Below are 115343 nucleotides of genomic sequence, written 5' to 3' on the forward strand. Positions count from 1 at the left end.
CTTTACTCAAAGATAATGACTTACTTTCAATCGTTTTTAGAACTTTTAACTTAAAGGCTTCACTATAATTTTTGTTTTTTTGTATTGGTAAAAGACCTTCAATTCCAAATTCATGATAACACCTAATCCAATCTTTAAGGCTGGTTTTTCCTATGCCATTTTCTTTAGATATAGAAGTTATTGATTGATTTTTTTTTAAAACTTCATTTACACAGCGAAGTTTAAATTCATAACTGTACTTAACTTTTCTTTCCATAAAAATGCCCCCAAATAGTGTCTAACTTTTTGGGGGCAGTGTATAAAAAGGCAGCTTTTTTTTATACAAAAAAAAACTGCTCCAAAAAGGAAGCAGTTTTTAAATTAATTAAATCTAATTATACATTATACTTTACCGTTTTTTATTTCTTCCACGATTTCGGGATTCAATAAAGTTGAGGTGTCTCCAAAATTAGAGTAATCACCTTCAGCAATTTTACGCAATATTCGACGCATAATTTTTCCAGAACGTGTTTTAGGTAATCCAGATACAAATTGAATTTTATCTAATTTGGCGATAGGCCCAATTTGGTTAGAAATTTGTTGGTTAATTTCCTTGCTTAGATTTTCTCGGTCACGGTATTCCCCGGTTTCTTTTAGAATAACAAAACCATACAACGCGTTTCCTTTAATATCATGCGGAAATCCTACAATCGCCGACTCAGCAACTGCTGGATGTTCGTTGATAGCGTCTTCGATAGGAGCGGTTCCTAGATTATGACCAGAAACGATAACCACATCATCGACACGACCTGTGATTCTATAGTACCCTACTTCGTCACGTAAAGCTCCGTCACCAGTGAAATATTTGCCTGGAAAGGCCGAAAAATAAGTTTCTTTATACCTTTCATGATCGCCCCAGATGGTTCTGGCAATTCCTGGCCATGGGAATTTAATACACAAACTACCCACAACTTGATTGCCTTCTATTTCATTTCTTTTCTCATCCATTAATACGGGTTGGATTCCTGGTAATGGTAGCGTAGCATAAGTTGGTTTTGTTGGAGTAACAAAAGGTAGAGGCGAAATTAAAATACCTCCTGTTTCGGTTTGCCACCAGGTGTCAACTATTGGGCAACGTTTATTGCCGACATGGTCATTGTACCAGTGCCAAGCCTCTTCATTTATCGGTTCTCCTACCGAACCAATAACTTTTAAAGTGTCTAATTGGTATTTTTGTACATAGTCTAAACTCTCTTTTGCCAAAGCACGAATAGCAGTTGGTGCTGTATAGAATTGTGTTACTTTATGCTTAACAATAACTTCCCAAAAACGGCTGTAATCAGGATAAGAAGGGACACCTTCAAAAATTACTGTGGTAGCTCCGTTTAATAAAGGTCCATAAAGAATATAAGAATGTCCAGTTATCCAACCGATATCGGCAGTACACCAGAAAATATCATTGTCTTCATAACTAAATACATTTTTAAAAGTGTAAGCAGCATAAACCATGTATCCAGCTGTGGTATGGACCATTCCCTTTGGTTTTCCTGTAGAACCAGAAGTATAAAGTATAAACAATGGATCTTCAGCATCCATGATTTCGGCAGTGTTATTGTCTGACGCTGCATCTAGAAGAGGTTGCAACCATTGGTCACGTCCTTCTTGCATGTTTACTGCGCTGTTAGTTCTTTTTACTACCAAAACAGCAGTAACACAAGGAGTGTCCGCTAACGCTTCGTCAATAATTCCTTTTAAATCAATGGTTTTGTTTCCGCGATATCCACCGTCTGAGGTAATGATCATTTTACAATCACTATCATTAATTCTAGCAGCCACCGCTGAGGCTGAAAATCCAGCGAAAACTACAGAATGAACGGCTCCAATTCTAGCACATGCCAAAGTAGTAATGGCGAGTTCTGGAATCATAGGTAAATAGATGCAAACGCGATCTCCTTTTTGCACTCCTTGTTCGCGCAATACGTTTGCCATTTTACAAACACGTTCGTGCAATTCAGTATATGAAATATGTAATGCTTCTTCCGAAGGATCGTTTGGTTCAAAAATAATCGCAGTCTTATCTCCTTTTTTGGCAAGGTGTCTGTCGATGCAGTTTTTAGTCATGTTTACTTTGGCATTGACAAACCATTTTATATCGGCTTCAGCCATATTAAAATCAACCACTTTTTCCCATTCTTGGTACCAAGTAAAGTTTTCGGAAGCAATTTTGTCCCAGAACTTTTTTGGCTCGCGCACTGATTTTTTGTAATCTTTAAAGTATTCTTCTAAATTATTAATTTTATAACGAGTCATAATCTATTGTATATATTTAGTTGTTTAGTGTGTTTTGATTGTTAAAAATACCAATTTCATTTTTTATTAAAACGGCCTCAATTTCAGCAATAATGCTTTCGTCATCTATTGTAGACGGTACTGTGTAATTAGCGCCGTCAGCTATGCTTTGCATGAGTTTTCGAAGAATTTTACCAGAACGTGTTTTGGGTAATCGATTTACGACAACCACGTTTCTCAAAGATGCAACAGCTCCTATTTTCTGGCGGACGATTTTTATAATTTCATGTTCTAATTGAAAATGCTCTATATCGTCGTTTAATTTTGTAACCACCAAAGCTAAGGGTATTTGTCCTTTTAAAGCGTCGTTTATTCCAATAACGGCACATTCTGCTACCGATTGATGTGAGGCAACTACCTCTTCCATTTCGGCAGTCGAAAGTCGATGTCCCGCAACATTGATCACGTCGTCAACTCTTCCGGTAATGTAAATATAATCGTCTTCATCTTTATATCCTCCATCACCAGAGAAATAATATCCAGGAAATTGTTCTAAATAGCCTGCATTAAACCTAGGTTGGTCATTCCATAAGCCCATTAGTGTTCCCGGAGGTAGCGGAAGTTTTACCACTACATACCCTTGTTGGTTTGCTTGTAATTCATTCCCTTCTTCATCAAATATTTTAATATCATAGCCGCAAACTGCTTTTCCTACAGAACCAGGTTTTACAGCTAAAACTTCGACTCCCATCATGTTTGCTATCATTGGCCATCCAGATTCGGTTTGCCACCAATGGTCAATTGCTGTAACGGGAATATGTTGGTTATACCATTCTAATGTCGCAAGATCGCAGCGTTCTCCGGCCAAAAATTGTGTTTTCAAAGAGCTTAAATCATATTGTTTTATGAAATCGCCATTAGGATCTTCTTTTTTAATGGCTCGAATAGCTGTTGGTGCCGTAAACATCGCATTTACTTTATGCTCGTCTATAATTCTCCAAAAAGTACTGGCATCTGGCGTTTTTATTGGTTTTCCTTCAAATATAATGCTGCTGCTTCTATTGATTAAAGGACCGTAAACGATAAAGCTATGGCCAACTACCCAACCCACATCTGATGCTGCCCAAAAAACATCTCCTTCTTTTATGTTGTAGATTTTTTGCATCGAAAATTTTAAAGCAACGGCACAACCGCCAGTGTCCCGAACGACTCCTTTTGGTTTTCCGGTTGTTCCTGAAGTGTACAAAACATATAATGGATGTGAAGCGTTTACCGGAACACAAGGTGTTTCTTCAGAGCCGTAAACTAAGGCATCATAATCTACATCATATTTTTTAAATGGAATTCTAGCTCCTAGTTTTCTATTGAACACGATTACTTTTTTTGGTTTGTGCAAAGCGAGAGTAATTGCTTCGTCTACTAATGGTTTGTAAGTAATTAAACGATCGACTTCTATCCCTGAAGAGGCAGTTATAATTAGTCGAGGTTTACAGTCGTCTATTCGAATCGCTAACTCATGTGGTGCAAAACCTCCAAAAACTACCGAATGGGTTACACCTATTCGAGCACATGCTAGCATTGCAAATGCTGCTTGCGGAATCATAGGCATGTAAATTACCGCTGTATGGCCTTTTTTTAATCCTAAAGATTGCATGCCGCCAGCGAGTTTTGCTACTTCAGTTTTTACCTCTAAAAACGTATATTTTTTAATGGTTTGTGTTACTGGAGAATCATAGATAAACGCTACTTGATCTCCATATCCATCTGCGATATGTTTGTCAAGTGCGAGATAACACATATTTAATTCTCCATCTTTATACCATAATGGATAACCATCCTCATCTTGAGACAAGATAATTTCAGGTTTATTAGACCATTCTATTGTATTTGCCTGTTCCTTCCAGAAATTTTCAGTCTGGGTGATGCTATTTGTGTAATATTCGTTGTAATTCATAATAGTGAAATCTTACTTATTGAATTAATTCTTGTACTTGCTCTACTAATTTTTTTATCGAAAAAGGCTTCGTTACATATAAATTTGCTCCTAGTGAAAGTCCTTTTTCAATGTCTTTCTCCTTGTTTTTTGCCGAGAGGAAAATGACTTTGCAATTTTGTAATCTAGCGTCATTTTTTATTTGTTCTAATGTGGCATATCCATCAACCATGGGCATCATCACATCGAGAATGATGACGTCAGGAAGTTGCTCGTTCATAATGTCTAATGCTTCTTGACCGTCACGTGCTATGAAAACTTCAAAATTATTTTTCTTGAAGGTATATTCCAGTGACATAACAATATTAGGTTCGTCATCTACAATTAAAATTTTTTTCATCTCTATTGATTTTCGGTTGTATTGTAATAAGGCAAAGTAAAAATAAATGTAGCGCCTTCTCCCTCGGTACTTTCTACCCAAATGGTTCCTTTATGGTGCTCTATAATTTGTCTGCAAATGGAAAGACCTAAGCCGCTTCCAATCGGTTTTTTTACGTTTTGATTCTTAGATTGATAGAATTTGTCAAATATGGGTTCAAATTCTTCCGCTTTTATCCCTTTGCCATTGTTTTGAATGTGCACTTCTAAATGGTTATCCTTTTCAATGACCGCTATATTTATTTTTCCATCGGTTGGCGCACAAAATTTGATGGCGTTTGATAATAAATTGTGAATAACTTGAATGATTCTTTCCTCATCATAAAATGCTTTTATTTCTTGTGGTGGCTCATTGAATACGACGCTAATCTTTTTGTTTTTTATTAATTGTCTGACGGAATCAATCGTGCTATTAATGGTTTTTGAAATGTCATTTTTTGACAAGTAGATTTTATGTTTGCCTGTTTTAAATTTTTCTAAATCCAGAATTTTATCAATCAAACGGTTCAGACGATCTGATTCGGATATAATACTTTTTAGAAATTGTTTTCGCAACTCATCTGGGATTTCGTCATGGTCATCATGCAGGATCTCAGTTGCCGCCCGAATTGCGGTAATTGGTGTTCGAAGTTCGTGACTAACGGTGTCTAGAAACTCGTCTTTTTGAAGATCTTTTTCAATCAACTCCTGATTTACGTGTTTTAGTTGGTCTGATAATTTTTTTAATTCATTAGAAGTATCAGTCAATTTTTTATTGATAATAATATTTTCTTTCGACTCTTCTAAAATACGCAATACTTCGGGAAGGCTAATTTCGTCTTCCTTAATTACGCTCGATATTAAAATTTTGGCGGAAGCCGTACCAATATGACCTGTCAATAAATTCTCGGCAAATTTTATAAAACGAGCATCGGCAGTGGTGATGTCTTTGTCGATGTTGTATTTTAAATTAAAAATATTCAAAGCACGAGTTGTTCTCTCTTCGCCCAAGAAACGGCGTAACACTTTTTGAATATCAGAGATATAAGCAATTCCTTTCCAAACAAATGCGTTCTCGTGATTGGTTATGTATTTATCAATATCCACAAACATTTCGGCATAGTTGCGCTCTCGATAATTACCGCTAAAACTTACCGATACGGCTAGGTAACTCATCGTATTTACCAGCATACTCCAAAAAAAAGCATGTTGGATAGGCTCTAAATAATCCAGTCCAAAAAGCTGGAAGGGCTTTAATAACTCAATTCCCCAAAGTCCTTCTTGAAGGAATGTGCTAGAAGAGGAGCTGATTCCTATGGCGTAAGGAAGTAATAAAGTGTAAAAACAAATAATAAAACCAAGAATAATTCCCGTTACCGCCCCTTTTTTAGATCCTCTTTTCCAAAATAGTGCCCCAAAAAAAGCAGGTGCTAATTGTGCAATGACAACAAATGAAACTAAGCCGATAGAAAATAAAGAATACTCTAAAATGAAATACCTGTAGATAAAATAGGCTAGAATAATCAATGAAAATATAGCGATTTTACGACTAGTTATGATTCGTTTGTTATTTTTTTTCTGCGAAGAATTCTCTAGTGAACCTACGAATCCATAAGGAATTAATAAGTTGTTACTGAGCATCGTAGACAATGATATTGATGAAACAATAATCATCGATATTGCCGCCGAAAACCCGCCAAGAAAAACTAAAACAGTCAACACATTGTTGTTGAAAAATTGTGGAATCAATAGGGAATAAGTGTCGGCGTTTAATCCCTTTCCTTCAAAAAGGATGTTGCCTCCCCAAGCTATTGGATAAACAAAAATATTGAAAAGGAATAAATACAGAGGGAAAAGCCAAATTGCTGTTCGAATATGTGTTTCCTTATTATTTTCGACAATTGCGGTATGAAATTGTCTTGGCAAAAGAAAAATGGCAAACATGGACAAAACGCAGAGAAAAAACCAGTTGATCCCTTCGGTTAATCCGCCAATGCTGTTCTTTTTATCGTAATGGTCCAGTAGTGCCGCTTTGGTGGAGATGTCGCTAAAACCGTCAAATACAAAATAGGTTACATAAACGCCAATGATAATAAAGAAGATTAATTTTAGAATCGACTCGATGGCAACTGCAGTGACAATTCCGCGTCTGTTTTCAGAGGCATCTACATATTTTGTTCCGTAATAGGATGCAAACAAAGCGAGAGCAATACAAACATAAGTAGTGGTGTCACTAAAAATATTAGAACTTGACTGGGTGTTTGTAACAATGTTAAAAGTGTCTGAAATTGATTTGAGTTGTAAGGCTATGTAGGGTAAAATACCAAAAACGCATAATAAGGTTACGACAGCTCCTAGAAATCGGCTGTTACCATATCTTAATGAGATGAAATCGGCGATACTAGATATTTTATTGACTCTTGATATTCGAATAATTCTCTTAAGAATGATGATCCATGTGGGGATAATAATAATGGGACCTAAATAAATAGTCAGGTAACTTAAACCTGAATGGGCAGCAACGCCAATACTTCCATAATAAGTCCATGCGGTACAATATACTGCTAGTGAAAAAGAATAGATATACGGATTTGTAGTCCATTTAGAATTACTTCTTTTTTCGGCCCAGTGCGCTATGTAAAAGAGTATCGACACATAGAGAACTAAAATTAATATAAGACCAATACTACTCATAATATTTTTTGATGATTATGTAAGAGATCACAATAGAAAAGAGCCATGCCGAAAAGATATACACATAGATAACTGGAAAGCCAAAAATAGCACTTGAACTGTCAAATAATAGCAATAGTGGAACATTCAATGCTAATAATAAAAGCATTGAGAGTATAACCAACTTTTGTTCGTGTCTTTTCTTCATAGTCCTAAAAATATACAATCTCTACATATAAATGTAAAGATTGTATAGTTTAAATTAATTTTTAAGCTTTTTATAAACGCTAGTGCGTTGCTTCGCCAGCGCCAGAAGGAATTCTAATATGCTCTACAATATCTTGAACATTTTGTGGAGGTTCAGGTGTGAAACTTTTAACTATAAATGCTACTACAAAGTTTACAACCATAGCAACGGTTCCAAAACCTTCAGGTGAAATTCCAAACCACCAGCTTTCTTTTAAACCAGCAACAGCATCTTTTCCGCCATCAAAAAGACCAAATTTGAATTTTAACATGTAGAAAAGCATTAGTAAAAGTCCAATAACCATACCGGCTATAGCACCTTCTTTATTCATTTTTTTGTCGAAAATTCCAAGGATAATCGCAGGGAAAAGCGAAGCAGCTGCTAATCCAAAAGCGAGTGCTACAACTGCGGCAACAAAACCAGGCGGATTAATACCGAAATAACCTGCAATGATTACAGCAACTGCTGCAGCTCCACGAGCAGCCCAAAGTTCTCCTTTTTCAGAAATATTCGGATTAATCATTTTTTTGATAATGTCATGAGAAACAGAAGCTGAGATTACTAGCAATAAACCAGCAGCAGTAGATAAAGCAGCTGCTAAGGCTCCAGCAGCAACTAAGGCTATAACCCAGTTAGGTAAGTTGGCAATTTCAGGATTAGCAAGAACCATGATGTCTTTATCAATAACCAGCTCACTACCTTTGTTTCCTTTTGCTTCTTGAGCTGCTAAAAATGCGGCGTCCTTTGACAGATCATTATAATATTGAATTTTACCATCTGCGTTTTTATCTTCAAATGTCAATAAGCCTGTTTTCTCCCATTTAGTAAACCAAGCAGGCATTGAAGAGTAGTCTTTATCGTTGACAGTCTCAATTAAGTTTGTTTTTGCAAAAACTGAAATTGCAGGTGCAGTAGTATATAAGATGGCGATTAAAACCAATGCATATCCAGCTGATTTCCTAGCGTCCTTTACTCTTTTAACGGTGAAGAAACGAACAATTACGTGTGGTAATCCTGCAGTTCCTACCATCAAAGCTAGTGTGATTGCAAAGACATCTATCATTGATTTTGTACCGTCAGTATAAACTGCAAATCCAAGATCTGTAGAAAGGCCGTTTAATTTGTCTAGTAAATACGTATCGCTTCCTATAACTGTTCCGCCCATTCCTAATTGTGGAACTGGGTTTCCTGTCATTTGTATCGAAATAAAGATAGCAGGTACCATGAAGGCGAATATTAATACACAATATTGTGCTACTTGGGTATAGGTGATTCCTTTCATTCCGCCAAGAGTGGCGTAAAACAAAACAATTACCATCCCTATAATAACCCCAGTATTAATGTCAACTTCTAAAAATTTTGAGAATACCAGACCTACACCGCGCATTTGTCCTGCTACGTAGGTAAAGGAAACAACTAGCGCACAAATGACAGCAACCGTTCTAGCGCTATTAGAATAATAACGCTCTCCAATGAAATCTGGCACAGTAAATTTTCCGAATTTTCGTAGGTAAGGAGCAAGTAAAAGCGCTAGTAAAACATATCCGCCGGTCCAGCCCATCAAATAAACGGCGCCATCATATCCATCAAAAGAGATGATTCCAGCCATAGATATAAAAGAAGCCGCACTCATCCAGTCTGCAGCGGTAGCCATACCGTTTGCCAAAGGAGATATTTCTCCACCGGCAACATAAAATTCTTTAGTAGTTGAAGCACGAGACCAGATTGCAATTCCAATATAAAGGGCAAATGTGACTCCAACAAGTATATAGGTCCAAGTTTGTAAATCCATGATTTTTTATTTTTTTATAGTTTTTAAATTATTCGTTGTAGCCGTATTTTTTGTCTAGTTTGTTCATTAAGTGAACATAAACAAATATCAGAATGACAAATACATAAATTGAACCTTGTTGCGCAAACCAGAAACCAAGTGGGAATCCACCTAATTTTATGGAGTCTAATGCTTGTTTGAAAAGGATTCCTGCTCCATAGGAAACAGCAAACCAAATGCTTAGTAATATTAGAAGGTATCTTAGGTTTTCCTTCCAATAGGCAGTGGCGTTATCTTGTTTATCGCTCATAATAGGTATGGTTAAAATGGTTAATAGTTTATAGGTAAATCATGGCTTGAAGCGTAATTGTATTTACGGCTTTGTTTGCACCATATTTTAAATTTTGATATTCTAATGTCAGTTTAGAATGGTGGCCGCTGAAAAAGGCATTTGCGCCAATACCAATTTGAGAAGCATTATCGTTTAAAGCATCTATCTGTCTTTCATCATAAGACAAATACGGTTGGAACTTAGTTTTTGATTTTCCTGGAATTACATAGCCAAGATGTCCATGTAGCATTGATCCAGTTTCATAAGTTGTTCCTAGTGTGTAGTCTTTTCCATAATCGTTATTTTGGTATAAGGCATAAGCAGTAAGAGCAGCACCTTGTGTTCCTACTGGTACATCATAAAAAGCATCAAGTCCAAAAATAGTTACGTTTTCTCCGCTTAGATTTCCGCCAGCATCAGCAATTACAGTTCCATTTGGATGCGAAAAGAAACCGGCTCCAATATTGAATACTTTTTTTGTTCCCAAATAAGTTCCTACTTTATAAGGTAAAAAGTTACTTTCTGAATCTAAAAATCCATATTCAAAATAACCGGAGTACGTTCTTCCAGCCTCTTTTGAGCCTAATAATCTCTTGCCAGTATAAGTTGCTGGACCATTGTTTGTAGGTGTTGCAGTTGCTTGTAGATTAGTAGTCGCTGCTCCGTTTATCGAAACACGATATTGAAGTTTCCCAAAAGTTCCTTTGGCATACACTCCAATGTGTCTTGCAAATTGATCCGATAAACCTAAAGTAGCCCACGCTTGTCTTTGGTTGTCCAATGTGAGCAGGTTTAAAGTACTTTGATTGTTTAGTCTAGAGATTCCGTTCCAGTAATGTAATCCTCCACCCACTGCATTGTCTTTTCCAAGGCTGTATTGAGCCCAAACATCGTGCAGAAATAATTGGGAACCAGCTCCTTGTCCAGTTGGACTCATTGTATCTGAGTTTAGACTATTAATTCCAAAATGAGTTAAGATCAAAAAATCTTTGTTAATTTGCGCATACATCAATACGCGAGCTCTTCTTACGCTGAAATCTAAATCAGCTTGTTCATTGCCGTTAGCGTCTAGTGGGCGGTCTGAATTGTATTGTCCCCAAATTTGTGCCCATGATAGTACTCTAAGATACTTTGAGCCGTCCTCATTTAAGTCAAATTTCATCCCGGCACCATAATCAGGGGAGCCTTGCGAAAAGCCTTTTAAAGATAAGAGCAGGACTACTGCAATTAAATACACTTTTTTCATAATTTTTATTAGGTTGGTTAGGCGAAATGGTTAATTTCTAGACCGCCAAAGTCTAATTTTTTGTTAAGAAAAAAAATTAAGATATATATAAGTGTAAAACACTATAGTTAATCCTTAAATCGCTCCCATTTTATAAGCATAAACTTATCTCCTAACTCAGTTATGATCAGGCCAGCACCCGATAGTAAATCTTTGTTTTTGATGTATTCTACTAATTCTAAGTGATTAAAGATCTTGTATGTAGGATGATAGTTAGCGTGAGACGGTTTTTTTATATTAAATGACTTTACCCAGTTGCTAATAGTAACGTGGGACACCCCAATAATACGCTCAATTTCGCGATAACTTAATCCTTCTAAGTAGAGTTGTAAAGCTTTGGTAACGTAATAATCATCTATCTTTTTTCCAATTTTATTGACTGTAAAAAAGTATTTGCATTTTTTGCATAAATACCTTTGTTTATTGTTGATTACACCGCTTTTTATGATGTCATTTCCTTGGCATTTTGGACAGGCTAAAATCTCCATGTATATAAATTTTGCATAAATATAGTAAATTAGCAATTATAGTTGGTTGCTTGTGCGAATAAAATAGTTTTTTATGCATAGAATTTAGAAAATCACAATTTAATAGCATTTTTTTTGTGATTTAAAAAGCGGTATCAACAGAGTGAGTTTTAATTAAGTATTTACGTTGTAAACCTATAAATAGGATTGTAAATAGATGATGATCAGTTAAATTGATTATTATTTTAAAAAATCACACTAAATTTGAATAGCCGTCGTGTGCTTTGTAGTTGATGATTAATAAGTACTATTTTCTGGCTATTTTTTTGAAAACAATTTAAAAACAAGAGTTATGAAAAAAGTAAGTGTTATTTGGATTATGGTCATGGCTTGTGCGATAACTACGGCACCTATGTTTGGGCAATCTCGATCAAAGAAAAACGAGATTATCGCAGACAGTAAGAAAGCTAAGGTGGAGTTCATTAAGGTTGACCCTCTTTTGAAAGGCCTTTTTGATAAAGTATTTGGTTATGTTATCTTTCTAATGTGGGCAAGGCGGGATTTGGTATAGGAGGAGCGGCTGGGAATGGAGCAGTCTATGAAAATGATAAATTGGTGGGTTTTTCAAAGCTTTCACAACTGAGTTTAGGTTTTCAGGCGGGAGCACAAGCCTATCGAGAAGTGATATTTTTTGAATCAAAAAAGGATATGGAGCGATTTAAAAATAGCCAATTGGAATTTGCTGCTCAGGTTTCGGCGGTAGCTGTAACAGCTGGCTCTTCGGCAAATGTGAAGTATGCCGAAGGTGTGATGGTATTTACCATGCAAAAAGGCGGGCTAATGTATGAGGCGTCAGTGGGAGGACAAAATTTTAAGTTTAATGGATTGTAGGATTCTTTTCGAATTCAATTTGAAAATGATAGACTATGAGATATTTCTCGCAGCTTATCCTTAATATAGACATTCGAATAAAAATTATTTAGTTTTTTTTGGTCTCATTTTAGTGTGGATTCAATGTGTTTTAGCATGTCTTGCTTTGGCTTTTAAAGATTTTTTTTTGTCAAGAATTAGTAGGAATTAATTCGAATAGCTATGATCCTCAAGCTTCAGGATGTATTAATGTTTTAAGCGGAATGATTTTCAATCTTTCAGTTTTGATCTATGGAGTTTTAGTTCTGGTCTTTTTATCGATCGCTTTTGCACTAAGAAATTTTATTCAAATTGAGGAAAGCCGTAAGGTAAAAAATAGATATAGTAGTACCATTGTGAAAAAATTGCTACGATGAAAATAAATTTTAGAAAATATAAAATTAAAGGAAAATTTTTTTCAAAAAGTATTGATCAGGCAGAAGTGAGAATTTTTAACGACCGATTTGAAATCAGACTTTCACCTTTCGTTTTAAATTCGGGAGTCTACTATATTCAAACAGTTGTAGAAAAAACTAAAGTCTACACCGAGTATAGGGTGATTAAAAGAGATTTTAGTGATGAAAGTGAGTTGAATTTTAATTTGATAAATTCTGGTAATTATTTTAGTTTGTTTTTAGATAACAATCGTGAAAAAATGAGTGTTGTTAAAGACAATCAGGAGGGGTTTATTTTAAAATCACCAGTGCTGAAACGTTATTAATTGATTTTTTTAAACAAAAAACCCGAATATTTCTATTCGGGTTTTAAAGTGGTACCTCCAGGGATCGAACCAGGGACACATGGATTTTCAGTCCATTGCTCTACCATCTGAGCTAAGGTACCGTGCTATTGCGGGTGCAAATATAGAATGATTTTTAGTATATCCAAAACATATTTTTAAAAAAATCAATTCGTACCTTCGCAAAATCAAAATTAAACGTATGATTTTAACAGTTGATGTAGGAAATTCAAGAATTAAAGCTGCTGTTTTTGAGGGAGATATCCTTTTAGAGCCTTTTGTTTTTAAGAAAGAGGAACTGCAAAAAAATATTCAAAATATTTTAAAAAATTTCACAAACACCACTCATTTAGTTGTTGCTTCCGTTGGGAATGTCGAAAAACAGGCTTTTTTAGAGTTCGAAAAAGACATCGCTGTTCATTTTGTTTCTCATGGAGATCAATTTCCATTTGCTAATGAGTATGAAACGCCGCTTACCTTGGGAATTGACAGGATGGTTCTTGCTGCGGGAGCAACTTTACAGTTTCCTGGGAAAAATAGATTAGTTATCGATGCTGGAACCTGTGTTACTTTTGATTTTATAAATGTCAGTAATGAATATCTTGGAGGTGCGATCACGCCAGGATTGCAATTGCGGTATAAATCGCTGCACGATTTCACTGCCAATTTACCATTGTTGGCATTGGAAAGTCCCAAAAATATTATAGGGAATTCAACCGCGGAGTCCATTCATTCCGGAGTTGTAAATGGATTGGTCTATGAAATAGATGGTTTTATAGATGAATATCGTGCACTTTATTCAAATTTTATAATAATTTTAACGGGTGGAGATACAGATTTTTTGGCTAAACGATTAAAAAATACCATATTTGCCAATTCAAATTTTCTTTTAGAAAGTTTGAACCAAACATTTCAATATAAAATCAAAAATGATTAAAAAAATTATAGTAAGCGCTTGTTTACTTTTGTCGCTAGTTTCCTTTGCTCAAGAAGGTACTTCATCACCGTACTCTTTTTATGGAATTGGAGATGTTAGATTTAAAGGAACAGCTGAAAGTCGCTCTATGGCAGGAATTGCAGTCGAGCAGGATAGTATCCATATTAATTTGCAAAATCCTGCGAGTTTTGCTAATTTAAAATTTACCACTTTTGCGCTTGGAGGTACTTACAATACTACTAAATTAAAAACAGATTCTAAGAAGGAAAATGCTAGAAGAACGACCTTAGATTACCTTGCGGTAGGATTGCCTTTTGGTAAAGTAGGTGTTGGATTTGGTTTGATTCCTTATTCTTCTGTAGGTTATAAAATAGAATCTATTTCGGCTGATGTTAATATTAATAACAGACGTTATGATGGTTCAGGAGGAATGAATAAGGCTTTTCTAGGGGTTGGGTATAAAATAAGCCCTAATTTTAGTATTGGAGCAGATGCTCAGTATAATTTTGGAAAAATTGAGACGAATAGTTTAGAGTTTGCTTCTGGAGTTACTATTGGTTCTCGCGAGATGAATAGAGCTGATTTGTCAGGAGTTAATTTTGATATTGGAGCAATGTACAAGGCTAAACTTGGTAAGAAAATAAATCTATATACCAGTGTTAACTACACATTAGAAAATACTTTGACGTCTAAAAACTCAAGAAATATAGCTACTGTCGGTTTTAATTCAGGATTTGATGTTGGTGTTGTTGATGTTCTTGACGAGCAAAATAGTGTTGTTGAATTGAAGTTTCCGAGCAAGATTTCACTTAGTGCGGGTATTGGAGAATCTCAAAAATGGTTAATTGCTGGAAAAGTAGCTTATCAAAAAACATCAGGACAAGCAAATTCTTATAACGACTATCAAAATGTTGGTTATGGTAAATTTGGAAGTGTAAGCGTAGGAGGTTATTATATCCCTAATTACAATTCGTTTACAAGTTATGCGAAAAGAGTTGTTTATAGAGGAGGTTTGAAATTCGAAAAAACAGGTCTAGTTGTTAATGGCGAGTCTATTGATGATCGCGGTCTTACATTAGGACTTGGATTGCCTATTACAGGAACTATTTCGAATGTGAATATTGGTTTCGAAATAGGGAAAAGAGGAACTACTGCTTCCGGTTTAGTTCAGGAGAATTATGCTAATATTAGTGTAGGTTTTTCATTAAATGATAAATGGTTTGTACAAAGAAAATTCCAATAATAAATACATAACAATGCCTTTCACTTTCTCAATATGATGGTATGAGTTTATTAACAAAACATAAAATAATTAACCTTGTCACAGTTTTTACTGTGACTCTGTTTTTTTTAGGGTGTGAAAGTAATTTTAAAGAAGTTCAAAAAATCAATTTCACCGAATTTACACCTAGTGGAGATGCGGATAAAGTGAATTTAAAATATACAGATTCAGGTCTTATAAAAGTTGTTTTATTGAGCCCGAAGATGTTAGATTTTGCTACTGTTGATTTTCCATTTACAGAATTTCCAAAAGGAATAGATGTGACATTGTATGATGAAAAAGGGAAAACTACCCGAGTGACCTCTAATTATGCTATTTCCTATAAAATTACCGGTATAATCGATTTGCAAGGAAAAGTAAAGATTGTTTCTGAAAAAGGACAGATGATGGAAACGGAGCAGTTGTACTACGATCAAAAAAATGAATGGTTTTTTACTGAAAAAAAGTTTAAATTTACAGATATCAAAGGTTCTTCAAACGGACAAGGGATAGATTTTAGTAAAGATTTCAAGATTATTAATTCACAAAGATTGACTGGCGAATTTGATTCGGCAGAATAAAAATAAATATTTACACTATGGGTTACTTAAAATACACACCTTACCTTTATCTTGTTTTTGCTGTATTCTTCATTTATGAAGCAATCGTGAAATGGAACGAATCTGAAGCAACTCCGTGGTTGAGTTTGATGGTTGCCGGACTAGCGATTTTTATGTTTTTCTTCAGGAAGAAATATGCAAAGAAGATGGATGACCGTAATAACCAATCCTAATTTATGGAAATTAGTGTTATAATATTATGCCTAATACTAAGTGCTTTTTTTTCTGGGATGGAAATTGCGTTTATCTCCTCCAATAAAATATATCTTGAAATAGAAAAAAAACAAGATAATTTTATTTCTAAAATCCTTACTAAACTTACTGAAAAACCTTCAAAATTCATTGCTGCTATGCTTATTGGAAACAATATTGCATTGGTTGTTTATGGCTTTTTTATGGGGGCCTTGCTAATGAATATGCTAGATTCTCTAGGCTTTCATTTTTCGGATTTGTTGAATTTGCTTATTCAGACGACGCTTTCAACCTTACTTGTTTTAATAACAGCAGAGTTTTTACCGAAAGTTTTTTTTCAAATTTATGCAAATGTTCTCATTCGATTTTTTGCACTTCCAGCCTATATTTTCTATGTCTTATTCTATTTTATTTCAACTTTTTTAATCTGGGTTTCTGATTTTGTTCTGAAAAAATTCTTTAGAACGGACGGAGATCAGATTCAGCTTTTTTTTAGTAAAGTGGAGCTTGGAAATTATATTACGGAGCAAATGAGTAGCGTTGAAGATGATGAGGAAGTAGACTCAGAAATTCAAATCTTTCAGAATGCGCTAGAGTTTTCGGGCGTTAGAGCCAGAGATATTATGAGCCCTAGAACGGAGCTTGTGGCTGTTGAGTTGAATGATTCTATAGCGGAGCTAAAAGAATTGTTTATCGAAACAGGTTATTCTAAAGTAGTGATTTACCAAAATTCATTAGATGATATTGTGGGTTACGTACATTCGTTTGATTTATTTAAAAAGCCTGAAAGCATTCAGTCTGTAGTTATTCCTGTAGAATTTGTTCCTGAAGCGATCTACATTAAAGACGTGATGAACTTGCTTATCAAAAAGCGAAAAAGCGTTGCGGTGGTTCTGGACGAACACGGAGGAACTTCTGGTATTATAACTGTGGAAGATATTGTTGAAGAGCTTTTTGGAGAAATTGAAGACGAACACGATTCAGATGAAGAGTTGATTGAAAAGGAGTTAGAAAATGGTTCTTATATATTTTCGGCGCGATTTGATGTTGAGTATTTAAATCAAGCCTATAAACTTAGTATTCCAGAGAGTGATTCATATGGTACGCTAGGTGGTTTTATTGTTGATTTTAATAACGATATTCCCTTAAAAGGAGAGGTAATTGTGATCGGAAACTATCATTTTGTAATAGAAGAGGCTACAAATAAGAAAATTGAATTGGTTAAATTGACCGTAAAAGACTGATTTATTTTATAAAAGTATTTTTTTTGTAAAATAAAACGCTACTAGTATAATTATTAATTAGATAATTGTATTTTCGCAAATCGAATGTAAAATTAACAACAATAAAAATGGCAGTTTTATCAAATATTAGACAACGTTCCGCTTTAATGATTGCAGTAATCGCATTTGCATTATTTGCCTTTATCATCGGAGATTTATTCAGTAGTGGTGGTTTCAATAGTACATCGAAAGATGTGGGAAGCATCGATGGGAAAGATATCTCATTTGAAGATTTCAGAATTAAAGTAAGTAATCTTGAAAAAAGCAGTCAAGGAATTAGTGCAACTGCAGCAGCAAATAGAGTTTGGGAGCAAGAGGTTTCTGTAGCTTTGTTAACTTCTGAATTTGATAAATTAGGTTTAAGAGTGGGAGAGAAACATTTATTAGCTGTTTTAAAAGCAGATCCTAATATTGGTCAAAACCCAATGTTCTTAAACGCAGCAGGTATGTTTGATGTGGCAAAATTTAAAGAATACTTTAAATCTAACCCTGCACAAGCGCAATTCTTAAAAGATAGAGAAGTTGATGCAGAGCTTAACGCTAAATATCAAATCTATAATACTTTGATCAAAGCTGGAGTTTATACAACTCAAAGTGAAGGAAAGTTAAAATACGAAATGGAAGCAAACAAAGTGAACTTTGCTTACGTTGCGGGATTGTATTCGACTATCAAAGACAGTGATGTTAAAGTTACTGATGCTGAGATTTTAGATTACATGAAGAAAAATGAAAAGAAATTTAAAGCAGACGAAACTCGTGAAGTAGAGTATGTTTTAATTGCAGATAAAGCGTCGAAAGAAGATGAAGCAGAAGTAAAAGAGAAAGTAGCTGCCTTGCTGAAAGGAAGTGTGGTGTACAACCAAGCTACTGGTAAAAACGATACTTTGGCAGGGTTTAAAGCTGCTAAAAACACAATAGAATTTGTAAATTCAAATTCAGATGTTCCTTATGATTCTACTTATGTTGCTAAGAATGACTTGCCTGCTGTAAATGCAGATCAGTTATTTAATCTTGCTCCAGGAGAAGTTTATGGACCATACGTTTTTGGTGATTATTACTGTGTTTCAAAATCTTTGGGTAAAAAATCAGGAGTGAATGCTAAGGCAAGTCATATCTTAATTAGTTATGAAGGAACACAAGTTCCAAACAAAAAAGAACAAAGAACTAAAGAAGAAGCAAAAGCAAAAGCGGAAGATATATTAGCGCAAGTAAAAGCAAATCCAGATAGTTTCATGATGTTAGCTTTTACTAGTTCAGATGATTCATCAGCACAGCAAGGTGGAGATTTAGGATATTTTAGCCAAAATCAAATGGTGAAACCATTCAACGATTATGTATTCAATAGTAGTATTGGTTCAGTTGGATTAGTTGAAACTCCTTTTGGTTTCCACATTATCAAAGTTACTGATAGACAAGACGGAATTCGTTTGGCAACCGTAGCTCTAAAACTAGAAGCTTCAGAAGCTACTTCTGACAAATCGTTTACACAAGCGACTAAATTTGAAATGGACGCTAATGGTAAAAATTTCAATGCTATAGCAAAAGAAATGGGACTTACAGTTGTGCCAGCAGTTAGCGTGAAAGCGATGGATGAAAACTTTGGATCTTTGGGAGCTCAAAGAACTATCGTGAGATGGGCTTTTGAAGGTGATTCTAAAATAGGTACAGTAAAAAGATTTGAAGTAGCTAACGTAGGGCATGTTATTGCAACGGTTAAAAATATCGATGATTCCGGTTTAGTAACTTTAACTCAAGCGAGACCTTTTGTAGAGTCAATTCTTAAAAACAAGAAAAAAGCAGAACTTATAAAGTCTAAAATGACAGGAAGTTCTATAGAAGCAATTGCTAAGGCAGCAGGTACAACTGTGCTTCAAGCAACTGATGTTACTATGGAAAACCCAATGTTAACTGGTGTTGGACTAGAGCCAAAAGTAGTTGGAAATGCATTCGCATTAGCAGCAACTAAACTATCTGCACCTATAGAAGGGAATACTGGAGTATATGTTGTTAAAAATTTCAGTACTGTTAAAGCTGCGACTTTAAAAGATCATTCTCCTTATGTAGCTAAATTGAAAGCACAATCTGCGGGCGATGTAAACAGAGTTTTACCAGCGCTTAAGGACAATGCTAAAATTGAAGACAATAGACAAGAATTCAATTACTAAATATATTTTTAGGTAATTATTAATTTCATGAAAAACCCGATACAATTTGTATCGGGTTTTTTTATGCTTGCTATTTTTTAAAGCAAATCTTGATCGTTTTTAGAGAGTTGCTAGCTTAGAATCATTTCATCATAAAGTACAATAGTATTAAATCCTTTTGAACTGAAATAGTCTGTAGGATCAGTCTCAGATACCACCATTACAAAATCCCCACCCCAAGCTCCTAGGCTTTTTATTGTTCCGTTGAAGTCCGGAAACAAGCTTTCTTTAATAGTTAGGGTTTCTAAAATAATACTCATTTTAGCCTCGTGCTTTTCTAGTGCATGCGCAAAAGATTGTAAGGTTTTCGCATTTAAAACTTCTAGTGTAATTGCGTTATTTATAGCGATGCTTTTATGTAAATTGTTGTTTCTATTTGCGTTGTAATTTGCAATAGCCGTCTTGCTACTTTGTTTCCTATTTAGATATACAAAATAAATGTGCTGCGTGAAGTTAGCTGTAAATGTAACTTTCTCCACAATTGGTTTTTCTCCTTCCAAATGATACAAAATAGGGCTGTCATTTTGTGCGCAAGCAATATCATAACCACTACCGCCAAAACTGTTATTGAGCAGTGTAAATGCATCGATTTGCAACCACTGCGCAATATTGTTTATTAAAGTAGAGGAGGTTCCTAGTCCCCATTTTTTAGGAAACGTCAGTTGGGTCGTTATACTATATCCAATAGTGTCATTTAGAAAGTTAGGATTTAGTACATAACCTTCGTGGAGTATCGATATTAAAGTGGATTTTATTGTTTCTGGTTCGTTATCCAAAGGATTCTTGATTTCCGAAAACGGAATCACATCTTCAAACCAGATCTGACCGTCTGCATCAAAACTTTTCCATTCGATCCCCGGATTAGTGCTTTTTTCAATAATTAAACTCTGTCCGAATTTTGTAGGTAAAGCAAATGCCTTTGCTCCGTCAAGAACTAAGTATTCTCCGGTAATTAATAGTTTTCCGTTGCTGTAGAATGTTTGTTTCATTTGTGCTGAATTTACTTTCTCAAATTGTCAATAAATTCAACTACTGCGCTATGTGATACTGCATTGTTTTTGAAGTGTTTTCGAATGAGAATTCGTTCGTCATCATTTGCTTCAAATTGGTTTAAAATATTATTTAAATGCATTTTCATGTGACCGTCTTGGATTCCCGTGGTGGTCAAAGAACGCAGAGCGGCAAAGTTTTGAGCTAAACCTGCCACGGCAACAACTTCCATTAATTCTTTTGCTGATGGTTTTTTCAACATTTCTAATGACAATTTTACTAAAGGATGTAAGCTAGTTAATCCGCCAACGGTTCCTAAGGCTAAAGGTATTTCTAACCAGAAAGTGAAAATGCCATTTTCGATTTTAGCGTGTGATAAACTTGAGTATTGACCTGATTTTGCTGCATAAGCATGAATTCCTGCTTCTACTGCACGAAAATCATTTCCTGTCGCAAGCACTACAGCATCGATACCGTTCATAATTCCTTTGTTGTGGGTTACAGCGCGAAAGGGTTCTACTTCGGCAATTTGAACAGCTTGTACGAAGCGTTCTGCAAAATCTTGTGGATTGAGTATGTGTTTTTCGGCGAGTTCTTCTACAGGACAAGAAACCTCGGCTCTAACAATGCAGTTTGGTACATAATTAGAGAGAATGCTCATAATTACAGTAATATCTTTTTCTGAAGTAGTAAAAAGTTCGTAGGTACTAGCTTCTTCTTTCAATGTTTTGGCAAATTGTTCTAAACAGGAATTAATGAAATTAGCGCCCATGCTGTCTTTAGTCTCAAAAGTAGCATGAAGCTGGTAATAATTTGGTAGTAGATTGGTTTTGTCCTTTAATACAATATCCAAAATTCCGCCACCTCTTTTTTGCATATTTTTGGTTATGCTTTCTGTATCATTAAAGAATTTTGCTTTGTTTTGAACAAAAAACAAATCCAGTTTTGAAACATCGCCAGTATAAATAAAGTGAACTTGACCTATTTTTTCAGTATTGATTACGGTTGCTTTAAAGCCGCCTCTGGTGGACCAAAATTTTGCAGATTTAGAAGCTGCAGCCACAACTGAACTTTCTTCGATAGCCATAGGAATGGTGCTGTATTTTCCATTAATTAGGAAATTAGGAGCCACACCAAGGGGAATGTAGAAATTTGTGATGGTGTTTTCTATGAATTCATCATGTAGTTTCTGTATTTTTTCGTCTGTATTCCAATAGTTTTTTAGCAATGCAATGGCTGCAGAAGGAGTTGAAAAGTATTCCTCAGCAATCCAGTTTATTTTTTCTTCTTTGGATAATTTAGAAAATCCGGCAATAGGCTTATTCATTCTCAGTATATTATAATGTAATTAGGTGCAAATATACATTTTTAGCCGTTTTATCCCCGTTAAATTATCGTCATTAAAGTGCCTTTTAAAATATTGTTTTTAATATTTAACACATGAAATGTTATATAATTGTAATTTTTTCACTAAAATTGGGCTCATTTTTACTTTTAAAATTATAGTATGAAGTCTAAGCAGTTTTCGGTCTTATTTTTATTTTTATGTTTCACAGTTTTTGGACAGCAAAAAATCTCGGTTGAGCAAATTTACAATGGCACTTTTCGTACTCAAGGGATGGATAAATTACAGTCCTTGAAAAATACAAATCAATATACTGTATTGAACTTTGATCGTTCTTCTAAAGCGATGCAAATTGATTTGTACGATTTTGCAAGCCTTAAAAAAACGGCAACTTTAATCAACACAAAAGATCATGCAGGTATGCCAATGATTGATAGTTATACTATTGACGCTAGCGAAAAAATGATTTTAATCGCGGCTAATACAAAGCAAATCTTCCGTCATTCTTTTACTGCAGATTACTACTTATATAATACTGGAACAAAAGACCTGACAAAATTATTCGATTTTCAAGTACAGGAACCTACTTTTTCTCCTGATGGAAAAAAAATCGCTTATGCTAGAGAAAATAATTTATTCGTTTACGATTTAGCAACCAAAACAACTAATCAAATTACTGCTGACGGGAAGAAGAATTCGATTATCAATGGTATTACGGACTGGGTTTATGAAGAAGAATTTGCTTTTGTAAGAGCTTTCGACTGGAGTAAAGACAGTAAAAAACTGGCTTATATTCGTTTTGACGAAAGTCAAGTTCCTGAATTCTCTATGTCAATGTTTCATAAAGATTTATATCCAACAATCGAAACATTTAAATATCCAAAGGCAGGAGAGAAAAACTCATTAGTTTCTTTGCATATCTTCGACGCAGTTTCTAAAGCGACCAAAGAAATTAACCTAGGTTCTTATAATGATTTTTACATTGCTCGCTTGCAGTGGACAGATGATGCTAATGTGCTTTCGGCACAAGTATTAAATCGTCACCAAAACAATTTAGACTTATTGTTTATTGATGGAACAACTGGAGCATCTAAAGTAGTGTTGAATGAAAAAGACAAAGCTTATGTTGATGTTACTGACAATCTAACTTTCTTAAAAGACAACAGTTTCATTTGGACAAGCGAAGCAGGCGGTTTTAATCATATCTATTTATATGATAAAAATGGAAAACTACGCAATCAAGTGACAAAAGGCGACTGGGAAGTAACATCTTACTATGGTTTTGACGAAAAAACAAATACTATATTTTATCAGTCTACAGAGAATGGATCTATAAACAGAGCCATCTATAGAATTGCGCTTAACGGAAAAAGTAAACAAGCATTATCTACTAAAACAGGAACAAATTCGGCTACATTCAGTCCAAATTTCGAATACTATATCAATACGTTTTCTAGTGCTGCGCAACCTACTACTTATACTTTAAATGAAGCGAAAGCAGGAAAACAATTAAAAGTTATTGAAAACAACGCTGCATTAGCAACAAAACTAAAAGACTTTAATTTAGCAGAAAAAGAATTTTTTGTATTAAAAACAGAGAAAGGAAATGAGCTAAATGCGTGGATCATCAAACCAAAAGATTTTGATGCCTCTAAGAAATATCCTGTTTTTATGTTTCAATATTCCGGTCCAGGATCGCAACAAGTAGCAAATGGATGGAACGGTTCTAATGACTATTGGTTTATGATGCTTGCTCAGCAAGGTTACATTGTTGCTTGTGTCGATGGGAGAGGAACTGGTTTTAAAGGAGCCGATTTCAAGAAGGTCACTCAATTGCAACTAGGGAAATACGAAGTAGAGGATCAAATTGATGCCGCAAAAGTGATCGGAAACTATTCGTTTGTAGATAAGTCTAGAATAGGTATATTTGGCTGGTCTTATGGGGGATTCATGGCTTCTAATTGTCTTTTGAAAGGCAATGATGTGTTTAAAATGGCAATTGCTGTAGCGCCAGTAACCAACTGGAGATTTTATGATAGTATTTATACTGAAAGATACATGCAAACTCCACAAGAAAATGCCAGCGGATACGATGATAATTCACCTATAAACCATGTGGATAAATTGAAAGGAAAATTTCTTTTAATTCATGGGTCAGGAGATGATAATGTACATGTTCAAAATTCGATGCAAATGATGCAAGCGTTAATTCAGGCAAATAAGCAATTTGATTCAGAAATATATCCAGACAATAACCACGGTATCTATGGAGGGAACACTAGAATTCAGTTATACAATAAGATGACTAATTTTATTAAAGAAAATTTATAACATCATAAATGAATAATAAAGTTCCAACCTTAGAAGAAATTCAAAATTTTGAAGGTAAATACCCTAAGCAATTATGGTATTTATTTTTAGTTGAAATGTGGGAGCGTTTCTGTTTTTATGGAATGCGTGGGGTACTTACCATATTTATGGCTGACCAACTTTTAGGTCTGGCATTATCTGATAAGGATTCAAATTTAAAATATGGAGCTATCCAGGCTTTTGTATATGCCTTTACTTTTATTGGTGGAATTTTTGCCGATAAGATTTTAGGTTTTAAAAAGTCACTACTCTTTGGTGGAACGGTCATGATTCTTGGGAATCTGATTATTGCATTCTCTCCTCAAGATTTTTTCTATTTGGGAATTACCTTAACAATCATTGGAACTGGTTTTTTTAAACCAAATATTTCTTCGATGGTAGGTGAATTATATAAAGAGGGAGACAGTCGTAGAGATGCTGGTTTTGGATTGTTTTATTCGGGTATAAATATTGGTGCCTTATTAGGTGGAGCTATTTGTGTGTATTTAGGAACAAGCCCTGATTATGGCTGGAGTTATGCTTTTTTATCGGCTGCAATTGTTATGTTTATCGGTTTAGTTACTTTTATACTTACAAAACATTCTTTAGGTCCTATAGGTGATTCGCCACTGATGAATTTACCAGCTTCCAAAAGAACGACGAATGAAATCGCCGTCTATGTGGGAGCTTTAATAAGTATTCCGCTAATTTTTATAATGATCAAAAACACGGACTATACTGATTACTTCATGTATGCCATTGGTCCTCTAGCTGTTTTATATTTCCTTTTCGAAACTTATAAAGAGAAAGAGGAAGCGGCAAGGAAGAAATTAATCGCTGCATTCATCTTTATACTTTTCTCCATTATCTTTTGGGCTTTTTACGAACAAAGTGGTGGTTCTCTCGCGCTTTTTGCAAAAGACAACTTACATCACAATTTGTTATTTTTCGAAATTAACCCTAACATTGTCAACAATACGTCAAATTCATTATTTGTAATCATTTTTAGCCCAATAGTAGGATTGATCTGGTTGGCTATGGCCAAGAAAAAAATTGAGCCTAATACGGTGATAAAATTTGGAATTGGTTTCTTGTTTCTAGCAGCTGCATTCTATGTGTTTTACTACACTAGATTTTTTGCAGATGCGGAAGGATTAACCTCTTTAAATGTATTTACTTTGGCTTATTTAGTGATCACTTTTGGAGAGCTTTGTTTATCGCCAATTGGATTGTCTATTATGACAAAGTTATCGCCAAAAAGATTGTCAGGGATGATGATGGGAATGTGGTTTTTAGCCAGTGCTTACGGTCAGTACGCAGCAGGATTGCTTGGAGCGGGTATGTCATCACCAGATGAAAACGCCTCTTTAGTCACAAAATTACAAGGATACACTGAAGGATATTATCAATTAGCAATATATGCTTTAATTGCTGGTTTACTACTTATAGTAGTTTCTCCACTAATTAGAAAATTAATGCGGGAAGTCAAATAAATACTAACATTAACCAAACATTATAATATGTCGAAAACTACTACAGAAGCTCACTTACAAAAAGAACTTTTTGGTCATCCAATTGGGTTATTTATCCTATTTCTTACTGAAATGTGGGAGCGTTTTTCATATTATGGAATGAGAGCTTTACTGGTTTTGTATATGACTACTCAAACAACTGGTGATGGTAGAGGACCCGGTTTGGCTTGGTCAAATCAAGAAGCTTTGGCTTTATACGGGTGGTATACTATGTTAGTTTATGTAATGTCTATACCGGGCGGAATGATTGCTGATAAAATATTAGGACAAAAGAAAGCTGTATTAGTAGGTGCTATTATTCTTTGTTTAGGACATGGAGTACTAGTTCTGACAGATACTTGGGCGTTTTATACTGGTTTAGCCTTGGTGATTTTGGGGGTAGGTTTATTAAAACCTAATATTTCAACTATGGTTGGAGGTTTATATCCAGAGGGTGATATTAGAAGAGATAAAGGATTTAGTATTTTCTATATTGGTATAAATACAGGTTCCTTATTAGCAACGATGGTTATTGGTTTTGTTGTTGTCAAATGGGGATGGCATGCTGGATTTGGTTTAGCAGGTATTGCAATGTTATTAGGACTTGTAGTATATCTTTGGGGACAAAAATATTTAACGCATGTTGGTAATTTTGAAGCGCCAAAACCAAATGAAGTAGACGACTCTTCGTATGGTCGTCTTTTTGGAGACCTGTTAAAATCCAGAACTCAATTATTAGTTACAGCACTACTTGTAGTACTGTCGATCTTTGGATGGTTTAATTTAGGTTGGGCTTTTGGATTATTATTTATGTTCTTGACTACGATTGTAGCCTTGATGATGATGATTTACAAAGAATTATCTTCCAGAGTTGATAAGGATCGTTTTGTGGTTTTGTTATTGTCTTTTATAATGGTAATTATTTTTTGGGGAGCGTTTGAGCAAGCTGGAGGATTAATGAATTTGTATACAGATGCTAAAACGAACAGAATGTTGCTAGGATGGGAAGTTCCTACCGTTATGTTTCAAAGTTTAAATGCTGGATTTATTATTCTTTTTGCAACTTTAGTTGCAGGCTTATGGGCAAAACGCAAACTGAAAGGAAAAGAAGCTTCGTCAATATTTAAAATGGCTGTAGGTATTATAATCATGGGTTTTGGATTTCTATTTATGGTGTTTGCTGCCATGGAGTTTGAAAAATCAGGTTCTTCAAGTATGATATGGTTAGTAATGGCATACTTGTTTCATACCATTGGTGAGCTTTGTCTTTCCCCAGTAGCATTGTCATTTATCACTAAATTATCGCCAGTTAAATATGCTTCCCTGATGATGGGAGTTTATTTTGCTGCTACAGGATTAGGAAATAAGGTTGCTGGAATTATAGGTGAGTCTGCAAGTAATCTTGGAGAATACACAGTTTTTCTTGGAATACTGATTTTCACCATGTTAATTGGTGGAATCTTTATCCTTTTGTTAAAACCATTACAAAGATTAACTCACGGTGCTGAGGATAACGAAAAATAAAAAGTTAGCGAATTATCTATTTTAATATTATAAAAACATGAATCAAAATACTACTGACGAATTTTTTAAAGACCCTGTTCTAGGACATCCTGCTGGATTGTTCGTATTATTTTTTACGGAGATGTGGGAACGTTTCTCGTTCTACGGAATGCGTTCGTTATTGATTTTATTTTTAACAACTTCGATGGTTGACGGAGGTTGGGAGTGGACACGTGAAAATGCTTCTGCTTTATTTGGATCTTATGTTGGTCTTGTTTATTTATCAACCATGTTAGGGGGTTATTTTGCCGATAAAGTTATTGGTTTTAGATGGGCTGTTATTCTTGGTGCGGTGCTAATGACGCTTGGTCATGCTTCGATGGCCGTTGAAACAGAGTTCACTATTTATTTAGGATTAGTTCTCTTGGTCTTTGGAAACGGTTTTTTCAAACCTAATATGACATCCATTCTATCGGTGATGTATCAAGATCGTCCTGAGAAAAAAGATGGTGCTTATACTTTATTTTACATGGGAGTTAATGCTGGAGCGTTCTTCGGGATTTTACTTTGTGGATACTTAGGGGAAAAAGTAGGTTGGAGTTATGGTTTCGGATTAGCTGGAATTTTCATGTTCTTCGGAATGTTGCAATTTTGGTTGTCTCAAAGTATCTTTGGAGACATTGGCTTAAAGCCAAATAAAGAAAGCGTAGCCAAAGCTGACGCATTAGATACAGACAAAAGAAATCCATTTACTGGATGGCAATTAGTTGTTATTGGGTTATCAAGTACGCTAGGTTTATTATGGATCTTAAATGATCCTGCTTCTAAGATTTCGGGAGGTAAAATAAATGTATTTAGTTTTCTAGGTGAAAATGGTAATTCAATCGCAATTGTTACTGCTTTATTATTATTCATCATATTATTGATTTATCGTTTTACTCAATATTCGAAAATTACAAGAGAGAAATTAATTGCAGTTACTTTCTTTGCGTTTTTAACAATCTTCTTTTGGGCTATTTTCGAGCAATCACCTAACAGTTTAACAATTTTTGCAAACGACTATACTGATCGAGTTTTAGAAGGTAGTTGGAGTGTGGTGTTCTTGGTGATTAACTCTTTAATCACGATAATTCCATTAGCGATTATTACCTATGTTTTGTATTTAATGTTCAAAAGAACGTTCAAAGATTATGCGCTGGCAAATATCATTTTAAGTTTCAGTTTTTTAATTATTTGGGTAATTGCTATCTGGATGTTGGCTAAAGATTATTACACGGCGGGTTATTTAGACTTGTCTGATGCTACCTTAGCTTCTTTGAAAATTGACAAAGTAACTGTGGCATTAACCGAAGTTCCTGCGACTTGGTTCTCTACTCTTAATTCATTATTCATAATTACATTGGCACCATTATTTTCTAAATGGTGGGAAAGTAAATACAATCCTTCTGCAAATGTTAAATTCGGAATTGGGATGTCATTACTAGCTATCGGGATGGCTTGTATTGCTTTTGGAGCAGACGGAATCGAAGCAGGTGCAAAAACAGCTTCTGTAAGTATGATTTGGCTTGTATTAGTTTATCTTTTCCACACGATGGCAGAATTGTGTATTTCTCCTGTTGGACTGTCTTATGTAAGTAAATTAGTTCCTGCTAGAATGATTGCATTTATGTTTGGTGTATGGTATTTAGCGGTTGCTATTGGTATGAAAGGTGCAGGTATGTTTGGTGAAAATATCGATAAAATTGCAGACGAACACGGATTGAGTTATTTCTTCTGGATGCTAACAATCATTTCAGTAGCTGTTGGTTTGTTCTCAGTTGCGATGTCGCCTGTTATTAAAAAGTTAATGCATGGTGTTCGATAAATTATAGATATTACTTTTGTAAATTATTACTTAAAGACTCATACATGAAAAAGATAAGTTTACTATTCGTTTTATTTTTTGGTATGCAGCTAGTTCAATCACAAGAATTGAAATGGCATACGGATGTTAAGGAAGCAATTACAGTTGGGAATACAGAGAACAAACCATTAATGATGTTTTTCACTGGTAGTGATTGGTGTGGATGGTGTATTAAATTGCAAAAAGAAGTGTTGTTAACACCTGAATTTGCAAAATGGGCAAAAGAGAATGTTATTCTTGTGGAATTAGATTATCCAAGAAGAACACCTCAAACTCCAGAATTGAAGCAACAAAATGGTGAATTGCAACAAGCTTTTGGAATACAAGGTTTTCCAACTATTTATTTTGCCACTGCCAAAACTACCGATGGTAAAGTTAATTTTGAAGGTTTAGGAAGTACCGGTTATGTTGCTGGTGGAGCTTCGGCTTGGTTGGCTGTGGCCAATGGAATTCTTAAAAAAACATAATAATCAATTTAGTTTGAAAAATCCCTTTTCGCCAATAGCGTGGAAAGGGATTTTTTGTTTTTCACAACTTTCTCGCCAATGTTTCTGAATGTTTTTGTAGTTTGAGTTGTCTGCTACTACCATTTTTGGCTTTAGTAATTCCAGCATTCTCTCTAAATTTATCTTAGGACTTTGTATAATCAAAATGATATCTGGGCGTATTTCTTCTGAATACATTCCTGTACTATCTATAATTAGAATTCTATTTTCTTTAAAAAAAGCGGTGTTTTTAATTTTTTCTTTGGCACTCAAAGCGCTAAAATTAGCCGTTAAATAGGATTTAAGAACAGTGTTTTCTCTTGAGTTTTTCCTGATGCTGTCATCTGCATATAGTGCTGTCTTATTTCCATTTCGCTCGGTTATCATGGTGTTGTTTTTTAAGTTGAAAACTACCCATTCTTGCTGGCTTTGCACGTTCCATCTAATGTGCATAAACGAAACTTGTATAGCGATAATTGACACTAATACGATGGCTAATTTATTAAAACTAGGTTTTTTGAGCCAAACGATAGCAGCTATAATAAATAAATAAGAACTTAGTAATAAGTAGATGTTAAAGGGAATATCTCGAATAATAAATTGTTCGAATGAAGCGACCGAATTTATAATGTTGTTCAGGAAATAAATACTCCATTCTAACGGTTTTGAAAGTAAAATTGGTACGTAATCAAATGCTGCTAATACCATAACTAAAACGCCGAGTATCATTATAAAACTAAGTAGCGGAATGACAAGTAGGTTAGTGATGAAAAACAAGCCTGGAAATTGATGGAAGTAATAGATGCTTAAAGGCATAGTGCCAATTTGTGCCGCAAAAGAAACCGTGAGAATTTTCCAGAAATAGTTAATAGCTTTGTTTTTTGGTGTCCAAATAGAAACTAATAACGGCTGTAGCCAAACTATAGAAAATAAAGCGATATAACTCAATTGAAAGCCCACATCAAATAGAAACGAAGGTTGGAAAACTAAAATCAGTAAAACGGAAACCAATAAGGTGTGATAAATATTGACACTTCTTCGCAACTGATAACCGATGGCGACAAAAGAGAACATGGTTACTGATCGCACAACAGAAGGGGCAAGACCCGCGATTACGGCAAAACTAGCCAAGCTTAGCAAAATTATAATTAATTTGATTAGAGTGCCTCTTTTTGTGTTTGGAATCGGACGAAGGATAAAGGTCAGGAATAGCAGTAGGAATCCGACGTGTAGTCCAGAAACCGATAATATATGAATGGCTCCAGCAAATTGATAACTTTGAATAATTTCAGGAGAGATGTCTTGTTTTTGGCCTAGAATTAATGCAATCGCAACACTTAGTTCTTTTTTATGGAAACCGCTTTTCTCTAGATTTGCAATAATCGTGCTGCGAATGTTAGACGCATAATACCAGATGTCTTTTTTTAATTCGGGACTAATTCTTATTAATTCGGAGTCAGGATATAGTTGCGCATATATTTGTTTTTTAGAAAGATAGGCGCCGTAGTCAAATTGGTTGGGGTTGTTAGGTATTTTATTTTTGTATAATACTCCTGTAATATGTAATAAATTCCCAGTTACAAATGTAGGATATACACTGTCTCTACGAATATTTAATAATATTCGACCGGTGTAATTTTTAGTTCCAATTTTATTAATAAGAGCGATATATCGGTCATTCGAATTACTTCCTTTTAGTTTTTCTCTAATCACCAGAGACAAAAACTGAGGTTTTTCAAAAATAGTAGTATGATGCGTATAGTTTGTTTTTTGGTAGGATTCAGTATGAGTAACTAGAGTAGTTGCTCCAATTAAAAAGGATAGTAAGTAAGTGCTTATGCCAAAAGTGATTGTGTTTTTGAGAATATTTTTTTGTAAAAAGTATGCTGTAGCAAAAAGTAAAAAAGCAGCAGCTAATAATCCTAGAAGTAATGAGGGAGCAGGTTTTAAGTAAGAGGCGGTTAGAATCCCCAATACAAATCCTATAGTAATTCGCGATAAAGGGAATTGCAGTACTTTCATAGTTCTAAAGTACAGAATTTTAGCGATAAAAAACGTTACGATTTTATCGTTTAAAAAATGTCGATTTTTCTACGAAAAAAGGAATATGTTCATCATTTTATTTTAAAACACGGTTCAGTTGAACAAATGCCTTTTGATAATAGGGTTCTTTCATAGAAGATATGATTACCCCTTTTGAGGTCGAGGAGTGGATGAATTGTATGTCGTCGTCTTCGACAGTAGTTATGATTCCCACATGATTGATGTGTGCTCTTTTATTGGTTCTAAAAAAAATCAAATCTCCTTTTCGAGCCTTTTTTAAATTCTGTCCTAGTTCAATTCCTATTTTTGCTTGTTCGTAGGATGCTCGGGGAAGTTTGATGTCGTATAAGGCAAAAGTGGAGTACACTAATCCGGAACAGTCATAACCTGATTTTGTAGTTCCAGCTGTTTTATATCGCACACCAATATTTTCAGATGCGGAACTTATTATTTTGTCAACGGTGTAGTTTGTACTCTCCTTTTTATTGTCCGCTGATGAGCTGGTAATTACGGAGGAAGATTTACAAGAAGCGAAAAGAACAATTAGAGATAATATGTAAAGTGACTTTTTCAATTTATTTTGGATTATAAAATTTTAGCGCATCTGGCTTATAATTAAAATTATTTTAGGGCGGCAACAATCAATTTTGCTGTTTTTTCACTTGCTCCAGTACCACCTAATTTTTGTTCTAGCAGGTCGTATTTTTGTAACAACTTTGTTCGGTGGTCGGATTCCAGAATTTTTTGTAGTTCAGTTTTAATGTTTTTTGTGTTGAAGTCTTCTTGAATTAATTCAGTAACAACTTCCTCGTCCATAATCAAATTGACAAGCGAGATGTATTTTAAGGTGATGATACGTTTTGCAATTTGGTACGATGCCCAACTTCCTTTGTAGCACACAACTTCTGGAACTTTAAAAAGTGCGGTTTCTAATGTCGCAGTTCCCGAAGTGACCAAGGCTGCTGTAGCATTTTTTAATAAATCATAGGTTTTATTCGAAATGAACTTTATATTTTCATTCTTAATAAATTGTTGATAAAACGAATAATCTTGACTTGGTGCACCAGCAATAACAAACTGGTAATCTGGGAAATCATCAACAATACTTAACATTCCAGTTAGCATTTTGGTAATTTCTTGTTTACGACTACCTGGAAGCAAAGCAATAATTGGTTTTTCACTCAATTGATTTTCAGACTTAAAAGTCGCGGAATCTATTGAGGGGTGATTGTGGATTGCGTCAATTAAAGGATGTCCTACATATGTTACATCATAATTGTATTTTTCATAGAAAGATTTTACAAAAGGCAAAACCACATACATATGATCAATTGTTTTTTTAATCGTCTCGACTCTACTTGCTCTAGACGCCCAAACTTGTGGACTTATATAGTAAAAAGTTCTGAACCCTGCAGGTTTAGCCCATTTTGCAATTCGAAGGTTAAAGCCAGAGTTGTCGATGAAAATTAGGGCATCGGGTTTGTAATCTTGAATGTCTTGTTTGCAGTTCTTTATAAAATCTAATATAGAAGAAATATTTTTTATAATCTCCGAAAAGCCCATGAAAGCACGCTCTTTATAATGAGAAACTAATTCTGCGCCAGCTTGTTGCATTAAATCACCGCCCCAACATCTTATTTGTGCATTCTTATCTTGTTTGAATATTTCTTTAATCAAATTAGATCCGTGCAAGTCTCCTGATGCTTCTCCAGCTAGAATGTAGTATTTCATTTTAAGGATGTGAATTAGTGTAAAAACTTTCGGCTTTCAAAATTAGCTATTGAATGTTCATCAATCAAGCAAATTAGTTGTTATTTTTAGTAAATACTAAAAGGAACTAGGTCTAAACAAAGTGTTTTAATGCATCTATTTTATTCATTCCATTTCCAAGTGTTTAACTCTTGAGCAGCATGGTGTGCTGTTAGGTCAAATTGAACAGGAACTACAGAGATGTATCCATTGGCCAAAGCCCATTCATCAGTGTCTTCTCCTTTGTCTTGGTTCACAAACTCACCGGCAAGCCAGTAATAATCTCTTCCTTGTGGTGTTTTTCGTTTGTCGAATTTTTCCATCCAGCGGGCTTTCGCTTGGCGACATATTTTGATTCCGTTGATGTTTTCCTTTGCTAATTTCGGAAAATTCACGTTTAAAACTACTCCTTTGGGCAGGCTGTTTTCTAAAACTTCTAAGCTTATTTTGCGAATAAAAGGCTTCATAGTCTCAAAATCGGCGTTCCAGTCATAGTCTAAAAGAGAAAATCCAATTGCTGGAATTCCTTCGATTCCTGCTTCAACAGCGGCACTCATTGTTCCTGAATAAATTACGTTTATAGAAGAATTAGAACCGTGGTTTACTCCAGAGACGCATAAGTCTGGTTTTCTTTTTAGGATTTCATTTACTGCAAGCTTAACACAGTCAACTGGGGTTCCAGAGCAGCTGTATTCTTGAATAGCATCATCATCTTTCGAAAGTTTGTTTAAATACAAGGTGTTGTTTGTGGTTATTGCATGCCCCATGCCGCTTTGAGGTTTGTCTGGCGCTACAACTAGTACATCACCTATTTCGGCCATAACAGCAATTAATGCTCGAAGTCCTGGAGCCGATACGCCGTCGTCATTTGTTATTAAGATTAAAGGTTTTGCTGTGTCCATTTTTTGTTTTTTTATGCTTCCAAAAGTACATTTGAGGAAGGTAGTTGTTGTATTTCAAACAAAGAAAACAAAAATTATTAACTTGCTGGATTAAAGGAAAACAAAAAAACAATTTTATATCTTTAACAAAAATTTATGGGGGGCTTGCTAATGGTGGCACAGTTTTTACCGTATATTAGTTCAAAAATTTGGATGAATATTATTCTTAGCTTTATGAAAAGAAATTATAAAATATTAATTGCGACTGTTCTGCTTTCGGCGACATTATTTGCATTTAATTTAAAATCAGGGGTGAGTTCTAATCCTGATAAAGATAAATTATTATTAGAATTACTGACTTTTGTACTTGAAAAAGGACACTATAGTCCTGCGGCCATAGATGACTCCTTTTCTAAGGGTGTTTATAAAGATTATGTAGAGGCTTTAGACCCCTCAAAACGTTTCTTTCTACAATCTGATATTGATGAGTTTTCTAAATATGAGTTGCAGTTAGATGACGCTTTGCTTAATAAAGACTTGACTTTTTTCAATCTTACGTTTGAGCGTTTGATGAAAAGAATGGATGAAAGTAAAAGTATTTACAAAGGGATTATGAGTGAGCCTTTTGACTATTCAATAGATGAAAGTTTTAACACCGATTATGAAAAAGCACCCTACCCAAAAAATACTTCGGAACTGACAGAAAGATGGAGAAAGCAAATCAAATTGTCCACACTTTCTTCTTTGACGGAACGTTTGAGAGTGCAAGAAAAGAAGGCTAAAGGTAACGATGACACAACAGAAGCTTCAAAATCTGGAGAAGATTTGATGGATGATAATTTGGAAGAAATCAAAATTGATAATGTTGAGGATGCTGGAAAACCAAAAACTTTTGCCGAATTAGAAAAAGAAACACGAGAAAGTGCTAAAAAATCTTTGGATGAATATTTTGGTTTCATGAATGACTTAGACAGAGATGATTGGTTTTCAGTTTATATTAATTCTATCACCGCTGGTTTTGATCCACATACAAATTATTTTGCCCCAGAAGAAAAGGAGCGTTTTGATGTAAGTATTAGCGGAAAGCTAGAAGGTATTGGTGCGCGTCTTCAAAAGAAAAATGACTTTACAGAGATTACTGATTTGATCTCTGGAGGACCAGCCTGGAGAGGGAAACAATTGGAAGCCGGAGATTTAGTGATGAAAGTGGCTCAAGGAAATGCAACGCCTGTTGATGTTGTAGGAATGCGACTTGATGATGTTGTGAAAAAAATCAAAGGGCCTAAAGGTTCTGAGGTTCGTCTTACAGTGAAGAAGGTAGATGGAACTATTAAAGTTATTTCGATAATTAGAGATATTGTCGAAATCGAAGAAACTTATGCTAAGTCAAGCGTTGTTAATAAAGGCGGATTGAAATACGGTGTGATCTATTTACCTAAATTCTATATTGATTTCGAAAATAAAGACGGTAGAGATGCTGGAAAGGACATTGCGTTAGAAGTAGAGCGATTGAAAGCTGTAAACGTAGACGGAATTATACTTGATGTTCGTGATGATGGAGGAGGTTCTTTATCAACGGTTGTTGATATTGCTGGATTATTCATCGAGCAAGGACCGATTGTACAAATTAAATCGGCTGGTAGAAAGAAAGAAGTCCTGTTTGATAGAGATAAAAAAATTGAGTGGGATGGACCGTTAGTAATTATGGTCAATAGTTTCTCTGCTTCCGCTTCTGAAATTTTGGCTGCTGCAATCCAGGATTATAAGAGAGGGATTATAGTAGGTAGTAAACAAACTTACGGTAAAGGAACAGTGCAAAATGTTATTGATTTAAACCAATTTGTTAGAAGTAATGAAATGGGAGATTTGGGTGCATTGAAAACTACGACTCAAAAATTTTATAGAATCAATGGTGGCTCAACTCAATTGGAAGGGGTGAGTAGTGATATTGTAATGCCAGACAGATATGCTTATTTAAAAATGGGGGAGAGAGATGTAGAGCACGCTATGCCTTGGGATAAAATTGACGCTGCTGCTTACACCGTTTGGGATAAAACTGCTAATTTTAATAAAGCTATTGCCAATAGCAAAGCTAGAATTGCTGCGAATGATCAGTTTAAGTTAATTGAAGAAAATGCAAAATGGATTGATAGTAGAAGTGAGGAAAATACTTATAGTTTAAATATTGAAAAGTTCAAAATTGCTCAGAATGCAGTTGAAGAAAAGGCAAAAAAATATAAACCAATTTCGAAATATAAGAATTCATTACAGTTCTCTTCTTTACCTTATGAAATTGTTCAAACAAGTAAAGACAGTATTTTAAAAGAGAAAAGAGACAGATGGCACGAAAGCTTATCTAAAGATATTTATGTTGAGGAAGCATTAAATGTTTTGGATGATTTACAGACTAAGGTTGTTTTAAAAAAAGCTGATCCAGGGAAATTAAAAAAAGAAAAACTAGCTAAGTCATAAGTGTAGCCTTCTTTAAATGAATAATAATACAACTCAATCATTAACAGCTATTGCGCTCCATAAATTCAAAAAGAATTTATGGGGCGTTTTCAGTCTTGTATTTATCGTAATTTTAGTACTCGTTTCTATTTTTGCTTATGTTTTGGCGCCAGATCGTTCCGAAAATGCAAATCAAATGCATTTGTCTATTCATTCAAAGCCACCAGGTTTTAATGTCAATATTCTCTCTATTCCCTTAGAGGAAAAGACTCATGCTACGTTTAGTAATTATTTTTCTGGTTTCCCAAATAGTGTTACCGAAGTGGCGATTGAGAGTTATAAGATCGTTGGGAATACAATCATATATGAAGAGTATAATGATGAGCCATCGTTAAAAATGGTTAAAGAGATTAATCTGAAGTCCTTTGCTGGAGAAAGTTCAATTATAACAGTGGAGCAGAAATTTATTAAGAACAGGACTTTTTATTTAGGGACTGATAAATATGGTAGAGATTTGCTAAGTAGGATGTTGATTGGTTCAAGAGTTTCGATTTCGATTGGTGTTGTTGCCGTGCTGATTTCTCTAATAGTTGGAATTTTTTTCGGAGCAATAGGTGGGTATTTTGGCGGTAAAGTTGATGCGCTGATTATGTGGCTGGTTAATATTATTTGGTCCATTCCTACCTTACTTCTTGTGATCGCAATAACCTTGGCATTAGGAAAAGGGTTTTGGCAGGTTTTTGTCGCCGTGGGATTAACGATGTGGGTTGAAGTGGCACGTGTAGTTCGCGGTCAAGTCATAAGTGTTAAGGAGATGCAATATGTAACGGCAGCCAGAGCTTTAGGTTTTGGAGATTTCCGAATTATATTCAATCATATTTTACCAAATATAATGGCTCCGGTAATTGTAATTTCGGCGGCTAATTTTGCGTCAGCTATATTAGTAGAAAGCGGACTTAGTTTTCTAGGATTAGGAGCTCAACCTCCCATTCCGAGTTGGGGAAGTATTATAAAAGATCACTACAGTTATATTATTCTAGGGAAACCGTATTTAGCAATGGTTCCTGGTATCGCTATTATGTTGATCACATTGGCTTTTATGATGATGGGAAATGCCCTGCGTGATGCCTTGGATGTAAAACAATAGTCATAGTCTAAAATGATTTGTAAATGAAGTATTTTCAACTAGGAGTAATAGTATTTACAAGTTTTATGTTTTTATGTTCTTGTAAGAAAGCAGAAGACAGTGGGGTAGATAGTAGTAGTATTTCACATCCTTTGGTAGTTAATGGAGATGTGAATGAATCTAAAGTTTTATTCGATTATTTACCAGGAACTTCTTCAAACGAAGTTGTAAAGCACAAACACTACACGTTATCCTATAGTGAGCAAGCGGAACAGGCAGAATGGCTAGCTTATGAATTGAAAAAGGAATATGTTACCAATAGAGATTATAAAAGGCCTTATTTTATTGCGGATCCTAAAGTTTTAACTTTCTCTGCTGATTGGAGAAATTATAAGAATTCAGGATATGATAAAGGTCATTTGTGCCCTGCTGCAGACATGGAGTTTGATGAAGAGGCTTTTAGTGATACTTTTTACACATCTAATATTTCTCCTCAAGATCGTGACTTTAATAGTGGAATTTGGAACAGACTCGAACAAAAAGTTCGTTATTGGGCTGTCAAGTATAACGGTGTGTATGTTGTAACCGGAGGTGTTTTGAAGAATTCAACCAGAACAATTGGTAAAGAAAAAGTAATTGTTCCTGATTCTTTTTACAAGATTGTTTTAAATATTTCTAATGAGAAGCCTAAAATGGTTGCTTTTTTAATTCCAAATGAACGAAGTGAAAAGCCGCTATATAGTTTTATAGTTTCTGTAGATAGAATTGAGGAATTGACTGGAATTGACTTTTTCCCTAAACTGGAAGACGAATTAGAGAACAGCTTAGAGAAAAACACCGATTTTAGCGCTTGGATTTTTAATTAAAAATTAGTTTTGAGTTGTAGTTAGACTACCATTCGTTTACTTTATTAGCATCCATTTTAAGGAAAATAAACAGTAAAATAGTAAATCCCCACAGTCCGGATCCTCCATAAGAGAAGAAAGGCAATGGAACTCCAATAGTAGGGAAGATACCAACTACCATCGCTATATTTACAAAGAAATGCGTAAATAAAATTCCTGCCACACAATAGCCGTAAACTCTACTGAATTTAGTTTTTTGCCTTTCAGCCAAGTAGATCACTCTAAGAAACAAACTTACAAACAATCCTATTACGACAATAGAGCCCGCAAAACCCCATTCTTCACCAACGGTAGTAAAGATATAATCCGTATGTTGTTCTGGTACAAATCCACCTTTAGTTTGAGTTCCTTCAAGGAAACCTCTTCCTAGCCATCCACCTGAGCCAATCGCGATCTCAGATTGATTGGTATTGTATCCAACACCTTTTAAATCTACTGTTTTACCTAATAAGATATTAAAACGGTCTCTATGGTGTTGTTTAAATACGTTTTCAAAAACATAATTTACTGACAAAACAAAACCAGAAATCAATACAAAAAGAATGCTGCTCAAAACGATATTTCTGTCTCCTAATCTTGATTTAAAGTGAACGAGCAAGAGTGTTATTAGTGCTATTAAAATGACATATTGTGGTTCTAAAACTAATGACAGTACAAATAAAGTAATTGTGCTAAATCCTGTCCACACATACCATGCTGGTAGTCCTTCACGATAGAGTACAATGATGAAAATACTGTAGATTAAGGCGCTTCCAGGGTCTGGTTGTGGTAGAATAAGTAAAACAGGTAAAAATACAATTGCCAGCGCTTGTATCTGACGATTTGTTTCTTTTAGATTAATTTGAGAGTCGCTTAAAAATTTGGCTAAAGCCAAAGAGGTCGCTGCTTTGGCGAATTCAGAGGGTTGTATGGTGAAACTTCCAATAGCGTACCAGCATCGTTGACCTGCTATTGTTTTACCAAAGAGAAAAAGACCCGCTAATGTTATCAAAGAGCCAATAAAGATAATACTTGCATATTTTTCATAAAATTTACCGTCAATGGCGAGTATTATGAAAATCAATGGAATAGTCAATAATATAAATATTAGCTGTTTCTGGTAGGTTTCATCTATAGAAGACAAGGAGGATGAGTAGATGTTTAACCAGCCCATTATCACAAGTGCACTATAAATTAATATACAGGTCCAGTCAAGATTTTTCTTTATGCTTTGATTTTTCATTGGAAATGAATCTCTTTTTAATTTTGAGTAGTCGTGTCCTTACGAGTAAAGTTGCTAAACTCATTATTTTTGATACTAATGTCTTTAGGGGTAGTTTCGATAGCCTCTGCTGCTTTCATTCCACCCATTTTTGCATATTCATCACGCAAACTTATGTTTAGAATTCTTGTTTCTAAGTCAATTCTTGTGATCTTTTTTCTTAGGTATTTTTCGATCATTAAACTGGCGATTGGTCCAGCAATTGTAGCACCGAATCCACCATTTTCTACCAGTACTGCAATCGCAATTTTCGGATTATCCTTAGGGGCGAAAGCCACAAAAATAGAATGGTCTTTAAGTTGAACTCTTTTTCCGCCTATCTTAGCGAAATTTTCTGCAGTACCTGTTTTTCCTGCAATATCGATGCCTTCTACACGTAGTGATCTAGCTGTACCAACGTTGTACACGTCAAATAAACCGCTGATCAGAGGCTTGAAATGCTTTTTGTCAATTGTAGTTTGATGCTTTACCTTAAATTTCGGATCTATTTGCTCCCCCTTGATTTTTTTAATCATATGAGGAGTGTAGTAATAACCTTCATTAGCAACTGTAGCCATCATACTGGCGAGTTGAATAGGTGTCATAAGCACTTCTCCCTGTCCGATTGAGTTTGAAACAATCGTGGTGCCTCGCCAACCTCCATTAGGATAAATTCGCTTGTAAGTTTTTGAATCTGGAATATTTCCTCTTTTTCCAGTAGGTAAATCGTACCCCATAAACTGTCCGAGACCAAAACTTTTTAGATGATTACTCCATACATCAACGGCATATGAAGGTTTGACATATTTACTTATGATACGCATGTAGGTCTGTGCAAAGTAAGTGTTGCAAGAATTGTAAATTCCATTATGAAGTTGTTGACTAGGAGCATGTGCATGGCATTTCATAAAGCGGCCTCTTGCGTAGCTGAATCCATTGTAACAAGTATATGTAGTTTGCTCATTGATGACTCCTTCTTGCAGTCCTATTAGTCCAGTTAAAATCTTAAAAGGAGAGCCCGGCGGATATTCAGCCAATAGTCCTCTGTCATACAGTGGTTTTGCGATAGAATCGTAATATAGTAAGGTATAATTTTTAGAGCGCTGTCTCCCAACCAAAATCGACGGATCGTATGATGGTGCTGTTATTAGTGATAAAATCTCTCCGGTTTTAGGTTCGATAGCGACAATACCACCTCTTTTATTTATCATTAATTGCTCACCGTACCTTTGTAAATCAGCATCTAGTGTAAGGTTTATGTCTTCTCCTTGTACTGCAATAGTATCGTATTTACCGTTTTTGTAGGAACCTATTTCACGGTTGTATTTATCTTTTTGAATGTATTTTACTCCTTTAATACCACGTAAAATTTCCTCATAGCTTTGCTCAACTCCTTGTACTCCTATTAAGTCACCGCTTTTATAGTAAGAGTTCTTTTCTATTGTTTTTTCGTTTACTTCTGTTATGCCTCCAAAAATATTAGCTCCAAAATCAACTTCATAATCACGAAGTGAACGTTTTTGAAAATAGAAACCTTCGAATTTTCTGATTTTTTCTTGAAATGCTGCAAATTCACTCTTGTTTAATTGAGCTAGAAAGACTGAGGGCAGTCGTGGGCTATATACTTTAGCTTTCGCTATTTTTTCAATGTAGTCCTCCTTTGTGATATTCAACAACTGACAAAACTCTAATGTGTCGATGTTTTTTAACTCTCGGGGAATTACCATGATGTCGTAAGATGCCTGATTTGATACTAACAGCTTTCCATAACGATCAAAAATATAACCTCTTTCGGGATAGTCGTATTTTATTTTGATAGCGTTATTCTCTGACTTTAATTTGAAAGTATCGTTGATAACTTGCAAATAGAAAATTCGGATTAGTAGCAATGATGCTGCAACAATAATTAAGGAAGGCAGCAGAATTTTTCTCATCGTTTGTTAGGCTTAATAAGGTATATTATAATAATGCAAAGGATAACTGTAAAGATAGTGCTTAAGAGAGCACGTATTAAGATATCCAGAAAGAAACTTACTTGAAAAGCTTCTATTATAAACAGGGTAAAGTGATGAATAACAACAGACAGTAATATAAAAGAGAATCGTTCTGGTGTTAATACGTCGTTTAGTTTTATGGTTTGGTATTCGTAACTGATACCAAATGAAAATTTAAATAGATACGGTCTAAGGTAGGCTAATGTTAAACAGGCAGTGGCATGTACTCCTCCTGAATTAGAAAAGATATCCATTGTGAGACCTAATAAAAAACTAGCGAATAAAAGACCTGTTTTGTTTCCGTTAACAGGATACAAAATGATAAATAGGATGTAAGGAAGCGGCATTACAAATCCTAAAAAATTCATGTTATTAAAAATAACTATCTGGACGGCTAGTAATAAAATGAACCGAAAAATATTGACTAACAATGTGCTATTCATTTTTCTTTACTTTTTCTAAATTATTAAGTTCGTCTCGGTATCTGCTTTTTAGAATATAAACATGACCTAAATTTGTCATATCATTAAAAAGCTTAATGTCTAAAGTATAATAGTTGGTTTTATTATCGATGTATATTTTTTCAATCGTTCCAATATTGATGTTTTCCGGAAAAATTACAGATTGACCACCAGTGACGATCGTATCTCCTTTTCTAACGGATGCTAGTCTTGGAACATCTATTAACTGAACAAAACCAGTGCTTTTTCCATTCCAGATTAAAGAACCAAAATGATTTGATTTTTTAATTTTGGCGTTAATTTGTGATTTTACATTCAAAATACTTACCACAGTGGAATATCTCGGCGAAGTATTGTCGATGACTCCCACTAATCCTAAATTATTTATCACTCCCATGTCAGATTTTACGCCTTGTAATTTACCGGAGTTCAAAGTAAGGTAGTTCTCGTGAACATTGTAAGAGTTGTGAATCACCTTAGAAACGACAATATCGTAAGGTTGGGTTTCCTTAGTTTTTTCTAATTTTGTAATCGAAATCGAGTCGGTAGTAGCAAATAAAATACTTTTTAGCCTAGCATTTTCAATGGCCAAAGCATCATTTTGTGTTTTCAAATTCAAATATTCACTCACATTGTTGATCTTTTCATAGACTCCGCCGCTTAAAATATTAGCGGAGCTTATGATTTTACTTTTGTGGTAGGAGTGCGCTTGTATCGTCAGAAAAAACGAAATGGATAATAACAGCAAAAACAGTATACGATTACTGTTTTTGAATATAAAATTAAATATTTGCTGCATTCTCTAGTATAATTATTTTGTTTCAGGTTTTGCTTCTAACGGAATTCTCGAGTGTCTTATTTTATTAAGATACTTTTAAATTTCGCTAGGTTTTTAAGCGCCATTCCTGTTCCGCGAACTACTGCTCTTAATGGGTCTTCTGCAATATAAACAGGTAAATCTGTTTTTTGAGAAATTCTTTTGTCTAATCCACGCAACATAGAACCACCACCAGCAAGGTAGATACCTGTATTATAAATATCTGCAGCTAATTCTGGAGGAGTTTGAGACAAGGTTTCCATAACCGCGTCCTCGATCCTTTGAATTGATTTGTCTAATGCTTTAGCGATTTCTCTATAAGAAACATCAACTTGTTTTGGTTTACCGGTAAGTAAATCTCTTCCTTGAACAGACATGTCTTCTGGAGGAGTTTCTAGATCTTCAATAGCGGCTCCAATTTGGATTTTTATTTTTTCAGCGGTACTTTCTCCCACAAATAGATTGTGTTGGGTACGCATATAATACACGATGTCGTTTGTGAAAACGTCACCTGCAATTTTCACAGATTTGTCACATACGATTCCACCAAGTGCGATTACAGCGATTTCAGTTGTTCCTCCTCCAATATCTACAATCATATTTCCCTTAGGTTGCATAATATCGATACCGATACCAATTGCTGCAGCCATAGGTTCATGAATTAAGTAAACTTCTTTACCATTCACTCTTTCACAAGATTCTTTTACGGCTCTCATTTCAACCTCAGTAATTCCAGAAGGAATACAAACTACCATTCTAAGAGCGGGAGTAAACATTCTTTTCTTTAAGGCAGGAATGCTTTTTATGAATAAACTGATCATTTTTTCTGAAGCATCAAAATCGGCAATTACACCATCTTTCAAAGGCCTTATTGTCTTAATGTTTTCATGTGTCTTACCCTGCATCAAGTTGGCTTCTTTACCAACTGCAATGATTTTACCAGAGATTCTATCTCTAGCAACTATTGATGGGCTGTCAATTACTACTTTATCATTATGTATGATTAAAGTGTTAGCGGTACCAAGATCTATCGCAATATCCTCGGTCATGAAATCAAAAAATCCCATAAGTTTTTCAGGGGTTTAAAAAGTTAAAAATTAGGAGCGTACAAAGTTAAACAAATTAATGCTTAAAATGACGAGTTCCCGTAAATACCATTGCAAGTTTATTCTCGTTGCAATAGTCGATGCTTAATTGGTCTTTTATAGATCCGCCTGGTTGAATAACTGCTGTTATTCCAGCGTTTTTTGCAATTTCTACACAGTCAGGGAAAGGGAAGAAAGCATCGCTAGCCATCACGGCTCCATTTAAATCAAAACCAAATGTTTTTGCTTTTTCAATTGCTTGAAGTAAAGCATCAACTCTTGACGTTTGTCCTGTTCCAGATGAAATAAGTGTTCCATTTTTTGCAAATACAATAGTGTTAGACTTTGTATTTTTACAAATTTTAGAAGCAAATAGTAGATCTTGAATTTCTTGTGTTGTCGGAGTTGTTGTAGTAACGGTCGTTAAACCTTCTTTATTGTCGGTAATGTTATTTCTTTCTTGAATTAAAAGTCCGTTTAAACAAGATCTAACTTGTTTATTAGGTAATTCTACTTCGTTTTGAATTAAGATAATTCTATTTTTCTTTTCCTGTAGGATTTCAAGTGCTGCTGCATCATATTCAGGTGCAATAACTACTTCACAAAACAATTTGTTTATTTCAGTTGCTGCTGCAACATCTATTTTTGTATTCGAAATTAATACACCGCCAAAAGCCGATGTTGGATCGCAAGCTAAAGCGGCATTGTAAGCATCACTAATAGTAGTTCTTGTAGCTAAGCCGCAAGCATTATTGTGTTTTAATATAGCAAAAGTAGGAGCGTCATTTTTGAATTCGGCAATTAAATTCACTGCAGCATCTACATCTAATAAATTGTTGTATGACAATTCTTTTCCATGAACTTTGTTGAACATTGCTTCGAAATCACCAAAGTAAAAACCTTTTTGATGTGGATTTTCGCCATATCTTAATACCTGACCTTCTGCGATACTTGCTTTATAAACAGTTTCATCTGTGTTGAAATAGTTAAAAATAGCACTGTCATAGTGAGATGAAACGTGAAAAGCTTTTGTTGCAAGTAATTTTCTGTCGGCAAGAGATGTTGCGCCATCCTGATTTGTGATCAAATCTAAAAGGGTGCTATATTGATCAACAGAGGCAACTATAACGGTGTCTTTGAAGTTTTTTGCAGCAGCACGAATTAAAGAAATTCCACCGATATCAATTTTTTCAATAATATCAGCTTCACTTGCTCCAGAAGCTACCGTTTTTTCGAAAGGATATAAATCAACGATTACTAAATCAATTTGCGGAATATTAAACTCCTGCATTTGTTGAACATCACTTTCATTGTCTTGACGGTTTAATATACCTCCAAAAACTTTTGGATGCAATGTCTTTACTCTTCCGCCTAGGATTGAAGGGTAAGAAGTAACATCTTCAACAGGTACTACAGGAATACCTAAGTTTTTTATAAAATCTTCAGTTCCGCCTGTAGAATATAAAATCACATTTTGAGAATGTAATTTTCTAACTATCGGTTCTAAACCTTCTTTTGAAAATACTGAAATTAATGCTGATTGAATCTTTTTAGTTGTGTTCATTATGTAGTTCTAGTTATAAAGTGCAAAAATAGTTTTTTTTTGATTATAAATTTATATGAAGTGTTGTAACATTGTCTTAAAAAATCATACCAACTTGTAGTGTACTTTATTATTTGGATTTCGAATAATATTTGCAGATTTTTACAATAAAACAAAAAAGACTTTATGCTAGTATATCTCCGATTATTGAAAGAAAGTTTTGCCTTTGCTATGAATGCACTGCGAAGTAATATATTGCGAACTTTACTTTCTCTGCTGGGTGTAACTATTGGTATTTTCTCAATAATAGCAGTGCTTGCCGCAGTAGATTCATTGGATAGAAAGATTACTAAAGATTTAAGTAGTTTAGATAAAAACACTATTTATTTGATGAAGTTTTCTTTTGGACCTTCTGAAGTTCCAAAATGGAAAAGAGAGCAGTTTCCTAACATCAAGTACGATGAATATACGTATATGAAAGGTGCGATGACAAATACGGAGGAATTAGGCTACCAAATTTTCACGAAACGTGAAACGATAAAATACGACTCTAAGACAGTAAGTGATGTTAATATGGTTCCTGTATCTTATGAATTTATCGATATTCAAGGGCTTGAGTTTGAAAAAGGAAGGTTTTATAATGAATCCGAAGCTAATTCAGGAGCTAAAGTTATTGTTTTGGGTAGCGAAATTGCAAAATCACTTTTTGATGCAGTAGATCCAATTGGGAAAAATGTTAGGGTATATGGCCAGCGTTTTTCGGTAATTGGAGTCCTAAAAAAACAAGGTGCAGGGCTATTTGGAGATAGTGATGATACTTCGGCTTTTATTCCAGTCAATTTTCTTAGGCAGCTGTATGGAGATAATAATGAGTCTTTAGTAAACGTGATTGTTTTGAAACCCAATAAGGGCGTTGATATGGATGCTTATAGAGCTGAAATTTCGCAAAAACTTAGAGCGTATAGAGGGGTTAAAGCAGGTGAAATAGATAATTTTTTTATAAATGTATTCTCCGGTTTTACTGATTTAATTGATGGAATCATCTTAAATATGAAATTTGGTGGGTGGATGATTAGTGGTTTTTCACTTTTAGTGGGTGGTTTTGGTATTGCTAATATTATGTTTGTTTCGGTAAAGGAACGAACGAATTTAATTGGTATTCAAAAATCATTGGGAGCCAAAAATCGTTTTATCTTATTCCAATTTTTATTTGAGGCGGTTATTCTGTCTGTTATTGGAGGAATGATTGGCTTGTTTTTAGTTTGGATTATTGCAGTGGTGTTGACCAATGTTTTAGATTTCGAATTTGTTCTAGGAATGGGAAATATTCTTTTGGGTACGCTACTAGCAGGACTGATTGGTTTAATTTCTGGAATTCTGCCTGCAATTACGGCTTCAAAATTAGATCCTGTGGAAGCGATTAGGACGGGAATGTAATTGATGATTAGCATAGTTTTTAATTTATTTTTTTTGGATCAATAGAATTTAAAAAATTCATTTATTATATTCTTAACAAACAAAGACAGTCTTTTTTGTAGATTTGATATTCAATTAAAACTAAAAATATGACAGCAATAAAAGCATATGCAGCATACGACACAGAAACTCCATTAAGACCGTACACTTTTGAAAGAGATGAGCTTGCGAAAAATGAAGTTCAAATAGAAATACTTTATAGTGGTGTTTGTCACTCAGATATTCACACTGCAAAGGGAGATTGGGGACCAGCTATTTATCCTTTAGTACCAGGTCATGAAATTGTAGGTAAAATTACAGCAGTAGGTAGTGAAGTTACTAAGTTTAAAGTAGGAGAATTAGCAGGCGTAGGTTGTTTTGTTGATTCTTGTAGAACTTGTCCTAGTTGTAAAGCAGGTGATGAGCAGCTTTGTGACGAAGGAATGACCGGAACTTACAATAGCTATGAAAGAGGTACAACGACGCCTACTTACGGAGGTTATTCTACAAGTATCACCGTTGATGAAAATTACATTTTACATATTTCCGATAAATTAGAGCTCTCAGGAGTCGCTCCTTTATTATGTGCAGGAATTACAACTTATTCTCCGTTACGTTATTTAAAAGTAGGTAAAGGACATAAAGTAGGAGTTCTTGGTTTAGGTGGTTTAGGTCATATGGCCGTTAAATTTGCAGCGTCATTTGGTGCCGAGGTAACGATGTTAAGTCATTCTCCTTCTAAAGAAGCGGATGCTAAGAAATTAGGAGCGCATCATTTTGCATTAACTTCTGATGCTGAAGTAATGAAATCATTGGCAAATAAATTTGATGTTATTCTAAACACGGTCTCTGCTGACCACGATTATAATGCCTATTTAAATTTGTTGAATACAAATGGAACTATGATAATTGTAGGAGTTCCAAGTAAGCCAGCTGAAATACCTGCGATGACATTAATCATGAAACGTAGAAGTATAATGGGAAGTTTGATTGGTGGAATTGCCGAAACACAAGAGATGCTAGACTATTGTGCTGAACACGACATAACTTCAGATGTGGAAGTAATCAATATGGATTATATCAATGAAGCTTATGATCGAATGAATAAAAGCGATGTGAAATACCGTTTTGTAATTGATATGGCATCTTTAAAATAAAAGTTAGAACTTTTTGACTTTTGATAGATATAAAAAAATCCCAAGAAGCAATTCTTGGGATTTTTTGGTTTAGGTAGTTTTAAAACTATCTAATATCATTATTTTGAATCAAATCGATATACAAGTTAATCTTGTCTTTCAATTCTTTTCTTGGCGTGATAAAGTCTAAGAAACCATGCTCTAAAAGAAATTCAGCAGTTTGAAAACCTTCAGGTAAATCTTTACCCGTAGTGTCTCTTACAACTCTAGGTCCTGCGAATCCAATTAATGCTCCTGGCTCAGAAATATTGATGTCTCCTAACATTGCATAAGATGCAGTTGTTCCTCCCGTAGTTGGATCTGTACATAAAGAGATGTAAGGGATTTTTTCCTCCGCAAGCTGGGCAAGTTTTACCGATGTTTTTGCTAATTGCATCAAAGAATAAGCAGCTTCCATCATTCTCGCTCCACCTGATTTTGAAATCATTACAAATGGAACTCTGTTTTTGATAGAATAATCGATTCCTCTTGATATTTTTTCACCTACTACAGCTCCCATAGATCCACCAATAAAGGCAAAATCCATACAGCAAACTACAACTTCACGACCTTTGGATTTCCCAACTCCAGTACGCACAGCGTCTTTTAGTTTGGTTTTTTCCATAACGTCTTTAAGCCTGTCTGCGTATTTCTTTGTGTCAACAAAGTTCAACGGGTCTTTAGAAGTTAAGTTTTTATCTAATTCAACAAATTCATTATTGTCAAATAAGATTTCGAAATAAGTACTACTACCAATTCGAACATGGAAACCGTCTTCAGGACTTACAAATAAATTGCGTTCCAACTCATCGGCATCAATAATTTTTCCTGTAGGAGACTTGTACCATAGACCTTTTGGAACATCCATTTTGTCTTCGGTCGCAGTTGTGATTCCTTTTTCTTTTCTTTTAAACCAAGCCATATTTAATAGTTATGAGTTTTGCGTTAAAAGTTATGCGTTGTAAAATAGAAAGAATGCTTCTACTTTATAACTCATAATTCTTAATTTTATAGTGTATTCACGTTGTTCAAGTCAGCAAATGCTTGCTCTAGTCTTGCGTTGAAAGTCATTTCACTTTCACGGATCCATTTTCTTGGATCGTAGTATTTTTTGTTTGGAATATCAGAACCTTCTGGGTTACCAATTTGAGTTTTCAAATAATCGATATTTTTAACCATGTAATCACGGATACCTTCAGTAAATGCAAATTGCAAGTCAGTATCGATGTTCATTTTGATTACTCCGTAGCTAATTCCTTCTCTGATTTCTTCAAGAGTAGAACCTGATCCACCGTGGAAAACAAAATCAACTGGATTGTGTCCTGTGTTGAATTTCTTTTGAACGAAATCTTGTGAGTTTTTCAAAATTACTGGAGTCAATTTCACATTACCTGGTTTGTAAACACCATGTACGTTTCCAAAAGCAGCAGCAATAGTGAATCTTGGGCTTATTTTAGATAATTCTTCATAAGCATAAGCTACTTCTTCTGGCTGTGTGTATAATTTAGAACTATCTACGTCAGAGTTGTCAACACCATCTTCTTCACCACCTGTAATCCCAAGTTCGATTTCTAATGTCATTCCCATTTTGCTCATTCTAGCTAAGTATCCTTTGCAAATTTCAATGTTCTCTTCGATTGGCTCTTCAGACAAGTCAATCATATGCGAACTGTATAATGGTTTTCCAGTTGCAGCAAAATGTTCTTCTGAAGCATCTAATAATCCGTCAATCCAAGGTAAAAGTTTTTTAGCACAGTGGTCAGTATGTAAAATCACTGTAGCTCCGTATGCTTCTGCTAAGGCATGGATGTGTTTTGCGCCTGCAATACCTCCAGCGATAGCTGCTTTTTCATTAGCATTAGAAAGTCCTTTTCCAGCGTTAAACTGCGCTCCTCCATTAGAAAATTGAATAATAACAGGTGCGTTTAATTTTGCAGCAGTTTCAAGAACTCCATTTATAGTGCTAGAACCAGTAACGTTTACTGCAGGTAAAGCAAAGCCTTTTTCTTTCGCATAATTGAAAATTTCTTGTACTTGATCTCCTGTAGCTACTCCCGGTTTGATGTTATGTCCCATTTTAAATTGTTTTTGTTGGTTTTTTTTATTTTTAGTTCAAGACTGCAAAAATAAGAATTAAATAGCATTAGAACGGGTAATTTATTCCAAAATTTAAAACAGAGTTCCCGAAATTGTATTCTCTAAACCATTTTTCGTCCGTTTCATTAGCAGGATTATAGGTTTTGAATCCAAAATCAAATCGGATAACAAAGAAGTTTAGATCATATCGCAATCCGAATCCAGTTCCCAAAGCGATGTCTTTGAGGCTTCTAAAACCAGTGAAAGTTGACTTCTCATCAGTCACATTATCGTAAACATTCCAGATATTTCCGGCGTCTGCAAAAAGCGCTCCCTTTAAATCTCCTAAAAGTTTAAATCTGAATTCTGCACTTAATGCAATTTTCATGTTTGCTTCGTTAAAATCATCTTTTGCGCCACTGCTTCCAGGACCTAAACTATAGGGTTGCCAAGCTCTATTATCATTAGAACCTCCAGAGAAATAACTTCTTGAAAATGGAATGTAATCAGAATTTCCAAATGGGATTGCGATTCCAAAGAAAGATCGAACTGCAAATACTTTCTCTCTTGTCAAATCCCAATGTTTAATATAGTCAAACTCTGTTTTGATATATTCTGAATACTCTAGACCGAAAAGTTCAAATTTTCCGTTTTTATTTTCAGCTTGGTTTGTTGTATTCGAAATTAAAGATAATAGTGAACCTGCGGATTCGATTTTTGTTTTAAAAAGATAGAAAGTGTTGTCAGTCAGATCAGTTTTTGTTGATTTTGTAAAGGTATAACTGGTTGCTAGAATAAAATCATTTTCGGTTAGTCTCAATCTTCGCTCTTCAATACTTTTTACATCGGCATAATCCCTATCTGCAGAAGTCAATGGCGTATTCCCAGATAGTACATCGCTAATAAATCCTCTTGTTCCTGTTTCAATTATTAAATCTCGATCTGTGTCGTTATTAAAATAGCTAGGGTTTGTGTTGTATATTTTTCCAATTTCATTCAAGGCTTTGTAGGACGAACCGTAAACATTAAAGTAGTTTTGCGGATTTAAATTTTGTACAAATTGAGCGTTGAAAAGGTCAAAACGAGCGGTGTTGTTTTTCTTTGGAGTCCAGTTGTAGGTAAATGCGCCCGTAAAATTTTGTTTGTCTAATCCAATATTTCTTTGTCTGGCAAATCCAATAGCCATCAAGGTAGAAGGAATCATGCGTTTCTTAATTATTTTTTCGGTAGAGAAAGGCATGAAAATTCTTGGGACATTCAACTTTAAGTCCACTCCATATTCTGAAACATTAAAAAATTGATTGTTTGGGTTGGCTAAATCTTTGGAAGATCCAATGTTTCCACGCACCGAAACTTCCAATGTTTCAGCACCGTTAAACACATTCCGAATCGTTTCTGAAATGCTTAAAGCGACTCCGATGTCTTGAATATTAGAATGGGTAACATCCAGAGAAGTTCCAAAACTATATTTTTTTCTTGGCGTTAAATATATTTTTGCAATTAACGAACTGTATGTAGTATCTCTTGTGTCAATTTCATATTGAACACTTGGATAATTGAATATTTTAAGATTATTCAAATATCGGGTGGTCAGAATAGTTTTATTATCAGCAAAAAGCCCACCTTTAGTAATGAAAATGGCATCTGTAATAGCATGTGGCTTGTATTTTAATTTATCATGGCTGTATAAATTAAAGTTTTTATATGTTACACTATCCGTAATGGGTTGATTGCTTTTATTGGACGAATAGTCTGTGTAGATGTTTACATCGCTTATTTTATACATTTTAAAAGGCTCCGTTCTTGTTGAGTCTTTATCCTGAAAAGAATAATCTTTGATGATTAAATTTACACCAGCCTTATCTCCTTTTTGAATTGTATCAATATCAAAATTCACATAGGTAGGCTGAAAATAATAGACGCCATTATTCCTGAAATGATTAGTTACACGATTTTTTTCATCATTAAAATCAATTGTTTTATATTGATTTCCAGTTTTAATGACGGCGTTAGATTTTATCGTTTCATAAATAGAATCTAATGCGGGGGTAGTAATTGAGGTTTGTATCGTGTCGAGAAAGTAAGGTTTTCCAGTAGCTATTTTATATTTTATTTTGCCTTTTTTATTGCCTAAGGTATCTACTTTGTAATCTGCATCTACATCAAAAAAACCATTATTGAAGTAATAATACTTTAGACGTAAAATTGATTTTTCGGTTTTTGCAGTGTCGATAATTACCGGAGCTTCTCCCGTTCTTTTAAGGAAATCATGAATGCCCTGATACCAAAAAGATTTTCCAAGTCTGTCTACTTGTTTCGCCGAAAGCCATTTTGATTTTCTTTCGTATTTTCCGGGATTGTTAGTGAATTTCGCTTGATACGTTGAATCTGGGTTGAGATTTGCCAAATTGTACAAATGCAAGCGCAAGGGAAAGCCTAATAATAAAGTACTATTTGGTTTTTGATACAATTGATTAAATACGGTTTCGGACTTTGTGGCTTTACCGTTTACTGTAATTTGATTCTTAGTAAGGAGCTGTTTTCCGTCAGGAACTCTTTTTACTGCGTTACAGGCGCAAATAAATATTGCTATTAGAATAAATGCTGCTATTTTTGTAGAAATCTTCTTCAACTGGTATAATATATTTAATTCAAAAGTACATTAATTTATGGTTAGTAAAAACCAAATCAAACTGATAACGAGTTTACAGCAAAAAAAATATAGAATCATCAATAAATTATTTTTTGCCGAAGGGGTAAAGGTAATACAGGAATTGCTAGATTCAAACTTTGAATTGGAGCATTTGTATTCTACGAAACAAGATTTTGAGGAAGTTCAGGCATCTAAGAAAACATTAATTAACGAGGCTGATTTAAAGAAAATTACTGCTTTGGCAACGGCTAATAGCTGTTTGGCAGTTTTTAAAATTCCTGTTGAGAAAAAGATTAAGGAGTCAGGGCTAATTATTGCTTTAGATTCGATACGAGATCCAGGTAATTTAGGAACAATTTTAAGGCTTAGTGACTGGTTTGGTGTTAAAGAGATTGTTTGTTCTAAAGAAACGGTAGATTTATACAATCCAAAAGTGGTTCAGGCGACGATGGGTTCCATCGCTAGAGTTAATGTGAGTCATGTGGATTTGAATGCATTTATTTCGAATACAAATTTGGCTGTTTTTGGCACCTTTATGGACGGCGAAAATATTTATAAAACATCATTACCGCAAGAAGGTATTGTTGTAATGGGCAATGAAGCGAATGGAATTTCTAAGGAGCTTGAAAATTTGATAAAAAACAGACTGTCAATTCCTCGCTTTGGAGAAGTCCAAAAAACAGAAAGTTTAAATGTAGCAACTGCAACTGCGATTATTCTTAGTGAATTTAGAAGGTAGAACTTGCTTTCTAATGAAAGGTAAAGTTAATCAAGACCGCTCTTGTTTTTAGTGATTGAATATCGCCGGTCCAAGGACTATTTACGTCATTGTCTCGAATCAATTCATCGCCAATTCCAAAAACACCTCTAATCGAAGGGGAGAATATGAAATATTCTGAAAAAATATCGATCCCAAAACCTACTTCATAATTTGTTGTCCAAGGTTTTACTCTGAATTTTTGTTCGTAATTATCAGCGATTGCTTTCGAATTACTTGATAGATTCAAAGTAGCAGAAACTCCGCCAACAAGATACGGACGTATGTTTCCTGTCCTAAGGGACGAGAACTTTAATAATAACGGGAAATGAATGTAGGTGCTGTTTACTTCTCTTAGTGCATCTTTTTCACTTGTGAAATTCGGGAAGTACAAATCTCTTTTGGTGTAATAAAGTCCAGGTTCAAATCTTAGATTTATATATTCCTGAAGTTTTAAATCACCTACGATTCCTACATTAAATCCAGTAGTTTTTTTAACTAAAATATCCGGGTCTTCCGTTTTATAGTCAAATTTGAAATCGAAGGAGTTAAATCCTAAAAAATAGCCGTAATAAACTCTTTTCTTTTGAAAGTTTTCTAAATTAATTATAGGATCTTGCCCAAACATGCTTTTTTTAAACTGTGAGTTTCCTTTAATGGACAGAAGAAGTAAAAGTAAGACAACAATTTTTTTCATGTTTGGACTGAATATGCTTCAGTATTAGTTCTTAGATGCCGAATAAATAGTAGCTACTCCAAACGTTTGCGGAAGTGCCTTTACATCTATAAACCCAATTTTTCTCAAAATATTGTTTAAAGCTTCCCCGTAAGGAAATGCCGCCGCCGATTCTGATAAATATTCATAAGCCAAATCGTCTTTGGAGAATAATTTACCAATGATAGGAAGTATGTTTTTGCTGTAAAAATTATATCCTTGTTTATAAGGAGTTTTGTCAGGAACAGAGGTTTCTAATATTACAAAAACGCCGTTTGGTTTTAAAACTCGTAATATTTCTTTCAGTCCTTTTTCAAGTGTCTCGAAATTCCGAACCCCAAAGGCAACTGTTATAGCGTCAAAATAATTATCTTCAAAAGGCATGTTTTCAGAATCTCCTAAAACCATTTCTATAGTATTGGATAGTTTTTTGTCAGCGATTTTTTTTACGCCTACTTCAAGCATTCCTGCTGATATGTCTAAGCCAATGATTTTTGTAGCCTCAGTCTGAGCCATCAAAATAGCTAAGTCTCCGGTTCCTGTTGCGATATCTAATATGGTTTCAGGATTTGATTTTGCAACAATATCTAATACTTTTTTGCGCCACTTTATATCTATTCCAAAAGAAATGACACGATTTAAGTTGTCGTAATTTCCAGAAATAGTATCAAACATTTTTGCAACCTGTTCTTTTTTACCTAAGGTAGAATTTTTATATGGAGTTATGTTTTTTGACATTTTTTGTTTAAGTTTTTACAAATATAATACAATCTATTTTGAACTGTATTCTAGATGTCAAAATAGTAATAAAAAAATAATTAGAAGAGTTTTGGCCTGATTTCTATAGAAATGACTTTAATAATACAGTTTTTTATATTAATTGAAATATCACTAAAAGTGGGTATTGTGTGATGTCTTTTTTATGCCCATTTTTACAGTATAAAATTATAATATTTTTTCAATGATTAAAAGGGAATTTATGATCCAAATCAAGTGGTTGCTTCTTGCGCTAATCATATCACTTGTTCTTGTAAGCGGTTTTGACGGTGCCGTCATTAAAAGCGGTAGTGAAGTAATTGCGCAGCACACGTTCTTAGGGCTGAATTTGTTTTTGGAAATTTTAGTTTTTTTTGTCTTTAGTACCTTTGTGGTATTTGGTGTTAAAGGCTTTTTTGAGATGTATTCTCAAAAAACATCAAATGTTATAATCTTCGTTTCTGGAGTATTTTTAACATTGGTTATTTTTGTATTATGTTATCAAATACTGTTTCAAGAGTAGATCATTTTCTCAATCATTACAAGAAAAACACTCCTTTAATTGGAGTGTTTTTTATTTTCGAACATAAGTTTGATAACTGTAGTCAAATAAATGTTTGTCGTCTTTTGATTGAAATTCAGAATTTACTAATTCCCAGTCTCTCGGATCAATTTCTGGAAAAAAAGCATCTGCTTCAAAGGTGTGATGAACTCGAGTAAGTTCAATCTTGTCTGAAAAAGGAAGTCCTAAATTATAAATTTCTCCTCCCCCAATGATGAATATCGCTTCGTTTGAAGGGCATTTTTCTAACGCTTTTTCCATACTGTTGACTACAATACAACCTTCTGGATTATAATTTTCTTGGTGCGATATTACAATATGTGTTCTGTTAGGTAGTGGTTTTGGAAAACTTTCAAATGTTTTTCTCCCCATAATGATATGATGCCCTGAGGTGAGATTTTTGAATCTCTTGAAATCATTGGGTAAATGCCAAACTAATTCATTGTTTTTTCCAAGTGCATTATTTTCGGATGCCGCCGCAATCATTATAATCATGTTTTTAAGGATTATTTTGAAGGTTCTTCTTCGATATTTGATTGTAATTCAGCTATTTTTTTGGCTTGTAAGGCTACCAGCCTGTCAATTTGATCTCTCTCCCAGTTTTTATTCATAAATCGATCCGTTATGAATACCTTAATGAAGTGTAAAAGAAAGATAAAAAGCCAAGCCGTAATTGCGTACATGTACCAATTAGAATCGATTCCAAAATTAAATAGCTTGGTTGCTACAAACAAAAATAAACTAACTAAAAATAGTAGGACAAAATGAAAATACAACCCTTTTTTTTGTTTTAATCTTTTTCGGGCATATTCATATAGTTCATGTTGCTCTCTTTCCATAAGTTGAATTTTTGATGATAAAGATAAAATTTAATTTGGAAAGTTAGTATTTAGCTTGTGTTATATTTATTAAGAAAACGATTTCTTTTTTATTTAATAAAAGTAAAGTATTATTTAATTAATGAAATAGCTTTTTTTTAACATAGTTTGTTGCATTTTATTAAAACTTTATAGTTTTGTCGCAGTCTTTGTATTATTTACTTTCTTTGTCTTATAATATTAAAAATGAAAGTGTTATGGCTATTAAAAAACAATTTATAAAGACAAAACCGGTTTGTAAAGTTACTTTTTCAGTAGCAGCAAAAGAAGCCGATGAAGTTGCAGTTGTAGGAGATTTTAACAATTGGAATCCTAAAGAAGGTGCTTTGAATAAATTAAAAAACGGAACTTTCAAAGGCGTTTTTGATCTAGACAAAGATGCCTCTTATGAATTTAAATATTTAATTGACGGTGCCTTTGTAAATGAAACTGAAGCTGATTCTTTTAAGTGGAATGAATTTGCTGGAGCTGAAAATAGTGTTTTAGAGGTTTAAATCTCTAAAACATTTTTCAATTTTTATACAGCCACATTTCCTTTTATAAGAGCATGCGGTTCGTATCCTTCTAGCTTAAAATCATCAAATTCAAATTTGAATATGTCTTTGATATCTGGATTTAATATCATTTTAGGCAATGATTTTGGCTCTCTGGTTAATTGAAGTTGCAGCTGTTCAATATGATTGTTGTAAATGTGGGCATCTCCAAAAGTATGAATAAATTCACCTACTTCTAGATCACAAACCTGAGCAATCATCATAGTAAGCAGGGCATAAGATGCAATATTAAAAGGTACTCCTAAAAATATATCAGCACTGCGTTGGTATAATTGACAAGATAGTTTTCCATCGGCTACATAGAACTGAAAGAATGCGTGGCATGGCGGTAATGCTGCTTTATTGTTGGCTACATTTTCTTCAAATGATTTTGTAGTGTCTGGAAGTACAGATGGATTCCAGGCAGAAACAAGCATTCTACGGCTATTAGGATTGGTTTTTAACTCTGTAATTAAATCTGATATTTGGTCGATTTCTTCACTGTTCCAGTTGCGCCATTGATGACCATAAACAGGTCCTAGATCGCCATTGGCGTCAGCCCAAGCATCCCAGATTTTCACTCCGTTTTCTTGAAGGTATTTAATATTTGTGTCTCCTTTTAAGAACCAAAGCAATTCATAAACAATCGATTTGAAGTGTAATTTCTTAGTAGTTACCATTGGAAAACCTTCGCTTAAGTCAAAACGCATTTGATGTCCGAAAACACTTTTTGTTCCTGTTCCCGTGCGATCTCCTTTTTGACAACCGTTGTCCATAACGTGCTGCACTAAGTCTAAATATTGCTTCATTGATATGTTTATTTGGAAAATTGATAATTAGGTGTTGAATTCACAAACAACCTAAATTGTGATTAAACAACTAAGATTCTCTTTTGGAAATTTCGTCTCTTATTTTTGCCGCTTTCTCATAATCCTCGTGTTGAACAGCCTGATCAAGTAGTTCACTTAATTCCTGAAGACTGTATTTAATATAAACTCGGCCAGATTGATTGCTTTCTTTTTCATTGCCAAAAGTTTCTGGGTTTGAAAGAATGTCATCTATTTCTTGTGAGTCTTTATCTGTTTCTTGGGAGTTTGCTTTTAGATAAATACCAGCTTTGTCTAGAATGTTTTTATACGTAAAGATAGGAGCATTAAATCGCAATGCTAGTGCTATAGCATCGGATGTGCGGGCGTCTATTATTTCTTCAATTTTATCTCTTTCGCAGATAATGCTAGAATAAAATACTCCGTCCACAAGTTTATGAATGATTACTTGTTTAACAGTAATGTCGAATCGCTCTGCGAAATTTTTAAATAAATCGTGGGTTAAGGGACGAGGGGGCTTAATTTCTTTCTCTAAGGCTATTGCAATAGATTGTGCTTCAAAAGCGCCTATGACAATTGGTAGTTTTCTTTCGCCATCAACTTCGTTCAAAATTAGAGCGTAGGCTCCATTTTGTGTTTGGCTGTATGAAATTCCTTTTATCGATAATTTAACTAAGCTCATAATTAATAAAATGAAAAGTACAAAGTACCTAATTTAAAGATTTATTATTTGGGGTAAAATTTTGGTGCAATTTTAATGAAAAAATGACAGACAAAAAAACTGCCTGAAAACAAAGGTACGATTAACTTGTTTTCAGGCAGCTATATTTAGTAGAGAATTTTAAATTATGACTGTTGCGCCTTAAATGCTTTAAATTTCTCGATTAGTCTAGGGACAATATCAAAAGCGTCACCTACAATTCCGTAATCGGCTACTTTGAAAAAAGGCGCTTCTGGATCGTTGTTGATTACCACTTTTACTTTAGAAGAGCTAATTCCAGCAATATGTTGGATTGCTCCAGAAATTCCAATTGCAATATATAAGTTAGTTGCTACTGGTTTTCCTGTTTGACCAACGTGTTCTCCGTGCGGTCTCCAACCTAAATCGGAAACTGGTTTAGAACAAGCTGTTGCTGCACCAAGTACAGATGCTAACTCTTCAATCATTGGCCAGTTTTCTGGTCCTTTTAATCCACGACCTGCAGAAACTACGATGTCAGCATCAGCGATAGATACTTTTCCAGATACTTTTTCTACTGATTCTACTTTTACGCCAAAGTCATTTTCTCCAATAGTTGGATTAAAATCTTCTTGCGTTAATGTAGATGGGTTTTCAGAAACACCATAAGAGTTCTTAGCAAGTCCAAGAACTTTTACGTCAGTACTGATTTCAGTAATATTGAATGCTTTATTTGAGAATGCATTTCTTTTTACTTGAAAAGGAGAAGTGCTAATTGGCAATCCCACAACATTTGATGCGAAACCAGCTTCTAAGGCTACAGCAACAAGTGATGAAAGGTAAATACTGTCAGTTGTTGATGAAAGTAAAACTACTTTAGCGCTTTCTTTTTGTGCTGCTTGTTTGATAACGTCAGCATACGCTTTAGCAGTAAAACCGGTTAATTTATCGTTGGTTACTTTTAATACTTTATCTACTCCGTATTTAGATAATTCAGAAACATCACCAGCATTAACTGTTACTGCGGTTACAGTTGTTTCAAGAGATTCTGCTACTTTTTTTGCATAAGAAGCTAATTCAAAGGCTACTTTTTTAAATTTTCCTTCTGCAGATTCTGCATATATTAATATTGACATGTTTTTTTATTTTAAATGTTGAATTATAAATTTTAAATGTATTTGAGAACGTTAATTCACAATTTTAAATTCATAATTTAAAATTATATTACTTTCGCTTCGTTGTGTAATAAGTCGATTAATTCATCTAAGTTATCTGGGGAAATTAATTTCACCGCTGATCTAGGTGCTGGTTTTTCAAACTTTACTGCTTTAGTATTAACTGGAGCGCCTACTGGTTCTACAATAGTTAATGCTTTAGATCTAGCAGTCATGATTCCTCTCATGTTTGGAATACGCAAATCTTTTTCTTCTACTAATCCTTTTTGACTACCAATAATTAATGGAAGTGAAGTAGAAGCTGTTTCTTTTCCGCCGTCAATCTCGCGAACTGTTTTTACAGCAGTTCCGTCAACGGTAATTCCTGTACAAGAATTAATGAAATTGTAACCTAAGATGCCTGCAATCATTCCAGGAACCATTCCGCCATTATAATCTAAAGACTCTTTTCCTGCGATAACAAGGTCGTAATCACCATTTTTAATAACTTCTGCAAGTTGTTTAGCTACGAAAAAACCATCAGTAGGTGTTGCGTTGACACGAATCGCTTCGTTTGCTCCTATAGCTAGTGCTTTTCTTAAAGTTGGTTCGGTTTCAGGTCCTCCAACATTCACAACAGTTACTGTCGCTCCTTGCTGTTCTTGAAACCATATGGCGCGGGTTAGGCCAAATTCATCATTTGGATTTATTACATATTGTACTCCATTGGTATCAAATTCTGATTCGCCATTGGTAAAATTAATTTTTGAAGTAGTATCAGGAACGTGACTGATGCAAACTAATATTTTCATAGGATTGGTTTTTATTTTCTAATAGTCTTCTACAAAATTAGAATAATAATTCGAATAATATACTATGCGTGCATATAAATTTTAGTTAACTATTTCGTTTTCGTAGACCATGTAGTAGGTGAGTCTTTATTGTTATCTAGTTTTTTGACATTAGACTAGAAGAAGTTATAGCGTCAGTTGACTATTCGAGCTTGAATAAGCATGGAATTAATTTAAAGAAATTTATGCACTAAAGTGATTTAAAATATTTATTTTTGCTTTCGAAAATTATACAGATACAATATCAGATATGAGAACGATACAATTTAGAGAGGCCATTTGCGAAGCGATGAGCGAAGAAATGCGTAATGATGAGTCCATTTACTTAATGGGTGAAGAGGTTGCTGAATATAATGGTGCATATAAAGCGTCTAAAGGAATGCTTGCCGAGTTTGGAGCAAAAAGAGTAATTGATACTCCTATTGCAGAGCTTGGTTTTACTGGGATTGCAGTAGGTTCAGCGATGAATGGTTGCAGACCGATTGTGGAATACATGACTTTCAACTTTTGTTTAGTTGGAATTGATCAAATAATAAATAATGCTGCCAAAATGCGTCAAATGACAGGTGGTCAATTTAATGTGCCTATTGTTTTTCGTGGTCCAACTGCTTCAGCAGGACAATTAGGAGCAACGCATTCACAAGCTTTAGAAAGCTGGTTTGCTAACACTCCAGGTCTAAAAGTAATTGTTCCGTCTACTGTTTATGATGCAAAAGGACTTTTAAAATCAGCTATTCGTGATAACGATCCTGTAATTTTCATGGAGTCAGAACAGATGTATGGTGATAAAGGGGAAGTTCCAGATGGAGAATACACAATTCCAATTGGTGTTGCTGACATTAAACGTGAAGGAACAGATGTAACTATCGTTTCTTTTGGAAAAATTATCAAAGAAGCTCATATTGCTGCTGACGAATTAGCTAAAGAGGGTATTTCTTGTGAGATTATCGACTTAAGAACTGTACGTCCTATGGATTATGACACTATCTTAACTTCTGTTAAAAAAACAAATAGATTAGTAGTTCTTGAAGAGGCTTGGCCTTTTGCAAGTGTTGCTTCTGAGATTACTTATATTGTACAAGAGCGTGCTTTTGACTTTCTTGATGCACCTATTCAAAGAATTACAACAGCAGATACACCAGCACCTTACTCTCCAGTCTTGTTGAAAGAATGGTTGCCTAATGCTGATGATGTGATTAAAGCTGTAAAAAAAGTAATGTATAAATAATACACTAAACATTTTATAAAAGCTTCATCATTCAATCGATTGGTGGAGCTTTTTGTTTTAAATAGAATTATGAAAAAGAGCTTTTTATTTATTGTTTTCTTGTTAACTGTCACGAGTGCTATTTTTGCACAAACAAAAGTGAGTGGTGTCGTTGTGGATAAATCTGGACTTCCAGTTCCTTTTGCAAATGTTGCTTTCAAAGATTCTAAAGAAGGGGCTGTTGCCAATGAAGATGGGCGTTTTTACATTGAATCTACTAAAACATATTCTACTTTAGTAATTACTTCCGTTGGTTTTTCAGATCGAGAAATTGCCTTAGAGAAAGCGGTTAGTTATAACTTTAAGGTGTTGTTGAAAGAAGCCGAAAGCTTGAACGAAGTTGTCATTTTTACTGGTAAAACTTCAAAAAAGGACAACCCAGCTCTGGATATTCTTAGAAAAATATGGGAAAGAAAACGTAAAAATGGACTGTATCTTTTTGATCAATACCAAATGGAAAGGTACGAGAAGATTGAGTTTGATATGAACACAATCGATAGTGCTTTTATGAAAAACAGGCTGTTTAGAGGAATGGAATTTATCTTTGATCATGTTGACACTTCAAATGTGACAGGAAAAACGTATTTGCCTATTTTCATAAACGAAACCCTGTCAGATGTTTATGGGGACAATAAACTCAAGAAAGTAAAAGAAAAAGAAAAAGCCAATAAAAGCTCTGGTTTTAAAGGAAATCAGCAATTGTTGTCTTTTGTAAAAGATTTATATTCTGATTATAATGTTTATGATAATCACCTTACTTTTTTTGATAAGAGTTTTACGAGTCCACTTTCTACAACGGGAGTTGATACTTATAATTATGTCTTGAAAGACAGTGCTTACATTAACAAAAAATGGTGTTATAATATCGTTTTCTATCCAAGACGTAAGAATGAATTGACCTTTAAAGGTGATTTCTGGGTCAATGACACCACATTTGCCATAAAGAAAATTAATATGGCAGTTACAAAAAGTGCTAATATTAACTGGGTAAAGGACATTTATTTAGAACAGGAATTTGATGTTGTTAGTGATTCTGTGTTTCTTTTAACACGTGATTATTTAATGTCAGATTTTGCTTTAAATAAAAAAGAAGGTTCTAAAGGACTCTATGGAAAACGTACTTCTTTCTACGGGAATCATGAATTTAATAAAGAAAAACCAGCTTCTTTTTATAAGGATGAAGTTGCTTATGCAAACGACTCGATATACAATAAGTCAGATCAATATTGGCATGATAACCGCTATGAGAATCTGAGTAAAGATGAGCTGGGAGTGTATCGAATGCTGGATACGCTGCAAACGGTTAACAAATTCAAACAGATTACAAGTCTAGTTACTGTTCTTGCCAGCGGATATCTCAATTATGGAAATTTTGATTACGGGCCAATTTTTTCCACTTTTGGTTACAATGAAGTAGAGGGAGTTCGTTTAAGAGCAGGAGGTAGAACTTATTTTGGTACTAGCGATACGTGGAGGTTGCAAGGATATACTGCTTACGGATTTAAAGACGATAAATTCAAATACGGACTTTCAGGAAAATGGATGGTCGAAAAGAAAAATAGAATTATTCTTTCGGCTGGTAATAGACGCGACGTAGAACAAATTGGCGCGAGTTTAACGACTACAAATGATGTTTTGGGTCGAAGTTTTGCCTCGTCTTCTTTATTTTCATCAGGTAGTAACGGGAAGTTGACAAACATCAATTTAAGTAATGTTGCTGTCGAAATCGAACCCATTAAAAACTTGACTTTTCAAACGGCTTTCTCTTATCGAACGTTAGAATCTGCTTCGCCTACATTTAGTTTAGATTACTATACCGATGCAGGGCAAACAGAGACAAAAAGTGATGTAAAACAGTCAGAAGTTAGTTTTCAGATTGAATACACGCCAAAGCGAAAAACGATAGGATACGCTGTTGAGAGAGATAATGTAGATAGTCCTTATAGCCGATTTTTTGTAAACTATAGTCATGGATTTAAAGGATTACTTGATAGTGATTTTAAATATGAAAAATTGCAATTGTATTATAAACAACCAATCATCATTGGACCATTAGGAAGATCAAATGTGACGGTGGAGATGGGTAAAACATTTGGTACAATTCCTTTAGGTTTGATCAGCGTGATTCCGGGAAATCAAACTTATTTTACTATCGAAAACACCTTTAGTAACCTTAATTTCTACGAGTTTGTTGCCGATGAATATGCTACGGCGCAGTGGGACCACAACTTTGGAGGTCGAATTTTCTCCAGAGTTCCATTTATGCGAAAACTGAATTGGAGAGAAATAATAGGAGTGAAAGGAGTGTACGGAACTATTTCTGAGGCGAACAGAGCGATTAACGCTTCGGGTCTGCAATACAATGCTCCTGAAAACGTGTATTGGGAATATAGTGCCGGAATTGGGAATATTTTCAAAGTATTCCGTATCGATTTCACTTGGCGAGGAAATTATTTAAACACGCCAGATACACAGCGATTCTCTGTAAAAGGATCTTTCGGTTTTTATTTTTAATTTTCATACTGAACCTGTTTCAGTGTCTGTAGCTAATTGTAGTTAAATCCAACTATTGGCTACAGCTTATTCCTAGAAGAAGTTTCTGATTTCCTTTTGCTAGAAGATATTGTAGTAGTCAATACCACAAATAAGAGTTATTCGATATATGTTACAAACAAACTACTTTACCACATCCTAAAAATTGAGTATTTGTCATTCTGTAGCCGCTTTTTTATTTAGATATTATTAGCTAAGAAGGAGTAGAAGATGAATTTTCTATTAATAAAACGTAATGGTTTTGACTTCTTGTGTTTTAAGCGAAATAATGCTTGTAAACAATGTGTTTTTAACCTACTTTTGCAGTCGCATAAAAATTTAAGACATTAAGATAAAATGACTGCAGATAAAATAAACACTTTCGATGTTTTAATCGAAATACCGAGAGGAAGTAGAAATAAATATGAATACGATTTCGAAATAAAAAGAATGCGTTTCGATAGAATGTTGTTTTCATCAATGATGTATCCAGCTGATTACGGATTTATTCCTGAAACTCTTGCATTAGATGGAGATCCATTAGATGTATTAGTTTTAGTAAACGAACCAACTTTTCCTGGATGTGTTATGGAAGTGAAACCTATTGGTGTATTTCACATGGCAGATGATAAAGGACCAGATGAAAAAGTAATCTGTGTACCAGTTTCTGATCCAATTTGGAATTCATTAAATGATTTATCAGATATGAATCCGCATTTACTAAAAGAAATTGAACATTTCTTCCAAGTTTATAAAGATCTTGAAAACAAAACAGTAGATGTAGGTGGATGGGGAGATGTAAATGAAGCATACGAGATCATTAGAAAATGTACGGAGCGTTTTGATCAAATAGAGAATAAACCAGAAGGATTGTTTAGTATTAAGTAATAAACAACCCTGTATTTTATAAAAAAAGCAACATTCTGTGAAGAGTGTTGCTTTTTTGTTTAAATTCGTTTTTGTACTATATTGATTATTAACCAAAACCAAAAAAACCAAATTTATGAATGCAATTATGATTTATTTGCCAATAGTCATGGCAATTGTTGGACTTTTGTTCATGCGGATTAAAAGATCGTGGGTATTAAAACAAGACGCCGGAGATGGTAAGATGAAAGAAATTTCAGATTATATTTATGAAGGTGCATTGGCTTTCTTAAAAGCCGAATATAGATTATTAACCTTCTTCGTTATTGGAGCGAGTATAGTTTTAGCAGGGCTGTCTTATTTTGTTCCTACAACACATATTTTAATAGTAGTTGCCTTTGTTTTTGGTGCCTTTTTCTCTGCTCTGGCTGGGAATATGGGAATGAAAATAGCAACCAAAACAAATGTTAGAACTACACAAGCAGCAAGAACAAGTTTACCACAAGCACTTAAAGTTTCTTTTGGCGGTGGTACCGTAATGGGACTTGGTGTCGCAGGCTTAGCTGTTCTAGGATTGACTTCCTTCTTTATCTTTTTCTTCCATTTCTTTATGAATGGAACATGGAGTAATACGGAGGATATGACAATCGTTTTAGAGACATTAGCTGGTTTCTCACTTGGAGCTGAATCAATTGCCTTGTTTGCTCGTGTGGGAGGTGGTATTTATACAAAAGCAGCCGATGTTGGTGCTGATTTAGTAGGAAAAGTAGAAGCTGGAATTCCAGAGGATGACCCAAGAAATCCTGCTACAATCGCTGATAACGTGGGTGACAACGTTGGAGATGTTGCCGGGATGGGAGCTGATTTATTTGGTTCTTACGTAGCGACGGTTCTAGCCGCTATGGTTCTTGGAAATTATGTTATTAAGGACATGGGAGGAAGTATTCAAGATGCTTTTGGAGGTATCGGACCTATTTTATTGCCAATGGCAATTGCAGGTTTCGGAATATTGTTTTCGATTATCGGAACTATGTTAGTTAAAATTACAGATCAAAATGCAAAAGAAGCACAAGTACAAAAAGCCTTAAACATAGGGAATTGGGTTTCCATAGGTTTGACAGCAATAGCTTGTTATTTCTTAGTCCAATATATGTTGCCTGCCAATATGAAAATGGAATTCTTTGGCGAAGGTGTACAAGACATATCTTCTATGAGAGTTTTCTATGCTACGATAGTTGGATTGATAGTTGGAGCAGTTATATCATCTGTTACGGAATACTATACAGGATTAGGGACGAAACCAGTGATGGCTATTGTTCAAAAATCAAGCACTGGAGCAGGAACTAACGTGATCGCTGGTTTAGCGACAGGAATGATTTCTACGTTCCCAACAATTTTATTGTTCGCTGCTGCAATCTGGACTTCGTATGCACTTGCAGGATTTTATGGAGTAGCATTGGCTGCTTCAGCAATGATGGCAACTACAGCGATGCAGTTAGCAATCGACGCATTTGGGCCTATATCTGACAACGCAGGTGGAATTGCCGAGATGAGTGAATTGCCAAAAGAAGTACGTACGCGTACTGATATTTTGGATTCTGTAGGGAATACAACTGCAGCAACAGGAAAAGGATTTGCAATTGCTTCGGCAGCTTTGACTTCGTTAGCGCTTTTTGCTGCTTATGTAACTTTTACAGGAATTGACGGAATTAATATTTTTAAAGCGCCTGTTTTGGCTATGTTATTTGTGGGTGGAATGATACCGGTTGTTTTTTCGGCATTGGCGATGAACTCTGTGGGTAAAGCCGCAATGGATATGGTCTATGAAGTGCGTCGTCAGTTTAAGGAAATTCCAGGAATTATGGAAGGAACTGGCAAGCCAGAATATGCAAAATGTGTAGATATTTCTACTAAAGCCGCTTTACGCGAAATGATGTTGCCTGGAGTTTTGACAATAGGTTTTCCTATCGCGATTGTAATTCTTGGAAAAATAGTATACGGAGATAATAATCAACTAATTGCAGAAATGCTTGGAGGCTATATGGCTGGAGTTACTGTTTCAGGTGTACTTTGGGCTGTTTTTCAAAACAATGCTGGAGGTGCTTGGGATAATGCTAAGAAATCTTTCGAAGCTGGTGTTTTGATCAACGGTGAGATGACATATAAAGGTTCTGATGCACACAAAGCTGCCGTAACTGGAGATACTGTTGGAGATCCGTTTAAAGACACTTCTGGACCTTCTATGAATATCTTGATTAAATTGACTTGTTTGATAGGATTAGTAATGGCACCAATTTTAGGAGAAGGAAGTCACACTATTTCTGAAAATCCAGTAGCAACTGAAATTAGTTCTAAAGAAATCTCTATTGAAAAATCAAATATTGATGGAAAAGTAACTGCAACAATTACCACTATCATAAATGGCAAACAGGAAGTGCAAAAATTTGAAGGAACCGATGCTGAAGTTCAAGCTAAAATAGATGCTTTAAAATAGAGTTTTAATAATTTTTTTTAAAGTTTTAACTTTGAGAAAGGTTTACAAAAAAATGCCTCACTATAGAAATTAAGAGTGAGGCATTTTTTATTTTCTCTCTATTGCTTAGAGGGGATTATCTGAGGATTAAAACAATCCATTCAACTCAGCATTAATCTTGTTTAAAATAGTACCCAAATCTTCTGGGTTATCAACAAAATTAATATTGTCTACATCAATAATTAGTAGTTTCCCGCGATCGTAGGTATGAATCCACGCTTCATAGCGTTCGTTTAATCGGCTTAAGTAATCAATAGAAATCGAACTTTCATACTCGCGTCCTCTTTTATGAATCTGACCTACTAAATTAGGGATTGAACTTCTTAAATAAATTAATAGATCAGGAGCTTTTACAGTAGATTCCATTAATTCAAATAGCGAAGAATAATTCTGAAAATCACGATTAGTCATTAAACCCATCGAGTAAAGGTTAGGTGCAAATATATGTGCGTCTTCATAAATCGTTCTGTCTTGAATGATTTTCTTACCGCTTTCGCGAATTTGAATCACTTGACGGAAACGACTGTTTAAGAAGTAAATCTGTAAATTAAATGACCAACGTTCCATTTGGTGATAAAAATCATCCAAGTAGGGATTGTCAACTACATCTTCATAATGGGGCTCCCATTTAAAATGTTTTGCTAATAAACGGGTTAGAGTCGTCTTTCCTGATCCAATATTTCCTGCTACTGCTATGTGCATTACGGTGTTGTGATTTTATAATTCATAATTCCCTTAGATGTAAAAATAGATAAAATTTGGTCTTTGTAATAGAATTTTTTAAACGTTTTTTCTGATAGCTCGATCTCATGTTTTTGCTTTTTTTCGAAGTCTTCAAGAAACAACTTGTTATTTTTAGAATAAATAAATTGATGTTCATTTATAATTGCGACAGTATCAAAATCAGGGATTTTTCCTTTCGTTTTTATCCTTCCAAAAATATCGCAGGAAAACCAATTATTTTTGTCGTCTATCCAATAAAAGGTATTAAAGTCAGTTTGATAATATTTGATGTTTTCTGCAAAAGCAGTGCTTATCGTTTTATATTCGTTTTTTAGATAATTAAATAGTCCAAGTTGTTGATTTAAACTATTATAAACCCAAAGCTGATTTTGCGCTGCAATTCCAGTTGCTGACGCCAGTATCGAATTTGTGTTTTCTGAAAAATTTAATTGTTGGATTTCGTTTAATTGGTTGTCAAGTAATACAACCGCGTTAAAATTTTCATAGAACAAAACAATTTTTAGCGGGTTTTGAATGTCGATTTTGGTTATTTCTCCAAAAGAAGTGTTTTTGTATTCAAAGGACTGATCATCTTTAAACTTGAATAAAATAGTATTCCTTATATAATAGTAGAAATCAAATTGATCTTGTCCCAGGTAATTATCGGCTTTTACGTCAAGTGAATCTAATTTTTTGACGAAAATTTGTTGGTTTTGTCCAAAGACAAATGAAAGTGAGAGAAGAGAAAAGAATAAAAACAGCTTTTTCATAATGGAAGCAAAGTACAAAAAAAGAGCGGTAGAATTGTAGTTGATACTAAATACTTCGTACTACGTTGTTGAGGTTGCTTTTAAATAGAAAACCAGCTCAATTGAGCTGGTCTTGATATATTCAGTTGAATCTAATTACAATCCAAAAGCGGTTTTCACTTGGTCAACAAAATCTAGTTTTTCCCAGGTAAATAAATCAACTGTAACTGTTTTTTCATGTCCGCCTGGAGCAGAGAATGTTTTAGTAACGGTTTCTGGCGTACGTCCCATGTGTCCGTAAGCAGCAGTTTCGCTATAGATAGGATTTCTTAGTTTTAAACGTTGTTCAATAAAATAAGGACGCATATCGAAGATAGCTTCTACTTTTTTAGCAATTTCTCCGTTTGTCAAGTTTACTTTAGATGTTCCATAAGTATCAATAAAAATTCCCATTGGTTTCGCTACACCAATAGCGTAAGAAACTTGAACAAGAATTTCATCCGCAATACCTGCAGCGACTAAGTTTTTAGCAATATGACGTGTAGCATAAGCAGCACTTCTATCTACTTTACTTGGGTCTTTTCCAGAGAAAGCACCACCACCGTGAGCTCCTTTTCCACCGTAAGTGTCTACAATGATCTTTCTTCCTGTAAGTCCAGTATCTCCGTGAGGTCCTCCAATTACAAATTTACCCGTTGGGTTAATGTGGTATTGAATAGCATCATTAAATAAATGAGCGTGAGCAGGATTCTTCGCAATGATTCTTGGAATCAAAATCGATACTAGATCACTCTTGATTTTGGCAAGCATGATTGATTCTTCATCAAAATCATCATGTTGAGTCGAAATTACAATAGCATCAATGCGCGTAGGTTTATTGTCATCGCTGTATTCTAATGTTACCTGTGATTTAGCATCAGGACGTAAATAAGTGATTTCCTTATTTTCACGTCTAAGAATAGCTAATTCCTGCAGTAATTTATGAGATAAATCTAGTGCCAAAGGCATAAAATTTTCAGTTTCATTAGTAGCGTAACCAAACATCATTCCTTGGTCACCAGCTCCTTGATCTTCAGGATTAGCTCTGTCAACACCTTGGTTTATATCTGCAGATTGTTCGTGAATCGCAGAAAGAATACCGCAAGAGTTGGCTTCAAACATGTATTCACTCTTAGTGTAACCAATTTTTTTGATGACATCACGAGCAATTTGTTGAACATCTAGATAGGTATTTGATTTTACTTCACCAGCTAATATTACTTGTCCAGTTGTAACTAATGTTTCACAAGCTACTTTAGAATCAGCATCGAATGCTAAGAAATTATCAATTAATGCGTCTGAAATTTGATCTGCAATTTTGTCTGGGTGTCCTTCACTTACAGATTCTGACGTAAATAAATATGCCATAATAAATAGTATTTTAATATTAAGGGAGGAAAAATAATTGCGGGAAATACTAAAGAAGAGTTTCTGCTTTAGCATTTTTTCTACTGAAAATTTTTCAGCATTCATAATGAATTCGTTTCATTATGAAGAGGTTGCAATCAGTTCAAATTTTTCCTCTTGTAATTGAGTGCAAAGGTATGAAACCATTTTGAATTGCATATTAAACTTAACTTTTTTTTTAATTAGAAGTTAGCTATTCTTTTTATTTAAAAAAGGAACTAGCTTGTATCTGTATTGTTAGTGAAATTTATTTCTTAAAACTGAAATAATATTTTGTTTACTTTCCTCTGGATTCATAAGATTACTTTAGCATTGTTGATAAAGTTGTTTCGATACAATATTTTTTGCAGCTTTTTTCTGAATTATTATTTGATAAAAATGTTAGCTAACTGATATTATGACGGTTAATCGACTAAGTTTAATTCATTACCTGCAGTTTGTTAAATTTGTTAAAATCTTCCAAATGTTAGGAACAACAAATCGACGTTAGGATATAGAAAGACTAATTATTAACCATAAAATATTTTATCATGAGAGCAAACGAAAAGTTTTTAGTAATGGAAAATACAGGAACTGCAAAACACAATGTTGGAAATTCTAAATGGGATATGTATTTAGACGACTATAATAATTACGTTAAAGAATATAATAAACATTATTTAATGGCTCAAAATGGAGATTTACGTTCATTGTCCTTATATCCGTATATGAAAGAAAAATGGGAAGCGGTTAAAAAAAGACTTCTTAAAGCTTACAATAAAAAAATGTTGAGCGAGCGACAAGTAAGAAGAGTGGTTAAAATTAATATGAAGGTTGTTAACGCTTTTTTTAAGTGATTTTAGAAGTTTTGAGAATCCATTGAAAAATGAATTAGTAGGACGTTCCCATGCGAAAATAAATAGTATTCTTGTTTTTTACTGTTCTTATGAAAAGATAATGCTTTTTGAAAGCTGTTGAAAATAAAAATAGCTGCAGTTAAAATTCTGGTAACGAATTAAGATTAAAAGGAAAAATAAAACGACTAAAAATTAGTGTAATGGAAACTTTAAAAACAACTGCGGTAGAGTCGAATTTTCAATTCACGACAAAAAACGAGGCGAAGGGCGAGCCAAAAAATAGAATAGTTCATCCAAGGATTCAAGCCAAAAAAACGAAAATTGTTGGTTCCAAAAGTGCTTCGAACTTATTGTTGCTTCAAATGTATTCTCAAGAGAATGACATATTGTTTATATAATTTGAAAGGTGTTTTAAAGATAAAAACAAACAATTAGAATTCAAAAACGAAATTCAATTTTTATTGAAAATAAGATTGAATTTTATTAGAAATATTTGATTATTGGTATTTTAACAGAATGTTTTTTATTTGTTATTTTTTAAAATATATTAGGATATATGAATTATTGTGAGGAGATTTGTTTCAACAAAAAAAGGAATAGAATGAGTTTAAATGTTTGTAATAAGATGAAAGCCATGCAGGAAAATTCCTGGGGGTAGTCTATTGCTTTAATTTTAAATCTTAAATATAGCAAAAGCTTTCCTCAAAAAGGGAAGCTTTTTTTTTGAAATTGAACAAAGATATTTTTTTAAATAATAAATAATAATTCAAAAATGATCAACCTGAATTCTATGCAAATCAATAAACGTGTTGCCAAATCAATGATTTGTGCAAAAGTCATGATGTGTGTTTGTTTCAGGTGATTCCGAAAGTATAAGTTTATAATACAACTTAAAACCCTTTTGGATAGCTGTCTGAAAGGGTTTTTCATTTAATAAAAAAGAATAAAACCAAAAAACTAAAATTATGAGCACATTAAAATTTGAAACGAATGCCTTACATGCCGGACATGATGTAACAAAACACGCAGGGACAAGAGCAGTACCTATTTACCAAACATCATCTTATGTGTTTGATAATTCAGAGCATGCGGCTAATCTATTTGGATTAACCGAAGCAGGTTTTATTTACACGAGATTAAATAATCCAACAAATGATATTTTAGAACAACGCTTAGCGGCTCTTGAAGGAGGAATTGCGGCAGTTGTTACCGCATCTGGAACAGCAGCAATTGCAACAGGTTTATTGACCATGTTAAAAACGGGAGATCATATTGTAGCTTCAAGTAGTTTGTACGGTGGGACATTCAATCTACTAAATGCTACTTTGCCAAGATTAGGTATTACAACTACATTCGTAGATCCTTCGGATGCGCAAAATTTTGCAAAAGCTGCCAATGACAATACCAAAGTGATTTTTGTAGAAAGTTTAGGTAATCCTAAACTAGATGTATTGGACTTAAAAGCGATAGCGGCAGTAGCTAAAACTTTAAAAGTGCCGTTTGTAGTTGATAATACCGTTGCTTCACCTGCTTTGTTAAACCCTATTGCGCATGGAGCAAATATTGTAATTCATTCACTAACTAAATATATCTCTGGTAATGGAACTTCATTAGGTGGTGCTATAATTGATGCTGGAACTTTCGATTGGAGTAGTGGTCGTTTTCCTGAATTCACAGAACCTAATCCGGGTTACCATGGTTTAGTTTATCATGATGCGTTAGGTGCTGCGGCTTATATAGCAAAAGTTAGAATCGAAGGATTGCGTGATTATGGAGCGGCTTTGAGTCCTTTCAATGCTTTCCAAATTATTCAAGGGTTAGAAACCTTATCTATTCGTGTGAAAAAGCACAGCGAAAACGGATTGGCTTTAGCGCAATGGTTAGAATCGCAGGAGCAAGTTGCTTGGGTGAATTATCCAGGATTGAAAACAAGCAAATATTATGATTTGGCACAAGAGTATTTGCCAAAAGGACAAAACGGATTAGTAACATTCGGTTTAAAAGGTGGGTTTGATGCAGCTAAAAAAGTAGCGGATGACACAAAATTGTTTTCGCTTTTAGCAAATATTGGTGATACAAAATCATTAATTATTCATCCATCTAGCACAACACATCAACAATTATCAGAAGAGCAACAATTAATTTCTGGAGTTTCTAAAGATTTGATTCGTCTTTCTGTAGGATTAGAGGATATTGAAGATTTAAAAGTGGATCTAAAAACTGTTTTTGATTCATTGTAGTGAGATCATTTTTAAAGTTTTATTTAATTCTAAAGATGATTTTTGGATATACATAGTGGCAAACGTTAATATTGACCATTTTTTTAATTTGTCACATGAAATTATCGTTAAATCAATGTGAATCATTTGGAAATTATAGAATTAAATGAGATATTTGTTGAAGAAAAATACCAAAAATGAATTTAAATATTTATAAACAATTTTTAGTCGCATCGAAGAAATTCGGGAGCTTGTAATTGCATTAAAATTATATAAAAATATAATATAGCAAGAGCCTCCCAAGATAATTGGGAGGCTTTTATTTTTAAACAAAGTTTTATTTCACAATAGAAAAAGTTAATGAAGATATTTTCAAATAAAAAGATTCAGATCCTTGTCGCAATGTTTTGCGAGAAGGTCTGTTGATACTAAAAGTATAAGTTTTTATGACTTGAATCCTTTTGGTATTTTTTCCAAAAGGATTTTTTTTATAGTAATTTTTGAAAATAATAATAGAAAACAAACAACTTAAATACATATATCATGAGTGCAGCAAACAAACTTTCAAGAGCATGGGGATTTCTTAGAAACATAAGAAGCAAAAAAAGCAGCAACAATATAATTGCAATTGATGAACTAATCAACCCAAGATTAGGGACGAATATAGCAAACGGAGAAAAAGCTAAAAATGTTGTCAACTCATTACAGCTTTTGATGTATTCAAAAGAAAATGATACACTTTTTATTTAATTGAAAGTTATTCAATATAGTTTTTTACACGCGAGGAATTTCTGAATTGTTTGATTCAGCGAGCTCTTGCGTTTTTTTGTTAAAAATATTTTTAGCTAATAATCAGAATCATAAAAGTTTGGTTGTTATAAAAATATGTAGTTAATTTGCAGTATTAAGTTCACAAACGTATTGAAATGTTATAAAGAAAGGACGAGGGATTAGACCCAATGAAGCCTTAGCAACCCTTCGATTTATCGAAGAAGGTGCTGCATTCTACCACGCCAAACGTGGAAAGATAACAACAAGAATTTCCCTAGTGTTTACCTAGTTTTTTCTTTCTAATATTTCCAAATACAAATCAAAAATCATTAAAGATTTGAAATTGGAAAATAAACCAACCACAATTACCCTAGAAAATTTCACCACACATAATGGTGCTTTTTATGCTACCCTAAACTTAAGTTTTCAGGTTTTTGGAGCTCCATTGCATACCGCTCCCATTATTTTAATTAATCATGCCTTGACCGGAAACTCACAAGTAATTGGTGAATCTGGCTGGTGGAATGATATTGTGGGAGTAGATAAAACCATTGACACTAGAAAATATACCATTGTCGCTTTTGATGTGCCAGGTAATGGTTTCAATTCGGCTACTATCGAAAATTACAGAGATTTTATAGCAAGAGATATCGCTAGGATTTTCATCGAAGGCCTTCGGGTTTTAAAGATTGATACTTTATTCGCGCTCATCGGCGGTTCTGTTGGTGGAGGAATTGCTTGGGAAATTTTGGCCTTAGAGCCTAGACTGGCTCAAAACTTTATTCCCATTGCTACAGATTGGAAAGCGACTGACTGGTTGATTGCTAATTGTTATTTGCAAGAGAAAATCCTAAATAATTCGACAAAACCTATTGAAGATGCGCGTATTCACGCCATGTTATGTTACCGCACGCCAGAATCTTTCAAAGAGAAATTTAATAGAGACATCAACGTACAACTAGAAACGTTTCAGGTGGAAAGTTGGTTGAATTATCATGGAGAAAAATTAGAAAAGAGGTTTCAGCTTTCGGCATATAAAATGATGAACCAACTTTTAAAAACGATCGATATCACTCGAAATCAAGAGTCTATAGAAACCATTATTTCAAGAGTGGATGCCAATATTTACATAATTGGAATCAATTCGGATTTGTTTTTTACAGCAAAGGAGAATAGAGAAACTTACAATGAGATTAAAAAATTTAAAAATAATGTATTCTACAGTGAGATAGAATCACAGCACGGGCACGATGCCTTTTTGATGGAATACGAACAATTAGACAATTTATTAGAAGTTGTTTTCAAAAATAAAAAACAGATGAAAATAGTAAAATTTGGCGGTAAATCTTTAGCAAATGGTGAAGGGATTAATACCGTTTTGGATATTATAGAGGGTAAAATAAAGAGAGAAGAGAAAATTGCGGTAGTAGTTTCGGCAAGAGGAAAAGCAACGGATGAGCTAGATGATATTCTAACTATTGCAGCCAAAAACGGAAATTACAAACCGCTTTTAGAAAGTTTTAAAACGTATCAGAAAGATGGTTTTGATGCAGTTGATTTTTCGACTGAATTTGATAAATTAGATAAACTTTTTGAAGGTGTTAGCTTGATTGGGGATTATAGTGTGAAGATACAAGATCAGATTTTAGCGCATGGCGAAGTACTTTCGGCTAAATTATTGGTGTTTTTATTGAATGAAAGAGGTATTCCTGCAAAACTAGCAGATACCAGAGAATTAATTATAACGGACTCTAATTTTGGTAACGCACAACCTTTAGACGCTGTTTCGAAGAAGAATATCATCCAAATTTTTAAAGATAACAAAGATGTTGTTTTGGTAATTACTGGTTTTATTGGTTCGAATGATAAACACGAGACCACGACTTTGGGTAGAAACGGAAGTAATTATAGCGCATCGCTAGTTGCAAATTATATAAATGCGGAGGAATTGCAAAACTTCACTCATGTTAACGGAATCTACACTGCCAATCCTGAATTAGTTTTAGATGCTAAAAAGATTGAGACTTTGTCTTATAATGAAGCAAATGAAATAGCTAATTTTGGTGCAAATATTTTACATGCCAAAACCATAATTCCATTATTAGAAAAAAATATTCCACTTCGAATTCTGAATACTTTTAATCACGAAAATAATGGAACTTTAATCACTGCTAACTCTGATGCTGCGGGAATTAAGACTCTTTCAATATTAGAAAATGTCTCTTTAGTAAATCTGGAAGGCAGAGGATTACTAGGGAAAACGGGTGTTGATGCTCGAATTTTTAAAGTTATGGGCGATAATGATATTAGTGTAAGTATCATATCTCAAGGATCTTCTGAAAGAGGAATCGGGCTAGTTGTTGCAGCTGATAAAGCGACAAAAGCCATGATCGAATTAGAGAAAGAATTTGAAAACGATTTCTATTCTAAGGATGTCAACAAGATTACAGTGGTAGACAATGTATCTGTGATTTCGATTATTGGGCAAGATTTGAGTACGTTTCATAAGCCTTACACGGCATTGATAAAAAACAAAATTGTGCCTATTCTTTTCAATAATACCGTAACCGGCAAAAATGTAAGTTTAGTTGTCAAAAAAACGGAGCTTTATAAAGCATTAAATGTTATTCACGGAGAGATTTTTGGCGTAGCCAAGAAAATAAACATTGCCATTTTCGGACATGGATTAGTGGGAGGAACTTTAATTAACCAAATATTAGAGTCGGCGGCTTCGATCGAAAAACGAAAAGACATAAAGCTTAATGTTTTTGCTATTGCCAATTCTAAAAAAGTATTGCTTAATAAAAGCGGAATCAACGCAAACTGGAAAAAAGAGCTTGAAACGGATGGAATTAGTTACGCTTTAAATGATATTATCGCTTATGCAAATGAGAATCATTTAGAGAATTTGATAGCCATTGATAATACCGCATCTGCAACTTTTGTAGAAAATTACATTCCGCTGGTTGATAATAGTTTCGATTTAATTTCGTCAAATAAAGTAGCTAATACATTGAGCTATGGTTTTTATAAAGAATTGAGAAGTGCTTTGGAAAAAAATCAAAAGAATTATTTGTATGAAACTAATGTGGGAGCGGGATTACCGTTAATTGATACCATTAAATTACTACATCTTTCTGGTGAAAATATCACCAAAATAAAAGGAGTTTTCTCCGGAACATTAAGTTATTTATTTAATCATTTCTCTTCGAAGGATGTTCCGTTTAGCGAAATATTGAAAGAAGCAATTGATAGCGGATTCACAGAACCAGATCCAAGAGAGGATTTATGTGGGAATGATGTAGGTCGAAAATTACTGATTTTAGCTAGAGAATTGGACTTGCAAAACGAGTTTGAGGAAGTTGATATTCAGAATTTAATCCCAGAACATTTACGCGAAGGAAGTGCAACTGTTTTCCTAACGAAGCTAAAAGAATTTGATCCTATTTATGATAGAATAAAAAACGAGCAAAAACCAAATCACGTGTTGCGATACATAGGGGAACTATCAGGAGATTTACAACATGACAAAGGAATTCTAGAAGTAAAACTAGTTTCCGTACCTTCGGATACTGCTTTAGGTGGTTTGAAAGGTTCTGACTCTTTCTTCGAAATATATACTGAATCTTATGGAGATCGCCCAATCGTAATTCAAGGAGCGGGAGCGGGTTCTGCCGTTACTGCCAGAGGAGTTTTTGGAGATATTTTAAGATTATCCGATAAAGGGTAGAAAAGTGTTCAGTATGCAGTTTTGAGTATTCAGTAAAATAAATAAAAATCCGTTGCAATCGTTTTTAAATCTGCGGCATCCGCGTCCAAAAAAAACGTGATCAACGTTCAAAAAATACATTATGAAAATTACATTAAACAGAGTAAATGACAACTTCCATTTCGAATTGAAAAACGAACGTGGACACATAGTTAACGTAGACAGCCGACCAGAATTTGGTGGTGATGATCAAGGTCCAAGTCCGATGGAATTAGTTTTGATGGGAGTTGCTGGCTGCAGCGCGATTGATATGATTTCGATTCTAAAGAAACAACGTCAAGAAATCACTTCTTTCAAAGCTGAGGTAGAAGGCGAGCGCGTACAAGTAGGAGAGGCAAAACCTTTCAAGAATATCTATTTGGTGTTTTCATTAGAAGGTGATATAAAAGAAGACAAAGCAGCAAAAGCAGCCCAACTTTCTTTTGATAAATATTGCTCGGTTTCTAAAACATTAGAGCCAACAGCGACAATACATTACAAAGTAGTTTTGAATGGTGTGGAATTAGCAAAAGTCTAATAAGCCAATTTTAAAACTTAATTTAAACATAATACTATTTTGGTGAATCTTAGAGCTTCCTTTGTGAAACTTTGTGAAACACATTTAACAACTAACAGCATGAACGAAGAAGAATTTGGTTTTGAAACCGAAGCCATCCGTACCCAATTAGAACGTACCCAATATTTAGAGCACTCCGTACCATTATACTTAACTTCTAGTTTTGTATTTGAAGACGCTGAGGATATGCGTGCCTCATTTGCCGAAGAGAAAGATAGAAATATTTATAGTCGATACAGCAACCCGAACACTAACGAGTTTGTGGAAAAAGTGTGCAAGATGGAAGGGGCAACTGCTGGTTTTGCTTTTGCTTCAGGAATGGCTGCTGTGTATTCAACCTTAGCCGCATTATTGAAATCTGGCGATCATATTGTTTCTTCCAGTAGTGTTTTTGGAGCGACACATTCCTTGTTTGTTAATTATTTTCCAAAGTGGAATATTCAAACATCGTATTTTGATATTAACAAACCCGAAACTATTGAAAGTTTCATCACAGCTGATACAAAGATTCTTTTTGCGGAATCGCCAACGAATCCAGCCGTTGATATTATAGATTTAGAATTGCTTGGTAATATTGCTAAAAAGCACAATTTGATTTTAGTAATCGATAACTGTTTTGCAACGCCTTATTTGCAGCAACCTATAAAATGGGGAGCGCATTTGGTGGTGCATTCTGCTACAAAGTTAATGGATGGTCAAGGCCGTGTTTTAGGCGGAGTAACTGTTGGTGATCCTGAATTGATTCATAAAATCTATTTGTTTTCCCGACTTACAGGTCCTTCTTTGTCTCCGTTTAATGCTTGGGTTTTATCGAAAAGTTTAGAGACTTTAGCGATTCGATTAGATAGACATTGTGAGAATGCTTTAAAAGTGGCTGAGTTTTTAGAACAGCATCCAAAAGTTAATCGTGTAAAATATCCATTCTTGAAATCCCATCCGCAATATGAAATTGCCCAAAAGCAAATGAAATTAGGTGGTAACATTGTAGCTTTTGAAATAAAAGGCGGTCTTGAAGCAGGGCGTAACTTTTTAGATAAAATAAAATTATGTTCACTATCGCCAAATTTAGGAGATACCAGAACGATTGTTACACATCCAGCATCTACAACGCATAGCAAATTATCTGTTGACGAAAGACTAGCAGTTAGTATCACTGATGGTTTGGTACGTGTTTCTGTTGGCTTAGAAACCGTTAAAGATATAATCGCTGATTTAGATCAAGCACTGTCTTAGATTTTAGATTTGTGATTAACGATTTTTGATTGTAGATTTGATTTTAATAATTTAGACTTCGACAAACAATCACAAATCACGATAAATGCTTTCAAAGAAAACGAAATACGGAATTAAGGCATTGACATTTTTGGCACGTCAAGAAGATCAAACACCAGTTGCAATTGCTGATATTGCAAAAAGCGAAAATATTTCGGTTAAGTTTTTGGAAAGTATTTTATTGCTTTTGCGAAATTCAGGTTTTTTGGGTGCCAAAAAAGGAAAAGGCGGTGGTTATTATTTAATTAAAGACCCCAAAGAAATAAATATGGCCAAAGTCTATCGCATTCTAGAGGGGCCAATTGCCTTGCTACCTTGCGCGAGTCATAACTTTTATGAAAAATGCGATGATTGTACGGACGAAGCTGCGTGTGCAGTACGTAAATTAATGACCGAAGTTCGAGATAATACCTTGATGATATTAGAAAATAACTCTCTAGCCGATATTGCATTTTAGAATGTTTAACGAAGAGAACAGCTTGCAAGAAAAAGCCCCATTCATTGAATAATCACAATGAATGGGGCTTTTGTATTAGAAGTATGTCGACTTAAAACACCAGTTTATATCCCACGAAAAACAACATAATTGCAATTGCATTTCTAAGGTATAAATCAGGAACTTTTCCACTCATCATGCTTCCAACGTATATTCCAGGAAGTGAACCCAATAGTAACTGTCCTAACAGTTCTAAATCTAAATTCCCCATAGTTGCGTGTCCTAAACCAGCGACTAGAGTTAAAGGTACGGCATGAGCGATTTCGGTACCAACTAATTTTGGTGTTGCTAAAAGTGGGTATAGGAAAAATAAGGTAACAGTTCCTAATGCTCCAGCTCCAATAGATGTTAATGTTACAGTAGCGCCTAATAGAATTCCTATCGCTACCGTTAACAAGTTTTGTGTCTTGCTTTCACTGTGGAATTTGTCTCCCGAATGTTTTTGAGAGAAGTTTAAAAGCTTCTTTTTAAACAAAACTGCAATAGAAGTCATAAGTAATGCCCATCCTAAACTGTATTTTATGACGGTATTTATTGCAGTAATATCTGTTTTTATACTATGTAAAATCCATAAAGTTGCTAATGCCGCTGGGACACTACCTAAAGAAAGCCAAGCTGTAATTGTCCAATTGATATTCTTTTTTTTATGATGCACATATATACCACCCATTTTAGTAAATGCGGCATACAGTAAGTCTGTTCCAACAGCAGTTGTTGGAGGAATTCCAAACCATAGTAAAATAGGAGTCATTAATGAACCACCTCCTACACCTGTTAATCCTACTATAAAACCAACGGCTAAACCCGCAATGACTAATCCAATTTGGAAATCCATAAAAAATATTTTGGACAAAAATAATAACTATTTTATAATTATCCTATCGGGATGATAGACTATATGTAAAATAATTGAAGAAATGAATATTTAATAGAATGTTATTACTTTTTTTAGGAATATAATAAAAGAGATTTGATTGTTTGAGAATTTAATAAATAACAGCATCTGTAATTGTAATGTGCTTTATTTGAGTACTTAAGGAATTGAGTCTGATAGAATAAAAAAATCATTTTTTGTTTTGTACTTTGGAAATAAGTATTACTTTTGCGATGTAATCTACTAAACCGATAGGGTAATAGATTTTTTTGATAAATAAAATAAAATGAGTTCAACAATAGTACAAACATTAATAGAAAAGACACAAAACTTCTCAATCGAAGAAACCTTGGCTTTTTTAGCAAACCAATATAAAGATAAGGTGGTTTTTTCGACTTCATTTGGGCAGGAAGATCAAGTTATTACGGCATTAATTGCCACATCAGATTTGCCAATTAACATCTTCACTTTAGATACAGGTCGGTTATTTCAAGAAACCTACGATGTTTTTCATAAAACGAAGAAGAAGTATAAAACACGTATAAAGGTATATTTTCCCGAAGCGAGTGCGGTTGAGAATTTATTAAACGAGAAAGGACCGAATAGTTTTTATGAATCGGTTGATAATAGAAAAGAGTGTTGTTTTATTCGAAAAGTAGCTCCATTAACGAAAGCCTTAAAAGGGAATTCAGTTTGGATTACTGGTCTTCGTGCTGAACAGTCAGAAAATAGAAATGATTTACATCTTTTTGAATATGATTCCAAGTTCGAAATAATAAAATTCAATCCCTTATTAAAGTGGACTTTGAAAGAAGTTGAAGATTATTTAGAAAAAAACAATGTGCCGCAAAATGCTTTGCATAAACAAGGATTTGTAAGTATAGGTTGTGCGCCTTGCACCAGAGCGATTTCAGAAGGGGAAGATATTAGAGCCGGAAGATGGTGGTGGGAATCAAGTCATAAGGAGTGTGGTTTACACGGGAAATAAAGTTCGAAATACGAAGATAGAGGTTCGAATTAAAATTTAAAAATGAATATAACTCCGTTTTCTCTCCCCCTCCTTCGGAGGGGGTTGGGGGGAGGATAAAACAAAAAACAATGAGTACGATATTAAAAACAAATGCTTTAGAAAGCGAAGCGATATACATTTTTAGAGAAGTAATTTCTCAATTTGACAAGCCAGTACTGCTTTTTTCTGGTGGAAAAGATTCAATTACATTGGTTCGTTTAGCACAAAAAGCATTCTTCCCAGCTAAAATTCCTTTTCCATTATTACATGTAGATACAGGTCATAATTTTCCTGAAACTATCGAATTTAGAGACCGATTGGTTAAAGAATTAGGATTAGAATTAATTGTTCGTAATGTGCAAGATGCTATCGACGAAGGAAAAGTGGTTGAGGAAACAGGAAAATATTCGAGTAGAAACAGCTTACAGACAACAACGCTTTTAGATGCTATCGAAGAATTCAAGTTTGATGCTTGTATTGGTGGTGCACGTCGCGATGAAGAAAAAGCAAGAGCTAAAGAACGTATTTTTTCGGTACGTGATGATTTTGGTCAATGGGACGAAAAAAATCAACGCCCTGAATTATTCGATTTACTTAACGGAAAGATTGAAAATGGTCAGAACGTTCGTGTGTTCCCGATTTCAAACTGGACCGAATTAGATGTTTGGAGTTATATCGAACAAGAGCAAATCGAAATTCCATCCATTTATTTCTCGCACAAGCGTAAAGTGTTTTTGAGAGACGGTATGATTTGGTCACATTCTCCTTTTGTTTACCAAGAAGAAGACGAAGAAATTGAAGAAAGAATTGTTCGCTTTAGAACTGTTGGAGATATGAGTTGTACAGCAGCAGTTGATTCTTACGCAGCAACAATATCAGAAGTGGTGGGCGAAATTAGATTGTCAACGATATCTGAAAGAGGTGCTAGAATTGATGATAAACGCTCGGAAGCAGCGATGGAGAAAAGAAAACAACAAGGGTACTTTTAGAATGAAGTTCTTGAAAATGTTTTTGTGTTTGTTTCTTTTTAGTATTGGAATAAAAGCTCAAACAGAGAAATACGTTGACAAACAAAGTTTACTCTGGATACGATATTACAATCAGCTGGAATTAAATAATAAATGGTCTGTTCATACTGAGATTGATAATAGGGTTTTTATAAATCCAGTGACGCAAAATACCTTTGTAAGTCGGGTTCAAGTGAGAGACAAAATAACGGATAAGGTAGAGTTAGGAGTAGGTTTTGCTTACTTCTCACTGGCGACACAAGATCCAGAAGTTAAAACGGGTTTTCATATTCCTGAATATCGATTGCAACAAGATGTAACCATAAAGCAAGCTTTAGGTAAAGTGAATTTAGCACATCGATACATGTTAGAAGAGCGGTTTGTTCACAATGCAAGTAAATTAATGTTAGAGGATGGAACAACATTTTATTTACGATTTAGATATCGACTTCAAGGAGATTATACTTTTTGGAAAACGGAAAAGCAATATCTAAAAGGAATTGTGTACGATGAAATAATGATTAATGGCGGAAACAAAATTATCAAAAACACATTCGATCAAAACCGAATTTATGCAGCAATACAAGTAGGATTTAGTCCAGCCGTTGCATTAGAGTTGGGTTATTTAAATAGTTTTCAAGAAAGAGCAAACGGAGTTGATTACTTTAATAGAGATATTATAAGATTCAGCTTCATTCATAAGGTTAAGATATAATTCAGATTAAAATCTGTATACATAATAAAAATAAAAACATTCAGATTTAAAGGTTTGTATAAAGGCATTCAACGAAACTTGAAACCTTAAACTTTTAAACTTTAAACAAAAAATAAAATGGAAGTTTTAAAAATAGCAACAGCAGGAAGTGTAGATGACGGAAAGAGTACATTAATTGGGAGATTATTGTATGATACGCAATCCTTAACTACAGATAAATTAGAAGCAATTGAAAAAAGTAGCAAGCAAAAAGGCTATGATTATCTTGATTTTTCGTTGGCTACTGACGGATTAGTTGCTGAGAGAGAACAAGGAATCACAATTGATGTGGCGCATATTTACTTCTCTACGGCTAAGAAAAGTTACATCATTGCCGATACTCCTGGGCATGTTGAGTATACTCGTAACATGGTTACAGGTGCTTCGACTTCCCAAGTTTCAATTATTTTAATTGATGCTCGTAAAGGAGTTATTGAGCAAACCTACCGTCACTTTTTCATCAATAATTTATTGCGTGTAAAAGAAGTAATCGTTGCCGTTAATAAAATGGATTTAGTAGATTATTCTGAAGAAGTTTATAATAAAATTAAAGCCGACTTTGAAGCGTTAAACGCCAAAAGTACTTTTAAAGAACAAAATGTAAGTTACATTCCATTAAGTGCTTTAACTGGTGATAATGTAGTAGAATCATTAGGTGAAATGCCATGGTACGAAGGACAAACTATCTTAGAACACCTTGAAGCTTTAGAGCCAGCTGATGTTTATGAAAAAGGTCAAGCACGTTTTCCAGTACAAACTGTAATCCGTCCAAAAACGGAAGAATACCACGATTTTAGAGGATATGCTGGTAAACTTTACGGGAATAACATTAAAGTTGGAGATGCAGTTACGGTATTACCTTCTTTGACAGAATCGATAGTGTCTAATATTCACTTTTTTGATAAGCAATTTGATGAAGCTTCAGTAGGTTCTTCAATTACCATCGAATTAGAAAATGATATCAATGTAACTAGAGGAGATATGATTGTAAAATCGTCTGAATTGCCTAAGGTTGAAAAAGATATCAATACAACAGTTTGTTGGATGGACAGTAAGAAACTAGTTCCTGGTGCAAAATATTTTGTACAACACAATACCAAGAGAGTTTTGGCTAAAATTGATAGCGTGAAAAATGTAATTGCAACTGATTTTTCAGGAGTAAAAGAAGCGTCGCAATTAGCGATTAACGAAATAGGAGAAGTAAATATTAAGTTAAGCAAAGCAATTTATTTTGATGCTTACAACGATAACAAATCAAACGGTGCTTTTATCTTAATCGATGCAGCAACAAATACAACAGCAGGAGTAGGGTTTATCAGATAGGAATCCCCACCCCGGCCCTCCCCGAAGGGGAGGGAGAGATTGTCGATAAACTTTGTGGTTATAAAATTTATTGTTTAAATGTTAAAATGGCGATAATAATTTTTACCGATTAGGTAATTACGATTAAATAACAAGAATCAAGCTCCTCAATGGCTTTTGTCTTTTTGAAATTGAATAGTAAAGATGAATTGAAAATTCAGAAGCAGAATATAACATAATAAAGCTCCTCAATGGCTCCCCCTCCTTCGGAGGGGGCCGGGGGGGAGGATAATAGTAAAAACATATGGAAAGTTTTAGAACAGAAATAGAAAACCCGATTGTCCAAAAAGACATCATCGATTTAGAGAGAAAGATTCGTTTATTCAAAGAAGGAAAAATTGATGATGAACGTTTTCGTAGCCTGCGGTTAGCGCGTGGTGTTTACGGTCAACGTCAAGAGGGTGTTCAAATGATCCGAATCAAACTGCCGTTTGGAAAAGTAACGAGCGAGCAATTATTGCGTATTGCTAAAGTTTCTGATGAATATTCCACGGGAAGATTGCATATCACAACACGTCAGGATATCCAGATTCACTATGTAAGTTTAGATAGAACGCCGCAACTTTGGGCAGAGCTTGAAAAAGACGATGTTACCTTACGCGAGGCATGTGGTAATACGGTACGAAATATCACGGCAAGTGAAACGGCTGGAATTGATGTCAATGAACCATTTGATGTGTCACCTTATGCACACGCCTTATTCCAATTTTTATTGAGGAATCCGGTTTGTCAGGAGATGGGTCGAAAATTTAAAATTTCGTTTTCTTCCTCAGATGAAGATACAGCTTTGAGTTATTTACATGATTTAGGATTTATTCCAAAAATTGTAAATGGGGAAAGAGGTTTTAAAATAATGCTTGGTGGAGGATTAGGGTCACAACCCAATCACGCCGAATTGTTATCAGAGTTTGTTCCTGTAAACCAAATTATTCCAACGACAGAAGGAGTATTGAGAATTTTTGATCGTTTTGGCGAAAGAGCAAAAAGACTTAAAGCCAGAATGAAATTTCTAATCAAAGATATCGGAAGCGAAGAGTTTTTACGATTAGTTGAAGCAGAGAAAAAGGCATTGTCATATCAAGTATTTGAAATCGATACCACTGCATTTGACAATCCTATTCCAGAGCCGTTGCTTGTTGCACCAAAAGTTATAATCGAAGATAGAGCCGCATTCGAAGCATGGAAAGAATCGAATGTAGTTCAGCAAAAACAAGCGGGTTATGTAGCTATAGGCGTGAAAGTTCTTTTAGGAGATTTTTACACTGATAAAGCTAGATTATTAGCCGACTTAATAAAGAACTACGCTGCTAATGAATTGCGTTTTACTTTGCGTCAGGATATTTTAATTCGAAATGTAAAAGAAGAAAATTTAGAGTTTTTCTACCAAGAATTGACCAAGTTAGAAATGGTGAATTTAGGATACAATACCATTTCAGATATTACGGCATGCCCTGGAACAGATACTTGTAATTTAGGGATTGCAAGTAGTACGGGAATTGCTGTAGAGCTAGAAAGAGTTTTAGAAACCGAATATCCACAGTACAATAACAATAGAGAAATCACTATTAAAATTAGCGGTTGTATGAATGCCTGCGGCCAACATAATATGTCGGCAATAGGTTTTCAGGGAATGTCAATCAACGCTGGGAAATTAGTCGCGCCAGCGCTTCAAGTGTTGTTAGGTGGCGGGAATTTAGGAAACGGATCAGGACGTTTTTCTGATAAAGTAATTAAAATTCCAAGTAGAAGAGGACCGGATGCTTTGCGTTTTATCCTAGATGATTTTGAAGCAAATGGAAATAAACTATCCTTTTTGGATTATTATGATGCCAAGGGAGAAAAATACTTCTATGAGTTTTTAAAACCTTTAGCCGATGTTACAAACTTAACCGAAGCTGATTTTGTAGACTGGGGAAATGCCGATAATTACGTAAAAGCTGTTGGAGTAGGAGAGTGTGCAGGTGTTGTCATTGATTTAGTAGCTACTTTATTATTAGAAGCCAAAGATAAATTGACATTTGCTCAAGAAGCTTTCGAAGATAAAAAATGGTCAGATGCTATTTATCATGCTTATGCTGGATTTGTAAATGGATCGAAAGCCTTGTTGCTTTCAGAAAATCAAAAAACAAATCATCAGGCTGGAATAATTGACTTGTTTGATACCGTTTTTGTGGCAACAAATAAAATTCCACTAAAATCCACATTAAAGGATTTAGTGTTCCAAATTAATAAGAATGAACCATCTGAGGAATTCGCTACAAGGTATATCCAAGAAGCTATTGCTTTTTTTGATACTATCGAAGCATTCAGAGCTAAAGACTTAGAAGATGAAAAATAAAATAGAAGCCCAAGTAACTTTAGTAGGTGCTGGTCCAGGAGATCCAGATTTACTGACAATAAAAGGTGCAAAAGCATTGGCAGAAGCTAATGTCGTCTTGTATGATGCTTTGGCAAATGAGGAGTTGTTGTCTTTTGCTCCCAAAAAAGCATTAAAAATATTTGTTGGAAAAAGAAAGGGATGTCATGCTTATTCTCAAGATGAAATAAATCAATTAATTGTCGATAATGCACTGACTTACGGAAAGGTAGTGCGATTAAAAGGTGGTGATCCGTTTATTTTTGGAAGAGGAAGTGAAGAAATAGAGTTCGTAGAAAGTTTTGGAATTCCTACATTTGTAGTTCCTGGAATTTCATCTTCGATTGCAGTTCCAGCTTCTCAAGGGATTTCTTTGACAAAAAGGGGAGTATCAGAGAGTTTTTGGGTAATAACAGGAACAACTTCTGCACGAAAATTATCTACAGATGTAGCTTTGGCGGCGCAATCTACCGCAACAGTTGTGATATTGATGGGAATGAGCAAACTAGATCAAATAGTAGCTTTATTCCAAAAAGAGTCTAAAGGAGAAATGCCAGTTGCTATAATTCAAAACGGAACAACTCCCGAAGAGAAAGTCGGAATTGGAACTATTGATACAATCCAGGAAGTAGTAGCCGAGAATAAATTGAGTTCTCCAGCGATAATTGTTATAGGAGAAGTAGTAGGAGACAGTAAGAAAAATGTAGGTTTTTATAAAGAATTAAGATCTAACCAAAAGGTGTTAGCGTATGGAAAGGAATGAATTGTATCCAATATTTTTAAAACTTCATCAAGTCAACGTACTTATTGTAGGCGGAGGAAATGTAGGATTAGAAAAATTGACGTTCATGCTAAAGTCTAGTCCTAATGCTAATGTTGAGGTGGTTGCACCTCGATTTATTCCGGAATTAGTGGACTTAATCAATAAACATGATTCGGTGAAGCTGACCATGAAGAAATTCAAGAAAAAGATGCTGAAGAAAAGGCATATGGTTATTGCTTGTACTGATGATTTGGACGTAAATAAAAGGATTTATGATCTCTGCAGAGAAAGATATTTAATTTGCAATATTGCCGATACACCGGATTTATGTGATTATTATTTAGGCGGAATCGTAACCAAAGGAAATGTGAAAATTGCGATTTCAACAAATGGAAAATCGCCTACAACGGCCAAAAGATTGCGGGAGTTTTTTGAAGAAATAATTCCAGAAGATATCAACCAAATGGTTTTGAACCTTAACGAATATCGTAAAACGCTGAAAGGAAACTTTGAGGACAAAGTTCAAAGAATGAACGAGATTACAGCATCGCTGAAGAATAAAGAATAAAGAGAATAGTAAAAAATAAAGGATAAAAAATTGGAATGACAATTATCATTTATTTTTTTAAGAAGCAATCGTTAATTTGCAGTAAATTAGTTTAGCATAATAATCATTATATGAAGAATAGAGAAATTATTAAAACAGATATCCTAATTATAGGAGCCGGTCCAACAGGTTTATTTGCCGTTTTTGAAGCAGGATTATTAAAGTTAAAATGTCATATATTAGATGCATTACCTCAAGTAGGTGGTCAGCTTTCAGAACTATATCCTAAAAAACCCATCTATGATATTCCGGGATTTCCAGAAGTATTAGCTGGAGATTTAGTAGATAATCTAATGGAGCAAATAAAGCAATTCGAACCAGGATTTACACTTGGAGAGCGTGCTGAAACAATCGACAAACAAGAGGATGGTAGTTTTATTGTTACTTCTAACAAAGGAACAGAAATTCATGCTTCAGTTGTTGCTATTGCTGGTGGTTTAGGAAGTTTCGAACCTAGAAAACCACTTATTGACGGAATCAATTTTTATGAGGATAAAGGAATTAAATACTTTATCAAGAATCCAGAGAAATTCAGAGATAAAAGAGTGGTTATTGCAGGAGGTGGAGACTCCGCTTTAGACTGGAGTATCTTCCTTTCAAACATAGCTTCTGAAGTGACTTTGGTTCACAGAAGAAATGAATTTAGAGGGGCATTAGATTCGGTAGAAAAAGTACAGGAGTTAAAAGATGCAGGAAAAATCAGATTGATTACTCCGGCTGAAGTTGTAGGTTTGAATGGAGCCGAACATATAGAGTCTATTGTTCTTGATGAAAATGGAGCGCACAGAACCATAGAGACAGATTATTTTATTCCGCTTTTTGGATTAACTCCAAAGTTAGGTCCTATAGGAAACTGGGGATTAGAAATTGAGAAAAATGCCATTAAAGTGAATAACGCTTTGGATTACCAAACAAATATTCCAGGAATTTTCGCCATTGGAGATGTAAATACGTATCCTGGAAAATTAAAATTAATCCTTTGTGGTTTCCACGAAGCCACGCTAATGTGTCAAGCAGCTTATCAAATTATCAATCCTGGTAAGCGATATGTACTAAAATACACAACAGTTTCTGGAGTTGACGGATTTGACGGAACTCGTAAGGAAGCGCCAAAAGCAGTGGTTAAAGCCATAGTTTAACAACTTACTATAAACTAGTTAAAAAATGTAGCGCTAATACTTGCAAGTATTAGCGCTATGTCTTTACTTTGCAGTGTTCCTATATTTATTGATCGTTATCACGAAAGGCGGAGGGAAAGACCCGATGAAACCTTAGCAACCCTTTATCTTATAAAGAAGGTGCTACATTCTACTTTATGCTGAATTTATTTATGCTGAATTTATTTCAGTGTTTCAGTATCTAAGATAGATAACACAAGAATACTTCCACAGTATTTCTCAAAAACTTTTCTTGACAACATCTTAATCTATTTTTAGAGCGAATGATTGGTGCTTTTTTGCCATCATCCTTCCTGCTTTCCGTTACAATCTTTTTAACCTGAAATAAATTCAGGATAAAAAGGATTTTCACTGCAATCAGGGCTAAAGAGTTTATATAGTGAACTTTTGTAATTATTAATCAAAAGTATAGATCGCAATATCTACTGTGATTTAAAAGAATTAAAAAGTTATGTCAAGCATTCAAGAAGCTATAAAAAACAACATACTCATACTCGATGGAGCAATGGGGACAATGTTACAGCGTTATAATTTTTCCGAAGAAGATTTTCGTGGGCAACGATTCAAAGATTTTCCACATTCACTAAAAGGGAATAATGATTTATTATCGCTTACACAACCACAAGCTATAAAAGCCGTTCATGCCGCATATTTTGAAGCAGGTGCTGATATCGTAGAAACCAATACATTCTCTGGAACAACAATTGGTATGGCCGATTATCATCTCGAAGATATTGTTTACGAACTAAACTATGAATCGGCGAAAATTGCCCGTGAAGTAGCTGACGAATTCACGGGTAAAAATCCAGAGAAACCACGTTTTGTAGCCGGTTCAGTAGGACCAACAAACAGAACGGCTAGCATGTCGCCAGATGTAAATGACCCAGGTTACAGAGCCGTAACTTTTGATGATTTGCGAATTGCCTACAAACAACAAGTCGAAGCCTTAATGGATGGCGGTTGTGATTTATTATTAGTCGAAACTATTTTTGATACTTTGAATGCTAAAGCAGCCCTTTTTGCTATTGAAGAAGTCAAAGACGAACGCAATATCGATATTCCAATCATGGTTTCAGGAACCATTACAGATGCTTCAGGAAGAACACTATCAGGGCAAACGGTGGAAGCTTTCTTGGTTTCAGTTTCACATATTCCATTATTGAGTGTAGGTTTCAATTGTGCCCTTGGCGCTGATTTATTAAAACCGTATTTGCAAACGTTGTCTCATAATACTTCTTTCAATGTTTCTGCGCATCCTAATGCTGGATTGCCTAATGCTTTTGGAGAATATGATGAAACACCAGAGGAAATGCAAGCTCAAATCAAAACTTATTTAGACGATAATTTAGTAAACATCATAGGTGGTTGTTGCGGAACAACCCCAGAGCACATCAAGTTAATTGCAGATATCGCAAAGGATTATAAACCAAGAGTTTCTACTGCGGTGATGTAAAATGTTGATATGACCTTTGTCAAAGTTTTAAACTTTGACAAAGGATCTAAATTGTTGATTATGTAAATGTTATAGGTTAGATACTCCCGCCATCAAGGAGTTATGAAATAATAGTTGTAACTAAAATGAAAGAAGAAGGGAAGATAAATTTTAAATATTTAAAAATTGCTATAGTTATTACTTTTATTTCATCAACGATTATTTTATTGTACACAAATCATAAAGAAAATCAGTTCGATGACTATAAGAAAACCTTCAAAGGTGAGGCAATTGGTTTAACAATGAAGTTTAAAAAGTCTGGTAGAAGTAGGTATTTAATGTATTGTTTTTATGTGAATAGTAAAATTGTATCTAATACGAAGACAATAGGAAATGATGAGATTTTAAAAAAGTTTTACAAAGTAAAATATGATCTAAATAATCCTAAGGCAAATTATATCCTTTTAGATAAAGAATTGAAACCGGATTCGCTTGCTCTTGTTAAAGCTGGTTTTACTAAAACCAAATATTATATTTATGATAGTGGCATTACAAGTAAATATTTAGAAAGGTCTAAATGGAAATGATAAGGTAAGCGCGAGCGTCTCGCTAGTGCCCACAAGGAGAATAAACGTCCTCAATAAATAAAAGCATTAAGTAGGTCATTCCGAGGAACGAAGGAATCACATACGGCGAGTACCTAGTAGGATTGCTTTGCTTCGTTGCTCACAACTCCTCGCAATGACAGAGTACAAAACTGCGTGAGGGATAGTAGCGGCATCCTTTTGTGAAGCGATAGCGAAACAAAAGATATAGCGGATAGCCTGACCCTTTTGGGGCACGCCCAAAATAATAAGATAAAAGATTAAATCTATTTCATTTTTAAAATGATATAGAATTAAAAATAAATAAAATGGCAGAAAAAGAAACAAGAAAAAACCTTGTATTATCGGGATTAGAGCCTTTGATTATAACTCCAGAGAGTTTGTTTATTAACGTTGGAGAGCGAACAAACGTAACGGGTTCAAGAAAATTCCTTCGATTAATCAAGGAAGAAAAATACGAAGAAGCACTTAGCATTGCAAAAGAGCAAGTCGAAGGTGGCGCCCAAATCATCGATATTAATATGGATGAAGGGATGCTTGATGGCGTTTATGCCATGACAAAATTCTTGAATCTAATAGCTGCTGAACCTGATATTTCCCGTGTGCCCATCATGATTGATAGCTCGAAATGGGAAATTATCGAAGCCGGCTTGAAAGTGGTTCAAGGGAAAAGTGTCGTAAATTCTATTTCTTTGAAAGAAGGCGAAGAAGCTTTTGTTCATCATGCTAGATTAATCAAGCGCTATGGAGCTGCAGTAATTGTTATGGCTTTTGATGAGGTGGGACAAGCCGATAATTACGAACGAAGAGTAGAGATTTGCCAGCGTTCTTATGATATTTTGGTGAATAAAGTTGGTTTCCCTGCTCAGGATATTATTTTCGATTTGAATATATTTCCAGTAGCTACAGGAATGGAGGAACACCGCCTAAATGCGTTGGATTTCTTTAGAGGTACAAAATGGGTTCGTGAAAACTTGCCGCATGCACACATTAGTGGTGGAGTGAGTAATGTTTCGTTTTCGTTTAGAGGAAATGATACGGTTCGTGAAGCGATGCATTCTGTGTTTTTATATCATGCCATTAAAAACGGAATGACGATGGGAATCGTTAATCCTGAAATGCTTACGATTTACGACGAAATTCCAAAAGATTTATTAGAGCATGTTGAAGATGTGATTCTGAATAGACGCGACGATGCAACAGAACGATTGTTAGATTTTGCTGAAAATGTAAAAGGCGATGTAAAAGGAAATGAGAAAGCAATTCAAGAATGGCGTTCTGGAACAGTTCAAGAAAGAATTACACATTCGCTTGTAAAAGGTGTTGATCAATATATTGAAGAAGATGTTGAGGAAGCTCGATTAGCGGCTGCAAAGCCAATTGAAGTTATCGAAATCAACTTGATGACAGGCATGAATGTCGTAGGAGATTTGTTCGGATCTGGGAAAATGTTTTTGCCTCAAGTGGTAAAATCAGCTCGTGTGATGAAGAAAGCCGTGGCTTATTTGTTGCCATTTATTGAAGCAAGCAAGCAAGCAGGCGATAAGCAAGGGAATGGAAAAATCTTGATGGCTACTGTAAAAGGTGACGTTCATGATATTGGAAAAAACATTGTTTCAGTAGTTTTAGCTTGTAATAATTATGAGATTGTCGATTTAGGAGTTATGGTTGCGCCAGAGAAAATTATTGCGGCTGCCATAGAACACAACGTAGATATTATTGGTCTTAGCGGATTGATTACTCCTTCGCTTGATGAAATGGTTTATTTGGCTAAAGAATTAGACAAACGCGATATCAAAATTCCAATAATGATTGGTGGAGCTACAACTTCTAGAGCGCACACTGCCGTGAAAATTGCTCCGCAATATAGACAAACAGTAATTCACGTTAATGATGCTTCGAGAGCAGTAACAGTCGCTGGAAGTTTGTTAAATAGTGATAAGAAAATATACATGGCTTCGATTCGAGAAGAATATGATGCTTTTAGAGAGACTTTTTTAAATCGATCTCGAGATAAAAACTTCTTGACTATTGAGCAAGCAAGAAAAAATAAACTGCAATTGGATTGGGAAAACTATACTCCCAAGAAACCCAATTTTATTGGGGTAAAAGCAATCGAAGTTGATGTAGATGTTTTGGTTCCGTATATCGACTGGACGCCATTTTTTAGAACTTGGGAATTACACGGAAAATACCCAGCTATTCTTACTGATGAGGTAGTTGGTGAGCAGGCAACTGCTGTTTTTGCTGATGCTCAGGCGATGTTGGCAGTTATTTTGAAGGAGAAGAAGCTTGACGCCAAAGGAATATACGGTATTTTCCCAGCGAATCAAGTCAACGATGATGATATCGAGCTGAGCGACGAAAATGGAAAAGTATTAGATAAATTTTTGACATTACGTCAACAATCACAAAAAACCAAAGGTGCTCCAAATATTGCCTTATCTGATTTTATTGCGCCAAAAGACAGTGGTAAAACGGATTATATGGGTGCGTTTTGTGTGGCTACCGGTTTTGGTGTTGATGAATGGGCCGAAGAATTTGTAAAGGATTTGGATGATTATAATGCGATAATGGTCAAAGCATTGGCGGATCGTTTAGCTGAAGCTTTTGCAGAGTATCTTCACGAAAAAGTACGTAAAGAGATTTGGGGTTACTCAGCTGATGAATCTTTGAGCACCGAAGATATGATCGCAGAAACATATAAAGGAATTCGTCCAGCGCCAGGTTATCCAGCTTGTCCAGACCATTTAGAGAAGCCAACAATCTGGAAACTATTAAATGTAGAAGAAGAAATTGGAGTGGTTCTAACAGAAAGTATGGCGATGTGGCCAGCTTCTGCAGTTTCAGGATATTATTTTGGAAATCCAGAAAGTAAGTATTTCGGACTTGGAAAAATAAAAGAAGATCAGGTAGTTGACTACGCAAAACGTAGAAGTATTTCGACAGAAAAAGCTATGAAATGGCTAAATCCAAATATAGCAGACTAGAAAAGGGGTTTGAAGTTTAAGGTTTCAAGTGGCTCAAGAGAACTTTAAACTTTAAACATTAAACATGAAACAAAAAATAAAATGAAAGTAACAGAACATATAGAAGCAGCGAAAGGGAAAACATTATTTTCGTTTGAAATCATTCCGCCACAAAAAGGGAAAAGTATTCAGGAATTGTACGATAATATTGATCCATTGATGGATTTTAATCCGCCATTTATAGACGTGACGACTTCTCGCGAGGAGTTCATTTATGTGGATAAGGGGAATGGTTTATTAGATAAAAAGTTGACTAGAATGCGCCCAGGAACATTGGGAATTTGTGCTTCTATTAAGCATAAATATACGGTGGACACTGTGCCGCACGTACTTTGTGGTGGATTCACAAAAGAAGAAACAGAGTATTTATTAGTGGATTGTCACTATTTAGGAATTAATAATGTTATGGCTTTGCGCGGTGATGCGATGAAAGACGAACAATCATTCGTCCCAAAATCTGGCGGAAATAACTTTGCGGTTGATTTAGTTCAACAAATTGATCAATTAAATCAAGGGAAGTATTTGCATGATGTGATGCATATCGATAATAAGGCTGATTTCTGTATTGGTGTAGCGGGTTATCCTGAGAAACATTTAGAATCACCATCACTAATTTCCGACTTAAAGCGACTTAAAGAAAAAGTTGATGCAGGTGCCGATTATGTGGTAACTCAAATGTTTTTTGATAATGCTAAATACTTTGAATTTGTAGATAAAGCCAGAGCAATGGGGATTATGGTTCCTATTATTCCGGGGATAAAACCTATCGCAGTACAAAGACACTTGCAAATTTTGCCGCAAATTTTTAGAATTGATTTACCTGAAGATTTAATTCATGCTGTAGATCAATGTAAAACAAACGCCGAAATAAAACAGGTGGGTATCGAATGGGCGATTCAACAATCATTAGAACTTAAAGCGGCGGGAGTTCCTGTTTTACATTATTATTCTATGGGGAAATCAGAGAATATTAGACAAATCGCTAGCAAGGTTTTTTAATAGTTAATTAAAAAGGAGTATTTTTTTTTAGGATTAAGTCTGTTAAGTTTAAACTTTAACATGTAGAAATATTTTAAAAAGCCTTATATTTGATCTATATCAAAAATAAATATACTAATATGAAATCTCAATTTTTCTTCATCTTCATTTTTTTAACTGTGTTAACATCTTGTAAAGATGAGAGTAAAAAACAGGTTGAAAATAATCCAGCAAATGTTGTCCCTTTTTATCAGAATGTAGCGACGGCTAATAATCCAGTGGTATCCCCATCTGGAGAGCAACAGCCAACTCCCGGAGCTTCGGCTGCTGCAGGTATGAATCCACAACACGGCCAGTCAGGACATCGTTGTGATATTGCTGTAGGCGCTCCGTTAAATTCAGCGGCTACAACTCCAGCAAGTGCTACAACGACCCAGCAAAGCAGTCAGCCGCAGAGTGCTCCTGCAGCGACTTATACAGTAAACAATACCGCGCCTTCGGCAGAAGTTACACCTACCGCTGAAGGGATGAATCCACCACACGGACAGCCAGGTCATCGTTGTGAAATCCCTGTGGGAGCGCCATTAGATGGAAAATAAACTTTAATTACACTTGCATAATTAAAAAAGCTCGTTTAAAAATCCAGATATATCTGATTTTTAAACGAGCTTTTTTTATATGAAATGAACTGTAAAAACGTGAGGCAGTTTACTTATTGCTGAAAACTACTTCTTAGTAATTTCTCTAAACACAGCTTCAAGGTTCTTATTCTTTTGATTTAGTTGTAGGGTTTTTAAACCATTGGCGGTAGCAAAGTCAAATACTGCAGGACGCATGTCTTTATCTGATAGGAAAGTTAATTCCCAAATCATGTCATGCGTATTTTTAAAGGAAACGAGATTTTCTATTTTGGCCACAGCCTGTTCCTCTATTTTATAATCAAATTCTACTTCGATTACTTGTTCTTTATCGGCAGAAATTAAGTGGTCGAGTTTTTTATCGGCTACGATTTTTCCGTTATTGATGATAATGACGCGGTCGCAGATTGCTTCCACTTCCTGCATTATGTGAGTGGAAAGGAAAACAGTTTTGTCTTTTCCTGCATTTTTAATAACATTACGGATTTCGATCAATTGATTCGGATCTAAACCTGTTGTTGGTTCGTCTAGAATCAAAACATCTGGATTGTGCAGTAAAGAATTTGCAAGTCCCACACGTTGACGGTATCCTTTAGATAATTGACCTATTTTTTTATGACTTTCAGCAGTCAAACCAGTCATTTTTAGCACTTCTTCTATTCGAGATTTAGCAACTTTATAGATATCGGCATTAAAAGCTAGATATTCCCTAACATACAAATCCAAGTATAACGGATTGTGTTCCGGTAAATAACCGATGGAAAGCTGCACGGCTTTCTGGTTTGAGTTTACGTCATGACCATTTACAAGGGCTGAACCTTCATCGGCAGCGAGATAAGTAGTCAGTATTTTCATTAAAGTTGATTTCCCTGCTCCATTAGGACCTAAGAAACCAACGATTTCTCCCTTCTTTACAGAAAATGAAATGTTATCTAATGCTTTTTGAGCACCATAACTTTTAGATATCTGATTTACTTCTATTGACATAAGGTGGTGTTTGTTGCAAAAGTAAACAGAAAAAAGTGACGTTTATTATTTTTCACATTACAATATGTAAAAATGTATAATTACAGTTGCCTTATGTGTAACGCTAAACTGCTTTTGATAGTTATAATTATCAAATTAGAGTTAAAACGAAGACAAGAGAAAAGTAGCTGTAAAGCCCAAAAGTTTAATTCAAACAAAAACAGCTATTTATGTTATAGAACCTATTTAATGTCAATTGCTTAAATAATGTTTTAGGGCCTTGTTTTTAACTATTGTGTAATTTATTAGATGTTTTATGGAGAATTCCTTTTTTGTTTGGTAAATGTTGATTTTTTTTTTGGTGTGCTCGAATTTATTTATACTTTAGCATAAAATTAATGCACAGCACGATGTTAAATAACCGATTTTATTTTAGCAATACTTATTATTTCTTCTGGGAACAGGGTAGGGATTGACGTATGGTTATTTAATTAGAAAATTAAATTGATAATTATAAATATACAATCCCGATGAAAATCGGGATTTTTTTTTGCTTAAAAGTGAATAATATGAATGCGAAAATAGGAATACAAGGTATAAAAGGCTCTTTTCACCATCAGGTGGCACAAGAATATTTCGCACAAGCTGTCTTAGTAGACGAGTGTTTGTCTTTTGAAGAGCTGGTAGATAATTTACTTTCAGGTAAGTCAGATCAGGCAGTTATGGCAATTGAGAATTCTATTGCGGGACCTATTATTCCTAATTATGCACTAATTGACAAAAACAATTTACATATAATAGGAGAACATTATTTAAGGATTCATCAAAATTTGATGGCACTTAAAGGTCAGAAAATAGAAGATATTGTGGAGGTTCATTCCCATCCAATGGCTTTGTTACAATGTATGGATTTCCTTAAAAAATATCCAAATATTAAATTAGTCGAAGATAAAGATACAGCCGAAACTGCTCGTAGGATTCAGGCAAATCAATTAAAGGGTATTGCTGCAATTGCAAGTGTTACGGCCGCTGAAATGTATGATTTAGAAATTTTAGCTCCGGAAATTCAGACGATAAAAAACAACATGACCCGTTTTGTAATAATAAAAAAACAAAACTCAGTTATACCAGAAGAAGATATTAATAGAGCTTCTATAAAATTTGAATTAGATCATAAGCGTGGTAGTCTGGCGGCAGTGTTAAACGTAATGAGTGATTGCAAAATGAATCTAACAAAGATTCAATCCTTACCAAAAATAGAAACACCATGGAAATATTCTTTTTTTGTGGATGTGACCTTCGAAAAGTATGCTGACTTTGTGAAAGCAAAATCATTGCTTGCAATTATGGCCGAATATTTTAAAGTATTAGGAGAATATAAAAATACAAAGCCGTAATAAAGTCTTAGGTAATAAGACCATAATTTGAAATTTATAATAAAGAAAGTAACCTCTTAAAAAGAGAAATTTAATAGCATGATTACAACAGCAAAACGTTTAGACATTATTGAAGAATACTATTTCTCGTCTAAATTGAGAGAAGTAAGGCAATTGGCTTCAGAAGGGAAGCCAATTATAAACATGGGAATTGGAAGTCCGGATTTACGTCCGTCTCAATCAGTTATTGATGCGGTGAAAGCAGCGATGGAAGATGAAAATGCACATCAATATCAGAGTTATCAGGGATTACCAGAACTGAGAACGAGCATGGCTGATTTCTATTTGAATAATTATAACGTAGCCTTGAATCCCAATACTGAAATTTTGCCTTTGATGGGTTCTAAAGAGGGAATCATGCATATTTCATTGGCTTTTTTAAATGAAGGAGATGAAGTTTTGATACCGAATCCTGGATATCCAACGTACACTTCGGTAACAAATTTAGTAGGAGCGGTACCGGTTTATTATGATTTAAAAGAGAATACAAATTGGGAGCCAGATTTTGAAGCTTTAGAAAAATTAGATTTATCGAAAGTAAAAATTATGTGGATTGGTTATCCTCATATGCCAACAGGAGCGAGAGGAAGTCTAGGTTTGTTTGAAAAGTTAGTGGCTTTCGCCAAAAAACATCAAATTTTGCTGATTAATGACAATCCGTATAGTTTTGTTTTAAATGATAATCCGATGAGTTTGTTGCAGGTAGCAGGAGCTAAGGATGTTGCATTAGAGCTGAACTCTTTAAGTAAAACCTTTAACATGGCTGGCTGGAGAGTGGGAATGGTTCTAGGAAATGCAGAAGCTATTGATGCTATTTTGAAAGTAAAAAGCAATATGGATAGCGGAATGTTCTTCGGAATTCAAAAAGGAGCGATAGCGGCTTTAAAAAGCGATAAAACGTGGTTTGACTCGATGAACGAAATCTATAAAAAACGACGTGTTTTAACAGAAAAGCTTGCGGAGAAATTAGGTTGTAAAGTGTATAAGGAAGGTGTAGGTTTATTTGTTTGGGCTAAATTGCCTGAGGGAATTACATCGGCGGAGAAGTTTATTGATCAGATTTTACATGAAAAATATATTTTTATCGCACCAGGAACCATTTTTGGAAGCAACGGAGAAGGATACATTCGATTTGCATTATGTGTAAAAGAAGAAAAGGTACAAGAAGCAATTGATAGATTTAATTAAATGAAAGTTTACATAATAGGAATAGGGTTAATAGGAGGTTCGATGGCATTAGACATTAAAACATTAAACCCAGAAGCGACTGTTTACGGTATTGATAGTAATGAAAGCCATATGCAGGAAGCTTTAGTTTTAGGAGTTGTAGACGCGGCTGCTTCGATTGAGGATATTGTAGATGCAGATTTTGTAATTCTATCGGTTCCGGTGGATGTTGCTTTAGTTGTGCTGCCAAAAGTGTTGGATGTCGTTGGAAAAAATACAATTGTTTTTGAAGTTGGATCTACTAAAGCTCCAATATGTGAAGCAGTTAGTAATCATCCTAAAAGAAGAAATTTTATTGCGACGCATCCTATTGCAGGAACGGAATTCTCGGGACCATCAGCAGCAATAAAAGGATTGTTTGAAGGAAAAACAAACATCATCTGTGAGGTAGAACGTACTGCGTTTAAATTGCAAGAAAGAGCATTAGATCTTTTTAAATCAATAGGTATGAGAATACGTTATATGGATCCAAATGCACATGACAAGCATATTGCTTATGTGTCACATCTCTCTCATATTAGTGCTTTTATGCTGGGTAAAACGGTGATAAATAAAGAGAAGGACGAACAAGATATTTTTGATATGGCGGGTTCAGGATTTGAAAGTACGGTTCGTCTGGCTAAAAGTTCGCCAGCGATGTGGACACCTATTTTTAAACAAAATAAAATACAAGTTGTAGAGACATTAGAAGAGTATATTTCGAATCTTTCTCACTTTAAGGATTTGCTGGTAAATGATGATTACGATGCAATTTTTGAAGAAATGGAAAGTGTAAATAGGATAAAAGAAATTTTGAATGGTATGCATGCAAAGACCTAATGTCTATTAATACAAGAATTAACAAAAGAAGAACAACACCAAAAAATAATAAAATAAATAATTAAAAAGATGGAAAACAAGAAAGAAATGAGAACATGGTTGAACGATTTCAATTTATCTCACCCATTTGTGATTGCGGGACCTTGTAGTGCTGAAACAGAAGAACAAGTATTGAAAATAGCTCATGAATTGAAAGATTCTGACGTAAGTGTTTTTAGAGCAGGAATTTGGAAACCGAGAACACGTCCAGGAGGATTTGAAGGTGTTGGGGAAATAGGATTAAAATGGCTGAAAAAAGCGAAAGAAGAAACAGGATTGCTAATGGGAACGGAGGTTGCAAATGCAGCTCACGTAAAACTAGCTTTAGAATATGATATTGATGTATTATGGGTGGGAGCTAGAACAACAGTAAACCCTTTTGCAATGCAAGAATTAGCCGATGCTTTACAAGGAACTAAAAAAATTGTATTAGTAAAAAATCCTGTTAACCCAGATTTATCTTTGTGGTTAGGTGGAGTGGAGCGTTTATACAATGCAGGTATCGAAAAATTAGGAGTAATTCACAGAGGTTTTTCTACTTACGAAAAAACAAAATACAGAAATATTCCAGAATGGCAGATTGCTATTGAATTGCAAAATAAGTTTCCTGATTTACCATTAATTATTGATCCATCTCATATTACCGGAGATCGTGACATGATTCTTGAAGTAACGCAAGAAGCATTAGACTTGAATTATGACGGTATGATTATCGAAACTCATTACGATCCAGATAATGCATGGAGTGATGCTGCACAGCAAGTTACTCCAACTGCCCTGAAACAAATTTTTGTTGATTTGAAAGTAAGAAAGTTGAATGATGTATCTGATGAGTACACTTCTAAAATGTCTAAATTGAGAGCAAATATTGATGTGCTAGATGCTACACTACTAGATTTGTTAGGAAAAAGAATGAAAGTGGCTGACGAAATAGGTCAAGTTAAAAAAGATGCAAACGTTGCTGTATTGCAAAATACGCGTTGGAATGAAATTCTAGGAAAAATGATTCTTGAAGGAGAGAAAAAAGGACTTTCAGAAGAGTTTGTTTTAAAAATGTTTAAAGCAATTCACCAAGAGAGTATTAATCATCAAGACAAAGTGCTTAATGCATAATTAGCATTTTATTGAATGGAATGAATCCCCACTTTTTTAAGAATTGTGGGGATTTTTTTATCTAAGATTGTGTCGTGGTCAAAAACTTTAGACATCGTACTTTAAACGTGAAACATTCAATTATCTTTGCAAAGCATTTAATAAGTACTTATTGCCATATTGAACGCAGAATATCGTAAAAAATAAAAATGACAGGACTCGTATACAAATCTACAGGAAGTTGGTACACCGTAAAATCCGAACAAGGTGATTTTATAGAATGCCGTATGAAAGGGAAATTCCGAATTAAAGGAATTAAAAGCACAAATCCAATCGCTGTGGGAGATATTGTGGATTATGAACTGGAAGAGTCATCAGATACTGTAACGGGAACGATTCATAATATTCACGAGAGAAAGAATTATATCGTTCGAAAATCAGTGAATTTATCGCATCAGATGCATATTATTGCTTCTAATATTGATCGCGTTTTCCTTTTGGTTACCATAAATAATCCGCCAACGACTTTCAATTTTATCGATCGGTTTTTAGTAACTGCTGAGGCTTATGGAATAGAAACTATTTTGGTATTTAATAAAATTGACACTTTTGACGAAGCTACCTTAGAGGAACAATTGTATATGCAACATGTCTATCAAGAAATTGGATACAAATGCCTTCGCGTTTCCTCGACGGAAATGAAGGGAATAGAACAACTGAAGGAGATGATGATTGGTAAAGTGAGTATGTTCTCAGGGCATTCGGGTGTTGGAAAATCAACTTTGGTGAATGCGATGGAACCTTCGCTACACTTAAAAACAAAAGTAATTTCAGAAGCCAGTAAACAAGGCCAGCACACAACGACTTTTGCTGAAATGTATGATTTGTCTTTTGATGCTCGAATTATAGACACACCCGGAATTAAAGGTTTTGGAGTTGTAGATATGGATCCTGCAGAAATAAGCGGGTATTTTCCTGAATTTTTCAAATTAAAAGAACATTGCAAGTTTAATAATTGCCTGCATAAAGACGAACCAAAGTGCGCTGTAAAAGAAGCATTGGAAAAAGATGAAATAGCCTGGTCGCGTTACAATAGTTATCTTAAATTGTTGGAAGGAGATGATGAAAATTATCGTACTGACATCCACAATGAAGACCGTGCTATAAGTGATGAAAATAGAAAGTAAACTCCCAACTTCAAAGGAGAAATTCTTATAATAAAAATCCAAACCATTGAAAGTAGTAATTCAAAGAGTTTCACAATCCTCAGTAACAATAGACTCTAAAATCGTTGCCGAAATACAAAAAGGTCTATTAATTCTTGTTGGTATCGAAGATTCAGACGGTCAGGAAGATATTGACTGGCTAGTGGGGAAAATCACTAAAATACGTGTTTTTGATGATGAAAATCATGTCATGAACTTATCAGTTGAGGATATCGACGGTGATATAATTGTAGTGAGTCAATTTACACTTCACGCATCTACCAAAAAAGGCAATCGTCCTTCTTATATTAAAGCGGCAAAACCAGATATTGCGATTCCACTTTATGAAAAATTTGTAAAATCTATTGAATTTGTATTAGCTAAGAAAGTGCAAACAGGTGTTTTTGGCGCTGATATGAAAGTCAGTCTTCTGAATGACGGGCCTGTTACAATATTGATTGACAGTAAAAACAGGGAGTGACTTCTTAGTTTTATACGATTATTCTCAATTAAAATTCATTTTGAAAAACTATTTGTTTGTTATTCAGTCATATGTGTTTTTTTGAAGAAAGGCTAACTTTTTTAAACAGTGTTTTTTTTATATATTTGAAGTAAGATTTCCCCAAATCTATTAACTTAATAACCTCAAATTTTGGCAAAAATCAAACACACTAGTGCTTATGATGTAATCGATCATGTAGCTACAACTGGAAAAAAAAATAATGTAATGCATCTTTCTTCTCAGGAAGAAGAATTTAATGGAGAATTTTTAAAAATAAACAATAAGGAATTAATCAACTTTGGTACTTGCGGTTATTTAGGATTAGAAAAGCATCCGCATATTTTAGCCAAAAGTCATGAGTTATTGGATAGATATGGTTCTCATTTCTCCATTTCAAGAACGTATGTCAAAGCATCATATCAAGATGAATTAGAAAATTTAATTAGTACTATTTTTGATAACCATCCTGTAATAACATTTACTTCGACCTCGGTTGCTCATCAATCGGTAATTGGGACTATTATTCAACCAAGTGATTTAATTATCCTGGACCAACAAGTGCATTACAGTGTGCAATATCCTTGTCAATTTGCAAAATTGCAGGGGACTATGGTGAAAATGATTCGCCATAATAATATGGAAATGTTAGAAGAATTCATAAAAAGAGGCTATAACCAATACGATAAAATTTGGTATATGGCCGATGGAGTTTATTCCATGCATGGTGATTTGCCTCATAAAACGGAGCTTCTTTATTTGCTAGAAAAATATCCAAAACTTCATTTGTATTTTGATGATGCTCACGGTGTGGGATGGACTGGCGTAAACGGATGTGGAACTGTGTTTGAACATTTCAAGCATAGTGAAAGGGTGATTTTGATGAGTACATTGGCCAAAGGTTTTGGATGTATTGGAGGAATCGCTGTTTTTAATGATGCAGAAATGCATAGGAAAGTTAATATTTATGGTGGAATTCAGGCTTATACGCATCCTTTGTCTCCATCTAATGTTGGTGCAGCCATTGGCTCGGCAGAGCTTTTACTTTCAGATAAAATTCATACCTATCAAAAAGAGTTGAAGGATTCGATGGAGTATTTGAATCAGAAATTAGAAGAGCTTAATTTGACCAATACTTCTTCAAATGAAACGCCAATTTATTTTATAGGCACGGGCTCTGTGAAGGTAGCTCAAAATCTGGTTCAGCGTGTTTTGGCTGACGGATTGTATGTCAATACGGCGACATTCCCAGTTGTGCCAAATGATAAAACAGGATTGCGATTTACGCTTACGAGACATAATACAAAAGAGCATATTGATCAATTAGTAAGTTCAATAGGTAGAAACTTTAAAATTGCAGTTGATGAGGAAAATGAAGATTTAGAGAAAATCTATAAGACTTTTAATGTTCCTTTTAAAGGTGCGAAAACGATAAAGCCAGTTGAGTCACAGAAGATTTTTGTAGAAATATATAAAAGTATTAATGAAATAGAAGCTCACTTATGGGACTATTTTTTTAAGGATAATGGTAGTTATTCGCACAAGGGTTTGCAATGTATTGAAGAAATTTTTTCAAATAACGAAAAGATAGAAGAAAATTGGGGATTTCATTATGTGGTAATAAAGGATGAAAGTAATGAAATAGTATTGGCTACATTTTTTACGAGTGGCCTTTACAAAGACGATATGCTGGCTTTGGAAAATGTTTCTAAACAAATTGAAAAACAAAGAGAGCAGGATCCTTATTATTTATGTTCAAAAACATTGGCTATGGGTTCATTGTTTACTGAGGGGAATCACTTGTTTGTAAATGAAAAACATCCTTTGGTGAATGAAGCTTTGAGTGGGTTCTTTGTTGAGGTCGAAAAATTAAAAAAAGCTACTGATTCAAAGGTTGTGATGTTAAGAGATTTTCAGTCCGATTTTAAATATATGGAACATTTTGAAAACGAAGGCTTTGTTAAAATAAATATGCCAAATGTTAATGTAATTCCAATTCAAAGTTGGAAAACGAACGAGGAATTTCTCAGTCAGATTCCGTCAAAAAACAATAAAAGAAATATTGAAAGATATGTTTTAAAATACGAAGATCAATTCGATATTACGTTTAAAAACACAATAACGAGTCAAGAAGCGGAACATTATTATAATTTATTTCAAAACGTTAAAAAAGACAATCATGCCGTTAATTATTTTAAATATCCGACCAAAATAACCCAAATACTTTCTAAATATGAAGATTGGGAATTTATGGATATTAAATTAAAAGGAGGTGATGAGACAATCTGCTGCGTTTGGTCATTCAGGGGAGACAAGCATTATTCTCCATTAATTATGGGATTGAATTACGAGTATGTTGAATCATTGAATCTGTATAAGCAAGCCATTTATCAATTGGTAAAAAGAGCCAATGATTTAAATAAAGAAAAAGTTTTTTTAGGATATTCTGCCGATTATGAAAAGCAAAAATATGGAGCCAATACCATTCCCTTGCATGCTTTTATTAAATTAGATGATACTTTTAATATGGAGTTAATAGAGTCAATGTCGAACATGAAAAAAGGTTGATATATGACAGAATTAGAGAATGAATTTATCCGTTTTTGGGTTAGCGATGGAATTTTGTATAGTAAATTTAAATGCGAAGTGAATTTTGATTTAGATAAAATAAAAAAATTAATAGAAACCAGACATGTTATTTCGAATAATGACAATCAGTATTGGTGTTATGATGTTAAAGAAGCAAATGGTTTTTCTAAAGAATGCAGAGATTATGTAGATATTCATGGTCAAGAATTTTTGTTTGCATGTGCTTTAGTTATAAATTCACATATTCAGAAATTTTTATTTAATACATTTCTAAAATTAAAAAAATCGAAAATTCCATTTCAGATATTTACAAATGAAGAAAAAGCAACGGAATGGCTCTTGGAAATAAAAGCTAAGAACGAAATTAATAGTATTTAAGAATGGCAATGATTGAAAATGCGGATTATAAACTTTGGATTGATAGCGGGATATTATTTAGTGCTTTTAAAAAACCTACTGATATGACCTTAGAAGTTGCGAAATGTGCAATAGAATTAAGGCATACTATCTCAAATAATCAACATCAATATTGGTGCATGGATCTTAGAAATCTAAAAGATACATCTGATGAAGCCAAGAAATATATCGATGAATATGGGGAGGATTTTTTGTATGCTTGCGCTATGATTGTAAATTCCCATTTAATGAAATTTATAGTTAACGTTTTTAATCGAATGAAAAAACGAAGAATTCCTGTTAAAATATTCTCCTCAGAAACCGCTGCTGTAAAATGGCTTAATGAGATGAAAGAACAGAAAGACTAAGGTCATAAAACGAGTAAAAGATGTCTAAATTAGAAGAAATATTAACTTTGGTTCGTTCCATCAATGAAGATGAGTTTCAGAAACAGCTAACCTATGGAGACAGTTTAGATGATGTTCATAAAGAATTGCTTTTTTTGGCAAAAAAAATAGAGTCCAAAAAGAATAGGACCAATGCTATTATTGAGCATATTTCCGATTGTTTTTCAGGGGATTTTTTTAATTATTTATCCATTTCAGATTCACAGGATGAATTAGATGTCTTCTGTATGGGGTTTAATACTTATATTGAAGAATTAAAAGCGGTGATGGTTTCTAAAAATTCATTAGAAGCAATAAATAAGAAATTAGTCGAGGAAAAGAATCGTTCTGAACAGTTGGCTATGGCAAGGGATGAATTTTTGTCTAGTATGAGCCACGAAATTCGTACACCTCTCAATGGGATTTTAGGATTTACGGATTTATTGCTAAATAATACTTCATTAGATGTCGATAGTAAAAAACAATTAGACTACATAAAGATGTCAGGAGATATTCTTCTGGTGATTATCAATGACATTTTGGATTTGGCAAAAATTGAATCGGGACAAATTACTCTCTATGAAAAACCCTTTAATTTATCTAAACTTACTCAGTTAATATATGATACTTTTTATTTTAAGATACAGGAAAAAGGGATTGATTTTAAAATTTCAATAGATAAAAAAGTTCCTGTAATTCTTAATGGGGATTCTATTCGTGTTTCTCAAATATTATTTAATTTAATAAGTAATGCTGTTAAATTTACTCCCGCAAAAGGAAAAATTAGAATAAAGATTAAATTTGATAGAGAGGAGATAGGGTTTAACCGTATTCAAGTTTCAGTAAAAGATTCAGGAATAGGAATGCCTTCAGATAAGATTGAAACTATTTTTGATCCATTTATTCAAGTAAGCAATGATACTTCTAGAAAATATGGCGGTACTGGCTTAGGATTAACTATCACAAAGAAAATTATCGACATTATGAATGGTCAAATTCAGGTTGAAAGTAAACTTGATGTTGGTACGAAATTTACAGTAAACTTGCCTTTTTCTAAAGGGAATCCTAATTCAGTTATTTCTATATCCTCAATAGCTAGAGATAAACCAGTAATTTCTGTTGGTGGCGGGAGCAAGATAAAAGTGCTTTTAGCGGAAGATAATCGTATTAATCAAATTTTGGTAGAAAAGATTCTATCAAAATTCAATTTTGAATGTGTTACAGTAGGCAATGGTAGTTTAGCTGTTGAGGCAGTTAAGAAGCTTGATTTTGATGTTATTTTAATGGATATAATGATGCCTATAATGGATGGATATGAAGCTACTTCAATTATTCGTAATCTGGAAGATGAGACTAAAAAAAATATTCCAATTATTGCATTAACTGCAGTTGTAACAGGATCTATTGTTGAGTCAAGTTCTTCAGTTGGAATAAATAGATACTTGTCTAAGCCTTTCGAGACGGAGGAGTTGTATAATGTCATACTAGAACTAGTGGATAAGGGAAATAGTGTTTAATGGGTTTGATGTTAATTTAAATAGAAACATAATGTAGACTTTTTCAATTTGTGCTAAATATTGCTTTAGGAGATAAGAGTAGAAGTTTTTTCGGTAGAACAGATATTTCGGCTTATTATATCCAAATTATAATTTCCTCAAGGATTACTTCAGCAAATGCTTCTTACGATTAGATAAACAAGATTAAATAAAATTCCTTAAAAATATATAAAATGAACCTAAAAAATTCCCAACTAGACGTAGACAACTGGATTAAAGAGCACGGCGTTCGTTATTTCAACGAATTGACCAATATGGCACAACTTACTGAAGAAGTAGGTGAAGTAGCTCGCATTATAGCGCGCCGTTACGGTGAACAATCAGAGAAAGAAAGCGATAAAAACAAAGATCTTGGCGAGGAATTAGCTGATGTTGTTTTCGTGGTTTTGTGTCTTGCAAATCAAACCGGAATTGATTTACAGGCTGCATTCGATAAGAAAATGGATTTTAAATCACTGCGAGATAAGGATCGTCACAAAAACAATGAAAAACTGAAATAATTTGTAGATTATAAATTATGAATTATAAGGGAGGAGTGGTAAATTGCGCGCTTGAATTATACAGATCATAGTTCTAATTCCATCACTCACTACTACAATATGAATTTACTGTTACAAACTACCCATTCAAATTTAAAAGCTCAAATTGCTGTAACTGGCTCAAAAAGCGAAACCAATCGTTTGTTATTGTTACAAGCATTGTTCCCATATATAACTTTAGCGAATACCTCAAATTCTGATGATAGCGAGGTGATGCAAAAGGCATTAAAAGGAAGCGATGAGGTGATAGACATTCATCATGCAGGGACTGCGATGCGATTTCTTACCGCTTTTTTCGCAGTAAACGAGGGACGTGAAGTCGTGTTGACTGGTTCTGCTAGAATGCAAGAACGCCCTATAAAAGTTTTGGTGGAATCCTTGGAACAACTTGGCGCAATAATCTCCTATGAAAAAGAAGTGGGATATCCACCTATTCGAATCAAGGGACAAAAGATAACCGCTTCTAAGGTAAATATTCCTGCGAATGTAAGCAGTCAATATATTTCGGCTTTATTGTTAGTGGCTCCAAAATTAGAAAATGGTTTAGAATTGACATTAGAAGGCGAAATAACTTCTGTGCCATACATCAAGATGACTTTGGCTTTGCTAAACGATTTAAATATTAAAACAAGCTTTGAAGGAAATGCAATTAAAGTTTTTCCCAAAGCCGCAGTAGAGCCAAAAGAAATGACTGTGGAATCCGATTGGAGTTCGGCTTCTTATTTTTTTAGTTTAGTGGCTTTGTCAGAAACGGCCTCAATTACTTTGAGTAGCTATAAAGAAACGAGTTTGCAAGGAGATTCCGCTTTGATAGAAATTTACAAGCAATTAGGAGTTGAAACTCATTTCGAAGGGAATAAAATGACTTTGACTAAAGTTCCTGGTTTTAGATTTGCCGATGTAGATTTCGAACTAAATAATACGCCAGATATTGCACAGACGATTGTTGTTACTTGTCTTGGACTAGGTATTGGCTGTCATCTTACAGGGCTTCATACTTTAAAAATTAAGGAAACAGATAGACTAGAAGCACTTAGAATTGAGCTTACAAAATTAGGTGCTGACATTTCGGTGACAAATGAAAGTTTGACGCTTGTAGCTTCAAATTCTATTAATCCGAATATTAAAATTGCTACTTATAACGATCATAGAATGGCGATGGCTTTTGCTCCTTTGGCGCTAAAAGTGCCAATAATAATCGAAAATGCCGAGGTTGTATCTAAATCATACCCTGATTTCTGGGAAGATTTGAAAAGTTTAGACTTTAATATCACGGAACTATAAGCATAATTATCAATGTTTACGCGGGTGCACAGTTAATGTATTTGCACTTTGTGCTTTTGTGTTTAAATTAAACAGCAAAACACTTGACAACGCCTATCTCACAGTCGTATATTTGCATTCTTAAATAAGTTTGATTGTAAGGCTAAATAAGTAGGCCTTGTGGTTTAAACTTTTAAATAAAAATATAAAGATGAAATTATCACATTTTCAATTTGATTTACCTAAAGAATTGCTGGCAGAATTTCCGTCTGAACACAGAGATGAAGCTCGTTTAATGGTTGTTGATCGTAAGAAGCAAACTATCGAACACAAAACGTTCAAAGATGTTATCGATTATTTTGACGATGGCGATGTTTTAATTTTGAATAATACCAAAGTTTTCCCGGCACGTTTGTACGGAAACAAAGAAAAAACGGGTGCAAGAATTGAAGTTTTTTTACTTAGAGAACTAAACGCTGAACAACGTCTTTGGGATGTTTTAGTAGATCCAGCACGTAAAATCAGAATTGGGAACAAATTGTATTTCGGGGACGATGATTCATTAGTAGCTGAGGTTATTGATAACACAACTTCTCGTGGAAGAACATTGCGTTTCCTTTACGATGGTTCTTACGAAGAATTTAGAAAAAAATTGACGGAACTTGGAGAAACTCCAATCCCAAAATACATAAGCAGAGACGTTACGCCAGAAGATGCGGAGCGTTACCAAACAATTTATGCGAAAGAAGAAGGAGCTGTAGCGGCGCCTACTGCAGGATTACACTTCTCTAAGCATTTATTGAAAAAATTAGAAATTAAAGGAATTAAATTTGCCGAGGTTACACTACACGTTGGTTTAGGTACTTTCAACCCTGTTGAGGTTGAGGATTTGTCTAAACATAAAATGGACTCTGAGGAATTAAAAATCACTCAAGAAGCTTGTGATATTGTAAATGACGCAAAAGCCCGCAAAAAACGTATTTGTACTGTAGGTACTACATCGATGCGTGCTGTTGAGAGTTCAGTTTCTTCACATGGAACACTAAATCCTTTTGATGGTTGGACAAACAAATTTGTTTTCCCTCCTCATGACTTTACAATTCCTACTTGTATGATTACCAACTTTCATACGCCAAAATCTACTTTGTTAATGATGGTTTCTGCATTTTGTGGACATGATTTAATGAAAAGAGCCTATGAAGAAGCAATCAAAGAAAATTACAAATTCTATTCTTATGGTGATGCTATGTTGATCATCTAATAAAAATAAAGGATTAATTCACTAATTATCTCGTCAGCAATGGCGAGATTTTTTTTTTGGGGCGTGCCCCAAAAGGGTCGGGCTATTGTTACAATCTTTTTTATATTTCGCTAGCGCTTCATTATAAAAAAGGATTTCCACGACTATCCCTCACGCAACTCTAAGTGTAAAATGATATTTTTTTGAAAAATCTAATCCACCTGATACACTAATTTAATTGTAATGGTGGCAGTTTTGTTTTTGGAATTGGTATTAAAGGAACCTCCATAAGAATAATCTTCAGACGAGTTTTGCGCTATAATCTGAAAAACGCCCATGTCAGATTTTTTTAGATTGCCTAAACCGGCATCGGCATTTTCAGCAATACTTTTAGCTCTGTTGCTAGCGTCTTTTGTAGCTTCAGCAATCATTTTTATTTTTAGCTCCGCAAGTTTAGTGTAATAATATTCGGGAGCATTCGAGTAAAACTCAACTCCAGTGTTAATTAATTCGCTGGATTGTCTCGAAATATCTTCTATTTTATTTACGTCTTTGGACTGGATAGTAACAATTTGATTTAATGTAAAGCCCGTAAAAATAGATTGTCTGATGGTTCCATTTTCATTGTAAGTAGTCTCAAAATCCTTGTTGAAAGAAATTGCCGAAAATACAATGTCAGTAGAAGGGATTCCTTTGGCAGATAAATAGCTTTTAATTTTTTCACGGTCAGCGTCCAGGGATGCATAAGCATCTTTTAAGGTGCTGCTCTTTTTTGAGAAAGATCCAGTCCATACAATTAAATCAGATACGAAATCTGTTTTTCCTAATCCGGTAACGCTAATGGTGTCGTTACTTTTATTTCTGTTTTGGAAAGCATTCGAAAACAAAAAAGCAGAGATTACTAAGGCTATTGAAAGGATAATTACGTTTAGACTGTTTTTTAGCATTTGTTTTGGATTTTAATACCAGTAAATATACATAAAATAAAGACGGTATTTGGAATGTTGAGAAGTAATCTTCGGCTTATGCATTTGAGTTTTTGTAACTCTGAAAATAAAGTGGTGTCACTTTGTGTAGGAATAATTATTAGTTATTTTTACAGAACTAAATTAGAGATATGACTTTCGAAAATACTAGAGAATTTGCAAAACAACTTGATTCACAAGACAAATTAAATAAATACAGAGACGAATTTATTTTTCCAAAAGTGAATGATAAAAAAGTAATTTATTTTACAGGAAATTCATTAGGATTGCAGCCTAAACGAACCAAAGCTTATGTCGATGAAGTTATGAATGACTGGGCAAATCTTGCGGTGGAAGGGCATTTTTATGCCGAAAAACCTTGGTGGGACTATCACGAACGATTCGCTGAACCATTGAGTAAAATCGTTGGAGCACTTCCTTCAGAAGTTACGGTGATGAACACTTTAACGGTGAATCTTCATTTATTGATGGTCTCCTTTTACAGACCTACAAAAAAGAGGTTCAAAATCATTTGTGAAGAAAAAGCATTTCCTTCAGATCAATATATGTTTCAAAGTCAGGTTCATTTTCACGGACATAAAACTGAGGATGCCATTGTAGAAATTAAACGACGTGACGGCGAGCATAATATTCGATTAGAAGATGTATTAGCGAAAATTAAGGAAGTAGGAGATGAACTGGCTTTAGTTTTAATAGGCGGAGTGAACTACTATACAGGTCAAGTTTTTGACATGAAAACAATCACTTCCGCTGGACACGATGCAGGTGCGATAGTTGGTTGGGATCTAGCTCATGCTGCCGGAAACATAAAATTAGAATTACACGATTGGGATGTGGATTTTGCTGCTTGGTGCAGTTACAAGTACATGAATTCAGGTCCGGGAAATGCTTCTGGATGTTTCGTTCATGAAAAACACCACAACAATCCTGACTTACCAAGATTTGCTGGCTGGTGGGGACACAACAAAGAACGCCGTTTTAAGATGGAGCCTACTTTTGATCCCGTTCATGGGGCCGACGGTTGGCAAATAAGTAATTTGCCAGTACTTTCTTTGGCACCTTATTTGGCCTCAATAGAAATGTTTGACGAGATAGGAATGGACGCGATTATTGGAAAAAGAGATAAAATCACTTCCTATTTAGAATTTATTCTTCAGGAAATCGACAAAGAAGTCAATAGTAGTTTCGAAATAATTACACCAACGAATCCAGCCGAAAGAGGATGCCAGTTATCTGTTCTACTTCATGGAGAAGGACGCAGTTTATTTGACTATTTAATGAAAAGCGGAGTAATCACCGATTGGCGAGAACCTAACGTGATTCGGTTAGCGCCAGTTCCTTTGTACTGTTCTTTTGAAGATATGTATGATTTTGGGCAGATTTTGAAAGAGGGAATTTTAAAATAAATATAGACAAGAACACCGTTTGAGTAATCAAGCGGTGTTTTTTCTTATCTTTAAATTATGATTTGTTTCAATATTGCGGCAA

The 115343-nt window shown here is 34.5% G+C and carries 100 protein-coding genes, 1 tRNA gene and 2 riboswitches (1 of these 103 running past the window's edge); of the genes, 61 read left to right on the plus strand and 40 right to left on the minus strand.

The features are described 5' to 3' along the window. From E0F98_RS11770 to E0F98_RS11815, 9 genes are all read right to left on the minus strand, one after another. Positions 1-256 (minus strand): helix-turn-helix domain-containing protein (locus E0F98_RS11770; RefSeq protein WP_132109309.1); only part of this gene is annotated, 256 nt, incomplete at its 3' end. Positions 257-381: 125 nt separating this feature from the next. Beyond that, entirely contained in the window at positions 382-2289 is a 1908-nt protein-coding gene (gene acs / locus E0F98_RS11775; protein WP_132111688.1) for an acetate--CoA ligase, read from the minus strand. 16 nt (positions 2290-2305) lie between these two features. After that, complete coding sequence (locus tag E0F98_RS11780) at positions 2306-4222, minus strand: AMP-binding protein (RefSeq protein ID WP_132111690.1); 1917 nt, start codon at positions 4220-4222, stop codon at positions 2306-2308. Positions 4223-4238: 16 nt separating this feature from the next. Continuing rightward, on the minus strand, positions 4239-4601 hold the full coding sequence (locus E0F98_RS11785) for a response regulator transcription factor (RefSeq protein WP_132111692.1): 363 nt from the start codon (positions 4599-4601) through the stop codon (positions 4239-4241). A 2-nt stretch (positions 4602-4603) separates the two neighbouring features. After that, positions 4604-7312: an ATP-binding protein gene (locus E0F98_RS11790; protein ID WP_132111694.1), complete on the minus strand. Its 2709-nt coding sequence runs from the start codon at positions 7310-7312 to the stop codon at positions 4604-4606. A 266-nt stretch (positions 7313-7578) separates the two neighbouring features. Further along, positions 7579-9330 (minus strand): sodium:solute symporter family protein, encoded by a 1752-nt coding sequence (locus tag E0F98_RS11800; RefSeq protein ID WP_132111698.1) that lies wholly within the window; start codon positions 9328-9330, stop codon positions 7579-7581. Between the two features lie 28 nt (positions 9331-9358). Then, complete coding sequence (locus E0F98_RS11805; protein WP_132111700.1) at positions 9359-9619, minus strand: DUF4212 domain-containing protein; 261 nt, start codon at positions 9617-9619, stop codon at positions 9359-9361. A gap of 28 nt (positions 9620-9647) precedes the next feature. Continuing rightward, positions 9648-10886 carry a hypothetical protein gene (locus E0F98_RS11810; RefSeq protein ID WP_132111702.1) on the minus strand — a complete coding sequence of 413 codons (1239 nt, stop codon included), beginning with the start codon at positions 10884-10886 and terminating at the stop codon, positions 9648-9650. A gap of 107 nt (positions 10887-10993) precedes the next feature. Further along, on the minus strand, positions 10994-11413 hold the full coding sequence (locus E0F98_RS11815) for an IS1/IS1595 family N-terminal zinc-binding domain-containing protein (RefSeq protein WP_132111704.1): 420 nt from the start codon (positions 11411-11413) through the stop codon (positions 10994-10996). A 331-nt stretch (positions 11414-11744) separates the two neighbouring features. Between E0F98_RS11815 and E0F98_RS16200 the strand changes: the two genes are divergently transcribed. From E0F98_RS16200 to E0F98_RS11825, 3 genes are all read left to right on the plus strand, one after another. Further along, entirely contained in the window at positions 11745-11963 is a 219-nt protein-coding gene (locus E0F98_RS16200) for a hypothetical protein (protein ID WP_243699238.1), read from the plus strand. Continuing rightward, entirely contained in the window at positions 11939-12283 is a 345-nt protein-coding gene (locus E0F98_RS16205; RefSeq protein WP_243699239.1) for a YSC84-related protein, read from the plus strand. Before E0F98_RS16200 ends, E0F98_RS16205 begins: the two co-directional genes overlap by 25 nt. A 391-nt stretch (positions 12284-12674) precedes the next feature. Then, on the plus strand, positions 12675-13022 hold the full coding sequence (locus tag E0F98_RS11825; RefSeq protein WP_132111706.1) for a hypothetical protein: 348 nt from the start codon (positions 12675-12677) through the stop codon (positions 13020-13022). Positions 13023-13071: 49 nt separating this feature from the next. Here E0F98_RS11825 and E0F98_RS11830 read toward each other — a convergent pair. After that, positions 13072-13144 (minus strand) — tRNA-Phe (locus tag E0F98_RS11830). Between the two features lie 98 nt (positions 13145-13242). Between E0F98_RS11830 and E0F98_RS11835 the strand changes: the two genes are divergently transcribed. The 6 genes from E0F98_RS11835 (at position 13243) to E0F98_RS11860 (ending at position 19498) form a co-directional block, all read left to right on the plus strand. After that, positions 13243-13977, plus strand: coding sequence for a type III pantothenate kinase (locus tag E0F98_RS11835; protein WP_132111716.1), 735 nt, complete (start codon positions 13243-13245; stop codon positions 13975-13977). Then, positions 13970-15220: an autotransporter outer membrane beta-barrel domain-containing protein gene (locus E0F98_RS11840; protein WP_132111718.1), complete on the plus strand. Its 1251-nt coding sequence runs from the start codon at positions 13970-13972 to the stop codon at positions 15218-15220. Before E0F98_RS11835 ends, E0F98_RS11840 begins: the two co-directional genes overlap by 8 nt. A 41-nt stretch (positions 15221-15261) precedes the next feature. Then, a complete protein-coding gene (gene lptC, locus E0F98_RS11845) occupies positions 15262-15819 on the plus strand; it encodes an LPS export ABC transporter periplasmic protein LptC (protein ID WP_132111720.1) in 558 nt (185 codons plus the stop codon). 17 nt (positions 15820-15836) lie between these two features. Continuing rightward, positions 15837-16031 carry a hypothetical protein gene (locus E0F98_RS11850; RefSeq protein WP_132111722.1) on the plus strand — a complete coding sequence of 65 codons (195 nt, stop codon included), beginning with the start codon at positions 15837-15839 and terminating at the stop codon, positions 16029-16031. A 3-nt stretch (positions 16032-16034) separates the two neighbouring features. Further along, positions 16035-17294, plus strand: coding sequence for a hemolysin family protein (locus tag E0F98_RS11855; protein WP_132111724.1), 1260 nt, complete (start codon positions 16035-16037; stop codon positions 17292-17294). A gap of 107 nt (positions 17295-17401) precedes the next feature. Then, a complete protein-coding gene (locus E0F98_RS11860) occupies positions 17402-19498 on the plus strand; it encodes a peptidylprolyl isomerase (protein ID WP_132111726.1) in 2097 nt (698 codons plus the stop codon). Between the two features lie 110 nt (positions 19499-19608). On the opposite strand, the gene E0F98_RS11865 is transcribed toward E0F98_RS11860, so the two are convergent. Both E0F98_RS11865 and E0F98_RS11870 read right to left on the minus strand, forming a co-directional pair. Then, positions 19609-20526, minus strand: a complete 918-nt coding sequence (locus tag E0F98_RS11865) for a GYDIA family GHMP kinase (protein WP_132111728.1) — start codon at positions 20524-20526, stop codon at positions 19609-19611. A gap of 11 nt (positions 20527-20537) precedes the next feature. Beyond that, on the minus strand, positions 20538-21854 hold the full coding sequence (locus tag E0F98_RS11870) for a hydroxymethylglutaryl-CoA reductase, degradative (protein WP_132111730.1): 1317 nt from the start codon (positions 21852-21854) through the stop codon (positions 20538-20540). Between the two features lie 180 nt (positions 21855-22034). On the opposite strand from E0F98_RS11870, the gene E0F98_RS11875 reads away from it, so the two are divergent. From E0F98_RS11875 to E0F98_RS11895, 5 genes are read left to right on the plus strand one after another with little or no spacing between them, the layout of a single operon-like run. Further along, positions 22035-24203 (plus strand): S9 family peptidase, encoded by a 2169-nt coding sequence (locus E0F98_RS11875; protein ID WP_132111732.1) that lies wholly within the window; start codon positions 22035-22037, stop codon positions 24201-24203. An 8-nt stretch (positions 24204-24211) separates the two neighbouring features. Further along, positions 24212-25714, plus strand: coding sequence for a peptide MFS transporter (locus E0F98_RS11880; protein ID WP_132111734.1), 1503 nt, complete (start codon positions 24212-24214; stop codon positions 25712-25714). Between the two features lie 27 nt (positions 25715-25741). Next, positions 25742-27256 (plus strand): peptide MFS transporter, encoded by a 1515-nt coding sequence (locus tag E0F98_RS11885; RefSeq protein WP_132111736.1) that lies wholly within the window; start codon positions 25742-25744, stop codon positions 27254-27256. 37 nt (positions 27257-27293) lie between these two features. Continuing rightward, on the plus strand, positions 27294-29099 hold the full coding sequence (locus tag E0F98_RS11890; protein WP_132111738.1) for a peptide MFS transporter: 1806 nt from the start codon (positions 27294-27296) through the stop codon (positions 29097-29099). A 44-nt stretch (positions 29100-29143) separates the two neighbouring features. Further along, complete coding sequence (locus tag E0F98_RS11895; protein WP_132111740.1) at positions 29144-29605, plus strand: thioredoxin family protein; 462 nt, start codon at positions 29144-29146, stop codon at positions 29603-29605. A gap of 3 nt (positions 29606-29608) precedes the next feature. Here E0F98_RS11895 and E0F98_RS11900 read toward each other — a convergent pair whose 3' ends face one another. The 4 genes from E0F98_RS11900 to surE form a co-directional block, all read right to left on the minus strand. Further along, positions 29609-31645, minus strand: coding sequence for a ComEC/Rec2 family competence protein (locus E0F98_RS11900; protein ID WP_132111742.1), 2037 nt, complete (start codon positions 31643-31645; stop codon positions 29609-29611). A 97-nt stretch (positions 31646-31742) separates the two neighbouring features. After that, positions 31743-32240 (minus strand): C40 family peptidase, encoded by a 498-nt coding sequence (locus E0F98_RS11905; protein WP_132111744.1) that lies wholly within the window; start codon positions 32238-32240, stop codon positions 31743-31745. Positions 32241-32287: 47 nt separating this feature from the next. Then, the gene (lpxB, locus tag E0F98_RS11910) at positions 32288-33397 is read right to left on the minus strand and encodes a lipid-A-disaccharide synthase (RefSeq protein ID WP_132111746.1); all 1110 of its coding nucleotides are present in this window, start codon (positions 33395-33397) and stop codon (positions 32288-32290) included. Between the two features lie 140 nt (positions 33398-33537). Beyond that, positions 33538-34317, minus strand: coding sequence for a 5'/3'-nucleotidase SurE (gene surE / locus E0F98_RS11915; RefSeq protein WP_132111748.1), 780 nt, complete (start codon positions 34315-34317; stop codon positions 33538-33540). 192 nt (positions 34318-34509) lie between these two features. On the opposite strand from surE, the gene E0F98_RS11920 reads away from it, so the two are divergent. Genes E0F98_RS11920 through E0F98_RS11930 form a run of 3 tightly spaced genes read left to right on the plus strand, consistent with a single transcriptional unit; the run spans position 34510 to position 38739 of the window. After that, positions 34510-36768, plus strand: a complete 2259-nt coding sequence (locus E0F98_RS11920) for a carboxy terminal-processing peptidase (protein WP_132111750.1) — start codon at positions 34510-34512, stop codon at positions 36766-36768. Positions 36769-36784: 16 nt separating this feature from the next. Beyond that, the gene (locus E0F98_RS11925; protein WP_132111752.1) at positions 36785-37894 is read left to right on the plus strand and encodes an ABC transporter permease; all 1110 of its coding nucleotides are present in this window, start codon (positions 36785-36787) and stop codon (positions 37892-37894) included. Between the two features lie 23 nt (positions 37895-37917). Beyond that, positions 37918-38739 (plus strand): DNA/RNA non-specific endonuclease, encoded by an 822-nt coding sequence (locus E0F98_RS11930; protein WP_243699240.1) that lies wholly within the window; start codon positions 37918-37920, stop codon positions 38737-38739. Between the two features lie 25 nt (positions 38740-38764). On the opposite strand, the gene rodA is transcribed toward E0F98_RS11930, so the two are convergent. Genes rodA through purH form a run of 6 tightly spaced genes read right to left on the minus strand, consistent with a single transcriptional unit; the run spans position 38765 to position 45939 of the window. Further along, positions 38765-40000: a rod shape-determining protein RodA gene (gene rodA, locus E0F98_RS11935; protein WP_132111754.1), complete on the minus strand. Its 1236-nt coding sequence runs from the start codon at positions 39998-40000 to the stop codon at positions 38765-38767. A gap of 17 nt (positions 40001-40017) precedes the next feature. Beyond that, positions 40018-41952, minus strand: coding sequence for a penicillin-binding protein 2 (mrdA, locus tag E0F98_RS11940; RefSeq protein WP_132111756.1), 1935 nt, complete (start codon positions 41950-41952; stop codon positions 40018-40020). Continuing rightward, entirely contained in the window at positions 41949-42455 is a 507-nt protein-coding gene (locus E0F98_RS11945; protein ID WP_132111758.1) for a rod shape-determining protein MreD, read from the minus strand. Before E0F98_RS11945 ends, mrdA begins: the two co-directional genes overlap by 4 nt. Beyond that, on the minus strand, positions 42448-43272 hold the full coding sequence (mreC, locus tag E0F98_RS11950; RefSeq protein WP_132111760.1) for a rod shape-determining protein MreC: 825 nt from the start codon (positions 43270-43272) through the stop codon (positions 42448-42450). The genes E0F98_RS11945 and mreC overlap by 8 nt, the downstream gene beginning before the upstream one ends. Positions 43273-43328: 56 nt before the next feature. Beyond that, entirely contained in the window at positions 43329-44357 is a 1029-nt protein-coding gene (locus E0F98_RS11955) for a rod shape-determining protein (protein ID WP_132111762.1), read from the minus strand. A gap of 55 nt (positions 44358-44412) precedes the next feature. After that, positions 44413-45939, minus strand: coding sequence for a bifunctional phosphoribosylaminoimidazolecarboxamide formyltransferase/IMP cyclohydrolase (gene purH, locus E0F98_RS11960; protein ID WP_132111764.1), 1527 nt, complete (start codon positions 45937-45939; stop codon positions 44413-44415). 165 nt (positions 45940-46104) lie between these two features. Between purH and E0F98_RS11965 the strand changes: the two genes are divergently transcribed. Together E0F98_RS11965 and E0F98_RS11970 are read left to right on the plus strand one after the other, a co-directional pair. Then, positions 46105-47355 carry an ABC transporter permease gene (locus tag E0F98_RS11965; protein WP_132111766.1) on the plus strand — a complete coding sequence of 417 codons (1251 nt, stop codon included), beginning with the start codon at positions 46105-46107 and terminating at the stop codon, positions 47353-47355. 128 nt (positions 47356-47483) lie between these two features. Beyond that, positions 47484-48530 (plus strand): NAD(P)-dependent alcohol dehydrogenase, encoded by a 1047-nt coding sequence (locus E0F98_RS11970; RefSeq protein WP_132111768.1) that lies wholly within the window; start codon positions 47484-47486, stop codon positions 48528-48530. Between the two features lie 85 nt (positions 48531-48615). On the opposite strand, the gene accD is transcribed toward E0F98_RS11970, so the two are convergent. The 3 genes from accD to tamL all read right to left on the minus strand — a co-directional run bounded on the left by accD (position 48616) and on the right by tamL (position 53256). Beyond that, on the minus strand, positions 48616-49470 hold the full coding sequence (gene accD / locus E0F98_RS11975; protein WP_132111770.1) for an acetyl-CoA carboxylase, carboxyltransferase subunit beta: 855 nt from the start codon (positions 49468-49470) through the stop codon (positions 48616-48618). 86 nt (positions 49471-49556) lie between these two features. Then, positions 49557-50624: a class II fructose-bisphosphate aldolase gene (gene fbaA, locus E0F98_RS11980; protein WP_132111772.1), complete on the minus strand. Its 1068-nt coding sequence runs from the start codon at positions 50622-50624 to the stop codon at positions 49557-49559. Positions 50625-50691: 67 nt separating this feature from the next. Continuing rightward, the gene (tamL, locus tag E0F98_RS11985) at positions 50692-53256 is read right to left on the minus strand and encodes a translocation and assembly module lipoprotein TamL (protein ID WP_132111774.1); all 2565 of its coding nucleotides are present in this window, start codon (positions 53254-53256) and stop codon (positions 50692-50694) included. A gap of 37 nt (positions 53257-53293) precedes the next feature. Here tamL and E0F98_RS11990 point away from each other — a divergent pair, with 37 nt between their 5' ends. Then, on the plus strand, positions 53294-54016 hold the full coding sequence (locus tag E0F98_RS11990) for a TrmH family RNA methyltransferase (protein WP_132111776.1): 723 nt from the start codon (positions 53294-53296) through the stop codon (positions 54014-54016). Between the two features lie 10 nt (positions 54017-54026). On the opposite strand, the gene porT is transcribed toward E0F98_RS11990, so the two are convergent. Continuing rightward, positions 54027-54731, minus strand: coding sequence for a type IX secretion/gliding motility protein PorT/SprT (gene porT / locus E0F98_RS11995; protein WP_132111778.1), 705 nt, complete (start codon positions 54729-54731; stop codon positions 54027-54029). A gap of 24 nt (positions 54732-54755) precedes the next feature. Further along, complete coding sequence (gene ubiE / locus E0F98_RS12000) at positions 54756-55487, minus strand: bifunctional demethylmenaquinone methyltransferase/2-methoxy-6-polyprenyl-1,4-benzoquinol methylase UbiE (protein WP_132111780.1); 732 nt, start codon at positions 55485-55487, stop codon at positions 54756-54758. A gap of 241 nt (positions 55488-55728) precedes the next feature. Here ubiE and E0F98_RS12005 point away from each other — a divergent pair, with 241 nt between their 5' ends. Further along, positions 55729-56028, plus strand: coding sequence for a hypothetical protein (locus tag E0F98_RS12005; RefSeq protein ID WP_132111782.1), 300 nt, complete (start codon positions 55729-55731; stop codon positions 56026-56028). Between the two features lie 51 nt (positions 56029-56079). Here the strand turns inward: E0F98_RS12005 and E0F98_RS12010 are convergent, their stop codons facing one another. After that, positions 56080-56562 (minus strand): dihydrofolate reductase, encoded by a 483-nt coding sequence (locus E0F98_RS12010; RefSeq protein WP_132111784.1) that lies wholly within the window; start codon positions 56560-56562, stop codon positions 56080-56082. Positions 56563-56573: 11 nt separating this feature from the next. Next, entirely contained in the window at positions 56574-56906 is a 333-nt protein-coding gene (locus E0F98_RS12015) for a 2TM domain-containing protein (protein ID WP_132111786.1), read from the minus strand. Between the two features lie 236 nt (positions 56907-57142). Here E0F98_RS12015 and E0F98_RS12020 point away from each other — a divergent pair, with 236 nt between their 5' ends. Next, positions 57143-57439, plus strand: a complete 297-nt coding sequence (locus E0F98_RS12020) for an isoamylase early set domain-containing protein (RefSeq protein WP_132111788.1) — start codon at positions 57143-57145, stop codon at positions 57437-57439. Positions 57440-57462: 23 nt separating this feature from the next. On the opposite strand, the gene E0F98_RS12025 is transcribed toward E0F98_RS12020, so the two are convergent. From E0F98_RS12025 to E0F98_RS12040, 4 genes are all read right to left on the minus strand, one after another. Continuing rightward, on the minus strand, positions 57463-58287 hold the full coding sequence (locus E0F98_RS12025; RefSeq protein ID WP_132111790.1) for a thymidylate synthase: 825 nt from the start codon (positions 58285-58287) through the stop codon (positions 57463-57465). 70 nt (positions 58288-58357) lie between these two features. Then, on the minus strand, positions 58358-58987 hold the full coding sequence (locus E0F98_RS12030) for a bifunctional nuclease family protein (RefSeq protein WP_132111792.1): 630 nt from the start codon (positions 58985-58987) through the stop codon (positions 58358-58360). A gap of 164 nt (positions 58988-59151) precedes the next feature. After that, a complete protein-coding gene (locus tag E0F98_RS12035) occupies positions 59152-60120 on the minus strand; it encodes an electron transfer flavoprotein subunit alpha/FixB family protein (RefSeq protein WP_132111794.1) in 969 nt (322 codons plus the stop codon). Between the two features lie 83 nt (positions 60121-60203). Continuing rightward, positions 60204-60950 carry an electron transfer flavoprotein subunit beta/FixA family protein gene (locus E0F98_RS12040; protein WP_132111796.1) on the minus strand — a complete coding sequence of 249 codons (747 nt, stop codon included), beginning with the start codon at positions 60948-60950 and terminating at the stop codon, positions 60204-60206. A 289-nt stretch (positions 60951-61239) separates the two neighbouring features. Between E0F98_RS12040 and E0F98_RS12045 the strand changes: the two genes are divergently transcribed. From E0F98_RS12045 to E0F98_RS12060, 4 genes are all read left to right on the plus strand, one after another. Further along, the gene (locus E0F98_RS12045; RefSeq protein WP_132111798.1) at positions 61240-62217 is read left to right on the plus strand and encodes a pyruvate dehydrogenase complex E1 component subunit beta; all 978 of its coding nucleotides are present in this window, start codon (positions 61240-61242) and stop codon (positions 62215-62217) included. A gap of 69 nt (positions 62218-62286) precedes the next feature. Then, positions 62287-64770: a DUF5686 and carboxypeptidase-like regulatory domain-containing protein gene (locus tag E0F98_RS12050; protein WP_132111800.1), complete on the plus strand. Its 2484-nt coding sequence runs from the start codon at positions 62287-62289 to the stop codon at positions 64768-64770. 375 nt (positions 64771-65145) lie between these two features. Then, complete coding sequence (locus E0F98_RS12055; protein WP_132111802.1) at positions 65146-65676, plus strand: inorganic diphosphatase; 531 nt, start codon at positions 65146-65148, stop codon at positions 65674-65676. A 115-nt stretch (positions 65677-65791) separates the two neighbouring features. After that, on the plus strand, positions 65792-68149 hold the full coding sequence (locus E0F98_RS12060; RefSeq protein ID WP_132111804.1) for a sodium-translocating pyrophosphatase: 2358 nt from the start codon (positions 65792-65794) through the stop codon (positions 68147-68149). A 126-nt stretch (positions 68150-68275) separates the two neighbouring features. Here the strand turns inward: E0F98_RS12060 and E0F98_RS12065 are convergent, their stop codons facing one another. The 3 genes from E0F98_RS12065 to metK form a co-directional block, all read right to left on the minus strand. Further along, complete coding sequence (locus tag E0F98_RS12065; RefSeq protein WP_132111806.1) at positions 68276-68890, minus strand: deoxynucleoside kinase; 615 nt, start codon at positions 68888-68890, stop codon at positions 68276-68278. Then, the gene (locus tag E0F98_RS12070; protein WP_132111808.1) at positions 68890-69681 is read right to left on the minus strand and encodes a hypothetical protein; all 792 of its coding nucleotides are present in this window, start codon (positions 69679-69681) and stop codon (positions 68890-68892) included. The genes E0F98_RS12065 and E0F98_RS12070 overlap by 1 nt, the downstream gene beginning before the upstream one ends. Positions 69682-69816: 135 nt before the next feature. Beyond that, positions 69817-71067: a methionine adenosyltransferase gene (metK, locus tag E0F98_RS12075; RefSeq protein ID WP_132111810.1), complete on the minus strand. Its 1251-nt coding sequence runs from the start codon at positions 71065-71067 to the stop codon at positions 69817-69819. Between the two features lie 569 nt (positions 71068-71636). Between metK and E0F98_RS12080 the strand changes: the two genes are divergently transcribed. The 8 genes from E0F98_RS12080 (at position 71637) to E0F98_RS12115 (ending at position 80986) form a co-directional block, all read left to right on the plus strand. After that, positions 71637-71942 (plus strand): hypothetical protein, encoded by a 306-nt coding sequence (locus tag E0F98_RS12080; RefSeq protein WP_132111812.1) that lies wholly within the window; start codon positions 71637-71639, stop codon positions 71940-71942. Between the two features lie 200 nt (positions 71943-72142). After that, positions 72143-72340, plus strand: coding sequence for a hypothetical protein (locus E0F98_RS12085; RefSeq protein ID WP_132111814.1), 198 nt, complete (start codon positions 72143-72145; stop codon positions 72338-72340). A 567-nt stretch (positions 72341-72907) separates the two neighbouring features. Next, entirely contained in the window at positions 72908-74182 is a 1275-nt protein-coding gene (locus E0F98_RS12090; protein ID WP_132111816.1) for an O-acetylhomoserine aminocarboxypropyltransferase/cysteine synthase family protein, read from the plus strand. Between the two features lie 522 nt (positions 74183-74704). Continuing rightward, positions 74705-74911 carry a hypothetical protein gene (locus tag E0F98_RS12095; RefSeq protein ID WP_132111818.1) on the plus strand — a complete coding sequence of 69 codons (207 nt, stop codon included), beginning with the start codon at positions 74705-74707 and terminating at the stop codon, positions 74909-74911. Between the two features lie 176 nt (positions 74912-75087). Continuing rightward, positions 75088-75195, plus strand: a riboswitch (SAM riboswitch). Positions 75196-75275: 80 nt separating this feature from the next. Continuing rightward, positions 75276-78662, plus strand: a complete 3387-nt coding sequence (thrA, locus tag E0F98_RS12100; protein WP_132111820.1) for a bifunctional aspartate kinase/homoserine dehydrogenase I — start codon at positions 75276-75278, stop codon at positions 78660-78662. Between the two features lie 121 nt (positions 78663-78783). Beyond that, a complete protein-coding gene (locus E0F98_RS12105; RefSeq protein ID WP_132111822.1) occupies positions 78784-79218 on the plus strand; it encodes an OsmC family protein in 435 nt (144 codons plus the stop codon). Positions 79219-79317: 99 nt separating this feature from the next. Continuing rightward, positions 79318-80490, plus strand: coding sequence for a trans-sulfuration enzyme family protein (locus tag E0F98_RS12110; RefSeq protein WP_132111824.1), 1173 nt, complete (start codon positions 79318-79320; stop codon positions 80488-80490). Positions 80491-80575: 85 nt separating this feature from the next. Continuing rightward, positions 80576-80986 carry an RrF2 family transcriptional regulator gene (locus E0F98_RS12115; protein WP_132111826.1) on the plus strand — a complete coding sequence of 137 codons (411 nt, stop codon included), beginning with the start codon at positions 80576-80578 and terminating at the stop codon, positions 80984-80986. A gap of 91 nt (positions 80987-81077) precedes the next feature. On the opposite strand, the gene E0F98_RS12120 is transcribed toward E0F98_RS12115, so the two are convergent. Then, complete coding sequence (locus tag E0F98_RS12120) at positions 81078-81860, minus strand: sulfite exporter TauE/SafE family protein (protein WP_132111828.1); 783 nt, start codon at positions 81858-81860, stop codon at positions 81078-81080. A 325-nt stretch (positions 81861-82185) separates the two neighbouring features. Here E0F98_RS12120 and E0F98_RS12125 point away from each other — a divergent pair, with 325 nt between their 5' ends. The 13 genes from E0F98_RS12125 (at position 82186) to E0F98_RS12185 (ending at position 97578) form a co-directional block, all read left to right on the plus strand. Next, entirely contained in the window at positions 82186-82887 is a 702-nt protein-coding gene (locus tag E0F98_RS12125) for a phosphoadenylyl-sulfate reductase (protein ID WP_132111830.1), read from the plus strand. Positions 82888-82997: 110 nt separating this feature from the next. After that, entirely contained in the window at positions 82998-83897 is a 900-nt protein-coding gene (gene cysD / locus E0F98_RS12130; RefSeq protein WP_132111832.1) for a sulfate adenylyltransferase subunit CysD, read from the plus strand. A 1-nt stretch (position 83898) separates the two neighbouring features. Continuing rightward, the gene (locus tag E0F98_RS12135; RefSeq protein ID WP_132111834.1) at positions 83899-84630 is read left to right on the plus strand and encodes a DUF2490 domain-containing protein; all 732 of its coding nucleotides are present in this window, start codon (positions 83899-83901) and stop codon (positions 84628-84630) included. A 117-nt stretch (positions 84631-84747) separates the two neighbouring features. Next, complete coding sequence (locus E0F98_RS12140; protein ID WP_132111836.1) at positions 84748-85992, plus strand: sulfate adenylyltransferase subunit 1; 1245 nt, start codon at positions 84748-84750, stop codon at positions 85990-85992. Positions 85993-86275: 283 nt separating this feature from the next. Continuing rightward, positions 86276-88369 carry a HEPN domain-containing protein gene (locus tag E0F98_RS12145; RefSeq protein ID WP_132111838.1) on the plus strand — a complete coding sequence of 698 codons (2094 nt, stop codon included), beginning with the start codon at positions 86276-86278 and terminating at the stop codon, positions 88367-88369. Further along, positions 88359-89150 carry a uroporphyrinogen-III C-methyltransferase gene (cobA, locus tag E0F98_RS12150; protein WP_132111840.1) on the plus strand — a complete coding sequence of 264 codons (792 nt, stop codon included), beginning with the start codon at positions 88359-88361 and terminating at the stop codon, positions 89148-89150. Before E0F98_RS12145 ends, cobA begins: the two co-directional genes overlap by 11 nt. After that, positions 89137-89718 carry a precorrin-2 dehydrogenase/sirohydrochlorin ferrochelatase family protein gene (locus E0F98_RS12155; protein ID WP_132111842.1) on the plus strand — a complete coding sequence of 194 codons (582 nt, stop codon included), beginning with the start codon at positions 89137-89139 and terminating at the stop codon, positions 89716-89718. Before cobA ends, E0F98_RS12155 begins: the two co-directional genes overlap by 14 nt. A gap of 125 nt (positions 89719-89843) precedes the next feature. Then, on the plus strand, positions 89844-90896 hold the full coding sequence (locus tag E0F98_RS12160; RefSeq protein ID WP_132111928.1) for an NAD(P)/FAD-dependent oxidoreductase: 1053 nt from the start codon (positions 89844-89846) through the stop codon (positions 90894-90896). Positions 90897-90988: 92 nt separating this feature from the next. After that, positions 90989-91094, plus strand: a riboswitch (SAM riboswitch). Between the two features lie 292 nt (positions 91095-91386). After that, entirely contained in the window at positions 91387-92388 is a 1002-nt protein-coding gene (locus E0F98_RS12165; protein WP_132111844.1) for a homocysteine S-methyltransferase family protein, read from the plus strand. A gap of 125 nt (positions 92389-92513) precedes the next feature. Continuing rightward, positions 92514-92954 carry a hypothetical protein gene (locus E0F98_RS12170; RefSeq protein ID WP_132111846.1) on the plus strand — a complete coding sequence of 147 codons (441 nt, stop codon included), beginning with the start codon at positions 92514-92516 and terminating at the stop codon, positions 92952-92954. Between the two features lie 326 nt (positions 92955-93280). Beyond that, entirely contained in the window at positions 93281-95962 is a 2682-nt protein-coding gene (metH, locus tag E0F98_RS12175; RefSeq protein WP_132111848.1) for a methionine synthase, read from the plus strand. 81 nt (positions 95963-96043) lie between these two features. Continuing rightward, positions 96044-97000 carry a methylenetetrahydrofolate reductase [NAD(P)H] gene (gene metF / locus E0F98_RS12180; RefSeq protein WP_132111850.1) on the plus strand — a complete coding sequence of 319 codons (957 nt, stop codon included), beginning with the start codon at positions 96044-96046 and terminating at the stop codon, positions 96998-97000. Between the two features lie 119 nt (positions 97001-97119). Then, positions 97120-97578: a RodZ family helix-turn-helix domain-containing protein gene (locus E0F98_RS12185; RefSeq protein ID WP_132111852.1), complete on the plus strand. Its 459-nt coding sequence runs from the start codon at positions 97120-97122 to the stop codon at positions 97576-97578. Positions 97579-97704: 126 nt separating this feature from the next. Here the strand turns inward: E0F98_RS12185 and gldA are convergent, their stop codons facing one another. Next, positions 97705-98604 carry a gliding motility-associated ABC transporter ATP-binding subunit GldA gene (gene gldA, locus E0F98_RS12190; RefSeq protein ID WP_132111854.1) on the minus strand — a complete coding sequence of 300 codons (900 nt, stop codon included), beginning with the start codon at positions 98602-98604 and terminating at the stop codon, positions 97705-97707. Positions 98605-99152: 548 nt separating this feature from the next. On the opposite strand from gldA, the gene E0F98_RS12195 reads away from it, so the two are divergent. The 13 genes from E0F98_RS12195 (at position 99153) to queA (ending at position 112890) form a co-directional block, all read left to right on the plus strand. Next, positions 99153-99980 (plus strand): prephenate dehydratase, encoded by an 828-nt coding sequence (locus tag E0F98_RS12195; RefSeq protein WP_132111856.1) that lies wholly within the window; start codon positions 99153-99155, stop codon positions 99978-99980. Between the two features lie 78 nt (positions 99981-100058). Next, complete coding sequence (locus E0F98_RS12200) at positions 100059-101207, plus strand: pyridoxal phosphate-dependent aminotransferase (protein ID WP_132111858.1); 1149 nt, start codon at positions 100059-100061, stop codon at positions 101205-101207. After that, the gene (locus E0F98_RS12205; protein ID WP_132111860.1) at positions 101208-102065 is read left to right on the plus strand and encodes a prephenate dehydrogenase; all 858 of its coding nucleotides are present in this window, start codon (positions 101208-101210) and stop codon (positions 102063-102065) included. It begins immediately after the preceding gene. A 69-nt stretch (positions 102066-102134) separates the two neighbouring features. Then, positions 102135-103217: a bifunctional 3-deoxy-7-phosphoheptulonate synthase/chorismate mutase type II gene (locus tag E0F98_RS12210; protein WP_132111862.1), complete on the plus strand. Its 1083-nt coding sequence runs from the start codon at positions 102135-102137 to the stop codon at positions 103215-103217. Between the two features lie 188 nt (positions 103218-103405). Continuing rightward, the gene (gene rsgA / locus E0F98_RS12215) at positions 103406-104383 is read left to right on the plus strand and encodes a ribosome small subunit-dependent GTPase A (protein WP_132111864.1); all 978 of its coding nucleotides are present in this window, start codon (positions 103406-103408) and stop codon (positions 104381-104383) included. A 46-nt stretch (positions 104384-104429) separates the two neighbouring features. After that, entirely contained in the window at positions 104430-104882 is a 453-nt protein-coding gene (dtd, locus tag E0F98_RS12220; protein WP_132111866.1) for a D-aminoacyl-tRNA deacylase, read from the plus strand. Positions 104883-105053: 171 nt separating this feature from the next. Further along, positions 105054-107468 carry an aminotransferase class I/II-fold pyridoxal phosphate-dependent enzyme gene (locus tag E0F98_RS12225; protein WP_132111868.1) on the plus strand — a complete coding sequence of 805 codons (2415 nt, stop codon included), beginning with the start codon at positions 105054-105056 and terminating at the stop codon, positions 107466-107468. Between the two features lie 3 nt (positions 107469-107471). Beyond that, positions 107472-107867, plus strand: a complete 396-nt coding sequence (locus tag E0F98_RS12230) for a DUF7793 family protein (protein ID WP_132111870.1) — start codon at positions 107472-107474, stop codon at positions 107865-107867. 2 nt (positions 107868-107869) lie between these two features. Beyond that, on the plus strand, positions 107870-108253 hold the full coding sequence (locus tag E0F98_RS12235; protein ID WP_132111872.1) for a DUF7793 family protein: 384 nt from the start codon (positions 107870-107872) through the stop codon (positions 108251-108253). A gap of 20 nt (positions 108254-108273) precedes the next feature. Beyond that, positions 108274-109788: an ATP-binding protein gene (locus tag E0F98_RS12240; RefSeq protein ID WP_132111874.1), complete on the plus strand. Its 1515-nt coding sequence runs from the start codon at positions 108274-108276 to the stop codon at positions 109786-109788. A 212-nt stretch (positions 109789-110000) separates the two neighbouring features. Beyond that, positions 110001-110327: a nucleotide pyrophosphohydrolase gene (locus tag E0F98_RS12245; RefSeq protein WP_132111876.1), complete on the plus strand. Its 327-nt coding sequence runs from the start codon at positions 110001-110003 to the stop codon at positions 110325-110327. 99 nt (positions 110328-110426) lie between these two features. After that, positions 110427-111650: a 3-phosphoshikimate 1-carboxyvinyltransferase gene (gene aroA, locus E0F98_RS12250; RefSeq protein ID WP_132111878.1), complete on the plus strand. Its 1224-nt coding sequence runs from the start codon at positions 110427-110429 to the stop codon at positions 111648-111650. 190 nt (positions 111651-111840) lie between these two features. Continuing rightward, positions 111841-112890, plus strand: a complete 1050-nt coding sequence (queA, locus tag E0F98_RS12255) for a tRNA preQ1(34) S-adenosylmethionine ribosyltransferase-isomerase QueA (protein WP_132111880.1) — start codon at positions 111841-111843, stop codon at positions 112888-112890. A 191-nt stretch (positions 112891-113081) separates the two neighbouring features. Here the strand turns inward: queA and E0F98_RS12260 are convergent, their stop codons facing one another. After that, entirely contained in the window at positions 113082-113816 is a 735-nt protein-coding gene (locus E0F98_RS12260) for an SIMPL domain-containing protein (RefSeq protein WP_132111882.1), read from the minus strand. A gap of 170 nt (positions 113817-113986) precedes the next feature. Between E0F98_RS12260 and kynU the strand changes: the two genes are divergently transcribed. Further along, positions 113987-115261: a kynureninase gene (gene kynU / locus E0F98_RS12265; RefSeq protein ID WP_132111884.1), complete on the plus strand. Its 1275-nt coding sequence runs from the start codon at positions 113987-113989 to the stop codon at positions 115259-115261. Between the two features lie 50 nt (positions 115262-115311). On the opposite strand, the gene E0F98_RS12270 is transcribed toward kynU, so the two are convergent. Then, a protein-coding gene (locus tag E0F98_RS12270; RefSeq protein WP_132111886.1) for a hypothetical protein crosses the window boundary here: on the minus strand, positions 115312-115343 show its end. Its footprint extends 1531 nt past the window's final position; only the last 32 of its 1563 coding nucleotides appear in the window; its start codon lies off the right edge, out of view; it ends in the stop codon at positions 115312-115314.

Source organism: Flavobacterium hiemivividum (assembly GCF_004349145.1).
In the GTDB taxonomy this organism is placed as follows: Bacteria; Bacteroidota; Bacteroidia; order Flavobacteriales; family Flavobacteriaceae; genus Flavobacterium; species Flavobacterium hiemivividum.

Excerpts from the sequence above, each read along its gene's own strand:
- E0F98_RS11840 (WP_132111718.1), top strand. The coding sequence starts at position 13,970 with ATGATTAAAAAAATTATAGTAAGCGCTTGTTTACTTTTGTCGCTAGTT.
- E0F98_RS12200 (WP_132111858.1), top strand. The coding sequence starts at position 100,059 with ATGATTACAACAGCAAAACGTTTAGACATTATTGAAGAATACTATTTC.
- mreC (WP_132111760.1), bottom strand. The coding sequence starts at position 43,272 with ATGCAGCAAATATTTAATTTTATATTCAAAAACAGTAATCGTATACTG.
- E0F98_RS11900 (WP_132111742.1), bottom strand. The coding sequence starts at position 31,645 with ATGAAAGTACTGCAATTCCCTTTATCGCGAATTACTATAGGATTTGTA.
- lpxB (WP_132111746.1), bottom strand. The coding sequence starts at position 33,397 with ATGAAATACTACATTCTAGCTGGAGAAGCATCAGGAGACTTGCACGGA.
- E0F98_RS11920 (WP_132111750.1), top strand. The coding sequence starts at position 34,510 with ATGAATATTATTCTTAGCTTTATGAAAAGAAATTATAAAATATTAATT.
- E0F98_RS12055 (WP_132111802.1), top strand. The coding sequence starts at position 65,146 with ATGACTGCAGATAAAATAAACACTTTCGATGTTTTAATCGAAATACCG.
- E0F98_RS16200 (WP_243699238.1), top strand. The coding sequence starts at position 11,745 with ATGAAAAAAGTAAGTGTTATTTGGATTATGGTCATGGCTTGTGCGATA.
- surE (WP_132111748.1), bottom strand. The coding sequence starts at position 34,317 with ATGGACACAGCAAAACCTTTAATCTTAATAACAAATGACGACGGCGTA.
- E0F98_RS12125 (WP_132111830.1), top strand. The coding sequence starts at position 82,186 with ATGAGTTCAACAATAGTACAAACATTAATAGAAAAGACACAAAACTTC.
- E0F98_RS12260 (WP_132111882.1), bottom strand. The coding sequence starts at position 113,816 with ATGCTAAAAAACAGTCTAAACGTAATTATCCTTTCAATAGCCTTAGTA.
- E0F98_RS11800 (WP_132111698.1), bottom strand. The coding sequence starts at position 9,330 with ATGGATTTACAAACTTGGACCTATATACTTGTTGGAGTCACATTTGCC.
- purH (WP_132111764.1), bottom strand. The coding sequence starts at position 45,939 with ATGAACACAACTAAAAAGATTCAATCAGCATTAATTTCAGTATTTTCA.
- rsgA (WP_132111864.1), top strand. The coding sequence starts at position 103,406 with ATGACAGGACTCGTATACAAATCTACAGGAAGTTGGTACACCGTAAAA.
- E0F98_RS11850 (WP_132111722.1), top strand. The coding sequence starts at position 15,837 with ATGGGTTACTTAAAATACACACCTTACCTTTATCTTGTTTTTGCTGTA.
- E0F98_RS11805 (WP_132111700.1), bottom strand. The coding sequence starts at position 9,619 with ATGAGCGATAAACAAGATAACGCCACTGCCTATTGGAAGGAAAACCTA.
- E0F98_RS12115 (WP_132111826.1), top strand. The coding sequence starts at position 80,576 with ATGCTTTCAAAGAAAACGAAATACGGAATTAAGGCATTGACATTTTTG.
- E0F98_RS12090 (WP_132111816.1), top strand. The coding sequence starts at position 72,908 with ATGAGCACATTAAAATTTGAAACGAATGCCTTACATGCCGGACATGAT.
- gldA (WP_132111854.1), bottom strand. The coding sequence starts at position 98,604 with ATGTCAATAGAAGTAAATCAGATATCTAAAAGTTATGGTGCTCAAAAA.
- E0F98_RS12080 (WP_132111812.1), top strand. The coding sequence starts at position 71,637 with ATGAGAGCAAACGAAAAGTTTTTAGTAATGGAAAATACAGGAACTGCA.
- accD (WP_132111770.1), bottom strand. The coding sequence starts at position 49,470 with ATGGCTTGGTTTAAAAGAAAAGAAAAAGGAATCACAACTGCGACCGAA.
- E0F98_RS11895 (WP_132111740.1), top strand. The coding sequence starts at position 29,144 with ATGAAAAAGATAAGTTTACTATTCGTTTTATTTTTTGGTATGCAGCTA.
- porT (WP_132111778.1), bottom strand. The coding sequence starts at position 54,731 with ATGAAAAAAATTGTTGTCTTACTTTTACTTCTTCTGTCCATTAAAGGA.
- E0F98_RS12110 (WP_132111824.1), top strand. The coding sequence starts at position 79,318 with ATGAACGAAGAAGAATTTGGTTTTGAAACCGAAGCCATCCGTACCCAA.
- E0F98_RS11790 (WP_132111694.1), bottom strand. The coding sequence starts at position 7,312 with ATGAGTAGTATTGGTCTTATATTAATTTTAGTTCTCTATGTGTCGATA.
- E0F98_RS11855 (WP_132111724.1), top strand. The coding sequence starts at position 16,035 with ATGGAAATTAGTGTTATAATATTATGCCTAATACTAAGTGCTTTTTTT.
- E0F98_RS12030 (WP_132111792.1), bottom strand. The coding sequence starts at position 58,987 with ATGAGCTTAGTTAAATTATCGATAAAAGGAATTTCATACAGCCAAACA.
- E0F98_RS12210 (WP_132111862.1), top strand. The coding sequence starts at position 102,135 with ATGGAAAACAAGAAAGAAATGAGAACATGGTTGAACGATTTCAATTTA.
- E0F98_RS12085 (WP_132111814.1), top strand. The coding sequence starts at position 72,143 with ATGGAAACTTTAAAAACAACTGCGGTAGAGTCGAATTTTCAATTCACG.
- E0F98_RS12040 (WP_132111796.1), bottom strand. The coding sequence starts at position 60,950 with ATGAAAATATTAGTTTGCATCAGTCACGTTCCTGATACTACTTCAAAA.
- cysD (WP_132111832.1), top strand. The coding sequence starts at position 82,998 with ATGAGTACGATATTAAAAACAAATGCTTTAGAAAGCGAAGCGATATAC.
- E0F98_RS11780 (WP_132111690.1), bottom strand. The coding sequence starts at position 4,222 with ATGAATTACAACGAATATTACACAAATAGCATCACCCAGACTGAAAAT.
- E0F98_RS12005 (WP_132111782.1), top strand. The coding sequence starts at position 55,729 with ATGATCCAAATCAAGTGGTTGCTTCTTGCGCTAATCATATCACTTGTT.
- E0F98_RS11885 (WP_132111736.1), top strand. The coding sequence starts at position 25,742 with ATGTCGAAAACTACTACAGAAGCTCACTTACAAAAAGAACTTTTTGGT.
- metF (WP_132111850.1), top strand. The coding sequence starts at position 96,044 with ATGAAAGTAACAGAACATATAGAAGCAGCGAAAGGGAAAACATTATTT.
- E0F98_RS11810 (WP_132111702.1), bottom strand. The coding sequence starts at position 10,886 with ATGAAAAAAGTGTATTTAATTGCAGTAGTCCTGCTCTTATCTTTAAAA.
- E0F98_RS12095 (WP_132111818.1), top strand. The coding sequence starts at position 74,705 with ATGAGTGCAGCAAACAAACTTTCAAGAGCATGGGGATTTCTTAGAAAC.
- kynU (WP_132111884.1), top strand. The coding sequence starts at position 113,987 with ATGACTTTCGAAAATACTAGAGAATTTGCAAAACAACTTGATTCACAA.
- E0F98_RS11825 (WP_132111706.1), top strand. The coding sequence starts at position 12,675 with ATGAAAATAAATTTTAGAAAATATAAAATTAAAGGAAAATTTTTTTCA.
- E0F98_RS12245 (WP_132111876.1), top strand. The coding sequence starts at position 110,001 with ATGAACCTAAAAAATTCCCAACTAGACGTAGACAACTGGATTAAAGAG.
- E0F98_RS12120 (WP_132111828.1), bottom strand. The coding sequence starts at position 81,860 with ATGGATTTCCAAATTGGATTAGTCATTGCGGGTTTAGCCGTTGGTTTT.
- acs (WP_132111688.1), bottom strand. The coding sequence starts at position 2,289 with ATGACTCGTTATAAAATTAATAATTTAGAAGAATACTTTAAAGATTAC.
- E0F98_RS12025 (WP_132111790.1), bottom strand. The coding sequence starts at position 58,287 with ATGAAGCAATATTTAGACTTAGTGCAGCACGTTATGGACAACGGTTGT.
- E0F98_RS11990 (WP_132111776.1), top strand. The coding sequence starts at position 53,294 with ATGGTTAGTAAAAACCAAATCAAACTGATAACGAGTTTACAGCAAAAA.
- E0F98_RS12105 (WP_132111822.1), top strand. The coding sequence starts at position 78,784 with ATGAAAATTACATTAAACAGAGTAAATGACAACTTCCATTTCGAATTG.
- cobA (WP_132111840.1), top strand. The coding sequence starts at position 88,359 with ATGAAAAATAAAATAGAAGCCCAAGTAACTTTAGTAGGTGCTGGTCCA.
- E0F98_RS11970 (WP_132111768.1), top strand. The coding sequence starts at position 47,484 with ATGACAGCAATAAAAGCATATGCAGCATACGACACAGAAACTCCATTA.
- E0F98_RS12195 (WP_132111856.1), top strand. The coding sequence starts at position 99,153 with ATGAATGCGAAAATAGGAATACAAGGTATAAAAGGCTCTTTTCACCAT.
- E0F98_RS11955 (WP_132111762.1), bottom strand. The coding sequence starts at position 44,357 with ATGGGATTTTTTGATTTCATGACCGAGGATATTGCGATAGATCTTGGT.
- E0F98_RS11785 (WP_132111692.1), bottom strand. The coding sequence starts at position 4,601 with ATGAAAAAAATTTTAATTGTAGATGACGAACCTAATATTGTTATGTCA.
- E0F98_RS11865 (WP_132111728.1), bottom strand. The coding sequence starts at position 20,526 with ATGAAACAAACATTCTACAGCAACGGAAAACTATTAATTACCGGAGAA.
- E0F98_RS11875 (WP_132111732.1), top strand. The coding sequence starts at position 22,035 with ATGAAGTCTAAGCAGTTTTCGGTCTTATTTTTATTTTTATGTTTCACA.
- E0F98_RS11880 (WP_132111734.1), top strand. The coding sequence starts at position 24,212 with ATGAATAATAAAGTTCCAACCTTAGAAGAAATTCAAAATTTTGAAGGT.
- E0F98_RS11925 (WP_132111752.1), top strand. The coding sequence starts at position 36,785 with ATGAATAATAATACAACTCAATCATTAACAGCTATTGCGCTCCATAAA.
- E0F98_RS12240 (WP_132111874.1), top strand. The coding sequence starts at position 108,274 with ATGTCTAAATTAGAAGAAATATTAACTTTGGTTCGTTCCATCAATGAA.
- E0F98_RS12155 (WP_132111842.1), top strand. The coding sequence starts at position 89,137 with ATGGAAAGGAATGAATTGTATCCAATATTTTTAAAACTTCATCAAGTC.
- E0F98_RS12060 (WP_132111804.1), top strand. The coding sequence starts at position 65,792 with ATGAATGCAATTATGATTTATTTGCCAATAGTCATGGCAATTGTTGGA.
- E0F98_RS12135 (WP_132111834.1), top strand. The coding sequence starts at position 83,899 with ATGAAGTTCTTGAAAATGTTTTTGTGTTTGTTTCTTTTTAGTATTGGA.
- lptC (WP_132111720.1), top strand. The coding sequence starts at position 15,262 with ATGAGTTTATTAACAAAACATAAAATAATTAACCTTGTCACAGTTTTT.
- aroA (WP_132111878.1), top strand. The coding sequence starts at position 110,427 with ATGAATTTACTGTTACAAACTACCCATTCAAATTTAAAAGCTCAAATT.
- E0F98_RS12145 (WP_132111838.1), top strand. The coding sequence starts at position 86,276 with ATGGAAAGTTTTAGAACAGAAATAGAAAACCCGATTGTCCAAAAAGAC.
- queA (WP_132111880.1), top strand. The coding sequence starts at position 111,841 with ATGAAATTATCACATTTTCAATTTGATTTACCTAAAGAATTGCTGGCA.
- metK (WP_132111810.1), bottom strand. The coding sequence starts at position 71,067 with ATGGCATATTTATTTACGTCAGAATCTGTAAGTGAAGGACACCCAGAC.
- E0F98_RS12035 (WP_132111794.1), bottom strand. The coding sequence starts at position 60,120 with ATGTCAATATTAATATATGCAGAATCTGCAGAAGGAAAATTTAAAAAA.
- E0F98_RS12045 (WP_132111798.1), top strand. The coding sequence starts at position 61,240 with ATGAGAACGATACAATTTAGAGAGGCCATTTGCGAAGCGATGAGCGAA.
- E0F98_RS12230 (WP_132111870.1), top strand. The coding sequence starts at position 107,472 with ATGACAGAATTAGAGAATGAATTTATCCGTTTTTGGGTTAGCGATGGA.
- E0F98_RS11930 (WP_243699240.1), top strand. The coding sequence starts at position 37,918 with ATGAAGTATTTTCAACTAGGAGTAATAGTATTTACAAGTTTTATGTTT.
- E0F98_RS12010 (WP_132111784.1), bottom strand. The coding sequence starts at position 56,562 with ATGATTATAATGATTGCGGCGGCATCCGAAAATAATGCACTTGGAAAA.
- metH (WP_132111848.1), top strand. The coding sequence starts at position 93,281 with ATGGCAGAAAAAGAAACAAGAAAAAACCTTGTATTATCGGGATTAGAG.
- E0F98_RS12070 (WP_132111808.1), bottom strand. The coding sequence starts at position 69,681 with ATGAAAAAGCTGTTTTTATTCTTTTCTCTTCTCTCACTTTCATTTGTC.
- E0F98_RS11945 (WP_132111758.1), bottom strand. The coding sequence starts at position 42,455 with ATGAATAGCACATTGTTAGTCAATATTTTTCGGTTCATTTTATTACTA.
- E0F98_RS12170 (WP_132111846.1), top strand. The coding sequence starts at position 92,514 with ATGAAAGAAGAAGGGAAGATAAATTTTAAATATTTAAAAATTGCTATA.
- E0F98_RS11890 (WP_132111738.1), top strand. The coding sequence starts at position 27,294 with ATGAATCAAAATACTACTGACGAATTTTTTAAAGACCCTGTTCTAGGA.
- E0F98_RS12165 (WP_132111844.1), top strand. The coding sequence starts at position 91,387 with ATGTCAAGCATTCAAGAAGCTATAAAAAACAACATACTCATACTCGAT.
- E0F98_RS12185 (WP_132111852.1), top strand. The coding sequence starts at position 97,120 with ATGAAATCTCAATTTTTCTTCATCTTCATTTTTTTAACTGTGTTAACA.
- E0F98_RS11835 (WP_132111716.1), top strand. The coding sequence starts at position 13,243 with ATGATTTTAACAGTTGATGTAGGAAATTCAAGAATTAAAGCTGCTGTT.
- E0F98_RS12015 (WP_132111786.1), bottom strand. The coding sequence starts at position 56,906 with ATGGAAAGAGAGCAACATGAACTATATGAATATGCCCGAAAAAGATTA.
- E0F98_RS12020 (WP_132111788.1), top strand. The coding sequence starts at position 57,143 with ATGGCTATTAAAAAACAATTTATAAAGACAAAACCGGTTTGTAAAGTT.
- fbaA (WP_132111772.1), bottom strand. The coding sequence starts at position 50,624 with ATGGGACATAACATCAAACCGGGAGTAGCTACAGGAGATCAAGTACAA.
- rodA (WP_132111754.1), bottom strand. The coding sequence starts at position 40,000 with ATGAAAAATCAAAGCATAAAGAAAAATCTTGACTGGACCTGTATATTA.
- E0F98_RS12235 (WP_132111872.1), top strand. The coding sequence starts at position 107,870 with ATGGCAATGATTGAAAATGCGGATTATAAACTTTGGATTGATAGCGGG.
- E0F98_RS12140 (WP_132111836.1), top strand. The coding sequence starts at position 84,748 with ATGGAAGTTTTAAAAATAGCAACAGCAGGAAGTGTAGATGACGGAAAG.
- E0F98_RS11870 (WP_132111730.1), bottom strand. The coding sequence starts at position 21,854 with ATGAATAAGCCTATTGCCGGATTTTCTAAATTATCCAAAGAAGAAAAA.
- E0F98_RS12205 (WP_132111860.1), top strand. The coding sequence starts at position 101,208 with ATGAAAGTTTACATAATAGGAATAGGGTTAATAGGAGGTTCGATGGCA.
- E0F98_RS11860 (WP_132111726.1), top strand. The coding sequence starts at position 17,402 with ATGGCAGTTTTATCAAATATTAGACAACGTTCCGCTTTAATGATTGCA.
- ubiE (WP_132111780.1), bottom strand. The coding sequence starts at position 55,487 with ATGTCAAAAAACATAACTCCATATAAAAATTCTACCTTAGGTAAAAAA.
- E0F98_RS12065 (WP_132111806.1), bottom strand. The coding sequence starts at position 68,890 with ATGCACATAGCAGTAGCAGGAAATATTGGATCAGGAAAGACGACTCTA.
- E0F98_RS11965 (WP_132111766.1), top strand. The coding sequence starts at position 46,105 with ATGCTAGTATATCTCCGATTATTGAAAGAAAGTTTTGCCTTTGCTATG.
- mrdA (WP_132111756.1), bottom strand. The coding sequence starts at position 41,952 with ATGAGAAAAATTCTGCTGCCTTCCTTAATTATTGTTGCAGCATCATTG.
- E0F98_RS12050 (WP_132111800.1), top strand. The coding sequence starts at position 62,287 with ATGAAAAAGAGCTTTTTATTTATTGTTTTCTTGTTAACTGTCACGAGT.
- E0F98_RS11815 (WP_132111704.1), bottom strand. The coding sequence starts at position 11,413 with ATGGAGATTTTAGCCTGTCCAAAATGCCAAGGAAATGACATCATAAAA.